The 115,343-nt window shown below is 53.5% G+C and carries 83 protein-coding genes, 1 tRNA gene, 5 pseudogenes and 1 other annotated feature (2 of these 90 cut by a window edge); of the genes and pseudogenes, 48 read left to right on the plus strand and 41 right to left on the minus strand.

The annotated features are described in order from the left end of the window. From C3D30_RS04805 to hemH, 8 genes are all read left to right on the plus strand, one after another. Positions 1–247: the 3' portion of a DUF454 family protein gene (locus C3D30_RS04805; protein ID WP_001188909.1), read on the plus strand. Its footprint begins 131 nt before the window's first position; only the last 247 of its 378 coding nucleotides appear in the window; its start codon lies beyond the left edge, outside the window; it ends in the stop codon at positions 245–247. Between the two features lie 152 nt (positions 248–399). Next, the gene (gene apt, locus C3D30_RS04815) at positions 400–951 is read left to right on the plus strand and encodes an adenine phosphoribosyltransferase (protein WP_001515901.1); all 552 of its coding nucleotides are present in this window, start codon (positions 400–402) and stop codon (positions 949–951) included. 118 nt (positions 952–1,069) lie between these two features. Then, entirely contained in the window at positions 1,070–3,001 is a 1,932-nt protein-coding gene (gene dnaX, locus C3D30_RS04820; protein WP_021550354.1) for a DNA polymerase III subunit gamma/tau, read from the plus strand. Then, positions 2,334–2,398 (plus strand) — a sequence feature (DnaX frameshifting element). Its footprint overlaps the gene before it by 65 nt. A gap of 52 nt (positions 3,002–3,053) precedes the next feature. Further along, entirely contained in the window at positions 3,054–3,383 is a 330-nt protein-coding gene (locus C3D30_RS04825) for a YbaB/EbfC family nucleoid-associated protein (protein WP_001515903.1), read from the plus strand. Beyond that, the gene (gene recR / locus C3D30_RS04830; protein ID WP_001195027.1) at positions 3,383–3,988 is read left to right on the plus strand and encodes a recombination mediator RecR; all 606 of its coding nucleotides are present in this window, start codon (positions 3,383–3,385) and stop codon (positions 3,986–3,988) included. The genes C3D30_RS04825 and recR overlap by 1 nt, the downstream gene beginning before the upstream one ends. 109 nt (positions 3,989–4,097) lie before the next feature. Continuing rightward, on the plus strand, positions 4,098–5,972 hold the full coding sequence (htpG, locus tag C3D30_RS04835; protein WP_105286542.1) for a molecular chaperone HtpG: 1,875 nt from the start codon (positions 4,098–4,100) through the stop codon (positions 5,970–5,972). 218 nt (positions 5,973–6,190) lie between these two features. After that, positions 6,191–6,835 carry an adenylate kinase gene (gene adk / locus C3D30_RS04845; RefSeq protein ID WP_001313630.1) on the plus strand — a complete coding sequence of 215 codons (645 nt, stop codon included), beginning with the start codon at positions 6,191–6,193 and terminating at the stop codon, positions 6,833–6,835. Positions 6,836–6,966: 131 nt separating this feature from the next. After that, positions 6,967–7,929, plus strand: a complete 963-nt coding sequence (hemH, locus tag C3D30_RS04850) for a ferrochelatase (RefSeq protein ID WP_001250102.1) — start codon at positions 6,967–6,969, stop codon at positions 7,927–7,929. Here hemH and aes read toward each other — a convergent pair. After that, positions 7,926–8,885: pseudogene (gene aes / locus C3D30_RS04855) on the minus strand (acetyl esterase). The gene hemH and the pseudogene aes overlap by 4 nt on opposite strands. A 151-nt stretch (positions 8,886–9,036) precedes the next feature. On the opposite strand from aes, the gene gsk reads away from it, so the two are divergent. Continuing rightward, positions 9,037–10,341: an inosine/guanosine kinase gene (gsk, locus tag C3D30_RS04860; protein ID WP_000671589.1), complete on the plus strand. Its 1,305-nt coding sequence runs from the start codon at positions 9,037–9,039 to the stop codon at positions 10,339–10,341. 120 nt (positions 10,342–10,461) lie between these two features. Here the strand turns inward: gsk and ybaL are convergent, their stop codons facing one another. Further along, the gene (ybaL, locus tag C3D30_RS04865; RefSeq protein WP_000546194.1) at positions 10,462–12,138 is read right to left on the minus strand and encodes a YbaL family putative K(+) efflux transporter; all 1,677 of its coding nucleotides are present in this window, start codon (positions 12,136–12,138) and stop codon (positions 10,462–10,464) included. A 237-nt stretch (positions 12,139–12,375) separates the two neighbouring features. Next, complete coding sequence (fsr, locus tag C3D30_RS04870) at positions 12,376–13,596, minus strand: fosmidomycin MFS transporter (protein ID WP_001251623.1); 1,221 nt, start codon at positions 13,594–13,596, stop codon at positions 12,376–12,378. A gap of 220 nt (positions 13,597–13,816) precedes the next feature. Here fsr and ushA point away from each other — a divergent pair, with 220 nt between their 5' ends. Then, the gene (gene ushA / locus C3D30_RS04880) at positions 13,817–15,469 is read left to right on the plus strand and encodes a bifunctional UDP-sugar hydrolase/5'-nucleotidase (protein WP_000670593.1); all 1,653 of its coding nucleotides are present in this window, start codon (positions 13,817–13,819) and stop codon (positions 15,467–15,469) included. Positions 15,470–15,505: 36 nt separating this feature from the next. Here ushA and ybaK read toward each other — a convergent pair whose 3' ends face one another. After that, a complete protein-coding gene (gene ybaK / locus C3D30_RS04885) occupies positions 15,506–15,985 on the minus strand; it encodes a Cys-tRNA(Pro)/Cys-tRNA(Cys) deacylase YbaK (protein WP_105286544.1) in 480 nt (159 codons plus the stop codon). A gap of 202 nt (positions 15,986–16,187) precedes the next feature. Continuing rightward, positions 16,188–16,982 carry a TraB/GumN family protein gene (locus C3D30_RS04895; protein WP_000365167.1) on the minus strand — a complete coding sequence of 265 codons (795 nt, stop codon included), beginning with the start codon at positions 16,980–16,982 and terminating at the stop codon, positions 16,188–16,190. A gap of 132 nt (positions 16,983–17,114) precedes the next feature. On the opposite strand from C3D30_RS04895, the gene C3D30_RS04900 reads away from it, so the two are divergent. Next, a complete protein-coding gene (locus tag C3D30_RS04900) occupies positions 17,115–17,417 on the plus strand; it encodes a type II toxin-antitoxin system RelE/ParE family toxin (RefSeq protein WP_000372162.1) in 303 nt (100 codons plus the stop codon). Between the two features lie 35 nt (positions 17,418–17,452). Then, positions 17,453–17,794 carry a HigA family addiction module antitoxin gene (locus C3D30_RS04905; protein ID WP_000806436.1) on the plus strand — a complete coding sequence of 114 codons (342 nt, stop codon included), beginning with the start codon at positions 17,453–17,455 and terminating at the stop codon, positions 17,792–17,794. Between the two features lie 57 nt (positions 17,795–17,851). Here the strand turns inward: C3D30_RS04905 and copA are convergent, their stop codons facing one another. Beyond that, complete coding sequence (gene copA, locus C3D30_RS04910; RefSeq protein ID WP_000083985.1) at positions 17,852–20,356, minus strand: copper-exporting P-type ATPase CopA; 2,505 nt, start codon at positions 20,354–20,356, stop codon at positions 17,852–17,854. A 261-nt stretch (positions 20,357–20,617) separates the two neighbouring features. Here copA and glsA point away from each other — a divergent pair, with 261 nt between their 5' ends. The 7 genes and pseudogenes from glsA (at position 20,618) to cueR (ending at position 49,168) form a co-directional block, all read left to right on the plus strand. After that, positions 20,618–21,550, plus strand: a complete 933-nt coding sequence (glsA, locus tag C3D30_RS04915) for a glutaminase A (protein WP_105286545.1) — start codon at positions 20,618–20,620, stop codon at positions 21,548–21,550. A 2-nt stretch (positions 21,551–21,552) separates the two neighbouring features. After that, positions 21,553–22,845 (plus strand): APC family permease, encoded by a 1,293-nt coding sequence (locus tag C3D30_RS04920; RefSeq protein ID WP_105284678.1) that lies wholly within the window; start codon positions 21,553–21,555, stop codon positions 22,843–22,845. Positions 22,846–23,185: 340 nt separating this feature from the next. Continuing rightward, complete coding sequence (locus tag C3D30_RS04925) at positions 23,186–24,541, plus strand: TolC family outer membrane protein (RefSeq protein WP_105286546.1); 1,356 nt, start codon at positions 23,186–23,188, stop codon at positions 24,539–24,541. A 108-nt stretch (positions 24,542–24,649) separates the two neighbouring features. Next, positions 24,650–45,426: pseudogene (gene siiEA / locus C3D30_RS04930) on the plus strand (BapA-related adhesin SiiEA). A 3-nt stretch (positions 45,427–45,429) separates the two neighbouring features. Next, positions 45,430–47,592, plus strand: coding sequence for a type I secretion system permease/ATPase (locus C3D30_RS04935; protein ID WP_105286547.1), 2,163 nt, complete (start codon positions 45,430–45,432; stop codon positions 47,590–47,592). Then, positions 47,589–48,764 (plus strand): HlyD family type I secretion periplasmic adaptor subunit, encoded by a 1,176-nt coding sequence (locus C3D30_RS04940; protein ID WP_001014327.1) that lies wholly within the window; start codon positions 47,589–47,591, stop codon positions 48,762–48,764. Before C3D30_RS04935 ends, C3D30_RS04940 begins: the two co-directional genes overlap by 4 nt. Next, positions 48,761–49,168 carry a Cu(I)-responsive transcriptional regulator gene (gene cueR, locus C3D30_RS04945; RefSeq protein WP_001026750.1) on the plus strand — a complete coding sequence of 136 codons (408 nt, stop codon included), beginning with the start codon at positions 48,761–48,763 and terminating at the stop codon, positions 49,166–49,168. The genes C3D30_RS04940 and cueR overlap by 4 nt, the downstream gene beginning before the upstream one ends. Before the next feature lie 4 nt (positions 49,169–49,172). On the opposite strand, the gene C3D30_RS04950 is transcribed toward cueR, so the two are convergent. The 3 genes and pseudogenes from C3D30_RS04950 to C3D30_RS20805 form a co-directional block, all read right to left on the minus strand. Continuing rightward, positions 49,173–49,376 carry a hypothetical protein gene (locus tag C3D30_RS04950; RefSeq protein WP_000650965.1) on the minus strand — a complete coding sequence of 68 codons (204 nt, stop codon included), beginning with the start codon at positions 49,374–49,376 and terminating at the stop codon, positions 49,173–49,175. Then, complete coding sequence (locus tag C3D30_RS04955; RefSeq protein WP_021550362.1) at positions 49,373–49,795, minus strand: hypothetical protein; 423 nt, start codon at positions 49,793–49,795, stop codon at positions 49,373–49,375. Before C3D30_RS04955 ends, C3D30_RS04950 begins: the two co-directional genes overlap by 4 nt. A gap of 101 nt (positions 49,796–49,896) precedes the next feature. Next, positions 49,897–50,280 (minus strand): annotated as a pseudogene (locus tag C3D30_RS20805) (YadA C-terminal domain-containing protein); the annotation flags it as partial. Positions 50,281–51,704: 1,424 nt separating this feature from the next. Here C3D30_RS20805 and C3D30_RS04965 point away from each other — a divergent pair. Then, positions 51,705–52,067 (plus strand): hypothetical protein, encoded by a 363-nt coding sequence (locus C3D30_RS04965; RefSeq protein ID WP_001001641.1) that lies wholly within the window; start codon positions 51,705–51,707, stop codon positions 52,065–52,067. A gap of 184 nt (positions 52,068–52,251) precedes the next feature. On the opposite strand, the gene C3D30_RS04970 is transcribed toward C3D30_RS04965, so the two are convergent. Both C3D30_RS04970 and C3D30_RS04975 read right to left on the minus strand, forming a co-directional pair. Further along, positions 52,252–52,710: an NfeD family protein gene (locus C3D30_RS04970; protein WP_000571574.1), complete on the minus strand. Its 459-nt coding sequence runs from the start codon at positions 52,708–52,710 to the stop codon at positions 52,252–52,254. Next, on the minus strand, positions 52,707–53,624 hold the full coding sequence (locus tag C3D30_RS04975; RefSeq protein ID WP_000904498.1) for an SPFH domain-containing protein: 918 nt from the start codon (positions 53,622–53,624) through the stop codon (positions 52,707–52,709). Before C3D30_RS04975 ends, C3D30_RS04970 begins: the two co-directional genes overlap by 4 nt. A gap of 145 nt (positions 53,625–53,769) precedes the next feature. On the opposite strand from C3D30_RS04975, the gene fetA reads away from it, so the two are divergent. Together fetA and fetB are read left to right on the plus strand one after the other, a co-directional pair. Next, positions 53,770–54,447 (plus strand): iron efflux ABC transporter ATP-binding subunit FetA, encoded by a 678-nt coding sequence (fetA, locus tag C3D30_RS04980; RefSeq protein WP_105286549.1) that lies wholly within the window; start codon positions 53,770–53,772, stop codon positions 54,445–54,447. Next, positions 54,434–55,213: an iron efflux ABC transporter permease subunit FetB gene (fetB, locus tag C3D30_RS04985; RefSeq protein ID WP_001295323.1), complete on the plus strand. Its 780-nt coding sequence runs from the start codon at positions 54,434–54,436 to the stop codon at positions 55,211–55,213. The genes fetA and fetB overlap by 14 nt, the downstream gene beginning before the upstream one ends. 62 nt (positions 55,214–55,275) lie before the next feature. Here the strand turns inward: fetB and cnoX are convergent, their stop codons facing one another. From cnoX to tesA, 3 genes are read right to left on the minus strand one after another with little or no spacing between them, the layout of a single operon-like run. Continuing rightward, complete coding sequence (gene cnoX, locus C3D30_RS04990; RefSeq protein WP_016159169.1) at positions 55,276–56,130, minus strand: chaperedoxin; 855 nt, start codon at positions 56,128–56,130, stop codon at positions 55,276–55,278. 60 nt (positions 56,131–56,190) lie between these two features. Further along, a complete protein-coding gene (gene ybbO / locus C3D30_RS04995; RefSeq protein ID WP_000148956.1) occupies positions 56,191–57,000 on the minus strand; it encodes an NADP(+)-dependent aldehyde reductase in 810 nt (269 codons plus the stop codon). Further along, the gene (gene tesA, locus C3D30_RS05000; RefSeq protein WP_001295836.1) at positions 56,990–57,613 is read right to left on the minus strand and encodes a multifunctional acyl-CoA thioesterase I/protease I/lysophospholipase L1; all 624 of its coding nucleotides are present in this window, start codon (positions 57,611–57,613) and stop codon (positions 56,990–56,992) included. Before tesA ends, ybbO begins: the two co-directional genes overlap by 11 nt. Between tesA and ybbA the strand changes: the two genes are divergently transcribed. Together ybbA and ybbP are read left to right on the plus strand one after the other, a co-directional pair. Continuing rightward, complete coding sequence (gene ybbA / locus C3D30_RS05005; RefSeq protein WP_001110581.1) at positions 57,584–58,270, plus strand: putative ABC transporter ATP-binding protein YbbA; 687 nt, start codon at positions 57,584–57,586, stop codon at positions 58,268–58,270. The two genes, tesA and ybbA, sit on opposite strands and share 30 nt — an antisense overlap. Further along, on the plus strand, positions 58,267–60,681 hold the full coding sequence (ybbP, locus tag C3D30_RS05010) for a putative ABC transporter permease subunit YbbP (protein WP_105286550.1): 2,415 nt from the start codon (positions 58,267–58,269) through the stop codon (positions 60,679–60,681). Before ybbA ends, ybbP begins: the two co-directional genes overlap by 4 nt. A gap of 143 nt (positions 60,682–60,824) precedes the next feature. Here the strand turns inward: ybbP and mnmH are convergent, their stop codons facing one another. Both mnmH and allS read right to left on the minus strand, forming a co-directional pair. Continuing rightward, complete coding sequence (gene mnmH / locus C3D30_RS05015; RefSeq protein WP_105286551.1) at positions 60,825–61,919, minus strand: tRNA 2-selenouridine(34) synthase MnmH; 1,095 nt, start codon at positions 61,917–61,919, stop codon at positions 60,825–60,827. A gap of 68 nt (positions 61,920–61,987) precedes the next feature. Further along, a complete protein-coding gene (gene allS / locus C3D30_RS05020; RefSeq protein WP_016159158.1) occupies positions 61,988–62,914 on the minus strand; it encodes an HTH-type transcriptional activator AllS in 927 nt (308 codons plus the stop codon). A gap of 229 nt (positions 62,915–63,143) precedes the next feature. Between allS and allA the strand changes: the two genes are divergently transcribed. The 9 genes from allA to glxK all read left to right on the plus strand — a co-directional run bounded on the left by allA (position 63,144) and on the right by glxK (position 73,757). Next, positions 63,144–63,626 carry an ureidoglycolate lyase gene (gene allA / locus C3D30_RS05025; RefSeq protein ID WP_000776382.1) on the plus strand — a complete coding sequence of 161 codons (483 nt, stop codon included), beginning with the start codon at positions 63,144–63,146 and terminating at the stop codon, positions 63,624–63,626. A gap of 77 nt (positions 63,627–63,703) precedes the next feature. After that, entirely contained in the window at positions 63,704–64,519 is an 816-nt protein-coding gene (gene allR / locus C3D30_RS05030; RefSeq protein WP_000141275.1) for an HTH-type transcriptional repressor AllR, read from the plus strand. A gap of 89 nt (positions 64,520–64,608) precedes the next feature. Continuing rightward, a complete protein-coding gene (gene gcl / locus C3D30_RS05035; protein ID WP_001096879.1) occupies positions 64,609–66,390 on the plus strand; it encodes a glyoxylate carboligase in 1,782 nt (593 codons plus the stop codon). A gap of 12 nt (positions 66,391–66,402) precedes the next feature. After that, positions 66,403–67,179 carry a hydroxypyruvate isomerase gene (gene hyi, locus C3D30_RS05040; RefSeq protein ID WP_105286552.1) on the plus strand — a complete coding sequence of 259 codons (777 nt, stop codon included), beginning with the start codon at positions 66,403–66,405 and terminating at the stop codon, positions 67,177–67,179. A 99-nt stretch (positions 67,180–67,278) separates the two neighbouring features. Further along, entirely contained in the window at positions 67,279–68,157 is an 879-nt protein-coding gene (glxR, locus tag C3D30_RS05045; protein ID WP_105284690.1) for a 2-hydroxy-3-oxopropionate reductase, read from the plus strand. Between the two features lie 199 nt (positions 68,158–68,356). After that, complete coding sequence (locus C3D30_RS05050) at positions 68,357–69,811, plus strand: allantoin transporter (protein WP_021550374.1); 1,455 nt, start codon at positions 68,357–68,359, stop codon at positions 69,809–69,811. A gap of 58 nt (positions 69,812–69,869) precedes the next feature. Then, complete coding sequence (gene allB, locus C3D30_RS05055) at positions 69,870–71,231, plus strand: allantoinase AllB (RefSeq protein ID WP_000006875.1); 1,362 nt, start codon at positions 69,870–69,872, stop codon at positions 71,229–71,231. 56 nt (positions 71,232–71,287) lie between these two features. Beyond that, positions 71,288–72,589, plus strand: a complete 1,302-nt coding sequence (locus C3D30_RS05060; protein WP_021550375.1) for a uracil/xanthine transporter — start codon at positions 71,288–71,290, stop codon at positions 72,587–72,589. 22 nt (positions 72,590–72,611) lie between these two features. Further along, complete coding sequence (gene glxK / locus C3D30_RS05065; protein WP_105286553.1) at positions 72,612–73,757, plus strand: glycerate 3-kinase; 1,146 nt, start codon at positions 72,612–72,614, stop codon at positions 73,755–73,757. A 128-nt stretch (positions 73,758–73,885) separates the two neighbouring features. On the opposite strand, the gene allE is transcribed toward glxK, so the two are convergent. From allE to allD, 3 genes are read right to left on the minus strand one after another with little or no spacing between them, the layout of a single operon-like run. Then, entirely contained in the window at positions 73,886–74,671 is a 786-nt protein-coding gene (allE, locus tag C3D30_RS05070; RefSeq protein ID WP_000540971.1) for a (S)-ureidoglycine aminohydrolase, read from the minus strand. A gap of 10 nt (positions 74,672–74,681) precedes the next feature. Next, positions 74,682–75,917 (minus strand): allantoate deiminase, encoded by a 1,236-nt coding sequence (allC, locus tag C3D30_RS05075; protein ID WP_105286554.1) that lies wholly within the window; start codon positions 75,915–75,917, stop codon positions 74,682–74,684. Between the two features lie 21 nt (positions 75,918–75,938). Then, positions 75,939–76,988, minus strand: a complete 1,050-nt coding sequence (allD, locus tag C3D30_RS05080; RefSeq protein WP_000703911.1) for an ureidoglycolate dehydrogenase — start codon at positions 76,986–76,988, stop codon at positions 75,939–75,941. Between the two features lie 316 nt (positions 76,989–77,304). Here allD and C3D30_RS05085 point away from each other — a divergent pair, with 316 nt between their 5' ends. The 4 genes from C3D30_RS05085 to C3D30_RS05100 are packed head-to-tail and all read left to right on the plus strand — an operon-like array spanning position 77,305 to position 81,957. Then, positions 77,305–78,972: an acyl-CoA synthetase FdrA gene (locus tag C3D30_RS05085; protein WP_105286555.1), complete on the plus strand. Its 1,668-nt coding sequence runs from the start codon at positions 77,305–77,307 to the stop codon at positions 78,970–78,972. 9 nt (positions 78,973–78,981) lie between these two features. Beyond that, positions 78,982–80,241, plus strand: coding sequence for a YlbE family protein (locus C3D30_RS05090; RefSeq protein ID WP_105286556.1), 1,260 nt, complete (start codon positions 78,982–78,984; stop codon positions 80,239–80,241). 10 nt (positions 80,242–80,251) lie between these two features. After that, positions 80,252–81,067 carry an oxamate carbamoyltransferase subunit AllH family protein gene (locus C3D30_RS05095; RefSeq protein WP_105286557.1) on the plus strand — a complete coding sequence of 272 codons (816 nt, stop codon included), beginning with the start codon at positions 80,252–80,254 and terminating at the stop codon, positions 81,065–81,067. Further along, positions 81,064–81,957: a carbamate kinase gene (locus C3D30_RS05100; protein ID WP_105286558.1), complete on the plus strand. Its 894-nt coding sequence runs from the start codon at positions 81,064–81,066 to the stop codon at positions 81,955–81,957. Before C3D30_RS05095 ends, C3D30_RS05100 begins: the two co-directional genes overlap by 4 nt. Before the next feature lie 119 nt (positions 81,958–82,076). Here the strand turns inward: C3D30_RS05100 and purK are convergent, their stop codons facing one another. The 4 genes from purK to ppiB all read right to left on the minus strand — a co-directional run bounded on the left by purK (position 82,077) and on the right by ppiB (position 84,986). Further along, positions 82,077–83,144, minus strand: a complete 1,068-nt coding sequence (gene purK / locus C3D30_RS05105; protein ID WP_105286559.1) for a 5-(carboxyamino)imidazole ribonucleotide synthase — start codon at positions 83,142–83,144, stop codon at positions 82,077–82,079. Continuing rightward, positions 83,141–83,650 carry a 5-(carboxyamino)imidazole ribonucleotide mutase gene (purE, locus tag C3D30_RS05110; protein ID WP_010349513.1) on the minus strand — a complete coding sequence of 170 codons (510 nt, stop codon included), beginning with the start codon at positions 83,648–83,650 and terminating at the stop codon, positions 83,141–83,143. The genes purK and purE overlap by 4 nt, the downstream gene beginning before the upstream one ends. 116 nt (positions 83,651–83,766) lie before the next feature. Beyond that, positions 83,767–84,489: a UDP-2,3-diacylglucosamine diphosphatase gene (gene lpxH, locus C3D30_RS05120; RefSeq protein WP_105286560.1), complete on the minus strand. Its 723-nt coding sequence runs from the start codon at positions 84,487–84,489 to the stop codon at positions 83,767–83,769. A 2-nt stretch (positions 84,490–84,491) separates the two neighbouring features. Further along, positions 84,492–84,986 (minus strand): peptidylprolyl isomerase B, encoded by a 495-nt coding sequence (gene ppiB / locus C3D30_RS05125; RefSeq protein WP_000256002.1) that lies wholly within the window; start codon positions 84,984–84,986, stop codon positions 84,492–84,494. A gap of 173 nt (positions 84,987–85,159) precedes the next feature. Between ppiB and cysS the strand changes: the two genes are divergently transcribed. Next, positions 85,160–86,545, plus strand: a complete 1,386-nt coding sequence (gene cysS, locus C3D30_RS05130) for a cysteine--tRNA ligase (RefSeq protein ID WP_000912345.1) — start codon at positions 85,160–85,162, stop codon at positions 86,543–86,545. Positions 86,546–86,628: 83 nt separating this feature from the next. On the opposite strand, the gene C3D30_RS05135 is transcribed toward cysS, so the two are convergent. The 3 genes from C3D30_RS05135 to folD form a co-directional block, all read right to left on the minus strand. Beyond that, positions 86,629–87,102, minus strand: coding sequence for a metal-dependent hydrolase (locus C3D30_RS05135; protein WP_105286561.1), 474 nt, complete (start codon positions 87,100–87,102; stop codon positions 86,629–86,631). Positions 87,103–87,210: 108 nt separating this feature from the next. Beyond that, positions 87,211–87,423, minus strand: coding sequence for a ribosome-associated protein YbcJ (gene ybcJ / locus C3D30_RS05140; protein WP_000190295.1), 213 nt, complete (start codon positions 87,421–87,423; stop codon positions 87,211–87,213). Position 87,424: 1 nt separating this feature from the next. Then, entirely contained in the window at positions 87,425–88,291 is an 867-nt protein-coding gene (gene folD, locus C3D30_RS05145) for a bifunctional methylenetetrahydrofolate dehydrogenase/methenyltetrahydrofolate cyclohydrolase FolD (protein ID WP_000729175.1), read from the minus strand. A gap of 260 nt (positions 88,292–88,551) precedes the next feature. Between folD and C3D30_RS05150 the strand changes: the two genes are divergently transcribed. After that, positions 88,552–88,628, plus strand: a tRNA-Arg gene (locus tag C3D30_RS05150). Positions 88,629–88,643: 15 nt separating this feature from the next. Here the strand turns inward: C3D30_RS05150 and C3D30_RS05155 are convergent. Then, a pseudogene (locus C3D30_RS05155) lies at positions 88,644–88,802 on the minus strand (integrase); the annotation flags it as partial. Positions 88,803–88,896: 94 nt separating this feature from the next. Between C3D30_RS05155 and emrE the strand changes: the two are divergent. Then, on the plus strand, positions 88,897–89,229 hold the full coding sequence (gene emrE, locus C3D30_RS05160) for a multidrug efflux SMR transporter EmrE (protein WP_001070440.1): 333 nt from the start codon (positions 88,897–88,899) through the stop codon (positions 89,227–89,229). Between the two features lie 395 nt (positions 89,230–89,624). Here the strand turns inward: emrE and C3D30_RS05165 are convergent, their stop codons facing one another. The 6 genes from C3D30_RS05165 to cusR form a co-directional block, all read right to left on the minus strand. Further along, positions 89,625–90,302 carry a hypothetical protein gene (locus tag C3D30_RS05165; protein ID WP_105286562.1) on the minus strand — a complete coding sequence of 226 codons (678 nt, stop codon included), beginning with the start codon at positions 90,300–90,302 and terminating at the stop codon, positions 89,625–89,627. A 321-nt stretch (positions 90,303–90,623) separates the two neighbouring features. Continuing rightward, positions 90,624–91,514, minus strand: a complete 891-nt coding sequence (locus C3D30_RS05170; protein ID WP_105284704.1) for a DUF4434 family protein — start codon at positions 91,512–91,514, stop codon at positions 90,624–90,626. Further along, complete coding sequence (nfrA, locus tag C3D30_RS05175) at positions 91,515–94,487, minus strand: bacteriophage adsorption protein NfrA (RefSeq protein WP_105286563.1); 2,973 nt, start codon at positions 94,485–94,487, stop codon at positions 91,515–91,517. Continuing rightward, positions 94,474–96,711 (minus strand): cyclic di-3',5'-guanylate-activated glycosyltransferase NfrB, encoded by a 2,238-nt coding sequence (gene nfrB, locus C3D30_RS05180; protein ID WP_021550390.1) that lies wholly within the window; start codon positions 96,709–96,711, stop codon positions 94,474–94,476. The genes nfrA and nfrB overlap by 14 nt, the downstream gene beginning before the upstream one ends. Before the next feature lie 149 nt (positions 96,712–96,860). After that, complete coding sequence (gene cusS, locus C3D30_RS05185; RefSeq protein ID WP_105286564.1) at positions 96,861–98,303, minus strand: Cu(+)/Ag(+) sensor histidine kinase CusS; 1,443 nt, start codon at positions 98,301–98,303, stop codon at positions 96,861–96,863. Then, the gene (gene cusR, locus C3D30_RS05190) at positions 98,293–98,976 is read right to left on the minus strand and encodes a copper response regulator transcription factor CusR (protein ID WP_000770938.1); all 684 of its coding nucleotides are present in this window, start codon (positions 98,974–98,976) and stop codon (positions 98,293–98,295) included. The genes cusS and cusR overlap by 11 nt, the downstream gene beginning before the upstream one ends. Positions 98,977–99,132: 156 nt before the next feature. Between cusR and cusC the strand changes: the two genes are divergently transcribed. The 5 genes from cusC (at position 99,133) to pheP (ending at position 106,743) form a co-directional block, all read left to right on the plus strand. After that, entirely contained in the window at positions 99,133–100,515 is a 1,383-nt protein-coding gene (gene cusC, locus C3D30_RS05195; RefSeq protein ID WP_105286565.1) for a Cu(+)/Ag(+) efflux RND transporter outer membrane channel CusC, read from the plus strand. A 23-nt stretch (positions 100,516–100,538) separates the two neighbouring features. After that, positions 100,539–100,871: a Cu(+)/Ag(+) efflux RND transporter periplasmic metallochaperone CusF gene (gene cusF / locus C3D30_RS05200; RefSeq protein ID WP_000709873.1), complete on the plus strand. Its 333-nt coding sequence runs from the start codon at positions 100,539–100,541 to the stop codon at positions 100,869–100,871. 15 nt (positions 100,872–100,886) lie between these two features. After that, positions 100,887–102,110, plus strand: a complete 1,224-nt coding sequence (cusB, locus tag C3D30_RS05205; protein ID WP_000717129.1) for a Cu(+)/Ag(+) efflux RND transporter periplasmic adaptor subunit CusB — start codon at positions 100,887–100,889, stop codon at positions 102,108–102,110. 11 nt (positions 102,111–102,121) lie between these two features. Next, a complete protein-coding gene (cusA, locus tag C3D30_RS05210) occupies positions 102,122–105,265 on the plus strand; it encodes a Cu(+)/Ag(+) efflux RND transporter permease subunit CusA (protein ID WP_105286566.1) in 3,144 nt (1,047 codons plus the stop codon). A 101-nt stretch (positions 105,266–105,366) separates the two neighbouring features. After that, positions 105,367–106,743 (plus strand): phenylalanine transporter, encoded by a 1,377-nt coding sequence (gene pheP / locus C3D30_RS05215; RefSeq protein ID WP_000786317.1) that lies wholly within the window; start codon positions 105,367–105,369, stop codon positions 106,741–106,743. Between the two features lie 67 nt (positions 106,744–106,810). On the opposite strand, the gene ybdG is transcribed toward pheP, so the two are convergent. The 6 genes and pseudogenes from ybdG to C3D30_RS20760 all read right to left on the minus strand — a co-directional run bounded on the left by ybdG (position 106,811) and on the right by C3D30_RS20760 (position 111,261). Further along, positions 106,811–108,058, minus strand: coding sequence for a mechanosensitive ion channel YbdG (ybdG, locus tag C3D30_RS05220; RefSeq protein WP_001153148.1), 1,248 nt, complete (start codon positions 108,056–108,058; stop codon positions 106,811–106,813). 107 nt (positions 108,059–108,165) lie between these two features. Next, a complete protein-coding gene (gene nfsB / locus C3D30_RS05225; RefSeq protein WP_021531112.1) occupies positions 108,166–108,819 on the minus strand; it encodes an oxygen-insensitive NAD(P)H nitroreductase in 654 nt (217 codons plus the stop codon). Positions 108,820–108,912: 93 nt separating this feature from the next. Beyond that, entirely contained in the window at positions 108,913–109,281 is a 369-nt protein-coding gene (locus C3D30_RS05230) for an MmcQ/YjbR family DNA-binding protein (protein ID WP_001601833.1), read from the minus strand. Positions 109,282–109,345: 64 nt separating this feature from the next. Further along, positions 109,346–109,594 (minus strand): DUF1158 domain-containing protein, encoded by a 249-nt coding sequence (locus C3D30_RS05235; protein WP_105286567.1) that lies wholly within the window; start codon positions 109,592–109,594, stop codon positions 109,346–109,348. 65 nt (positions 109,595–109,659) lie between these two features. Continuing rightward, complete coding sequence (locus tag C3D30_RS05240) at positions 109,660–110,778, minus strand: YbdK family carboxylate-amine ligase (RefSeq protein WP_105286568.1); 1,119 nt, start codon at positions 110,776–110,778, stop codon at positions 109,660–109,662. 253 nt (positions 110,779–111,031) lie between these two features. Then, positions 111,032–111,261, minus strand: a pseudogene (locus C3D30_RS20760) (hypothetical protein). On the opposite strand from C3D30_RS20760, the gene hokE (C3D30_RS05250) reads away from it, so the two are divergent. Both hokE (C3D30_RS05250) and hokE (C3D30_RS20560) read left to right on the plus strand, forming a co-directional pair. Beyond that, complete coding sequence (hokE, locus tag C3D30_RS05250; protein ID WP_000956467.1) at positions 111,230–111,382, plus strand: type I toxin-antitoxin system toxin HokE; 153 nt, start codon at positions 111,230–111,232, stop codon at positions 111,380–111,382. The pseudogene C3D30_RS20760 and the gene hokE (C3D30_RS05250) overlap by 32 nt on opposite strands. A 351-nt stretch (positions 111,383–111,733) precedes the next feature. Continuing rightward, a complete protein-coding gene (gene hokE / locus C3D30_RS20560) occupies positions 111,734–111,886 on the plus strand; it encodes a type I toxin-antitoxin system toxin HokE (RefSeq protein WP_000956467.1) in 153 nt (50 codons plus the stop codon). Between the two features lie 121 nt (positions 111,887–112,007). Here hokE (C3D30_RS20560) and entD read toward each other — a convergent pair whose 3' ends face one another. Next, the gene (gene entD, locus C3D30_RS05260; RefSeq protein WP_105286651.1) at positions 112,008–112,628 is read right to left on the minus strand and encodes an enterobactin synthase subunit EntD; all 621 of its coding nucleotides are present in this window, start codon (positions 112,626–112,628) and stop codon (positions 112,008–112,010) included. Positions 112,629–112,801: 173 nt separating this feature from the next. Beyond that, positions 112,802–115,042 (minus strand): siderophore enterobactin receptor FepA, encoded by a 2,241-nt coding sequence (gene fepA / locus C3D30_RS05265; RefSeq protein ID WP_001034901.1) that lies wholly within the window; start codon positions 115,040–115,042, stop codon positions 112,802–112,804. A 242-nt stretch (positions 115,043–115,284) separates the two neighbouring features. On the opposite strand from fepA, the gene fes reads away from it, so the two are divergent. Beyond that, a protein-coding gene (gene fes, locus C3D30_RS05270) for an enterochelin esterase (protein WP_105286569.1) crosses the window boundary here: on the plus strand, positions 115,285–115,343 show its beginning. The gene runs 1,144 nt beyond the window's last position; 59 of the gene's 1,203 nt are visible here — the first part of the coding sequence; the start codon lies at positions 115,285–115,287; the stop codon falls past the right edge of the window.

Raw genomic sequence — 115,343 nt, forward strand, 5'->3', positions numbered from 1 at the left:
GCGTTTTCACGCCTGGCTGCTGTATCGCTCATGGTTTGGTAGCTATTTACGCTTCTGGCAGAAATACCATGCAATGCCGCGTGGCGCAAAACCACGGGCGATTTTATTGATACTCGTGACTTTTGCTATTTCACTGTGGTTTGTGCATATGACGTGGGTACGCATTTTGTTGCTGGTGATCCTCACTTGTTTGCTGATTTTTATGTGGCGAATCCCAGTGATTGATGAAAAGCAAGAAAAGCACTGAAGCACAACAATCGCTGTTGCAATTATCGCCCACAGCCAGTACATTCTGGCGTTTTCGAGCACAGGCGCAGGCGGTCAAAGGTTAAACAAAAGTTACTTTTGATACGTTTAAAACGCGCCGTGAGTACCACCGTAACAAGCAGGCATACACTTATGACCGCGACTGCACAGCAGCTTGAGTATCTCAAAAATAGCATCAAAAGCATTCAGGACTACCCAAAACCCGGCATTCTGTTCCGTGATGTCACCAGCTTACTGGAAGACCCGAAAGCTTACGCTCTCAGCATCGACCTGCTGGTTGAGCGTTACAAAAATGCGGGTATTACCAAAGTTGTCGGCACCGAAGCACGTGGCTTCTTGTTTGGTGCTCCGGTAGCATTGGGTCTGGGCGTAGGTTTTGTTCCGGTACGTAAACCGGGCAAACTGCCGCGCGAAACCATCAGCGAAACTTACGAACTGGAATACGGCACCGATAAGCTGGAAATCCACGTTGATGCCATTAAACCTGGTGACAAAGTATTGGTAGTCGACGATTTGCTGGCAACTGGGGGCACCATTGAGGCGACAGTGAAATTGATCCGTCGTCTGGGCGGTGAAGTCACTGACGCTGCATTCATCATTAATCTGTTCGACCTCGGCGGTGAACAGCGTCTCGAAAATCAAGGCATTACCTGTTATAGCCTTGTCCCGTTCCCGGGCCACTAATTTTCGACAGCCCGCGCCATGGGCAGCACAAGATGTACATTCAGCCTCGCCGTTCTGACGGGGCTGTGTTAGCATTACCCCTTCGTGAATCCACCTTCCAGCGTTTCAGAGCCTGCCAATGAGTTATCAGGTCTTAGCCCGAAAATGGCGCCCACAAACCTTTGCTGACGTCGTCGGCCAGGAACATGTGCTGACCGCACTGGCGAACGGCTTGTCGTTAGGGCGTATTCATCATGCTTATCTTTTTTCCGGCACTCGTGGCGTCGGAAAAACCTCTATCGCCCGACTGCTGGCGAAGGGGCTAAACTGCGAAACAGGTATTACCGCGACGCCGTGCGGCGTATGCGATAACTGCCGCGAAATCGAACAGGGGCGCTTTGTTGATCTGATTGAGATCGATGCCGCCTCGCGCACCAAAGTCGAAGATACCCGCGACCTGCTGGATAACGTTCAGTACGCGCCAGCGCGCGGTCGCTTTAAAGTCTATCTGATCGACGAAGTGCATATGCTGTCGCGCCACAGCTTCAACGCACTGTTAAAAACCCTTGAAGAGCCACCAGAGCATGTGAAGTTTCTGCTGGCAACCACCGATCCGCAGAAACTGCCGGTGACGATTTTGTCGCGCTGCCTGCAATTTCATCTCAAGGCGCTGGATGTCGAGCAAATTCGTCATCAGCTTGAGCACATTCTCAACGAAGAACATATCGCCCACGAGCCTCGGGCGCTGCAACTGCTGGCGCGCGCCGCTGAAGGCAGCCTGCGAGACGCGTTAAGTCTGACTGACCAGGCGATTGCCAGCGGTGATGGTCAGGTTTCGACCCAGGCGGTCAGTTCGATGCTCGGTACGCTCGACGACGATCAGGCGCTGTCGCTGGTCGAAGCGATGGTGGAAGCCAACGGCGAGCGTGTAATGGCGCTGATTAACGAAGCCGCTGCCCGTGGTATCGAGTGGGAAGCGTTGCTGGTGGAAATGCTCGGCCTGCTGCACCGCATTGCGATGGTACAGCTTTCGCCTGCTGCGCTTGGCAATGATATGGCCGCCATTGAGCTGCGGATGCGTGAACTGGCACGCACCATACCGCCAACAGATATTCAGCTTTACTACCAGACGCTATTGATTGGTCGTAAAGAATTACCGTATGCGCCAGACAGACGCATGGGCGTTGAAATGACGCTATTGCGCGCGCTGGCGTTCCATCCGCGTATGCCGCTACCCGAACCGGAAGTGCCGCGCCAGTCCTTTGCGCCAGTCGCGCCGACGGCGGTAATGACACCAATGCAGGTGCCGCCACAGCCGCAATCAGCGCCGCAGCAGGCACCGACCGTTCCGCTCTCAGAAACCACCAGCCAGGTGCTGGCGGCGCGCCAGCAACTACAGCGTGCACAGGGAGCAACCAAAGCAAAAAAGAGTGAACCGGCAGCCGCTACCCGCGCGCGGCCGGTGAATAACGCTGCGCTGGAAAGACTGGCTTCGGTCACCGATCGCGTTCAGTCGCGTCCGGCACCATCGGCGCTGGAAAAAGCGCCAGCCAAAAAAGAAGCGTATCGCTGGAAGGCTACCACCCCAGTGATGCAACAAAAAGAAGTGGTCGCCACGCCAAAGGCGCTGAAAAAGGCGCTGGAACATGAAAAAACGCCAGAGCTGGCGGCGAAGCTGGCGGCAGAAGCCATTGAGCGCGATCCGTGGGCAGCACAGGTGAGCCAACTTTCGCTACCAAAACTGGTCGAACAGGTGGCGTTAAATGCCTGGAAAGAGGAGAACGGCAACACGGTGTGTTTGCATTTGCGCTCCTCTCAGCGTCATTTGAATAACAGCGGTGCACAACAAAAACTGGCTGAAGCGTTGAGTACGTTAAATGGCTCAACGGTTGAACTGACTATCGTTGAAGATGATAATCCAGCGGTGCGTACGCCGCTGGAGTGGCGTCAGGCGATATACGAAGAAAAACTTGCGCAGGCGCGCGAGTCCATTATTGCGGATAATAATATTCAGACCCTGCGTCGATTCTTCGATGCGGAGCTGGATGAAGAAAGTATCCGCCCCATTTGATCGTAAGCACAGCTTACGATCGTCATCCTTAACGTGATTGAGAGAGAAACCTATGTTTGGTAAAGGCGGTCTGGGCAACCTGATGAAGCAGGCCCAGCAGATGCAAGAAAAAATGCAGCAGATGCAGGAAGAAATCGCGAAGCTGGAAGTGACCGGCGAATCCGGCGCAGGTCTGGTTAAAGTGACCATCAACGGCGCACACAACTGCCGTCGCGTTGAGATCGACCCAAGCCTGCTGGAAGACGACAAAGAGATGCTGGAAGACCTGGTGGCTGCGGCATTCAACGATGCAGCACGTCGTATCGAAGAAACTCAGAAAGAAAAAATGGCCTCTGTTTCCTCCGGAATGCAGCTGCCGCCTGGCTTTAAGATGCCGTTCTGATGCAAACCAGCCCGCTGTTAACACAGCTTATGGAAGCACTGCGCTGTCTGCCGGGCGTTGGTCCGAAGTCGGCGCAGCGTATGGCGTTCACGCTGCTTCAGCGCGATCGTAGCGGCGGGATGCGTCTGGCGCAGGCGCTCACCCGGGCGATGTCGGAAATCGGTCACTGCGCCGATTGCCGCACCTTCACTGAGCAGGAAGTCTGTAACATCTGTTCAAACCCGCGTCGTCAGGAAAACGGTCAAATCTGCGTGGTGGAGAGTCCGGCGGACATCTACGCCATTGAGCAGACGGGGCAGTTTTCAGGCCGTTATTTTGTGTTGATGGGGCACCTGTCACCGCTGGACGGCATCGGACCGGATGATATCGGACTTGATCGTCTGGAACAGCGTCTGTCGGAGGAAAAAATCACCGAAGTGATCCTCGCCACCAACCCAACGGTCGAAGGTGAAGCCACCGCTAACTACATTGCCGAGCTTTGCGCGCAGTATGACGTGGAAGCCAGCCGTATTGCCCACGGCGTACCGGTTGGCGGCGAACTGGAAATGGTCGACGGCACCACGCTGTCGCACTCACTTGCCGGGCGTCATAAGATTCGTTTTTAAGCAAACGAGAGCAGGATCACCTGCTCTCGCTTGAAATTATTCCTCCTTGTCCCCATCTCTCCCTCATCCTGTTTTTAACCTTAAAATGGCATTATTGAGGTAGACCTACATGAAAGGACAAGAAACTCGTGGTTTTCAGTCAGAAGTGAAGCAGCTTCTGCATCTGATGATCCATTCTCTCTATTCCAATAAAGAAATCTTCCTGCGTGAGCTTATCTCTAACGCCTCCGATGCGGCGGACAAGCTGCGTTTCCGCTCGCTCTCTAACCCGGATCTGTACGAAGGTGACGGCGAACTGCGCGTTCGTGTCTCTTTCGACAAAGACAAGCGCACGCTGACTATTTCCGACAACGGCGTGGGGATGACCCGCGACGAAGTGATCGACCATCTGGGGACTATCGCTAAATCCGGCACCAAATCGTTCCTCGAATCCCTGGGTTCTGACCAGGCGAAAGACAGCCAGCTGATCGGTCAGTTTGGTGTTGGTTTCTACTCTGCGTTTATCGTGGCCGATAAAGTGACCGTGCGCACCCGTGCGGCAGGTGAAAAACCAGAAAACGGCGTATTCTGGGAATCGGCGGGCGAAGGTGAATACACCGTTGCCGATATCACCAAAGAAGATCGCGGTACTGAAATTACCCTGCATCTGCGCGAAGGCGAGGATGAATTCCTCGATGACTGGCGCGTGCGTTCCATCATCAGCAAATACTCCGACCATATCGCGCTGCCGGTAGAGATCGAAAAACGCGAAGAGAAAGACGGCGAAACCGTTATTTCCTGGGAGAAAATCAACAAAGCGCAGGCGCTGTGGACTCGCAACAAGTCGGAAATCACCGATGAAGAATACAAAGAGTTCTACAAACACATCGCCCACGACTTTAACGATCCGCTGACCTGGAGCCATAACCGAGTTGAAGGTAAGCAAGAGTACACCAGCCTGCTGTACATCCCGTCCCAGGCTCCGTGGGATATGTGGAACCGCGATCATAAACACGGCCTGAAACTGTACGTCCAGCGTGTGTTCATCATGGACGACGCAGAACAGTTCATGCCGAACTATCTGCGCTTCGTGCGTGGTCTGATTGACTCCAGCGATCTGCCGCTGAACGTTTCCCGTGAAATCCTCCAGGACAGCACGGTAACGCGTAACCTGCGCAATGCGCTGACCAAGCGTGTGCTGCAAATGCTGGAAAAACTGGCGAAAGACGACGCGGAAAAATACCAGACCTTCTGGCAACAGTTTGGTCTGGTACTGAAAGAAGGTCCGGCGGAAGATTTCGCTAACCAGGAAGCGATCGCCAAACTGCTGCGTTTTGCTTCTACCCATACCGATTCTTCTGCGCAGACCGTGTCTCTGGAAGACTATGTTTCCCGCATGAAAGAAGGGCAGGAGAAAATCTACTACATCACCGCAGACAGCTATGCGGCAGCGAAGAGCAGCCCGCACCTGGAACTGCTGCGTAAGAAAGGCATCGAAGTTCTGCTGCTTTCCGACCGCATCGATGAGTGGATGATGAACTATCTGACTGAGTTCGACGGTAAACCGTTCCAGTCCGTGTCAAAAGTTGACGAGTCGCTGGAAAAACTGGCTGACGAAGTTGATGAGAGCGCGAAAGAAGCGGAGAAAGCACTGACTCCGTTTATTGACCGCGTGAAAGCCCTGCTCGGCGAGCGTGTGAAAGATGTCCGTCTGACCCACCGTCTGACCGATACGCCAGCGATTGTGTCTACTGATGCGGACGAAATGAGCACCCAGATGGCGAAACTGTTCGCTGCGGCGGGCCAGAAAGTGCCAGAAGTGAAATACATCTTCGAACTGAACCCGGATCACGTACTGGTGAAACGTGCGGCAGATACTGAAGATGAAGCGAAGTTCAGCGAGTGGGTAGAACTGCTGCTGGATCAGGCGCTGCTGGCAGAACGCGGCACGCTGGAAGATCCGAACCTGTTTATTCGTCGTATGAACCAGCTGCTGGTTTCCTGATGTAATGCCGGATGAATTTTATCCGGCATACAGCTGAATGTGGTGCCGGATGACCTTCGTGTCATCCGGCATTTTTCTTTTCATTATCTGCACTTTCCGCAAATTATCTCCCCCTTAACCGTTTCAGCCCCAGGTGCCTTTCTTGAGGCAATCGCCTGATGGTGGTATCGTTTATCGCTTTTTCAAAAAATTCGACACATTTTAAGGGGATTTTCGCAATGCGTATCATTCTGCTTGGCGCTCCGGGCGCGGGGAAAGGGACTCAGGCTCAGTTCATCATGGAGAAATATGGTATTCCGCAAATCTCCACTGGCGATATGCTGCGTGCTGCGGTCAAGTCTGGCTCCGAGCTGGGTAAACAAGCAAAAGACATTATGGATGCTGGCAAACTGGTCACCGACGAACTGGTGATCGCGCTGGTTAAAGAGCGCATTGCTCAGGAAGACTGCCGTAACGGTTTCCTGCTTGACGGCTTCCCGCGTACCATTCCGCAGGCAGACGCGATGAAAGAAGCGGGCATCAACGTTGACTACGTTCTGGAGTTTGACGTACCGGACGAACTGATTGTTGACCGTATCGTAGGCCGCCGCGTTCACGCGCCGTCTGGTCGTGTTTATCACGTTAAATTCAATCCGCCGAAAGTCGAAGGCAAAGACGACGTTACCGGTGAAGAACTGACTACCCGTAAAGACGATCAGGAAGAAACCGTGCGTAAACGTCTGGTTGAATACCATCAGATGACTGCACCGCTGATCGGCTACTACTCTAAAGAAGCGGAAGCGGGCAACACCAAATACGCAAAAGTCGATGGCACCAAACCGGTTGCTGAAGTTCGCGCGGCTCTGGAAAAAATCCTCGGCTAATCAAGTTGCAGCAGATCTGCTTTCGGGCAGGTCTGCTCATCCTCCTCAGGCAATACCTCTCACAGCAATTAGTTCTTCTTCCTCACTTTTCCGCTACAATTATCAACAAGTTGAATCGATAAGAGGCGGTAATGCGTCAAACTAAAACCGGTATCCTGCTGGCAAACCTGGGTACGCCCGATGCCCCCACTCCTGAAGCGGTAAAACGCTACCTGAAACAATTTTTAAGCGACAGACGCGTAGTCGATACTTCACGGCTGTTGTGGTGGCCATTGCTGCGCGGCGTGATTTTGCCTCTGCGCTCGCCGCGTGTGGCGAAGCTGTATGCCTCTGTCTGGATGGAAGGTGGTTCGCCACTGATGGTTTACAGCCGCCAGCAACAACAGGCGCTGGCACAACGTTTACCGGATACGCCCGTGGCGCTGGGAATGAGCTACGGCACGCCATCGCTGGAAAGCGCCGTAGATGAACTACTGGCTGAACATGTTGATCATATCGTGGTACTGCCGCTCTACCCGCAATACTCCTGTTCAACGGTCGGTGCGGTGTGGGATGAACTGGCTCGCATTCTGGCGCGCAAACGTAGCATTCCGGGGATATCGTTTATTCGTGATTACGCCGATAACCACGATTACATTAATGCACTGGCGAACAGTGTTCGTGCTTCTTTTGCCAAACATGGCGAACCAGATTTACTTTTACTCTCTTATCACGGTATTCCTCAGCGTTATGCGGATGAAGGCGATGATTATCCGCAACGTTGTCGCACAACGACCCGCGAGCTGGCTTCTGCGCTGGGAATGGCACCGGAAAAAGTGATGATGACCTTTCAGTCGCGCTTTGGTCGGGAACCCTGGTTGATGCCTTATACCGACGAAACGCTGAAAATGCTGGGAGAAAAAGGTGTCGGCCATATTCAGGTGATGTGTCCGGGCTTTGCTGCGGATTGTCTGGAAACACTGGAAGAGATTGCCGAGCAAAACCGTGAAGTCTTCCTCGGTGCAGGCGGTAAAAAATACGAATATATTCCGGCGCTTAATGCCACGCCGGAACATATCGAAATGATGGCTAATCTTGTTGCAGCGTATCGCTAAAGCTGAGCGGTAAAGAATTGAGCGCCGTCGCGAAGAGCATCATCGGCGGTTTTCATCATCCGTGAATAATGCAAAAAGGCGTGCAGCGTTCCTGGGTAGAGTCTGAACTCACAGGGCTACTGATGCACTGCTAACGTCTGGTAAAGCAGGTGACTGTCATCCAGCAGCGGATCGAATTCTGCACCGGCGATATAGCAGGGGGGCACATCGCGAGTGAGATCGTTATTAAACAGGCAGTAATACGGCGACTCGCGGTCTGCTTCGTTGCTTAAATACGCCTCTTCATACATCTGCAAATCCTGTTGCGTTAAGCCATCCCAGTCACCGCCCAACAGACGGCGAGTCACGGAATCGCGTAATCCGTAAAGCCCATACCACAGCAAAACGCCCACAACTTTGCCGCAATCGATCTGCTTATCACGCAACCATAAAGCACTGGCGAGCGCCAGCATGGCGCCAGCGGAATCACCGGCAAAACCAATGCGTGACATATTGATCTGATAATCGCCCGCCTGCTGGTGGAAGTAACAACAGGCAGCCACGACTTCCTCTATCGCTTGCGGAAAACGCGCTTCAGGCGAAAGGGTGTAATCAATACCAATCACCGTACACTGGGTGTACTTTGCCAGTAGGCGCATAATGCGATCGTGGGTATCGAGATTGCCGAGAATAAAACCGCCGCCATGCAGATAAAACAACGTCGCCGGGCTATCCGGGTTCGGACAAAATTGCCGTGCTTCTACCTGACCATATTTTGTCGGAACCGCGTAAGCTCTGGTTTCCATTTCTGGAGCGCCAGCATTCCAGAATCGGCGCTCAAGCGTGTAATGCTGGCGTTGTTCGGCAATCGTTCCCGTTGCGGGCCAGGGCGGTAAATCGGGCTGAAGAGTATTAACAACCGCCTTCATTTCGGCAGAGATTAGCTCCAGCACGGGTAGTTTGTTTTCCGGCTTCATGCAAAAACTCCTTTCAAATTGCGTCATTGTAAGGAACATCTCCCATGAAAATGCGATCCCGCCGGCTGATATTGAAACTGCCTGCGTCTCGCGCGTTCAGGCATGATTGTGTTAACATTCGCCGCTCAGTTAACCACCCGTAAAAACAACCATGAAATTTCCCGGCAAACGTAAATCCAAACATTACTTCCCCGTAAATGCACGCGATCCGCTGTTGCAGCAAATCCAACCAGAAAACGAAACCAGCGCAGCCTGGGTGGTCGGTATCGACCAGACGCTGGTGGATATTGAAGCCAAAGTGGAAGACGATTTTATTGAACGTTATGGATTAAGCGCCGGGCATTCACTGGTCATTGAAGATGATGTTGCTGAAGCACTTTATCAGGAGCTGAAACAGAAAAACCTGATTACTCATCAGTTTGCAGGTGGCACTATTGGCAATACCATGCACAACTATTCTGTACTGGCAGACGACCGTTCGGTGCTGCTGGGCGTGATGTGCAGCAATATTGAAATTGGCAGCTACGCCTATCGTTACTTGTGCAATACATCCAGCCGTACCGATCTTAACTATCTGCAGGGCGTGGATGGCCCGATTGGTCGTTGCTTTACGCTGATTGGCGAGTCTGGCGAACGTACCTTTGCTATCAGTCCAGGTCATATGAACCAGTTACGGGCAGAAAGCATTCCGGAAGATGTTATCGCCGGAGCGTCGGCGCTGGTATTAACGTCCTATCTGGTGCGTTGCAAGCCGGGTGAACCGATGCCGGAAGCGACCATGAAAGCCATTGAGTATGCCAAAAAATATAACGTACCGGTGGTGCTAACGCTGGGTACTAAATTTGTCATCGCCGAGAATCCGCAATGGTGGCAGCAATTCCTCAAAGAGCACGTCTCCATCCTCGCGATGAACGAAGAAGAAGCCGAAGCGTTGACCGGAGAGAGCGATCCGCTGCTGGCATCTGACAAGGCGCTGGACTGGGTAGATCTGGTGCTGTGCACCGCCGGGCCTATCGGCTTGTATATGGCGGGCTTTACGGAAGACGAAGCGAAACGCAAAACCCAGCATCCGCTCTTGCCGGGCGCTATCGCGGAATTTAACCAGTATGAGTTTAGCCGCGCCATGCGCCACAAAGATTGCCAGAATCCGCTGCGCGTCTATTCGCACATTGCGCCGTACATGGGCGGACCAGAAAAAATCATGAACACCAACGGTGCCGGAGACGGTGCGCTGGCCGCGTTGTTGCATGACATTACCGCCAATAGCTATCACCGCACTAACGTGCCAAATTCCAGCAAGCATAAATTCACCTGGCTGACTTATTCGTCGTTAGCACAGGTGTGTAAATATGCTAACCGTGTGAGCTATCAGGTACTGAACCAGCATTCACCACGCTTAACGCGCGGTCTGCCGGAGCGAGAAGACAGCCTGGAAGAGTCTTACTGGGATCGTTAAGCCATCGAACCAATGACAGTCGGATGCGGCATAAACGCCTTATCCGACCTACGGAAGACGGCACGCGTAGGCCGGATAAGATGCGTCAGCATCGCATCCGGCAATGGCGACATTAATGTATTACCCCGTCACCACCTCGCCAGCCGGTGGTGTTTCCAGCAGTTCCAGCATAGTACGGGCGATTTCACGTTCACCCATCACCACCTGATTCGCGCCACGTTCGGTGATATACGCCACCTCATCGTCATAATGGGCGCGGGCAATAATCTCAATATCTGGGTTTTTGGCGCGAGCAGAGGCCACAATCTCGCCAGCTTCGTAACCGTTAGGAATGGTCAGAATCAGCCATTTCGCGCACTCCAGATGCGCAAGGTGCATAATCTCTTCGTTCGCCGCGTTGCCCAGTACCGCGCGAACGCCACGCTCACGCAGTTCATCAACGCGGGTTCGTGATGTTTCAATCACCACTAACGGAATATCAGAGGCGAGTAATTTCTCCCCCAGCAGACTGCCTACACGACCGTAGCCAACCAGTAGCGCATGGTTGCAAATATCCACCGGGATCTGCTTCTCTTCTTCGATAGCTTCTTCCAGCGTCTGTTCTTCCAGTGTTTCGGTCTTTGCCAGATATTTTTCCAGCAGCGCGAACAGTACCGGGTTGAGCATAATAGACAGGATCGCGCCTGCCAGTACCAGGTTTTGCCCGGCCTGTGGCAGCAGATTCAGCGCCATCCCCAGCCCCGCCAGGATAAACGCGAACTCACCAATTTGCGCGAGGCTGGCGGCGATGGTTAACGCCGTGCGCTGGGAGTGACCAAACAACCGAACGAGGAACAGTGCCGCGACCGATTTACCAAACAGAATAATCGCCAGTGTTGCCAGCACTGCCAGCGGTTGCTGAATCAGAATTAACGGATCAAATAGCATCCCAACGGAGACGAAAAATAGCACCGCAAACGCATCGCGCAATGGCAGCGTATCATGCGCCGCGCGGTGGCTAAGTTCGGATTCATTTAGCACCATCCCGGCGAAGAATGCGCCGAGTGCAAAGGAGACGTCAAACAGTTCTACCGCACCAAAAGCAATGCCTAATGCCAGCGCCAGCACCGACAGGGTAAACAGTTCTCGCGAACCGGTTGCTGCGCTTCGCGCCATAATCCACGGCACCAGACGGCGACCCACTAACATCATAATGGCGATAAATGCCACCACCTTGCCGATGGTGATTCCCATATCAACCGCCAGCGTCGCAAAGCCCACGTCGCCCTGTTCCAGCATTCCAGCCACTGCGGGCAGCAACACCAGCGTCAGAACCATTACCAGGTCTTCCACAATCAACCAGCCGATGGCGATTTGCCCGCGCTGACTGTCTATCAACTGCCGTTCTTCAAGCGCACGCAGCAGTACCACGGTACTGGCGGTAGAAAGACACAAACCGAACACGATGCCAGTCATTAACGACCAGCCGATCACGGCAGAAAGAGCCATACCCAGCAACGTCGCTACCGCTATCTGGGCGATCGCGCCGGGAATGGCGATGGACTTTACCGCCATCAAATCCTTGAGCGAAAAATGCAAACCGACGCCGAACATCAGCAGAATAACGCCCAGCTCCGCCAGCTCTGGTGCCAGTTTGGTGTCGGCAACAAACCCTGGAGTAAAAGGTCCTGCCAGCACGCCTGCTAACAGATATCCCACCAGAGGAGAAATACGCAGTTTATTAGCAATCATGCCGAGGATAAAAGCGAGCACAAGGCCGCCAACAATGGTGGTGATAAGCGGGGTGGCGTGATGCATTCCGTCTCCTGTTCCTGGTGGTTGTTGTCCATTTTTGGCTGGGAAAACCAAAATTACAGGTAATAGTTTATGACAATTTCATTGTTGATGTTTATGAATAATTGTTGAATTTTGCAGAAAAATGGAATTAACCGCAAAAAAGGCACGGATCGGAAAAGTGATAAGGTGCAGGAAGAGGAAAGGCTTATGGCTACTGTAAAATGAGGCAGCCAAAGTTTACCTTTGGCTGCCTGGAAATCAGGATTTATGCCGGTTATCAGGCAAGAATATGGTCAACATACCAAGAAGTGGAAGGAAAGCACAGATTTTATAAACTAACTCGATACTGGTATGGTCGGCGATAAGCCCCAGAACCGCAGCACCCAGCCCCCCCATACCGAAAGCGAAACCGAAAAACAGTCCAGAAACCATGCCTATACGCCCCGGAAGTAGCTCCTGAGCGTAGACCAGAATGGCAGAAAACGCCGAGGCGAGGATAAATCCAATAATTACCGTTAAAACCCCCGTCCAGTACAGGCTGGCGTAGGGTAAAATCAAGGTAAACGGCGCAACGCCGAGGATAGAGCCCCAAATTACATATTTTCGACCGATTTTATCCCCGACAGGCCCGCCAATCACCGTACCCGCCGCGACGGCAAACAGGAAGGCAAACAGATGAAGCTGGGCATTCTGGATGGATAATCCGAATTTTTGCATCAGATAAAAGGTGTAATAGCTGCTGATGCTCGCCATATAGAAATATTTCGAGAAAATCAGCACTAACAGCACGCAAACAGCCAGCACGACCTTATTACGCGGCAGTGGATTGATTATTATTGCTTTCGGTTTGCCTTTACTCATCCGATGCTGTGCAGAGTACCAACGGCTGATTTGCGCCAGAACCACGATAGCCAGCAACGCCGCCAGCACAAACCATGCAACGTTGCCTTTGCCGTAAGGGGCAATGATGACCGCCGCCAGCAATGGCCCCAACGAACTGCCAAAGTTACCGCCCACCTGGAAGATAGATTGCGCCAGGCCATGACGTCCACCAGACGCCATACGCGCCACGCGGGAAGATTCCGGGTGAAAGACCGACGAACCCGTACCGACCAGCGCCGCCGCCAGCAGAACCGTACCAAAACTACCCGCCAGCGCCAGCAGTATCAGGCCGCTCATGGTAAAGCACATGCCAATCGGTAATGACCACGGCATTGGGTATTTATCTGTCCAGTAGCCGACTACCGGTTGCAGCAGCGAAGAAGCGAGCTGAAAGGTGAGGGTAATCATCCCAATCTGCATAAACGTCAGGGAAAACTCTGACTGAAGCAGCGGATAAATCGCCAGAATTAGCGATTGGATCATGTCGTTCAGCAGATGCGAGAGGCTGATTGCGCCTAAAATACCAAATGATGTACGAGCCTTAGTGGTCGATGCAGCCGCGCCCGCCGCAGGCTGGGTTTGTTCACTCATTGCCATAGGAAAGTCACTTTTTCAGAGTTGCGATGTAAAGAATTATCTTATTTGTGATTATTACCCGACTAACATACCTGTATGCGCTGTCTGAAGGAAGTCTCAATGCTTAATACAGAATTTCCATTTTTGTATGTAGATTTACCATCACCGAACACAGACTTGTCTATTATGTCGCGTCATACTAATTTTCAACACGTTGATATCTGGTCAGGGAGAGAGAAATATGAAGTTTTTGCAGCGGGGTGTGGCATTAGCATTATTAGCCGCATTTACACTGGCGAGTGAAACCGCCCAGGCTTATGAGCAGGATAAAACCTACAAAATTACGGTACTTCATACCAACGACCACCACGGTCATTTCTGGCGTAATGAATATGGCGAATATGGTCTGGCGGCGCAAAAAACGCTGGTGGATGGTATCCGTAAAGAAGTCGCGGCTGAAGGCGGTAGCGTGCTGTTACTTTCAGGTGGTGACATTAACACTGGTGTACCGGAATCAGATTTACAGGACGCCGAACCGGATTTTCGCGGCATGAATCTGGTGGGGTATGACGCGATGGCGATCGGTAATCATGAATTTGATAACCCGCTCACCGTATTACGCCAGCAGGAAAAATGGGCAAAGTTCCCGTTACTCTCCGCCAATATCTATCAAAAAAGTACCGGCGAGCGCCTGTTTAAACCCTGGGCGTTGTTTAAGCGTCAGGATCTGAAAATCGCGGTAATTGGTCTGACGACCGATGACACGGCGAAAATTGGTAACCCGGAATATTTCACCGACATTGAGTTTCGTAAGCCCGCCGATGAAGCGAAGCTGGTGATTCAGGAGCTGCAACAGACAGAAAAGCCAGACATTATTATTGCAGCCACGCATATGGGGCATTACGACAATGGCGAACACGGTTCAAACGCACCGGGCGATGTAGAGATGGCGCGCAGCCTGCCTGCCGGATCGTTGGCGATGATCGTCGGCGGTCACTCGCAAGATCCGGTCTGCATGGCAGCAGAAAATAAAAAACAGGTGGATTACGTGCCGGGTACGCCTTGCAAGCCGGATCAACAAAACGGCATCTGGATTGTCCAGGCGCATGAGTGGGGCAAGTATGTGGGACGAGCCGATTTTGAGTTTCGCAATGGCGAAATGAAAATGGTCAATTACCAGTTGATTCCGGTGAACCTGAAGAAAAAAGTGACCTGGGAAGACGGAAAAAGCGAACGCGTGCTGTACACCCCGGAAATCGCTGAAAACCAGCAAATGATCTCGCTGTTATCCCCGTTCCAGAACAAAGGCAAAGCGCAACTGGAAGTGAAAATTGGTGAGGTTAGTGACCGCCTTGAAGGCGACCGCAGCAAAGTTCGTTTCGTACAGACCAATATGGGAAGGTTGATTCTGGCAGCACAAATGGATCGCACCGGAGCCGACTTTGCGGTGATGAGCGGAGGCGGGATTCGTGACTCCATCGACGCGGGTAACATCAGTTATAAAAACGTGCTGAAAGTGCAGCCGTTCGGCAATGTGGTGGTGTATGCCGACATGACCGGTAAAGAGGTGATTGATTACCTCACCGCCGTCGCGCAAATGAAACCAGATTCCGGTGCCTATCCGCAATTTGCCAACGTCAGCTTTGTGGCGAAAGACGGCAAACTGAACGACCTGAAAATCAAAGGCGAACCGGTCGATCCGGCAAAAACTTACCGTATGGCGACATTAAACTTCAATGCCACCGGCGGCGATGGTTATCCGCGCCTTGATAACAAACCGGGCTATGTGAATACCGGCTTTATTGATGCTGAAGTGCTGAAAGACTATATCCAGAAAAACTCGCCGCTGGATGCGAGTGCGTATGAGCCGAAAGGTGAGGTAAGCTGGCAGTAATCTGAAAGTGCCGGATGTTCGCATCCGGCACAATGCTTAATCGCGGCGGGCGATATCGGCAAATTTGGCATTGAGGATCTTCGCCAGATCGCCTGCCGCAAGTTCAATATCCAGCCCGCGCTTGCCGCCGGAAACATAAATAGTGGCAAATTCTTGCGCGGGGGCATCAATAATCGTCGGCAGACGTTTTTTCTGCCCCAGTGGGCTAATTCCCCCAACCAGATATCCCGTCGAACGCTGCGCGACCATCGGATCGGCCATTTCCACTTTTTTGGCACCCAGCGCCTTTGCCACCTTTTTAAGATCCAGTTGGCCGGCGACAGGCGTAACGGCCACCGCCAGATGTTTCATATCGCCGTTCACTGCGACCAACAGCGTTTTGTACACCTGATCTGCATTCAACCCTAATTTTTTGACCACTTCATCGCCAAAGTTGGTTTCAGCCGGATCGTGATCGTAGGTATGAATCTGGAATGAAATCTTGTTTTTTTCGAGTAATTTAACTGCGGGTGTCATCGTAATTTTCCTGCCTCAAACAAAAAACGGAGAAAGCATACGCCTGATGGCGGCTCAAAAAAAAGAGTCATCTTGCCTAATAGTATTGGCAGGATGGTGAGATTGAGCGACAATCGAGTTACACCGTCGCTTAAAGTGACGGCATAATAATAAAAATATGAAATTCCTCTTTGACGGGCCAATAGCGATATTGGCCATTTTTTTAGCGCAACATTTGTGGCAAATTCCCTTCTCCATAAAGATGTAACGCACCGACCGCGACCACATAGCGCCCCGGTGGCATAGCGCGTAATTTATCCCGCCAGGCAAGATTTCGCCGATGCATCAGCACGTCGTACAGCGACTGGCTGAACGTATTGGGCAGTGTTATTTCATTATTTTGCGGCGGCGCATTCAGCCACCAGCTCATCATTTGTTGTAGTAGCCGTGCGTTGGTATGCCAGTGGGTCAGCGTATCGTCCAGCAGCGCCAGTCCTTTGTCGGGGAGCTGGAGCAACATGGCAATCTGGTTTTCTGCCCCTTCCAGTTCAATCACGGTTTTATGTTGTTGTTTCGCCGCCTGCAATAGCTGGTAATCGATACCATATTCAGCCCTCAGCCCCAGTTTTTGCGCCTGCGTCGCCTGAAGAACCATCGCGATTTGCCACAGCGGTTGGCTAGAAAAGAGCGACGGAGAAATGCCCATCTCTTGGCTGATGTGCTGCAGATTTTGCCATTGTTCTTCGCTGATGCGCTCTTCCAGCGCCTCGCAGGCAGGCAAATTAGCAAAAGGCGTATCGCTGGTGGAAACATCCGCCTCGACAATCAGCGCATCGGCTTGTTTGAGCTTTTTAAGCAAACGGGCGGGTAGAGGAGCCATATCGTGGCTACCCATATGAATACTGCCAATCAGATGAAAATGGCGATTGCCGGTGAGAGAGATATCGATGGCAGGCCAGGTGTAATGATTACCGCGCAGCGCGGCCCAAAGTGTTTTTACCCGGTACAACAGATCCATACGACCTCCCTTTGTGAAATATCATGCTAGCGCGCGGGGAGGGATGGCGCAAATGGAGTTGATTGTTGCACTTGTGCACAGTGCTTGTGTGCATTATAATGATTAAATAATGGACAAGGAGATGAGAATGGAATGGATCAAAAAATCAACATAAGGAGTTTTCGTGATGCCTGGCTGGCTGATTTTTTTGTCCACTCAACGCCACATCGAAAGATCCCAGCTGAAATCCATAACGCGTTATCAAGAAAATTGGACATCATTAATGCTGCAACTTCTCATCGGGATTTACGTTCCCCACCAGGGAACCGGTACGAAGAGTTATCGGGGAAATTGCAGGAATACTCCTCCATTAGAGTGAATAAACAGTACCGACTGATTTTTAAATGGGTTAATGGCAAGGCCGAAGAATTGTATTTAGATCCACACGACTACTAAAACATAGCTGTCGCGATGACGAGAAAGGTAAAACCATGAAACAGGCAACAAGAAAACCGACGACACCCGGAGATATTCTTCTCTATGAATATCTGGAACCGTTCGATTTGAAAATCAATGAGTTAGCAGAGTTGCTACATGTTCATCGTAATAGCGTCAGTGCACTGATTAATAACAATCGTAAACTCACAACGGATATGGCATTTCGCCTGGCTAAAGTTTTTGATACCTCAGTCGATTTTTGGCTAAACCTCCAGGCGGCAGTTGATCTTTGGGAAGTTGAAAACAACATGCGCACCCAGGAAGAATTGGGACGGATTGAAACAGCGGCTGAATATTTGGCACGCCGTGAAAAGCGAGCAAAGAAGGTCGCGTAGAATAATTTCCCCATAACGGATGCGCCACCCTAAAGCAGCGCATCCGCAATGACATACTTATTCCTTCGGTTTAAACCGCAGCAACCGGTTGGCGTTACTCACTACGGTAATCGATGAGAGTGCCATTGCCGCCCCGGCAACTACCGGGTTAAGCAGCGTTCCGGTGAACGGCCACAAAATACCTGCGGCGACCGGAATACCGATACTGTTGTAGATAAACGCGCCAAGCAGGTTTTGCTTCATATTGCGTAGCGTCGCGCGGGAGATGGAGAGTGCGTCTGCAACCCCCATCAGGCTATGGCGCATCAGGGTAATCGCCGCTGTTTCAATGGCAACATCACTGCCGCCACCCATCGCAATACCTACATCCGCCTGGGCCAACGCTGGCGCGTCGTTAATGCCGTCGCCCACCATCGCTACCTGGCGTCCCTCGCTTTGCAGACGTTTAATCGCTTCGGCTTTACCATCCGGCAATACACCCGCAATCACTTCATCAATCCCTGCTTCTTTGGCGATCGCATTGGCTGTGGTTGGGTTATCGCCGGTTAACATTACCAGACGATATCCTGCTTTATGCAGGCGTTGCAGCGCCGCCACGCTATCGCTACGCAATGGATCGCGTACCGCCAACAGAGCCACCGCTTTGCCATCAACGGCCAGCAACACCGGCGTTGCGCCTTGTGATGCCTGGGCTGAAATATCAGCTTCAATCGCTTTCGTATCGACTTGCTGGTCATTTAACAGCGCCTGATTCCCCAGCAGCAGTGAATGGCCTTCCACTTCGCCACTTACCCCTAGTCCGCGCAATGTGCGGAAGCCATTGACCTGTGGCAGCGTGATATTGCCTGCTTTATCGAGGATCGCCCGTGCCAGCGGATGGCTGGAACCTTGTTCCAGCGCCGCCGCCAGACGCAACGCCTGCGCTTCATCAACATCAGAAAACGTTTTTACTGCGACAACCTGCGGTTTACCTTCGGTCAGCGTCCCGGTTTTATCGAACACCACGGTGTCGAGCGTACTGGCGCGTTGCAGCGCGTCGGCGTCACGCACCAGCACACCAAATTCTGCCGCGCGCCCGACGCCGGAAATAATCGACATCGGTGTTGCCAGCCCCAGCGCACATGGACAGGCGATAATCAGCACCGTGGTGGCAATCACCAGGGTATAAACAATTTGCGGTGCTGGCCCAAAGAAATACCAGATTGCTGCACTGATCAACGCAATCACCACTACCACCGGTACAAATACGGCAGAGATTTTATCCGCCAACTGACCGATTTCTGGCTTACTGCTCTGGGCCTGGCGCACCATGCGAATGATCCGCGACAGCGTGGTATGGCTGCCGACTGCGCTGGCGCGAAACAGCACACTACCGTCCTGCACCACCGTCCCGGCATGAACGCTGTCGCCTTCGCCTTTTTGCTGTGGAATAGGTTCGCCCGTCAGCATCGCCTCATCCAGCCACGCTTCGCCCTGAGTGATTTCGCCATCCACCGGCACACGGTCACCGGTTGTCAGGCGCAGCAACATACCTGGCTGAACGTCTGCCAGCGGCACACTCTTTTCACCTTCGTCAGTGACCAGTCTCGCCGTCGGTGGGGTTAAATCGAGTAATTTCTCCAGCGCCTTCGATGAACGCTGGCGTGCACGCGCTTCCAGCATATGACCGAGGTTGATCAGACCGATAATCATCGCGCTGGCTTCGTAATAAAGATGCCGCGCTTCCATCGGGAACCACTGCGGCCACAGGTTAACGCTCATTGAATAGAGCCACGCCACGCCAGTACCCAGCGCCACCAGCGTATCCATCGTCGCCGCGCCGTTGAGCAGGCTTTTCCATGCACTGCGGTAAAAATGCCCGCCCGCGAAAACCATTACCGCCAGCGTTATCAGACCGATTACCAGCCACAGGCTGCGGTTGTCGGCGGTGACCATCATGTTATCGCCGATCATCCCCCAGACCATTACCGGGATACCCACCGCCAGGGCGACAATCGCCTGCCAGCGGAAGCGTTTCATGGTTGCGACGGCAGTTTCTTGCTGGCGCTCACGGCGTTTAGCGTCATCTTCAATCGCTTCCGCGCCGTAGCCTGCTTTTTCCACCGCCTGCACTAAATCTTGTGCGGAGGCACTGCCCATCACCAGCGCAGTGCGCTCCGCCAGGTTTACCCGTGCCTGGGTGACGCCCGGTACGCTTTGCAGCGCATTTTGTACGCGGGTGACACAGCTGGCGCAGCTCATGCCGCTCAACAGCAACTGCTGGCTATCGTCGTCATCGGCGGTTGCTGCCGGAAGCTCCTCAGAAACCGCTGTCAGTGCTTCCGACGGGATTGATGACTCCGCCAGCGGTTTAGCCTTTGGGTGGCTTACAGATGCGTCATAACCCGCTTGCTTGATGGTTTCGATAAGCTGTTCCGCGCTGGCAGTACCGGTGACGTGCGCTTCCGTAATTGACACATCTGCCTGCTCAACGTCCGGGCGCTGTTCGAGACTTTCTTTCACGCGTTTAACACAGTGACCGCAGGACAGGCCGTCCAGGGTCAGGTCGATAGTTTGTGACATAACGTACTCCTTTAAGACAGTTTTGACTGACTGTGATAAAGGGTAAACCTTCCAGCAAGGGGAAGGTCAAGAAATTATTTCGTCGCGCAATGAAAACGCGATAGAGATTAAAAAATTGGCTCAATTTGCATCAGGATTAGACATTTATCTCTTTGTTTTCCTTTGGTTAAGTTGCGGGTGCTAAGTTAAATCAGGATGCCTGAAAATTGGCATCGGGATGAGGAATAGCCTCCCGCATCTATAAAAAGGAGTTAACAACAGATGTCAGATGCAAAAAATTTACAGCAGGCAGTGGATCAGGCATTTACCCAATTTCACTCACTTAACGGCGGGCAAAATGCCGATTACATTCCCTTTCTGGCAAATGTCCCCAGCCAACTGGCGGGGGTAGCTATTGTGACTTGTGATGGCAATATCTATCGCGCGGGTGATAGCGATTACCGCTTTGCGCTGGAGTCCATCTCGAAAGTCTGTACTTTAGCCCTCGCGCTGGAAGATGTCGGCCCGCAGGCGGTACAGGACAAAATTGGCGCTGACCCGACCGGATTGCCTTTTAACTCAGTCATTGCCTTAGAACTTCATGGTGGCAAGCCGTTGTCGCCGCTGGTGAATGCAGGCGCTATCGCCACTACCAGTCTGATCAAAGCCGATAATGCTGAACAACGCTGGCAGAGAATTTTACACATCCAACAACAACTTGCTGGTGAGCAGGTGGTGCTCTCTGAGGAAGTAAACCAGTCGGAACAGACCACCAACTTCCACAACCGGGCGATTGCCTGGCTGCTGTATTCCTCTGGATATCTCTATTGTGATGCGATGGAAGCCTGCGACGTGTACACCCGCCAGTGCTCCACGCTTATCAATACCGTTGAACTGGCTACGCTTGGCGCGACGCTGGCGGCGGGCGGTGTTAATCCGCTAAGCCAAAAACGCGTTCTTCAGGCCGACAATGTGCCGTACATCCTGGCCGAAATGATGATGGAAGGGCTGTATGGTCGCTCCGGTGACTGGGCGTATCGCGTTGGCTTACCTGGCAAAAGCGGCGTCGGTGGTGGCATTCTGGCGGTAGTGCCTGGCGTGATGGGTATTGCCGCGTTCTCGCCACCATTGGATGAAGAAGGCAACAGTGTTCGTGGACAAAAAATGGTGGCATCGGTCGCTAAACAACTCGGCTATAACGTGTTTAAGGGCTGATCATGATGAACACGGAAGGTAATAACGGTGACAAACCTCTGGGACTATGGAATGTGGTTTCCATAGGTATCGGGGCGATGGTAGGGGCGGGGATCTTTGCCCTGCTGGGGCAGGCGGCGTTGCTAATGGAAGCCTCGACCTGGGTCGCTTTTGCTTTTGGCGGCATTGTGGCGATGTTTTCCGGATATGCCTATGCGCGCCTTGGCGCAAGTTATCCCAGCAATGGCGGGATTATTGACTTCTTTCGCCGGGGATTAGGCAACGGTGTTTTTTCGCTGGCGCTCTCGTTGCTGTACCTGATGACGCTGGCGGTGAGCATCGCGATGGTTGCCCGTGCCTTTGGTGCTTATGCTGTGCAGTTTTTGCATGAGGGCAGCCAGGATGAGCATCTTATTTTGCTCTACGCGCTGGCGATTATTGCCCTGATGACGCTGTTCAACTCCTTAAGCAACCATGCAGTAGGGCGGCTGGAAGTGATCCTTGTCGGCATCAAAATGATGATCCTGCTGTTGCTGATTATTGCGGGCGTCTGGTCGCTGCAACCGGCGCATATTTCCGTCTCTGCGCCCCCCAGCTCCGGCGCGTTCTTCTCCTGCATCGGGATTACTTTCCTCGCCTATGCGGGCTTTGGCATGATGGCGAACGCGGCGGATAAAGTGAAAGATCCGGCGGTCATTATGCCGCGAGCATTTTTGCTGGCGATAGGCGTTACCATGCTGCTCTATATTTCCCTGGCACTGGTACTGCTTAGTGATGTTTCGGCATTAGAGTTAGAAAAATATGCTGATACCGCCGTAGCGCAGGCTGCTTCTCCACTGCTCGGGCATGTGGGTTATGTGATAGTGGTGATAGGTGCCTTGCTGGCGACGGCATCAGCCATCAACGCAAACCTGTTTGCGGTGTTTAATATCATGGACAACATGGGCAGCGAGCGCGAGTTGCCAAAGATAATGAATAGATCCCTGTGGCGGCAGAGTACGTGGGGTAACATCATCATCGTGGTGTTGATCATGCTGATGACGGCGGCGCTTAATTTAGGTTCCCTGGCCAGCGTTGCCAGCGCCACCTTTTTGATCTGCTACCTTGCGGTGTTTGTGGTGGCGATCCGTCTGCGTCATGATATTCACGCCTCGTTGCCAATTCTCATTGTCGGTATGCTGGTCATGCTGTTGGTAATCATCGGTTTTATTTACAGTTTATGGTCCCAGGGCAGCAGCGCACTAATGTGGATTATTGGCGCACTATTACTAAGCCTTATTGTGGCAATGGTAATGAAACGGAATAAAACCATATAAAATCTACCTGCGCGCAGTGCTTTCTGCGCTGCGCCTTTATTTTTTCTTAATCAAATCCTCCGTCTTATACCTTTAATAAATAAGTCACAAAAAAATGGTATATACAGGATAAAACTGTGATTCTTATCACTTCTTTCTATAGATTATTCTCAATGCGGATGATGGTAATCTAAAACTCGTAGTGTATTCTTAATAAATAACGTATAAGATTTTTAGCTGCATTTCTTTTAATAGGGGGAATAAAACGAAAGAGATGCACAAGTTATTACCCTTCTTAAATAAAATGAGGCTGGTTATAAAAACCAGTTAAAATAATGACCTGGAAGGAAGTGACTTATCTATGGCGCGATTACAATTAAAAAACCGTAAAAATAAATGCCTGATATTTTTAATAAGTTTTATTGTGATGGGAGAAAACGCGCTTGCAGCGCCATTACCACAATGGGCTACCGCCCCTGCGGTTACGTCGGTTGCCAGTTTATCCTTACAGGAAAGTATATTACGCGCATTTGCGCGAAACCCCGACGTCACCCAACAGGCGGCGCAGATAGGTATTGGCGAAGCGCAAATCGATGAAGCCAAAAGTGCCTGGTATCCGCACGTTGGCTTAACCGGTAACGCGGGGCCGTCCCGACAAACGGACTCCAGCGGCAGGCTTGATAACAACGTTTCGTATGGCATAACCCTGACGCAGCTAGTATATGACTTTGGTAAAACGAACAACGATATCAAACTGCAAACTGCCGCTCGTGACAGCTACCGCTTTAAATTGATGGCAACCCTAACCGATGTCGCAGAGAAAACGGCGACCACCTATATGGAAGTTAGCCGTTATCAGGCTTTGTGCGATGCGGCTCAACGCAATATTCACTCGCTGGAAAATGTCTACAACATGGCGGCACTGCGCGCCAACGCCGGCCTGAATTCATCTTCTGATGAATTGCAGGCGCAGACACGCATTGCCGGAATGCGCTCGACGCTGGAGCAATATCAGGCGCAAATGGCGAGCGCCAAAGCGCAACTGGCGGTGCTGACTGGCGTACAGCCGGAGGCGATAGCCGCGCCACCTGCGGAATTAGCCGAGCAGCCGGTATCGCTAAAAAATATTGATTACCAGTCCATTCCGCTGGTGCTGGCGGCAGAAAATTTACGCCAGTCGGCACAGTACGGCGTGGAAAAAACCAAAGCGCAATACTGGCCGACGCTCAGTATTCAGGGGGGCAAAACGCGCTACCAGACCAGCGATCGCTCGTACTGGGACGACCAGTTACAGCTGAACGTTAACGCGCCGTTGTATCAGGGCGGCGCGGTTTCAGCCCAGGTACAACAGGCCGAAGGGCAACAAAAAATCTCCGCCTCGCAGGTCGAACAGGCAAAACTGGATGTATTACAACGGGCATCGGTGGCGTATGCCAACTGGACTGGCGCACGGGGGCGCGAAGAAGCCGGTTTAGCGCAATCCGAAAGCGCACACAAAACGCGAGATGTGTACCAAAATGAATATAAATTAGGTAAACGCAGTCTGAATGATCTATTAACCGTCGAGCAAGATGTCTTTCAGGCGCAATCGGCTGAAATAAATGCCAATTATGATGGCTGGGTTGCCGCAGTAAATTATGCCGCTGCGGTTAATAACCTTATTCCATTAGCGGGAATTAAACAGGGCTTATACAACGACTTACCCGACTTAAAATAATCCTGCCATTATTAATATCAGGTAGGCATCGTTGTTGAGTTATTACCTTTGTCTTATTTAGATAAATGGACTCGCTAAGGATGTGCGCCATTTATCAGGAATGCCATTATGAGCCTGATTATTGATGTTATTTCGCGTAAAACATCCGTCAAACAAACGCTGATTAATCCTGGCGACGTTACGGTTGTTATTTATGAGCCCTCTGTGGTGCAGGTTCATGCTCAGGCATCTGCCGTTGCGCGTTACGTTCGCGAAGGAAATGACCTGCTGATCTATATGCAGGATGGCACGGTTATCCGTTGCAACGGCTATTTCCTGCAAGCGACAAATACCAGTGAACAATCTGAACTGGTCTTTACCGATGGACAACAGCTAACCCACGTAACCTTTGCCGATGCCGCAGCGGGGGGGTTAGCCCCCGTAGAACTGACCGCCCAGACCACCGCTATTGAAAGTATTGCACCATTTCTTGATACCGTTGCTCAGACCAGCACCTTCCCGTGGGGATGGTTAGCGGGGGCAGCGGTAGGTGGCGGTGCGCTTGGCGCTTTACTGGCAAGCGGTGGTGATGACGATTCAAAAACTGAAGTGGTTAACAACCCTCCGCCACCCGCCGAGCCAGGCAATGCGACCCCATCATTTTTAGTCACCGATAATCAGGGCGATCAGCGCGGTATTCTCGCCACCAATGACATCACCGATGACACCACGCCAACCTTTAGCGGTAGCGGGCAGGCGGGGGCGACCATCCAGATCAAAGACAGTAACGGCAATACTATTGCCAGTACTCAGGTAGACAGCAACGGGCACTGGAGCGTCTCTTTACCCACGCAAAGCGCAGGTGAACATACCTGGTCAGTGGTGCAAATTGTCGGCAGCACCATCACTGACGCTGGTTCGATAACGTTAACCATCGACGACAGCCAGGCCAGCGTGCAGGTCGCCACCACCGCAGGCGATAACATTATTAACGCCAGCGAACAGGCCGCCGGATTTACGCTTTCAGGCACGACGAGCAACTTGCCGCAGGGAACAGAACTCAGCGTCACGCTAAACGGCAAAACCTACACGACCAGCGTAGGTGCTAACGGCGCGTGGAGCGTGCAGGTGCCGACCGCTGACGCCCAGGCGTTAGGCGAAGGGAATCAGGCAGTGCTGGTCAGCGGGAAAGATGCTACGGGCAATACGGTCACCAGCGCGCAACTGTTAACCGTCGATACCCAGCCGCCGACGCTTGCTATCAACACCATCGCCCAGGACAACATTGTCAGCGCCGCAGAACATAACGCCGCGCTGGTACTGAGCGGTACTTCGAATGCTGAAGCCGGGCAAATCGTTACACTGACAGTAAATGGTAAAAGCCATACAGCAACCGTCGGTAGCGATGGCACATGGCAGGTGGCGCTGCCTGCCGCAGAAGTGCAGGCGCTGGCAGATGGTAACTACGCCGTAAATGCCAGCGTCAGCGACCGAGCAGGAAATACCACCAGCAACAGCGCGAATTTCGCGGTAGATACCAGCGCGCCGACGATCAACGTCAACACCGTGGCGGGCGACGATATTCTTAATAATGCAGAACAGGCCGTTGCGCAGATCATTTCCGGAAACGTCAGCGGTGCTTCTCCTGGCGATACGGTGACTGTGAAATTGGGCGCTCATGTCCTGACGGGCGTCGTGCTGGCAGACGGTAGCTGGAATGTGGCGCTGGACCCGGCGGTAACCCGCACGCTGGATCGCGGAGCCAATACGATTTTCGTCACCGTGACAGATGCCGCCGGAAATACTGGCACGGCATCACGTGCAATCACGCTGGTGGGCGTTTCTCCGTTGATCACCATTAACACGGTTTCCGGCGATGACATTATCAGTGGTGCAGAAAAAAATGCGCCACTGACCCTCACCGGCAGCACTCAACAAGCTGAGCCAGGACAAACGGTTACAGTAACCCTCGCCGGACAGAGTTTTACCACTACTGTGCAGGCCGATGGCTCCTGGAGTCTGACAGTACCCGCTGCCGATATGGGTAATCTACCTGACGGTGCGGTGGCAATTACTGCATCCGTAACGGATCTCAGCGGTAATACCGGAAACACCTCCCGCACCATTACCGTCGACAGCCAGGCGCCGGCCTTAAGCATCGACTCGCTGACCGCCGACAACATCATCAACGCCGCCGAAAGCGGGCAGGATTTGCCCATCACTGGCACTACCGACGCCCAGCCGGGGCAGACGGTGACCGTCACGCTGAATGGACAGACCTATCAGGGCATCGTGCAGCCAGACGGCACCTGGAGCGTGACCGTTCCCGCCGCCAACGTTGACGCGCTGGCTGACGGCAACACTACGGTCACCGCCAGCGTGAACGATGTCGCCGGTAACCCGACCAGCGTCTCACGCGTGGCGCTGGTTGATGCCACGCCACCGGTGGTGACCATTAATCCGGTGGCAAGCGATAACATCATCAATACGCCGGAACACACCCAGGCGCAAATCATCAGCGGCACGATTACCGGCGCGCAGGCTGGCGATATCGTCACCGTGACCCTCAATAATGTGGATTACACCACGGTGGTGGATGCTTCTGGCAACTGGAGTCTGGGCGTTCCGGCTTCCGTCGTCAGCGGACTGGTGGACGGCAGTTATCCGATCAACGTTTCAGTCACCGACCGCGCCGGAAACACCGGCAGCCAGTCACTCACTGTCACGGTCAACACTGCCGCGCCGGTGATTGGTGTTAACACTATCGCGGGCGACGATGTGATTAACGCCAGCGAAAAAGGAGCCGATGTCCAGATTACCGGCACCAGCGATCAACCTGCTAATACCGCCATCACCGTGACGCTGAACGGGCAAAATTATGCGGCGACGACCGACGCCTCCGGCAACTGGAGCGTGACGGTTCCGGCATCGGCGGTAACCGCACTGGGCCAGGCCAACTATACGGTGACAGCAGCGGTGACCAGTAGTATCGGCAACAGCGCCACCGCCAGCCATAACCTCCTGGTCGACAGCTCGCTGCCCGGCGTGACCATTAACCCGGTAGCAACCGACGATATTATTAACGCCGCCGAAGCGGGCGTAGCGCAAACCATCAGCGGGCAGGTGACTGGCGCAGCCGTTGGCGACACGGTAACTATTACGCTGGGCGGCAATACCTACACGACTACTGTCCAGGCCGGTTTAAGCTGGAGCGTGAGCGTTCCGGCAGCAGATATTCAGGCGCTGGGTAATGGTGATTTAACGGTTAATGCCTCGGTCACCAATGAAAACGGCAACACCGGTAGCGGCTCGCGTGATATCACCATCGACGCCAATCTGCCTGGCCTGCGGGTCGATACGGTAGCGGGTGATGATGTGGTCAATATCATCGAGCACGGGCAGGCGCTGGTGGTCACCGGCAGCAGTTCGGGGCTGGCTGAAGGCACGCCGCTAACCGTCACAATTAATAACGTCGACTACACTACAGCGGTGCAGGCAGATGGTAGCTGGAGCGTAGGCGTGACGGCGGCGCAGGTTAGCGCCTGGCCTGCGGGGACGGTGACGGTTGCCGTGTCCGGGGAAAGTAGCGCCGGAAATCCGGTGAGCATCACCCATCCCGTTACGGTCGATCTCACTCCGGCGGCGATCGCCATCAACACTATCGCCACGGACGATGTGATTAACGCCGCAGAAAAAGGCGTCAATTTAACTCTTTCCGGCACCACCACTAACGTAGAAGCCGGACAAACGGTCACCGTCACTTTTGGCGGTAAAAATTACACAGCCACGGTTGCAGTCGATGGTAGCTGGACAACCACCGTTCCTGCCGCCGATTTAGCAGCATTACCCGAGGGCAGCGCCACCGCGCAGGCCAGCGTCAGCAACGTCAACGGCAATAGCGCCTCGGCGGTGCATAACTACAGCGTCGACAGCAGCGCGCCAACCATCATTATCAATACCGTTGCCAGCGACAATATCGTCAACGCCAGTGAAGCCGATGCGGGCGTGACGGTGAGCGGCAGCACCACCGCCGAAGCGGGGCAGATTGTTACGATAACGCTTAACAGCCCGACCGTGCAGACGTATCAGGCAACGGTACAGGCCGATGGCAGCTGGAGCATTAACATTCCGGCGGCAGATCTTGAGGCATTGACGGATGGCAGCCACACCCTGACCGCGACGGTCAATGACAAAGCGGGCAACCCGGCGAGCACCACGCATAATCTGGCGGTCGATCTCACTGTTCCGGTGCTGACCATCAACACCATTGCGGGCGATGACATTATTAACGCCACCGAGCACGGGCAGGCGCTGGTGATCTCCGGTTCCAGCACCGGCGGGGACGCGGGGGATGTTGTTACCGTCACGCTAAACAGTAAAACCTATACCACGACGCTGGATGCCTCCGGCAACTGGAGCGTCGGCGTTCCGGCAGCGGATGTCACCGCGCTGGGCAGCGGTTCACAAACCGTAACGGCGAGCGTTACCGATGCGGCGGGCAATAACGATATTGAGACGCACACGGTCACCGTTAACCTTACCGTGCCGACCATTGGCATTAACGCCATCGCCACCGATGACGTGATAAACGCCACGGAAAAAGGCGCGGATCTGCAAATTACCGGCACCAGTAATCAGCCAGCAGGCACCACAATTACGGTGACGCTGAACGGGCAAAATTACACCGCGACGACGGACGCCGCAGGCAACTGGAGCACCACGGTGCCCGCTTCCGCAGTAGGTGCGCTGGGCGAAGCCAGCTACACAGTGACGGCGAACGTCACCGACAGCGCAGGTAACAGCAATTCCGCCAGCCATAACGTGCAGGTCAATACCGCGCTGCCTGGTGTCACCATTAATCCGGTGGCGTCCGACGATATTATTAACGCCGCCGAATCGGGCGTAGCGCAGACCATCAGCGGGCAAGTGACGGGCGCGGCGGCGGGCGATACCGTCACCGTGACGCTTGGCGGCAAAACGTATACCGCCACCGTACAGGGCAATTTAAGCTGGAGCGTGGACGTTCCGGCGACGGATATTCAGGCCATCGGTAATGGCTCTCTCACGGTTAACGCCTCGGTGACCAACGGCGTTGGCAACACCGGCAGCGGCACGCGCGAGATCGCGATAGACGCTAATCTTCCGGGGCTGCGCGTCGATACCGTGGCGGGCGATGATGTGGTCAACAGCATCGAGCACGCTCAGGCGCTGGTGATAACCGGTAGCAGCAGCGGGCTGGCGACGGGCGCGGCGCTGACGGTGGTGATTAACACGGTCACTTACGCTGCGACAGTATTAGCCGATGGCACATGGAGCGTTGGTGTTCCGGCAGCAGATGTCAGTAACTGGCCTGCGGGTACGGTGAATATCACGGTTTCAGGCGCCAGTAGCGCCGGAAACCCGGTCACTATCACTCATCCGGTCACCGTCGATCTGGCTGCGGTGGCGATTTCCATTAACACCGTTTCCGGCGACGATGTGATTAACGCTGCTGAAAAAGGGGCCGATTTAATCCTTTCCGGCAGCACCTCTGGCGTGGAAGCTGGGCAAACTGTCACCGTCACCTTTGGCGGAAAAAGCTATACCGCCACCGTAGCGGGCGATGGTAGCTGGACAACCACCGTACCTGCCGCCGATCTTGCTACATTACGCGACGGCGACGCCACCGCGCAGGCCAGCGTCAGCAATATTAACGGCAACACGGCTTCGGCAACCCACGCCTACAGCGTCGATGCTACGGCACCGACGCTTGCCATTAACACCATCCCGCTGACGATATTCTGAACGCCGCCGAGGCGGGCAATCCGTTAACCATCAACGGCAGCAGTAGCGCCGAAGCGGGGCAGACGGTAACCGTCACGCTTAATGGCGTGACTTACAGTGGCACCGTTCAGGCGGACGGTAGCTGGAGCGTCAGCGTGCCGACGGCAGATCTCAGCAATCTGACCGCCAGCCAGTACACCGTCAGCGCCTCAGTCAACGATAAAGCGGGTAACCCGGCGTCCACTACTCACGGGCTGGCGGTGGATCTCACCGTGCCGGTGCTGACCATTAACACCGTCTCGGGCGATGACATTATTAACGCCGCCGAACACGGACAGGCGCTGGTGATCTCCGGCTCCAGCACTGGCGGGGAAGCAGGCGATGTCATCACCGTCACGCTAAACAGTAAAACCTACACCACCTCGCTGGATGCTTCCGGCAACTGGAGCGTCGGCGTTCCGGCGGCAGATGTCACCGCGCTTGGCAGCGGTCCGCAAACCATCACTGCTACCATTACCGACGCGGCAGGTAATAGCGATGATGCCAGCCGCACGGTTACCGTGAATCTCACCTTACCAACCATTGGTATCAACACTATCGCCAGCGATGACGTGATTAACGCCACGGAAAAAGGCGCGGATCTGCAAATTTCCGGCACCAGTAATCAGCCTGCTGGCACTACGGTTACGGTGACGCTGAACGGGAAAAATTACACCGCCACCACAGATGCTTCCGGTAACTGGAGCGCCACGGTGCCAGCCTCGGCGGTTAGCGCGCTGGGTGAAGCCAACTACACGGTAACCGCAAATGTCACCGACACGGCAGGCAACAGCAATTCCGCCAGCCATAATGTGCTGGTCAACAGCGCCTTACCTGCTGTCACCATTAACGCGGTGGCGACCGACGATATTATTAACGCTGCTGAATCCGGCAACGCGCAAACCATCAGCGGGCAGGTCACGGGTGCGGCGCAGGGAGATACGGTCACCGTCACGTTGGGCGGCAACACCTACACCGCCACGGTGCAGGCTAATTTAAGCTGGAGCGTGGACGTTCCAGCGGCGGATATTCAGGCGCTGGGCAACGGTTCTCTCACCGTACACGCCTCGGTCACCAATGGCGTTGGCAACACGGGCAGCGGCTCGCGGGATATCACAATCGACGCTAATCTGCCTGGCTTACGCGTCGATACGGTGGCGGGCGATGACGTCATAAACAGCATTGAGCACAATCAGGCGCTGGTGATCACCGGGAACAGCACCGGATTAACGGTGGGAACCGCGTTAACGGTCGTTATCAATAACGTCACTTACGGCGCGACGGTGTTAGCCGACGGCACATGGAACCTCGGCGTTCCGGCGGCAGACGTCAGCAACTGGCCTGCGGGAACGGTGAATATTACGGTAAGCGGCACCAACAGTGCCGGAACAACCTCCACCATTACCCATCCGGTTACCGTCGATCTGGCGGCGGTCGCCATCACCATTAACACCCTTTCCGGCGATGATGTGATCAACGCCGTCGAAAAAGGCGAAACGCTGGTCGTAAGCGGCAGCACCAGCGGTGTCGAAGCCGGGCAGACGGTGACCGTCACCTTTGGTGGCAAAAATTACACCACTACCGTTGAAGCCAACGGCAGTTGGACGGTGAATGTGCCGCCTGCCGATCTCGCTGCGCTGCCGGACGGTGCGGGCAACGTGCAGGCGAGCGTCAGCAACATTAACGGCAACAGCGCCCAGGCCGATCGCGCGTACAGCGTCGATACCACCGCACCGCTTGTGACCATCAACACTATCGCCAGCGACGATATCCTTAACGTGAGCGAAGCGGGCGCGGGAATAACCATCAGCGGCACCACCACGGCGCAGGCCGGGCAGACGCTGACCGTCACGCTTAATAACAATACTTACCAGACCACCGTCCAGGCCGATGGCACCTGGAGCGTGAACGTTCCGGCAACGGATTTAAGCGGGCTGACTGCCAGCAGCTATACCGTGACTGCGACGGTGAGCGATAAAGCGGGTAACCCGGCAAGCGCCGACCATGCGCTGGCGGTGGACGTTACCGCGCCGGATCTCACCATTAACACCGTCGCGGGCGATGACATTATCAACGCTATCGAACACGGGCAGGCGCTGGTGGTGAGCGGAACCAGTACGGGCGCGGTGGCGGGCGATGTGGTTACGGTTAACCTGAACGGTAAAAACTACACCACCACGCTGGACGCCTCCGGTAACTGGAGCGTGGGTATTCCGGCGGCGGATGTCACGGCGCTGGCGACCGGCAGCCAGACCATCACCGCCAGCCTGATCGATCGCGCGGGCAACAGCGACAGCACGACTCACGATGTGACCGTTGATCTCAGCGGCCCGACGCTGATCATCAATATCGTCTCCGGCGATGACATCATTAACAATACCGAGAAAACCCAGGATCTGATCATCAGCGGTGGCTCCAGCGGTCTGGCGACAGGCACCACGGTCACCGTGATGTTGAACGGCCTGGCGTACAGCACCACCACCGACGGTTCTGGCAACTGGAGCGTTACCGTGCCGGCTTCGGCAGTCGGCGCATTGGGCGAGGCGGTGTACCAGATTAGCGCCAGCGCCACCGACAGCGCGGGCAACAGCGGTGCTACCACCCATACGGTGAATGTCGAATCCCTCCTGCCTGGGGTAATCATTAATACCGTTTCGGGCGATGACATTATCAACGCCGCTGAAATCGCCGTTAACCAGACCATCAGTGGTCAGGTCACGGGAACGGCGCAGGCGGGGAATACGGTGACGGTCACGCTTGGTGGCAACCAGTACATCGCAACCGTGCAGCCAGATTTAAGCTGGAGCGTCAGCGTGCCTGCGGCAGATTTGCAGGCGTTAGGTAACGGTGAGCTGACCATCAGCGCCTCGGTCACCAACACTACAGGCAATACCGGCACCGCAACCCACGACATCGTGATAGACGCCAATCTGCCAGGTCTGCGCGTCGATACCGTAGCAGGCGATGATGTGGTCAATATTATCGAACACGGTCAGGCGCTGGTGGTAACCGGCAGCAGTACCGGACTGGCGGTGGGCGCGGCGTTGACGGTAGTCATCAACAGCGTCACCTACGGCGCAACGGTACTCGCCGATGGCACCTGGAGCGTCGGCGTTCCGGCGACGGATGTGGGTAACTGGCCTGCGGGGACGGTCGATATTACGGTTACAGGCACCAACACCGCCGGAACCACAACCAGCATTACTCATCCGGTCACGGTCGATCTCGCTGCCGTGGCGATTACCATCAATACCCTTTCCACTGACGATGTAATTAACGCCGCCGAGAAAGGCACTGATTTGCAGCTTTCCGGCACCACCTTCGGCGTGGAAGCGGGGCAGATCATTACCGTCATATTTGGCGGCAAAAGCTACACCACCACGGTTGCGACGGGCGGCACTTGGGGGCTTACAGTTCCAGCCGCCGATCTCGCAGCCTTGCCAGACGGCGCAGCAAACGTACAAGCCAGCGTCAGCAACGTAGCAGGCAACATCGCCCAGACAACACATGCTTACAGCGTCGATGCCACCGCACCCTCCGTCACCATCAACACCATCGCCACGGACGATATTCTTAACGCCGCCGAAGCGGGTACTGCGCTGATCATCAGCGGCACCAGCACGGCAGAAGCCGGGCAGATGGTGACCGTGACGCTAAACGGCGTCAATTACAGCGGCAATGTGCAGGCAGACGGAAGCTGGAGCGTCAGCGTCCCGACTGGCGATTTAGCCAACCTCACCGTCAGCTCCTATACGGTGAGTGCGGCGGTCAGCGACAAAGCCGGAAATCCGGCCTCGGCAACGCATAATCTGGCGGTGGATATGCTTGCCCCGGTCGTGACTATCAACACGGTAGCGGGCGATGACATCATCAATGCCACTGAACACAGCCAGGCGCAGATTATCAGCGGCTCGGCAACGGGTGCGACGACGGGTAATACGGTTTCCGTTACCATTGGCACGACCACCTACACCACCGTGCTGGACGCCAACGGCAACTGGAGCATCGGCGTGCCTGCCAGCGTGATTTCCGCACTGGCGCAGGGCGATGTGACCATTACCGCCACGGTTACCGACTCCGCAGGCAACAGCGGCACGACTTCGCACATTGTCAACGTGGCGCTCGGCGCGCCGGTGCTCGGTATCAACACCATCGCCGTCGATGACATTATCAACGCCACGGAGAAAGGCGCGGATCTGGCGATTTCCGGCAGCAGCAACCAGCCTGCGGGCACGCAGATAACCGTTACGCTAAACGGGCAAAATTACACCACCACTGCCGATGCTTCCGGTAACTGGAGCGTGACCGTTCCGGCGTCTGCGGTTGGTACGCTTGGTGAAGCGACTTATACCGTGACCGCCGCCGCAACCGATGCTGATGGCAACAGTGGTTCCGCCAGCCATAACGTGCAGGTTAATACCGCGCTGCCGGGCGTCACCATTAACGTTGTGGCGACGGACGATATTATTAACGCTGCCGAAGCCGGGGCAGATCAAACTATCAGCGGTCAGGTTACAGGCGCAGCGGCGGGCGACACGGTGACCGTCACGCTGGGTGGCGAGACTTACACGGCGACAGTGCAGGCCAATTTAAGCTGGAGTATTAATGTTCCGGCAGCCGCTTTACAGGCGTTGGGTAACGGCGAACTAACAATTTCTGCGTCAGTCACTAATAGCGTGGGCAATACTGGCAGCGGTACGCGCGACATTACCATTGACGCTAATCTGCCAGGTCTGCGGGTCGATACCGTCGCTGGCGATGATGTGGTGAATATCATCGAGCACGGGCAGGCACTGGTGGTAACCGGCAGCAGTTCTGGTCTGGCAGCGGGGGCGGTACTCACGGTTTCGATTAATAGCCAGAACTATAGCGCAACGGTTTTAGCTGATGGTTCATGGAGCGTCGGCGTTCCGGCTGTGGATGTCAGCGCCTGGCCTGCGGGGACGGTCACGATTACGGCGAGTGGTAGCACCACCGCCGGAAATCCGGTCAGCGTCACGCACCCGGTCACCGTCGATCTCACGGCGATCGCTATCAGCATTAACACCATTACCGCCGATGATGTGATCAACGCCGCCGAAAAAGGCGCGGCGTTAACGCTCTCCGGCAGCACGTCCGGCGTGGAATCAGGGCAAACGGTCACCGTCACCTTTGGCGGCAAAAACTACACTGCAATCGTCGCGGCAGATGGTTCCTGGAGCACCACGGTTCCGGCGGCGGATATGGCAACCCTGCGTGATGGCGATGCCAGCGCACAGGCCAGCGTCAGCAACGTTAACGGCAACAGCGCCACCACCACCCACGTTTACAGCGTCGATGCCAGCGCGCCAACGGTGACCATCAACACTATTGCGGGCGACGACATTCTTAACGCCACCGAAGCCGGTACGGCGCTGACCATCACCGGCAGCAGCACGGCGGAAGCGGGGCAGACGGTCACCGTCACGCTCAATGGCGCAAACTATACCGGCACGGTACAAACGGACGGTAGCTGGAGTATCAGCGTGCCGCCAGCTGACTTAAGCGCCCTGACCGCCAGCAACTACACCGTCAGCGCGGCGGTGAGCGACAAAGCCGGAAACCCGGCCTCGGTTAACCACAACCTGACGGTGGATACTTCCGTTCCGGTGGTCACCATCAACACGGTGGCAGGCGATGATGTGATCAACGCAGCGGAACACGCTCAGGCGCAGATTATCAGCGGCTCCGCCACTGGTGCGGCAACCGGTAGCACCGTCACGGTAACTATCGGCACAAATACCTTCACCACCGTGTTGGATGCCAGCGGTAACTGGAGCGTCGGCGTACCGGCAAGCGTTGTCTCGGCGCTGGCGAACGGCACGGTGACCATCAACGCCAGCGTCACCGATGCCGGGGGTAACAGCGGCAGCGCCACGCATCAGGTGACGGTCAATACCGGGCTGCCGACCATTACCTTTAACGCCATCAGCGGCGATAACGTGCTGAATGCCGATGAAAAAGGTCAGCCGTTGACCATCAGCGGCGGCAGTACGGGGCTGGCGACCGGCGCACAGGTTACCGTTACGCTCAACGGTCACAACTACAGCGCCACCACCGACGCGGCGGGCAACTGGACCTTAACCGTGCCGGTGAGCGATCTGGCGGCCTTAGGTCAGGCTAACTATACCGTCAGCGCCAGCGCCACCAGTACGGTGGGTAACACCGCCAGCAGCCAGGCGAATTTACTGGTCGACAGCGGTCTTCCGGGCGTCACCATCAACACGGTTGCGGGCGACGATATTATCAACGCGGCTGAAGCGGGCGCCGATCAAACCATCAGCGGGGTGGTGACCCGCGCCGCCGCAGGCGATATGGTGACCGTCACGCTGGGCGGCAATACTTACACAGCGCAAGTTCAGCCCGATTTAAGCTGGAGCGTCAGCGTTCCGGCAGCCGATCTCCAGGCGCTGGGCAATGGCGATTTAACCATTAACGCCTCTGTCACTAACGCCAGTGGCAACACGGGTAGCGGCACGCGCGACATCACTATTGACGCCAACCTGCCAGGTCTGCGGGTGGATACCGTCGCGGGCGATGATATCGTCAACAGCATCGAACACGGGCAGGCGCTGGTGATCACCGGCGGCAGCAGCGGTTTGAATACAGGCGCCATGCTGACAGTCACCATTAACAGCGTGGCTTATTCCGCCACGGTACAGGCAGACGGTAGCTGGAGCGTCGGTATTCCGGCGGCAAACGTCAGCGCCTGGCCTGCGGGGCAGTTAAACATTGAGGTAACAGGGCAAAGCAGCGCCGGAAACCCGGTAAGCGTCAGCCATCCATTTACCGTTGATTTAACGGCGGTGGCTATCAGCATCAACACCGTTGCCAGCGACGACGTAATTAATGCCGCCGAAAAAGGCACCGACCTGACCCTTTCCGGCAGCACCAGCGGGATTGAAAGCGGGCAAACCGTTACCGTTACTTTTGGCGGTAAAACCTACACCGCAAGCGTCGCCGCCAACGGAAGCTGGAGCGTAACTGTTCCGGCGGCGGATCTGGCAACCCTGCCAGACGGCGCGGCGAACGTGCAGGCCAGCGTCAGTAGCACGAGCGGCAATAACGCGTCGGCGACCCATGCGTATAGCGTTGATGCCAGCGCGCCAACGCTCACCATTAACACCATCGCCAGCGACGATATTCTTAACGCCACAGAGGCGGGAAATCCGCTGACCATCAGCGGCACCAGCACCGCCGAAACCGGGCAGTCGGTGACCGTCACCCTTAACGGTGCAACCTACAGCGGCACTGTGCAGGCGGACGGTAGCTGGAGCGTCAGCGTTCCCCCTTCAGCCTTAGGCGCGCTGACCGCAAGCAATTACACCGTCAGCGCCACGGTCAACGACAAAGCGGGCAACCCCGGCAGCGCCAGCCATAATCTGGCAGTAGACACCACCGCGCCGGTTCTCACCATTAACACTGTGGCGGGCGATGACATCATCAACGACGCCGAACATGCGCAGGCACTGGTGATCTCCGGCACCAGCAGCGGCGGGGAAGCGGGTGATGTGGTGAGCGTTGTGCTCAACGGCAAAACATACACCACCACGCTGGATGCTTCCGGCAACTGGAGCGTCGGCGTACCGGCGACGGATGTGACGGCGCTGGGTAGCGGTGCGCAGACCATCACAGCCAGCGTCAGCGATCGGGCAGGCAACAGCGACGACGCCAGCCGCACCGTGACGGTAAGCCTCACCGCACCAGCGATCGGCATCAACACCATCGCGGGCGATGATGTGATCAACGCGACGGAAAAAGGATCGAATCTGGCGCTTTCCGGCACCAGCGATCAGCCTGCGGGCACGGCGATCACCGTCACCCTGAACGGACAAAACTACAGCACCACCACCGATGCCTCCGGCAACTGGAGCGTCACCGTTCCTGCCTCGGCGGTCAGTGCGCTGGGCGAAGCCACCTACAGCGTGACGGCGAGCGTTACCAACGCTCAGGGCAACAGCAGCACCACCAGCCATAACGTACAGGTCAACACCGCGCTGCCGGGTGTGACCATAAATCCGGTGGCGACGGACGACATTATCAATGCCGCCGAAGCAGGCAGCGCGCAAACCATCAGCGGTCAGGTGACCGGCGCGGCGGCGGGCAGCTCCGTCACCGTTGAACTGGGCGGTAAAACTTACAGCGCCACCGTCCAGCCAGATTTAAGCTGGAACGTGAGCGTACCAGCCGCCGACTGGCAGGCGCTGGGTAACGGTGAGTTAACCGTTAACGCCTCGGTGACCAACGGCGTTGGCAACACCGGCAGCGGCACGCGCGATATCACCATCGATGCCAGTCTGCCAGGTCTGCGGGTCGATACCGTTGCAGGCGATGATGTGGTCAATATCATCGAACACGCTCAGGCGCAGGTGATCACCGGCAGCAGCTCCGGCTTTGCGGCAGGCACGGCGCTGACGGTGGTGATTAATAACCAAACTTACGCCGCCACAGTGCTGGCGAATGGCAACTGGAGCGTCGGCGTTCCGGCGGCAGATGTCAGTAACTGGCCTGCGGGAACGCTGAATATTACCGTTAGCGGCGCGAACAGTGCCGGAACGCAAACCAGCATTACCCATCCGCTGACTGTTGATCTCACCGCCGTCGCCATCAGCATTAACGCCATTACCAGCGATGATGTGATTAACGCCGCTGAAAAAGGCGCGGCGTTAACGCTCTCCGGCAGCACCTCCGGCGTCGAAGCGGGGCAAACCGTCACTGTGACCTTTGGCGGTAAAACCTACACCACCACGGTGGCGGTAAACGGTAGCTGGAGCACCACCGTTCCGGCAGCGGATATGGCGATGTTGCGTGACGGCGATGCCAGCGCCCAGGTGCGGGTGACTAACGTCAACGGCAACAGCGCCACGGCAACGCATGAATACAGCGTCGATAGCGCCGCGCCAACGGTGACCATCAACACCATTGCCAGCGATAACATCATCAATGCCAGCGAAGCGGCGGCGGGCGTAACGGTATCCGGCACCAGCACGGCGGAAACGGGGCAGACGCTGACCGTCACGCTTAACGGCACTAACTACCAGACCACGGTGCAGGCGGACGGCAGCTGGAGCTTAACGCTGCCCGCCAGCGACTTAACCGCGCTTGCCAATAATGGCTACACCCTGACCGCCACGGTCAGCGATCTGGCGGGTAACTCCGGCAGCGCCAGCAAAGGCATCACCGTCGATACCACCGCGCCCGTCATCAGCTTTAACACCGTGGCGGGCGATGATGTGATTAACAACGTCGAACATAACCAGGCGCAGATTATCAGCGGCACCGCCACGGGCGCGGTAGCGGGCGACCGCCTGGTGGTGACCATCGCCGGGCAGCAGTACGTTACCAGCACCGATGCCAGCGGCAACTGGAGCGTCGGCGTGCCAGCCAGCGTGATTTCCGGCCTTGCGGACGGCACGGTGACCATCAGCGCCACCATTACCGATAGCGCAGGCAACAGCAGCACGCAAACGCATAATGTGCAGGTGAACACGGCGGCAGTGTCGCTCTCGGTCAGCACCATCAGCGGCGATAACCTCATTAACGCCGCCGAAGCAGGCAGTGCGCTGACCCTGAGCGGCACCGGCACCAATTTTGCGACAGGCACAGCGGTGACCGTGTTGCTTAACGGCAAAGGCTACAGCGCCACCATTCAAAGCAACGGGAGCTGGAGCGTGAATGTGCCAGCGGCAGACGTTGCGGCACTTGCTGATGGCACCAGCTATACGGTTAGCGCCTCCGCTCAGGACAGCGCCGGAAACAGCGCCACGGCCTCGCGCAGCGTGGCGGTAGATCTCACCGCGCCGATTATCAGCATTAACACCGTTTCGACGGACGACCGACTCAACGCAGCCGAACAGCAGCAGCCGTTAACCCTTAACGGCTCGACCAGCGCGGAAGTCGGGCAGACGGTCACCGTGACCTTTGGCGGCAAAACCTATACCTCCACGGTTGCCGCCAATGGCACCTGGGCGCTGAACGTACCTGCGGCGGATCTGGCAACGCTCGGGCAGGGCGCGCAGACCATCACCGCCAGCGTGAACGATCGCGCGGGCAACCCCGGTCAAACCACGCACACCCTGACCGTTGACACCGCTGCGCCGACGGTGACCATCGCCACGGTAGCGGGCGACGATATTATTAACAACGCCGAGCAGCTTGCCGGGCAGACCATCAGCGGCACCACCACCGCCGAAGTCGGTCAGACGGTAACCGTCATCTTTAACAGTCAGAGCTGGACCGCAACGGTCGCCAGCGGTGGAAGCTGGTCGGTATTTATTCCGGCGCAGCAGTTTGCCGGATTAAGCGACGGTAGCTACACCATTAGCGCGACGGTCAGCGATCAGGCCGGAAACCCCGGCAGCGCCAGCCGTGGCGTTACTCTGAACGGTGACGTCCCCACCGTCACCATCAACACCTTCGCGGGCGATGATGTGGTGAATGCGGCGGAACACGGCTCGTCGCTGGTGATCAGCGGCACCACCACCGCGCCGGTCGGGCAGACGCTGACCCTGACCTTAAACGGCAAAACCTACACCACCACCGTGCAGACCGATGGTAGCTGGAGCTACACCCTCGGCAGCGCCGATGTCACCGCGCTGGCGGACGGCAACGCCTACGTGATTAACGCCTCGGTAAGCAACGCTATCGGCAACACCGGCAGCAACAATCACACCATTACCGTCGATCTCAGCGCCCCGGCGATGGGCATTAATATCGATTCCCTGCAAGCCGACACCGGTCTTAGCGCCAGCGACTTTATCACCAGCGTTAGTCCGGTGGTGGTCAACGGCTCGCTCACCGCCGCGCTTGCCAGTAACGAGACGGCGCAAATCAGTATCGACGGCGGCGTAACCTGGACCACGCTCACCGTTACCGGCACGACCTGGCGCTATAACGACAGCCGCACGCTGACCGATGGCAACTATCTCTATCAGGTGCGGGTGATTGACGCAGCGGGCAACGTCGGCGCGACTGACAGCCAGAATGTGGTGATCGACACTACCGCGCCAGATCCAGCAGTGAAAACCATCGCCATCAGCGCGATCACTACCGATACGGGCCTGATCACTAACGATTTTGTTACCAGCGACACGACGCTTGCGGTGAGCGGCACGCTGGGGGCGACGCTGGCTGCCGGTGAGTTCGCGCAAATCAGCATCGACGGCGGTACAACCTGGCAGAATCTTTCCGTAAGCGGTTTGACCTGGACGTACCTTGACGGGCGCACGCTGACTGACGGCAACTACAACTATCAGGTGCGGGTTATCGACACAGCCGGAAATATCGGCGCGACCGCCAGCCAGATTGTCACCGTTGACACCAGCGCGCCGCTGGCGAGTAAAACCATTGCTATTACGGGCATCAGCGATGACACCGGTTTAAGCAGCAGCGATTTTGTTACCCGCGACACGACGCTGACCGTGCGCGGGACGCTCGGGGCGGCGCTTGCCGCTGATGAACGGGCGCAAATCAGCCTCGATGGCGGCGTTACCTGGACCACGTTAACCGTTATCGGCACCAACTGGAGCTATGCCGATGGTCGCACGCTGACCGACGGCACCTGGAACTACACGGTGCGGGTGGTGGATCTGGCGGGGAACGTCGGGCAGACCGCGACGCAAAACGTGGTGGTCGATACCACCAGTCCCGAAGCGGCGAAAAGCATCACCATTACCGGTATCAGCGATGACACCGGCGCCAGCAGCAGCGACTTTATTACCAGCGATACCACGCTTACCGTTCGCGGCGTGCTGGGCGCGGCGCTCGGTGCTAACGAGTTCGCGCAAATCAGTACCGACAACGGCGCAACCTGGGTGAATGTGACGCTGGCGGCTGACGGCCTGAACTGGACATACGCGGATGGGCGCACGTTGACTAACGGCACGACCACCTGGCAGGTGCGAGTGGTCGATCTGGCAGGCAACGTCGGCGCAATCGGCAGCCAGACGGCGCAGATCGACACCGTTAACCCGGCGCAGGTGTTGACCATCGCCAGCATCAGCACCGATACGGGTAGCTCGGCAACCGATTTTATCACCAGCGATACCACGCTCACGTTGACCGGTTCGCTGGGCGCGGGGCTTGCCAGCGGCGAAGTGGCGCAGATCAGCCTCGACGGCGGCGCGACCTGGACCACGCTCACCACCAACGGCACGCAGTGGACTTACACCGACAGCCGCACGCTGACCGACGGCAGCTATGTTTATCAGGTGCGGGTGCTGGATCTGGCGGGAAATACCGGCCCGGTGGTGTCGAAAACGGTGGTGGTCGATACGATTAACCCCACCGCCACACCAGGTATTGTGTCGTATACCGATGATGTCGGGCAGCGGCAGGGGACGTTAAGCAGTTCGCAGGCTACCGACGACACCACGCCGCTGTTAAACGGCGTGCTCTCCGCTCCGCTTGCCAGCGGAGAAGTGGTTTACCTCTATCGCAACGGCTTATTGTTAGGCGCGGTGACGATGGTCGGCGCACTGAACTGGACCTACAGCGACAGTGGGCTGGTCAGCGGTGCCTATACCTACAGCGCGCGAGTGGTGGATCTGGCGGGGAATATCACCTCCTCTAGTGATTTTGTTCTGACGGTTGATACCTCTATTCCGACGACGCTGGCGCAAATCACCAGCCAGACCACGCGTGACACTACGCCAATCATCAGCGGGGTGATCACTGCCGCGCTTGCCAGCGGGCAGTATGTTGAAGTGGTGATCAACGGTAAAACCTACACCTCGCAGCCGGGCGGCGCGGTGGTGGTCGATCCGGCGCACAACACCTGGTATGTGCAACTGCCGGATACCGATGTGCTGGCGGCGTCCGCTACCGCCTATAACGTCACCGCGCAGGTGAAAAGCTCGGCGGGCAACGGCAACACCGCCAACGTCAGCAACGGCACGGTGACGGTCAACGCGGCGATTGATTACACGCCAGCCTGGACGACCGCCAATAAAACAACGGCCTGGGGGCTGACCTACGGCCTCGACAACCACGGGATGTGGACGGTGCTGGCGAACCAGCAAATTATGCAATCTACCGACCCGCTCACCTGGTCGAAGACCGCCCTGACGCTGTATCAGAGCGGCAACAACTACGCCACCAGTTCTATCGCCGATTACGACCGTAACGGTACGGGCGATCTGTTTATTACCCGTGATGACTACGGCACGGGTTATATCAATGGCTTTACCAATAACGGCGACGGCACGTTTTCCAGTGCGATTCTGGTCGCCGTTGGCACTCTGACGTGGTATGGCTCGGTAGTAGCGTTTGATAAAGAGGGCGACGGCTATCTCGATTTCTGGATTGGCGACGCCGGGGGGCCAGACTCCAATACCTTCCTGTGGAATAACGCGGGCGTGCTGACGGGGAACTCTACCGTTGCCAACAACGGCGGGAGCGCCACGGTGGGCGGGGCGGTGACGGGATATCTTTCGCTTAACGAAGGTTCTGGCGTCGATCTGAACAATGACGGCAGGATTGACCTGGTTCAGCACACCTTCAACCTGAACAACTATTACACGCTGTCTTCGCTTATCAGCCAGGGCAACGGCACGTTTGTCTGGGGACAAAACACCATCAATACCTTCCTCAGCACGGCGGGCAGCGGCGGTAACTCGACGTCTGTCTCCATGACCTGGGCGGATTTCGACGGTGACGGCGATATGGATCTCTTCCTGCCCGCCAGCCAGGGAAGAACTAACTACGGTTCCCTGTTATTCAACACCAACGGCGTGCTGGGAAGTCCGGTGGCAGTGGGGGCAACGGCAACTACCTATGCCAGCCAGTTTAGCCTGGCGGTGGACTGGAACCATGACGGCCTGATGGATATCGCCCGTATTGCCCAGACCGGACAATCCTACCTTTACACCAACGTTGGTGGTGCCAGTAACTGGACGCAGTCGGTACTCGGCGGCAGCCAGAGCGGCACCACCAGCGGCGTGGCGGCAATGGACTACGACTGGGACGGCGCGGTGGATGTGCTGGTGACCAAACAGTCGGGCAGCGTGTTCCTGATCCGCAACACCAACACGGTGAGCTACGGCACGTCGCTGCACCTGCGCATCACCGATCCCAACGGGATTAACGTCTATTACGGCAATACCGTAAAACTGTACAACTCGGCGGGTGTGTTGGTCGCCACGCAAATCATCAATCCGCAGTCGGGGATGGGGGTTAACGACACCTCGGCGCTGGTCAATTTCTACGGGCTGAATGCCGGAGAAACCTATAACGCGGTGCTGATCAAATCCACCGGTGCCACCGCCAGCAATATCGACCAGACGGTCAATACCACCTGGGGCGGTTTACAGGCCACCGATGCTACCCACGCTTATGATCTCAGCGCCGAAGCAGGCACCGCGAGCAACAACGGTAAGTTCGTTGGCACCGGTTATAACGACACCTTCTTTGCCACCGCAGGCACCGACACTTACGACGGCTCCGGCGGCTGGGTGTACAGCTCCGGCACCGGAACCTGGCTGGCGAATGGCGGCATGGACGTGGTTGATTTCCGACTCTCAACGGTAGGCGTGACCGCTAACTTAAGCAGCACCGCCGCCCAGGCCACTGGCTTTAACACCTCGACATTTACCAATATCGAGGGGATTTCCGGCTCTAACTTTAACGATACCCTGACCGGCAGCACGGGCGATAACCAACTGGAAGGGCGCGGCGGTAACGACACGCTCAACATCGGCAACGGCGGGCACGACACCTTGCTCTATAAACTGCTCAACGCCAGCGACGCCACCGGTGGCAACGGCTCGGACGTGGTGAATGGCTTTACGGTAGGGACATGGGAAGGCACCGCCGACACCGATCGTATTGATATTCGCGAACTGTTACAGGGCAGCGGCTACACCGGCAACGGCAAAGCCAGCTACGTCAACGGCGTGGCGACGCTGGATGCGCAGGCCGGAAACATCGGTGATTTTGTCAAAGTTACCCAGAGCGGCAGCGACACCATCGTGCAGATCGATCGCGACGGCACAGGTGGCGGCTTTGCGACAGCTAACGTGGTCACGCTGACGGGCGTGCATACCGACCTCGCCACCTTACTGGCGAATCATCAGTTGATGGTGGTGTAGATAATGAAAAAAAATGCCCAGTCCGTGGAAGCCTGGCTGGAGGCGATGATCGCCGTGGCACGCTATTATCGCCTCGATTTTTCTCAGGAGAACGTGCGCGCAACTGTCAACTGGGAGCGCGACAGCAAGCGGGAAGAGTTACTTACCGACATGGCGCGGCAGTTGGGGATGGGGCTGCGGCTGGTTGAGTTCTCCGCCGACTCGCTTAACCCGTGGCGGCTGCCGTTGATCGCGGTGTTTGATAATCAGCAGATTGGCGTGATCACCCGCCGCGACAATCACGACAATATCAGCATTCAGTTCAGCGGTGACGAAGGGCTGGAAACCACGCTTAACGTCGCGGATGTTGAGGATAAAATCGTCGAACTGGCGCTGCTGCGCCCGCTCAGCGCCATTCCCGATGCGCGGGTGGATGACTACATTCGCCCGTATCAGGCGAACTGGTTCTGGAATCTCTCGCTAAAAGACTGGCGGCGCTACGGCGATATTATGCTGGCCTCGCTGGTGGCGAACGTGCTGGCTCTGGCGGCGATGATTTTCTCGATGCAGGTTTATGACCGGGTGGTTCCGGCGCAGTCGTACCCGACGCTATGGGTGCTGTTCGCCGGGGTGATGATGGCGATCCTGTTTGAGTTTTGTATGCGCATGGTGCGCACACATCTTTCCGATGTGATTGGTAAACGGGCGGATTTACGGATTTCGGATCGCGTTTTTGGTCATGCATTACGGCTGAAAAATAACGTGCGATCGAAATCCACCGGCTCGTTTATCTCGCAGATCCGCGAACTGGAATCGGTGCGTGAGCTTATTACTTCCACCACCATCGGCGCGGTGGCGGATCTGCCGTTCTTCCTGCTGTTTGTCTTTATTTTGTGGATGATCGGCGGCTGGCTAGTGCTGGTTGTTTTGCTGGCGCTGCCGTTATTAGTGATCCCCGGCCTGCTGGTGCAACGCCCGCTGGCGCGGCTGGCGAACGAAGGGATGCGCGAGTCGGCGGTACGCAACGCGACGCTTGTGGAAGCCGTGCAGTCGATTGAAGACATCAAACTGCTGCGCGCCGAACAGCGTTTCCAGAATCAGTGGAATCACACCAACGATGTGGCGTCCTCCATCAGCATGAAGCAACGTTTTCTCACCGGGCTGCTGCTCACCTGGACGCAGGAAGTGCAATCCATCGTCTACGTGGTGGTGCTGCTGGTGGGCTGTTTTATGGTGATGAACGGCGACATGACCACCGGCGCGCTGGTGGGAACGACGATCCTGGCTTCGCGCACCATTGCGCCGCTGTCGCAGATTTCCGGGGTGCTCTCGCGCTGGCAGCAGGCGAAAGTGGCGCGTAACGGCCTTGATGAACTGATGAAGCGACCGGTGGATCAGCCGGAACACGGCAAACTGGTGCATAAAGCGGTGCTGCACGGCAATTATCAGTTCAGCAACGCGGTGTTTTATTACGACGAAGAAGAGAAGATTGCCGATGTGGCAATCGGCAAACTCAACATTCAGGCTGGTGAGAAAATCGCCATACTTGGGCGCAACGGCGCGGGTAAATCAACACTACTGCAAATGCTCGCCGGAATGCGTATCGCCCAGCAGGGGCAGGTGCTGCTGGATAACATCAGCATCGGGCAGCTTGATCCGGCGGATCTGCGCCGCGACATGGGGCTGCTTAGCCAGACCGGACGGCTGTTCTTCGGCTCGCTGCGGGAAAACCTGACGATGGGGATGCCGGAAGCCAGCGATGAAGATATCGAACGCGCGTTAATCCTCAGCGGGGCGCTGCCCTTTGTGCAGAAGCAGAAAAACGGCCTCAACTACATGATTCAGGAAGGGGGATTTGGTCTTTCTGGCGGTCAGCGGCAAACGCTGCTGCTGGCGCGGCTACTTATCTCTCAACCCAATATCGTCCTGCTTGACGAACCCAGCGCCTCGCTGGACGAAATGGCGGAAGCGCATTTAATCGAACAACTGAAGCAGTGGATTGGTCATCGCACGCTGGTAATCGCCACTCACCGCACGGCGATGCTGCAACTGGTGGACAGGATAATCGTGATGGATCAGGGTCGCATTGTGATGGACGGCGCGAAAGAGACTATTTTGCGTGAACAGGGCGAACCCACGGCGCGACGCGTGGTGTTGCAGGAGAAGAATAAGAGGGCTGGCGCATGAACGGACAACTGCAATACAACCGTGGCCTGACTGAACCTCGCCTGCCGCGTTCGGCACTGGCAGTGCGCGTGACTGCCGTAATGTTACTCTGTTTTCTCGGCTGGGCGTGGTACTTCCAGCTTGATGAAGTGACCACCGGCAGCGGCACGGTAGAACCTTCCGGGCGTGAACAGGTGGTGCAGTCGCTGGAAGGCGGAATTCTGTATCATCTCGACGTGAAGGTTGGCGATATTGTTGAACAGGGTCAGCCGCTGGCGCAGCTTAACCGCACCAAAACGGAATCCGACGTTCAGGAAGCGATGTCGCGCCTGTACGCGGCGCTGGCAACCTCGGCGCGGCTGCGGGCAGAAGTGAGCAATAAACCGCTGGTCTTCCCTGACGAACTGAATAAATTCCCCGAACTTATCGAGTCGGAAACGGCGTTGTACAACACTCGCCGCGACGGGTTGAACAAAGCCACCACCGGGCTGACGCAGGGGATTAGCCTGGTCAACCGTGAACTGGCGATGACCCAGCCGCTGGTGAAACAAGGGGCTGCGAGCAGCGTCGAAGTGCTGCGCCTGCAACGCCAGGCCAATGAACTGGAAAACAAACTTAGCGACGTGCGCACGCAATACTACGTACAGGCGCGGGAAGAGTTAGCGAAAGCTAATGCGGAAGTGGAAACCCAGCGTTCGGTGATCCGTGGGCGTGAAGACTCCCTCACCAGGCTCAACTTTACTGCGCCAGTTCGTGGCATTGTTCAGGATATTGATGTCACCACGGTTGGCGGCGTCATTGCCCCCGGTGGTAAACTGATGACCATCGTGCCGCTGGATGAGCAACTGCTGATTGAGGCAAAAATCTCCCCGCGCGATGTGGCGTTTATCCATCCGGGGCAAAAATCGCTGGTGAAAATTACCGCTTACGATTACTCCATCTACGGTGGTTTGCCGGGGGAAGTGGCGGTGATATCACCGGACACCGTGCAGGATGAAGTGCGGCGAGATGTTTATTACTATCGGGTGTACATTCGCACTTTCAGTAATCATCTGGAAAATAAAAGCAAACAGCAGTTTCCGATATTTCCCGGCATGGTGGCGACGGTCGATATCCGCACCGGCAAAAAGAGCGTGCTGGATTATCTGTTGAAACCCTTTAACAAAGCACAGGAGGCGTTGCGCGAACGATGAACATTAGCGATGTAGCAAAAATTACCGGCCTGACCAGCAAAGCCATTCGCTTCTATGAAGAGAAGGGGCTGGTGACACCGCCGATGCGCAGCGAAAACGGTTATCGCACCTACACGCAGCAGCATCTCAACGAACTGACCTTACTGCGCCAGGCGCGCCAGGTGGGCTTTAACCTGGAAGAGAGCGGCGAACTGGTGAATCTGTTTAACGACCCGCAGCGCCACAGTGCTGATGTAAAACGGCGCACGCTGGAGAAGGTGGCGGAGATCGAGCGACATATCGAAGAACTGCAATCCATGCGCGACCAGTTACTGGAGCTGGCGAATGCCTGCCCCGGCGATGACAGCGCCGACTGCCCGATTATCGAAAATCTCTCCGGCTGCTGTCATCATCGGGCGGGGTGAAAAATCAGTTAATTCCCGTTTGCACAGAAAGAATGTGCTGCAAACTTTCTACCATAATGCGCCCAGACTGAAATAAGCCTTCCTGGATTTCATTGTTAACATTTACCGCATGAACCAGGGAGGCTAATAATACCACTTGCAAGAAAGCAAAAATAAAGGCGCCGATAATCAAAATATGTGTCAGGGATATTTTCTTTTCATCCTTCATTTTAAATAGCCTACAAACTGGCCTTCCTTCATTAATGCGACTTTTCCTGTGTGATGATAAACAATCACGTTATACAGACCCGACTGATAAACTGTGGCATCGGCATTATCTTCATCAATCGCACATAATGAATCATTGAGATAAGCAAAGTTTTTGCTACTCATTCTGAAGGTTACGCCAAAACCTTTATAAATGGATTTTTTAGCAGCCTGGGCATGTTGTACGGCTTCTGCGTTCTTATAAGCCTGTGCCTCGGAAACACTTAAAATAGCGGTCTGCCGCTGCTGTTCGGCAAGATAACAGGTGTCATGAGATACGCCTTGCGCCTGGCAATCTGCAATGCGAGACGCGGGAGAGCTACAACCAGCCAGCATGATTAACGCCAGCAGGGAAATCGATTTAATGGTGCTATTCATCATTGTTAACCTTAAAATGTAGTAAAGAGTAAAAACAGGCAAACGTCCTTGCTCTAATTTATTTAATGGTTTTTATTGATATTTATAAAGTATCCAGAGAAATATTAGAACGAATATCCCACACCGACACCCGCACCGAAATCAGATTGCGTATCCGCAGAAACTCCAGCTTTAATTACTGTGTGGATCCCGGCATTAAAAGACGTGCCGACAGATACCGCTGATTCACCATTAAACGTTCCTGCGCCCGCAGACACCATCATTAAATCACCGGTTTTCACCTGCGGCTGTGAGGCAATGGCAATAGCTGACGCGATCCCTGCATTGGCATCTTTACGGTTGTCTTCAACTTCGTTTTTCAGTGAGCTGAAATGGTTATTGAGCGTATTAATTTGTTGGCTGTTATCCGCTACTCGTTTTTGAGTGGTTGATAACTGCTGATGTGTGTCGGTGGAATCCTGCACCAGGTTTTGAATTTGTTCACCGTAATGAACGCTATCTATCTGTTGTTGTGCCGCCAGCTTACTTACCGCAGTGTTGGTTTTTGTTATATCGCCATGAATTTCTTCCAGTTCTTTTGTGTGGTTCTCGGTAGCAACACTTTGAGATACCGTCGTCATGGTAGAAGAAAGAGCGTCAATTTTTTTCCCTTGCTCCGCAGAAGCGCGCGTGCTGGCTTCACTTTCCGCAGCCAGTTTAGCGTTGACCATTCCCTGATAACGGGCGGCGGTCTGAACATCACCGGTAGCTGCGACCGTTTTTTGTGTGGCTTCGATTTGCTTTTGCTGTTCGGTAATCTGCGTTTGTTGAGCTTCGGCTTGTTGCTGCTGTGCGTTATCCGCAGCGTCCTGACGGGCGTTTACCATGCTTTGATAACGGGCGGTGGTCTGAACGTCACCAGTAGCAGCAACCGTTTTTTGTGTAGCTTCGATTTGCTTTTGCTGTTCGGTAATCTGCGTTTGTTGAGCTTCGGCTTGTTGCTGCTGTGCGTTATCCGCAGCGTCCTGACGGGCGTTTACCATGCTTTGATAACGGGCGGCGGTCTGAACATCACCGGTAGCTGCAACTGTTTTTTGCGTATCGTTAATTTGGTCTTGTTGAGCTCTAAGAATGTTCTTCTGTTCGATAATGTCGTCAGTATTTTTATGAATAGCCGCTTTGCTGGCGTCAATCTCGGTTTGCGCTGACGTAATAGCCTGGTGCGCTTCATTGGCGGTCGACACTGCTGTGTTAGCGGTGGTTTGCGCATTCTGGATGGCTGTATCCTGTGCCGCATCGCGGTCTGCCTGGGTCTGTTCTGGGGAGATATTTTCGCCCGTCTCTGAAGATATATACCCATGCGAAAACAGATAGTCTTGCGCGGCTTCTGTATTTCCAGTACGAATCATGAAGCGTCCAATTTTCTGGTCAACTTCTTCATGTGACATCCCAGGTTGGATTGCCTCCAGTTCTGTCGCTGCCGCCTCAATCGTATCACCCGCAAAGGCAGATGGACTGACAGTAGTAGCAATAACGACAGCCAGTAAAGATATCTTTACAGTTTTCATTCATTTTTTCTCAATCAAAGTAAGTCGCATTTATGTTTCTTATAGCAACATTAATTGTTGTTATAAGAAATATTATGCGTTTCGTATTGATCGAAATCTACGCTGGCATTTGTGTGATGTAAAGCGCGTTTTTATGCGGTGTAAGCGTAAACACTGCCTAATAGAAACTAAAAAAGTTTCCATTAGAAATAAAATGGAAAATCATTTTGTGCCGTTTCTCTGTAAGAAATCGTAAAGACTTGTTTTGATAAGCGAAATAAACTCCGTTTCTGGACTAAACGTGATGCTGTTGCTGATGTATGTTAGAATGCGTTTCTTTGATAAATCTCAATTTTTAAGAGGTTTACGCCAGGCAGGAAAATTAAATGAATGAATTTGAGAAGATTTTTAATGAAATGAATCTGGACAGGGCATTACTCCCTATCCTTTTTCGTTCGAATCGCTCCACGGTGTGGAAGTATTTAAGCGGCGATAGTACGGCTCCTGCCTCTGCTATGTCGCTGATCATGCTGTTGCAGTTGATCCAGAAGAGAAACCCCGATCTGTTAGCCGAATGGTTAACGCTTTCTGATTTCACTATTCCGCCAGAAGTTTACCTGGATCAGCCCGATTACTGGAAAGGGTGGGTGTATACCCAACATAAGGTCAATAAAAACGTCCTGGAATATTTAAAAAAACATTATCCGGATGAAGACCAGAAAGGTATGAATAAAGGCCAGGAAGAGTAAATTACCAATGCCAGATTACATGGTGGATGCGGCCTACGATTCGGGCACAGACTTGTTGGCATGATAAAACGCGTCAGTATCGTATCAGGCATTCGTGCATAATTGCCGGATGCGGCGAGAACGCCTTATCCGGCCTACAATCAGGCACAGACTTCCAGGCATGATAAGACGCGTCAGCGTCGCATCAGGCGATGACCGCACGGATGACCAGCGTTATCCCTTCAATCGCAATCACCTCAACATGCGTACCTGCGCCGAGATCTTCGCTGGCGCTGACCGGCCATGAACTGTCGCCGACGCGCATATGACCGCGTCCGTTGACTAACGGTGATTCCAGCACAAATCGTCTGCCAATCAACTGCTGGCCACGCTGGTTAAGATGGCTGTCGCTGTGCTTTTGTTCACGTACCCGCCGCGACAACCATTTCCACCATAGCCAGGCAGCGAGCAGCGTCAGGACAGCAAACATCACCCCTTGCCATTCCCACCCCAGCGGCAGCAGCCAGACCACCAGGCCAGTAATCACTGCCGCGACACCGCTCCACAACAGATAACCGTTTCCGCCCAGCATCTCGGCAGCCAGCAATAAACCGCCGAGACTCAGCCAGAAAATATGCGGGTGTACTACCAGCAGCTCGATCATGATTTATTTCGCTCGTTGGCGCTGTCTTTCACCAGTTCGGCAATCCCGGCAATCGACCCCATCAGGCTGCTGGCGTCTAATGGCATCATCACCACTTTGCTGTTACTGGACGAACCGATCTGTTGCAACGCTTCGGTGTATTTCTGCGCCACGAAATAGTTCACCGCCTGAATATCACCGGAGGCGATGGCTTCAGACACCATTTGGGTCGCGCGAGCTTCCGCTTCAGCGGAACGTTCACGCGCTTCAGCCTGTAAAAACGCCGACTGACGTTCGCCTTCCGCTTTCAGGATTTGCGACTGTTTTTCACCTTCGGCTTTGAGGATTTCCGCCTGACGGATCCCTTCCGCCTCAAGGATGTAAGCGCGTTTGGTACGTTCCGCTTTCATCTGCGCGTTCATCGAAGAGATAAGCTCTGCCGGCGGGCGCACGTCGCGAATTTCAATACGGGTGACTTTAATCCCCCACGGGTTGGTGGCTTCATCGACAATATGCAGCAGGCGCGAGTTAATGCTGTCGCGCTGGGAGAGCATTTCGTCCAGTTCCATTGAGCCAAGCACGGTACGGATGTTGGTCATGGTCAGGTTGATGATTGCCAGCTCCAGATTGCTGACTTCATAAGCGGCGCGCGGGGCATCAATCACCTGAATAAAACAGACTGCGTCGATGGTCACGTTGGCGTTATCTTTCGAGATAACTTCCTGGGAAGGGATATCGAGCACTTGCTCCATCATATTGATCTTGCGACCAATGCGATCCATAAACGGCACCACCAGACTTAGCCCCGGTTGTAGCGTTTTGGTATAGCGACCAAAACGTTCTACCGTCCACTGATAGCCCTGCGGCACGATTTTGACGCCTGCGCCGACAATCACCAGCGCGACAAAAATGAGAATCGGGATAAAGATAAGCATCGGAAAAACCTCCTGTTGTACCGTCCATAATGAGCAAAGTTGCTGCTTGATTAAACAAATTATACCTGATTACTGAAAGGGAGTTCCCCCTTATTCTTGTGGAGGATAAACTGTTTTTATTAAAAATGAGATAAAGGGAACAGCGATGCAGGAAAATAGTCCTTTGCTTCAGCTACAAAACGTAGGATATCTGGCGGGTGATGCGAAGATTCTTAATAACATCAGTTTTTCGCTGCGTGCTGGCGAATTTAAGTTAATTACCGGTTCTTCCGGTTGTGGCAAAAGTACGCTGCTGAAAATTGTTGCTTCATTAATCAGCCCAACCAGCGGAGCATTACTGTTTGAAGGTGAGGATGTCAGCACACTAAAGCCAGAAACCTACCGCCAGCAAGTTTCTTACTGCGCCCAGACGCCAACGCTGTTTGGCGACACGGTATACGATAACCTGATTTTTCCCTGGCAGATCCGTAACCAACAGCCTGATCCGGCTATTTTTCTCGATTTCCTCGAACGCTTCGCCTTGCCGGACACCATTTTGACGAAAAATATCGCCGAACTGTCTGGTGGTGAAAAACAACGCATCTCATTGATTCGTAATCTGCAATTTATGCCAAAGGTATTATTGCTGGATGAAATTACCAGTGCACTGGATGAAAGTAATAAACATAACGTCAACGAGATGATCCACCGTTATGTGCGCGAGCAAAATATTGCCGTGCTGTGGGTGACACACGATAAAGACGAAATTAATCATGCGGATAAAGTGATTACACTGCAACCGCATGCCGGAGAAATGCAGGAAGCACGCTATGAACTCGCATAATATTACTAACGAATCATTAGCACTGGCATTAATGCTGGTGGTGGTGGCAATCTTAATTAGCCATAAAGAAAAACTGGCGCTGGAGAAAGATATTCTCTGGAGCGTCGGGCGAGCGATAATTCAGCTGATTATTGTCGGCTATGTGCTGAAGTATATTTTCAGCGTGGATGATGCCAGCCTGACATTATTGATGGTGTTATTTATCTGCTTTAATGCGGCGTGGAACGCGCAAAAACGCAGTAAATATATTGCTAAAGCTTTTATCTCATCGTTTATTGCCATTACGGTCGGGGCGGGAATTACCCTGGCGGTGCTGATTCTCTCAGGGTCGATTGAATTTATCCCGATGCAGGTGATCCCTATCGCCGGGATGATTGCCGGTAACGCCATGGTAGCGGTGGGGTTGTGTTACAACAATTTAGGGCAACGGGTCATTAGCGAACAGCAACAGATTCAGGAGAAACTGAGTCTTGGCGCGACGCCGAAGCAGGCTTCAGCGATATTGATTCGCGACAGTATTCGCGCGGCTTTAATTCCGACGGTCGATTCAGCAAAAACGGTTGGCTTAGTGAGTTTACCAGGAATGATGTCCGGGCTGATATTTGCCGGGATTGATCCGGTGAAGGCGATTAAATATCAGATTATGGTGACCTTTATGCTGCTCTCAACCGCCAGCTTGTCGACCATTATTGCCTGCTATTTAACCTATCGTAAGTTTTACAATTCGCGCCACCAGTTGGTGGTGACGCAATTGAAGAAGAAATGATGCGATGCCGGATGCGCAGCATCGCATCCGGCGTTGTGGTTCATGTGCCGATCAACGGAATATCAATACAACAATGCATACAGCTGGCGGCGATACTTCGACGCCAGCGCATCACCCGTACCCAGCGCAGCGAGGATCTCCTGGAACGTTTTACGTGTCTGACCGTCTGCGGCGGTGAGATCTTTACGCAGATGCCCGAACAGTAACTCCAGCGCCTCTTCATTGCGCCCAACCTGGTGCAGTTGCAGAGCCAGTTGCGTCGCCAGTGCGGCATCTTCTGGATTCTCCGCCACCTGCTGTTGCAACTGTTGAATTTCCGGCGTATCAGCCGCCTGCTTCAGCAGTTCGATTTGCGCCACCAGCCCCTGGTAGCGGGTGTCCTGATCCTGCAACGGAATGGTTTTCAGCACCGCTTCTGCATCTTCAGAACGGTTCAGCGCAATCAGCGTTTCTGCCAGCAGCAGGCCGATCTCCCCGTTCTGATTCGACAACTGCCAGGCGTCTTTCAGCAATGGCAGGGCGTCGGTGTAATTGCCTTCCTGCATCAGCTGCATCGCCTGCTGCGCTTTCAGCTCTTCTTCGCGCGGCAGTACTTTATCCAGCAGGGCGCGGATCGCCTCTTCCGGTTGCGGTCCCTGGAAGCCGTCTACCGGTTGCCCGTTCTGGAACAGATAAACGGTCGGAATCGCGCGCAGACCAAACTGAGAAGCAATCATCTGCTCAGCGTCACAGTCCAGCTTCGCCAGAATAAATTGCCCGTTGTACTGCGCCGCGAGGCTTTCCAGGATCGGGGTTAACTGCAAACAGTGCTGGCTACGTTCAGACCAAAAATAGAACAGCACCGGAGTGGTCATCGACTGTTCAAGAACCTGTTGCAGGTTAGATTCGTTAATGTTGACAATATTTTCTACGGACATGGAGTCGCTCTCTGTTGTCGATATTTTCTTTGACATGGGGGCTTAAGCGCGCGCTTCAACTCACCCCTGCAATATTTTGTCCATCACGCGCCCCGGCAGCAGGCGCTTAAGCACCATTACTGCCCAGGTCACCAGCGTTACCGGATAGCGCATCTTCGGCTTCTCGCTAATAAAAGCATGGCGCACTTTGGCGACCACCGCTTCAGGCTCCAACGTAAAGCGGGCAGCAATGCCGGGGTTTTCGACCGGTTTATCACTTTGCGTCTGGTTGACGTTGTCGGTAAAGCGAGTACGAATAGGCCCCGGCTCAATGAGGCTGACTTTAATTCCGCTGTGGCGCAGCTCCATGCGCAGTGCGTCTGACCACGCCTCCAGCGCATATTTACTGGCCGCGTAAGCGCCACGACCCGGCGTGGAGATTAATCCCATCACCGATGAGGTCATCACAATACGTCCTTCACCGTGCGGTAACATCGCGGGTAACAGGCGCATGGTGAGCTGGTGTGCGCCGAAAAAGTTGGCGGAAAACTGCTGTTCCATCTGCGCACGGCTGATGGTGGAAAGGGGGCCATACATGCCGAATCCGGCATTGTTAAAGATCCCATACAGACAATTATCGGTCAGGGCGATCACTTCGTCGGCTGCGCGATCAACACTTTCTGGCGAATCCAGATCGATCAACACGCCGGTGAATCCCATGCTGTTCATACGCTCAACATCATCCGGTTTCCGGCAACCAGCCAGCACATGAAAACCCTGGCGTTTTAATTCGAGCGCGCTTTCCAGACCAATTCCACTGGAACATCCGGTAATTAAGACCGATTTTTGCATAACTTTACCTGTCAGGATCTCCGTTGCTTTATGAGTCATGATTTACTAAAGGCTGCAACTGCTTCGCCATCCAGTCGGCAATAAACGGCTGGGCGTCGCGGTTGGGATGAATACCGTCATCCTGCATCCATTGTGGCTTGAGGTAGACCTCTTCCATAAAAAAAGGCAGCAGCGGAACATCAAACTCTTTCGCGAGTTTGGGGTAAATGGCGCTAAAGGCTTCATTATAACGGCGACCATAGTTTGCAGGCAGACGTATTTGCATTAACAATGGTTCAGCGTTGGCGGCTTTGACATCCTGCAAAATCTGGCGCAGCGTTTGCTCGGTTTGCTGTGGCTGAAAACCACGCAATCCATCATTGCCGCCCAGTTCAACCAGCACCCAGCGCGGCTGATGCTGCTTCAGCAGAGCCGGAAGGCGCGCCAGCCCTTGTTGCGAGGTGTCGCCGCTGATGCTGGCATTGACTACCGACGTTTTACTCTGCCACTTATCATTCAACAAGGCAGGCCAGGCCGCGCTGGCAGACATTCGATACCCGGCGCTCAGGCTATCACCCAGAATCAATAACGTGTCCGCTGCGGCGGCACGGAAGGTTAACAGAACCAGGAACAGGAAGGGCAAATGCCAGCGGAAAACATTGTTGAAGTTCATCATCTTAAGAAGTCCGTCGGTCAGGGGGAGCATGAACTCTCCATCCTCACCGGAGTTGAGCTGGTTGTCAAACGTGGCGAGACCATCGCACTGGTGGGCGAGTCGGGATCGGGTAAGTCAACCTTGCTGGCGATCCTCGCCGGGCTGGATGACGGCAGCAGTGGCGAAGTGAGTCTGGTGGGACAACCGCTACATAATATGGACGAAGAAGCGCGGGCAAAGTTGCGCGCGAAGCACGTAGGCTTTGTTTTTCAGTCATTTATGTTAATCCCTACTCTTAATGCGCTGGAAAACGTCGAGCTTCCGGCGCTGCTGCGCGGTGAGAGTAGCGTGGAAAGTCGTAACGGAGCGAAAGCGTTGCTCGAACAGTTAGGGCTGGGTAAACGTCTTGATCATCTTCCGGCACAGCTTTCCGGCGGTGAACAGCAACGAGTGGCGCTGGCACGAGCCTTTAACGGTCGACCTGATGTGCTGTTTGCCGACGAACCCACCGGCAACCTTGACCGCCAGACGGGCGATAAAATTGCCGACCTGCTGTTTTCCCTCAACCGTGAACATGGCACCACGTTGATTATGGTGACCCACGACCTGCAACTGGCGGCACGCTGCGACCGCTGCTTACGGCTGGTGAACGGGCAGTTGCAGGAGGAAGCATGATTGCACGTTGGTTCTGGCGCGAATGGCGCTCGCCGTCGCTATTAATTGTCTGGCTGGCGCTAAGCCTGGCGGTGGCCTGCGTGCTGGCGCTGGGCAATATTAGCGATCGCATGGAGAAAGGTTTAAGCCAGCAAAGCCGTGAGTTTATGGCGGGCGATCGGGCGTTGCGCAGTTCGCGCGAAGTGCCGCAAGCGTGGCTGGAGGAAGCGCAAAAGCGCGGCCTGAAAGTCGGCAAGCAGCTGACTTTCGCCACCATGACATTTGCAGGCGATACACCGCAGCTGGCGAACGTCAAAGCGGTGGATGATATCTACCCGATGTATGGCGATCTGCAAACTAATCCCCCTGGCCTGAAACCGCAGGCGGGCAGCGTATTGCTGGCCCCACGCCTGATGGCACTGCTTAACCTGAAAACGGGCGACACCATTGACGTGGGCGATGCCACCTTGCGGATTGCCGGAGAAGTGATTCAGGAACCGGATTCCGGTTTTAACCCCTTCCAGATGGCTCCGCGTCTGATGATGAATCTGGCGGATGTCGATAAAACCGGAGCCGTGCAGCCGGGAAGTCGGGTCACCTGGCGCTATAAATTCGGCGGCAACGAGAACCAGCTCGATGGCTATGAGAAATGGCTGTTACCCCAGCTTAAACCTGAACAACGCTGGTACGGGCTGGAACAGGACGAAGGCGCTCTGGGGCGTTCGATGGAACGCTCGCAACAGTTCCTGCTGCTTTCGGCGCTGCTGACCTTGCTGCTGGCGGTGGCGGCGGTCGCGGTGGCGATGAATCATTACTGTCGCAGTCGCTACGACCTGGTGGCGATCCTCAAAACGCTGGGGGCAGGGCGAGCGCAACTGCGTAAGCTGATTGTCGGCCAGTGGTTAATGGTGCTGGTGCTTTCAGCCGTTACCGGTGGTGCGATAGGCCTGTTGTTCGAAAACGTGTTGATGGTACTGCTCAAGCCCGTTCTGCCTGCCGCACTACCACCTGCCAGCTTCTGGCCGTGGCTGTGGGCGCTCGGCACCATGACGGTCATCTCGCTACTGGTGGGGCTGCGACCGTACCACCTGTTGCTGGCAACGCAGCCTTTACGCGTATTACGTAATGATGTGGTAGCGAACGTCTGGCCGCTGAAGTTTTATCTGCCGATTGTCAGTGTGGTGGTTGTGCTGCTGCTCGCCGGATTAATGGGTGGCAGTATGCTGCTCTGGGCGGTGCTGGCGGGCGCGGTAGTGCTGGCTTTGCTGTGCGGTGTGCTGGGCTGGATGCTGCTGAATGTACTTCGCCGCATGACGCTGAAATCGCTACCTCTGCGCCTGGCGGTTAGCCGCCTGTTACGTCAGCCGTGGTCAACGTTAAGCCAGCTCTCGGCATTTTCGCTCTCCTTTATGCTGCTGGCACTACTGCTGGTGCTGCGTGGCGATCTGCTCGACCGCTGGCAACAGCAGTTACCGCCAGAAAGCCCGAACTACTTTTTAATCAACATCGCCACAGAACAGGTTATGCCGCTAAAAGCGTTCCTCGCGGAACATCAAATAGTCCCGGAATCGTTTTATCCGGTGGTGCGGGCGCGGCTGACGGCGATTAACGGCAAGCCGACAGAAGGCAATGAAGATGAGGCGCTCAACCGCGAACTCAACCTCACCTGGCAAAATACGCGGCCCGATCATAACCCGATTGTCGCCGGTAACTGGCCGCCAAAAGCCGATGAAGTGTCGATGGAAGAGGGGCTGGCGAAACGCTTAAACGTTGCCCTCGGCGATACCGTGACTTTTATGGGCGATACCCAGGAGTTCCGCGCCAAAGTAACCAGCCTGCGCAAAGTGGGCTGGGAAAGCCTGCGGCCTAATTTCTATTTTATTTTCTCGGAAGGGGCGCTGGACGGGCAGCCGCAAAGCTGGCTCACCAGTTTCCGCTGGGAGAACGGCAACGGCATGTTGACGCAACTCAACCGCCAGTTCCCGACCATTAGCCTGTTAGACATTGGCGCGATTTTAAAACAGGTCGGCCAGGTGCTGGAGCAGGTAAGTCGGGCGCTGGAAGTGATGGTAGTGCTGGTCACCGCCTGCGGTATGTTGCTGTTGCTGGCACAGGTGCAGGTGGGAATGCGTCAGCGCCATCAGGAGCTGGTGGTGTGGCGCACACTCGGTGCGGGCAAAAAACTGCTGCGCACGACATTGTGGTGTGAGTTCGCCATGCTCGGGTTTGTTTCTGGACTAGTGGCTGCAATCGGCGCGGAAACGGCGCTGGCAGTACTGCAATCGAAAGTGTTTGATTTCCCGTGGGAGCCAGACTGGCGATTGTGGATTGTGCTGCCGTGCAGCGGTGCGTTGCTGCTGTCGCTTTTCGGCGGCTGGCTGGGGGCGCGACTGGTTAAGGGTAAGGCGCTGTTCAGGCAGTTTGCGGGGTGATGACAGGCGTTAGATTGCCTGATGCGCTACGCCTTATCTGGTCTGCGAAGATCGTGCAATATATTGATTTTGCAAGATTGTGTAGGTCAGATTAGGCGTTCACGCCGCATCCGGCGTGAACAGCGCGTACAGAATACCCCTCATCACTGCGCCTTAACCCACTCCATCACTTCCGCCCACTCACCGCGAAAGACAACTTTTTCTGCTTTTTTCTCAAGCTGATAGCGATACATCGGGTCGTAATACTCTTCAAGTAACGGCACCAGCCAGGCCAGATGACCGTCGGTGCTGCCGGTTGCGAGTTGCGTTGCCAGCGCCGCATCCAGTCGGGCAGCCAGTTCGTTATATCGTTGTAGCCCCAGCCGACGCTTAATCCCCGAAAGTCCGTGATGCAGGTACTCGCAATACTCTTGCCAGCCCTGTTCGTCGCCGTACACGTGGGTAAAATCATGATGCATACGCAAGAAATATTCTTCGTTCAGACGTTCAAGACGGATCTCAAACGGGTCTTCCACCACGGCAATCGCCGCCTGGGTCATTCGCTCGCGCAGACATTCCGGCAGGTGATTAGAACCAATCATCCGGCTTTCATCTTCCAGTACCCACAGGCGTAGATCCTGACGGGCGTCGGTTTTTAGCATTTCGGCAGCTAGCAGGTTTTCAAAACTCGCCTGGCTAAGTTGCGGTTGCAACGTACGACCAAAAGCAGAGCCGCGATGACGCGCCAGCCCTTCCAGATCGATACCGTTCGGCTGTTGCTGCACTAACAGCGTTTTACCACTGCCGGTACAACCGCCAATCAGTACTATCGGTTTTTGTGACAGTTCAATGGTCGCCTGAATCGCGGCCTGGCGCAGTGCCTTATAACCGCCTTCCACCAGCGGATAATCAATTCCCGCTTCATGCAGCCAGCGTTGCACAATATGTGAACGTTGACCGCCACGGGCGCAGCAGAGAATACCTTGCGGATTTTGCAGGCACGCTGCCCGCCAGGCGTCCATGCGCTGCTGACGAATTTCACCCGCCACCAGTTTATGCCCCAGCGCCAGCGCCGCGTCTGACCCTTGCTGTTTATAGCAGGTGCCAACGGCGGCGCGTTCATCGTTATTCATTAACGGCAGGTTGATAGCGGCGGGCATTGCGCCTTGCTCAAACTCGATGGGGGCGCGAACATCAATAATGGGCGTATCAGCAATCAGCAGGGCACGATAGTCCTGTTCCGTGTATCTCTCTTGCATAGTTAAAAGTGAACCTCAAATCAGCTTGCGCGCTATTTTACGCGCCAACGCGCGAGGAAACTTGATTTTTAACTGTGTGAGTTGCCGAAAATTTCTAAAAATCCGCTGATTTCTGGTCTGCGCTGGGTAAACAAGGTCACAATATCTTCTACCGCTTTGCCGCTACCAAATTTGCGCCATGCCAGACTCAATGGCGAAGGAGGGCGCATCGTTGGAATGACCCGGCTGACCAGTTGTTGATTATCGATCATTGACTGGCAAAGTGATTTTGGCAAAAAACCGATACCAACGCCCGCCAGATGGGCAGCGATTTTCGTCTCCATGTCCGGAACGAGAATCTCTTTTTGCCCCGGCAATCGCCAGGCGACTCGCTTGGTTAAGGTGCGGGCGCTGTCTTCAATATTGACCGCCGGAAAGCGCCGCAACTGCGCTTCTGTTAGCGGCTCTTCAACGTTCGCTAGCGGATGATCCGCCGCCATGACAAAGCGCCATTGCACCGATCCTAAGGGATCAAGACTAAAGGTATTTGCCAGCGCCTCAGTTCCCGTGACGCCGATAGCCAGCGAAAAACCTTCGTACAATAGCGAGTCCCAGACGCCCATATAGATTTGTCGGGAGATGTGAAACTGGGTAAACGGGTAACGTTCATTCAGCCACGCCAGCAACTGGGCGACGGCCTGGGAGTTGTAGAGCAGGTTGTTGATGACAATATTCACCTGGCGTTCCACGCCATCATTCACCTGTTGCAGCTCGCTGGGCATACTTTCCAGCCAGCTCAGCCAGTCTCTGGCCTGACAAAGCAGATGCTCGCCAGCCGCTGTCAATGTCACGCTGCGAGTGGTGCGGAAAAACAGTGCCACCCCGGTATTTTCTTCCAGAAGTTTAATGCGATAACTGATGGTCGCCGTGGTTTTACATAATCGTTCTGCCGCTTTTGAAAAACTTCCTGTTTCAGCAACCGCAATGAAAGTACGCAAGGTTTCTGGATCGAACATCTTCAGGTATCCCCTTTTTAAATCAGCGAGTTGCGTGATTTTCTGTCCTTTGATTTACCTGTATTTTTACATGATAACCCTGCGTGATTTGTGGGCTAAATCTAGTTTTGGAAAAATATTCCAACTTTTGTGTTGATGTTGTTCTCTTAAGGTTTTAGATTGCCTGTTATTGAAACCAAGCTGACCGGTCGGCGCTGGTTGAACGGAATTATGTTACAAGGACAAAAAGATGAAACTTCAGGTATTACCGTTAAGTCAGGAAGCCTTCAGTGCTTATGGCGACGTAATCGAAACGCAGCAACGGGATTTTTTCCATATTAACAATGGACTGGTGGAGCGTTATCACGATTTGGCGCTGGTTGAGATTCTTGAGCAAGACCGTACGCTTATCAGCATTAACCGCGCGCAACCGGCGAATCTGCCGCTGACCATTCATGAACTTGAGCGTCATCCGCTGGGCACTCAGGCGTTTATCCCGATGAAAGGCGAAGCGTTTGTGGTGGTCGTGGCGTTAGGCGATGAAACTCCAGATCTGTCAACGCTGCGGGCGTTTATCACCAACGGTGAGCAGGGCGTGAATTACCATCGTAATGTCTGGCATCACCCGCTTTTCGCCTGGCAGCGAGTCACTGATTTTCTGACCATCGATCGCGGCGGCAGCGACAACTGTGATGTTGAAAGTATTCCTGAACAGGAACTCTGTTTTGCGTGACGCCTGAAACCGACTTGCATAAGATAAACGAATTGTTCATTGTTTATGCTCACTTGTAGGTCGGAGTTAACGTAGGTATGACGGAAGTTAGACGGCGCGGCAGGCCAGGACAGGCGGAGCCTGTGGCACAGAAGGGCGCACAGGCGTTAGAGCGGGGAATTGCGATTCTGCAATATCTGGAAAAAAGTGGGGGAAGTTCGTCGGTTAGCGATATTTCTCTCAATCTGGATTTGCCGCTCTCCACGACCTTTCGCCTGCTGAAGGTTTTACAGGCTGCAGATTTTGTCTACCAGGACAGTCAGTTAGGCTGGTGGCATATAGGATTAGGTGTCTTTAACGTCGGAGCGGCGTACATCCATAACCGCGATGTCCTCTCCGTCGCCGGGCCGTTTATGCGCCGCCTGATGTTGCTTTCCGGCGAGACGGTCAATGTCGCGATTCGTAACGGCAATGAAGCGGTATTAATTGGTCAGTTAGAGTGTAAATCGATGGTCAGGATGTGTGCGCCGCTGGGCAGTCGTCTGCCGTTACATGCTTCCGGCGCAGGCAAGGCGCTGCTTTATCCGCTGGCGGAAGAGGAGCTGATGAGCATCATCCTGCAAACCGGTTTGCAGCAGTTTACGCCAACTACGCTTGTGGATATGCCCACCTTGCTGAAGGATCTGGAACAAGCGCGTGAACTGGGCTATACCGTAGATAAAGAAGAGCATGTTGTTGGCCTGAATTGCATAGCTTCAGCAATTTATGATGATGTGGGTAGTGTTGTTGCTGCTATCTCCATCTCCGGGCCTTCATCAAGACTGACAGAAGATCGTTTTGTCAGTCAGGGTGAGCTGGTAAGAGACACCGCCCGCGATATCAGCACGGCGTTGGGACTGAAAGCACATCCATAGTGTCTGTCGCATCCCGCTCTGCGGAGCGGGTTTTTTTGACAAAATTTGAAAGTTGGAAAATTTTTCCAATTAATAGAGGTAGGAATAAAATGGCAAAAATGAGAGCCGTTGACGCGGCAATGTATGTGCTGGAGAAAGAAGGTATCACCACCGCCTTCGGCGTTCCGGGAGCAGCAATCAATCCTTTCTACTCAGCGATGCGTAAGCACGGCGGTATTCGTCACATTCTGGCGCGTCACGTGGAAGGTGCGTCGCACATGGCGGAAGGCTACACCCGCGCAACGGCAGGGAATATCGGCGTATGTCTGGGAACCTCGGGACCAGCAGGCACTGACATGATCACTGCGCTCTATTCCGCTTCTGCTGATTCCATTCCTATTTTGTGCATTACCGGTCAGGCTCCGCGCGCCCGTCTGCATAAAGAAGATTTCCAGGCCGTTGATATTGAAGCAATCGCCAAGCCGGTCAGTAAAATGGCGGTTACAGTACGTGAAGCGGCGCTGGTGCCTCGTGTGCTGCAACAGGCATTTCACCTGATGCGTTCTGGTCGTCCGGGGCCGGTACTGGTGGATTTACCGTTCGACGTACAGGTTGCGGAAATCGAGTTTGATCCTGACATGTACGAACCGCTGCCGGTCTACAAACCTGCTGCCAGCCGTATGCAGATCGAAAAAGCTGTAGAAATGTTAATCCAGGCCGAGCGTCCAGTGATCGTTGCCGGGGGCGGGGTTATCAACGCCGATGCTGCCGCGCTGTTACAACAGTTTGCCGAACTGACCAGCGTTCCGGTGATCCCAACGCTGATGGGCTGGGGCTGTATCCCGGACGATCATGAACTGATGGCCGGGATGGTGGGTCTGCAAACCGCACATCGTTACGGTAACGCAACGCTACTGGCGTCCGACATGGTGTTTGGTATCGGTAACCGTTTTGCGAACCGTCATACCGGTTCGGTAGAGAAATACACCGAAGGGCGCAAAATCGTTCATATCGATATTGAGCCGACGCAAATTGGCCGCGTACTGTGCCCGGATCTGGGTATTGTCTCCGACGCCAAAGCGGCACTGACGCTGCTGGTTGAAGTGGCGCAGGAGATGCAAAAAGCCGGTCGTCTGCCGTGCCGTAAAGAGTGGGTCGCCGACTGCCAGCAACGCAAACGTACTTTGCTGCGTAAAACTCACTTCGACAACGTGCCGGTGAAACCGCAGCGCGTGTATGAAGAGATGAACAAAGCCTTTGGTCGCGATGTTTGCTATGTCACCACAATCGGCCTGTCACAAATTGCTGCGGCGCAAATGCTGCATGTCTTTAAAGACCGTCACTGGATCAACTGTGGTCAGGCAGGCCCGCTGGGCTGGACCATTCCGGCGGCGCTGGGTGTGTGTGCTGCTGATCCAGAGCGTAATGTGGTGGCGATTTCCGGTGACTTCGACTTCCAGTTCCTGATTGAAGAATTAGCCGTTGGCGCCCAGTTCAACATTCCGTACATCCATGTGCTGGTCAATAACGCTTATCTCGGCCTGATTCGTCAGTCGCAGCGCGCATTTGATATGGATTACTGCGTACAGCTCGCGTTTGAAAATATTAACTCCAGTGATGTGAACGGTTACGGCGTTGACCACGTGAAAGTGGCGGAAGGTTTAGGCTGTAAAGCGATTCGCGTTTTCAAACCGGAAGATATTGCTCCGGCCTTTGAACAAGCGAAAGTCTTAATGAATCAGTACCGTGTCCCGGTGGTGGTAGAAATTATGCTGGAGCGAGTAACCAATATTTCTATGGGTAGCGAACTGGATAACGTCATGGAATTTGAAGATATCGCCGATAACGCAGCGGACGCGCCGACTGAAACCTGCTTCATGCACTATGAATAAGGGAGATAAATAATGTTACGTTTCTCTGCTAATTTATCGATGTTATTTGGCGAATATGATTTTCTCGCCCGTTTTGAGAAAGCCGCGCAGTGTGGTTTTCGCGGCGTTGAATTTATGTTTCCTTATGACTACGACATTGAAGAATTAAAACAGGTGCTGGCGAGTAATAAACTCGAGCATACGCTGCATAATTTACCTGCGGGTGACTGGGCGGCGGGCGAGCGGGGTATTGCCTGTATTCCTGGCCGTGAAGAAGAGTTTCGTGATGGCGTAGCAGCGGCGATTCGTTATGCTCGTGCGCTGGGTAATAAAAAAATTAACTGTCTCGTCGGTAAAACTCCGGCGGGTTTCAGCAGTGAACAGATTCACGCAACGCTTGTGGAAAACCTGCGTTATGCCGCGAATATGTTGATGAAAGAAGATATTTTATTACTGATTGAGCCTATCAACCATTTTGATATTCCTGGTTTCCATCTCACCGGAACTCAACAGGCGCTGAAACTGATTGATGATGTAGGCTGCTGCAATTTGAAAATTCAGTATGACATTTATCACATGCAGCGGATGGAAGGTGAATTAACCAACACCATGACCCAATGGGCCGATAAAATTGGACATATGCAAATTGCCGATAATCCACATCGTGGCGAACCGGGAACCGGAGAAATTAATTACGATTATCTCTTTAAGGTAATTGAAAATTCTGACTACAACGGTTGGGTTGGCTGTGAATATAAACCCCAAACCACCACGGAAGCCGGTTTAGGCTGGATGAAACCGTACCGTTAAAACGTAACGCTGTTCAGACAATGCTTTTTTAGGCCGCTACGTCGGCAGGGGATCGTGTTGTCTGCATTCAGGAATACCGATATTTAAAAGAGGTTAATTATGAAACTGGGATTTATTGGCTTAGGCATTATGGGTACTCCGATGGCCATTAATCTGGCGCGCGCCGGTCATCAACTGCATGTCACAACCATCGGTCCGGTGGCTGACGAATTACTGTCTCTCGGTGCCGTCGGTGTTGAAACTTCGCGCAAGGTAACAGAAGCGTCAGACATCATTTTTATTATGGTGCCGGATACGCCGCACGTTGAAGAAGTGCTGTTTGGTGAAAATGGTTGTACTAAAGCCTCGCTGAAGGGCAAAACCATTGTTGATATGAGTTCCATTTCACCGATTGAAACTAAACGTTTCGCCCGTCAGGTGAATGAACTGGGCGGCGATTATCTCGACGCGCCAGTCTCCGGCGGCGAAATCGGCGCCCGTGAAGGGACATTGTCAATTATGGTTGGCGGTGACGAAGCGGTATTTGAACGTGTTAAACCGCTGTTTGAACTGCTCGGTAAAAATATCACCCTCGTGGGCGGTAACGGCGACGGTCAGACCTGTAAAGTAGCAAACCAGATTATCGTGGCGCTCAATATTGAAGCGGTTTCTGAAGCCCTGCTGTTTGCTTCAAAAGCCGGTGCCGATCCGGTGCGTGTGCGGCAGGCGCTGATGGGCGGCTTTGCTTCCTCGCGCATTCTGGAAGTTCACGGTGAGCGCATGATTAAACGTACCTTTAATCCGGGCTTCAAAATCGCTCTGCACCAGAAAGATCTCAACCTGGCGCTGCAAAGTGCGAAAGCACTGGCGCTGAATCTGCCAAACACCGCAACCTGCCAGGAGTTATTTAATACCTGTGCGGCAAACGGCGGCAGCCAGTTGGATCACTCTGCGTTAGTGCAGGCGCTGGAGTTAATGGCGAATCATAAACTCGCCTGATAAAAAGGCATCGTTGCCGATGAAGCCTCGATGCCTGCAATAAAAATGGCCGATATCAAATAATTGATTCGGCCAGCAGTAAAAAAAGAAAGCAGCCAACGACGTTGCTTCAGTATTAAAAAAACTATTTTTTATTTTATTAGTTCCTCATAGCTAGATTAAAACAGCGTTATTCGATACGTGAAATTAAGAGGGATTTATGGAACATCAGAGAAAACTATTCCAGCAACGCGGATATAGCGAAGATTTATTACCGAAAACGCAAAATCAACGTACCTGGAAAACATTTAACTACTTTACCTTATGGATGGGTTCGGTTCATAACGTTCCCAATTATGTAATGGTCGGCGGCTTTTTTATTCTCGGCTTGTCTACCTTTAGTATTATGCTGGCAATTATCCTTAGCGCCTTTTTTATAGCTGCTGTAATGGTATTAAACGGTGCTGCGGGCAGTAAATACGGCGTACCTTTTGCTATGATCCTGCGAGCTTCTTATGGCGTGCGTGGCGCACTGTTTCCCGGACTATTAAGAGGCGGGATTGCCGCCATTATGTGGTTTGGTTTGCAGTGTTATGCCGGATCGCTGGCGTTTTTGATTCTGATTGGCAAAATCTGGCCGGGATTTTTAACTCTCGGTGGTGATTTCACTCTGTTAGGGCTTTCGCTGCCCGGCTTGATTACCTTCTTGCTCTTCTGGCTGGTGAACGTCGGTATCGGCTTCGGTGGCGGCAAAGTATTAAATAAATTCACCGCTATTCTTAACCCGTGCATCTATATCGTTTTCGGCGGCATGGCGATTTGGGCGATTTCGCTGGTAGGGATTGGTCCAATCCTCGACTACATCCCGAGCGGTATTCAGAAAGCAGAAAATAGTGGCTTCCTGTTCCTGGTGGTGATTAACGCGGTGGTTGCGGTATGGGCGGCACCAGCAGTTAGCGCATCCGACTTTACGCAAAACGCCCACTCGTTTCGTGAGCAGGCGCTGGGGCAAACGCTGGGTTTAGTGGTTGCTTATATCCTGTTTGCGGTCGCTGGGGTGAGTATTATTGCCGGAGCCAGTATTCATTACGGCGCGGATACCTGGAACGTGCTGGATATTGTTCAGCGTTGGGACAGCCTGTTTGCCTCGTTCTTTGCGGTACTGGTTATTCTGATGACGACCATTTCCACGAACGCCACCGGTAATATTATTCCGGCCGGTTATCAGATTGCCGCTATTGCACCGACGAAACTGACCTATAAAAACGGCGTACTGATTGCCAGTATTATCAGCCTGCTGATCTGTCCGTGGAAATTAATGGAGAATCAGGACAGTATTTATCTGTTCCTCGATATTATCGGTGGGATGCTGGGTCCAGTAATTGGCGTGATGATGGCGCATTATTTCGTGGTCATGCGCGGGCAAATTAATCTCGATGAGCTGTACACCGCAGCAGGTGATTTTAAATATTACGATAACGGTTTTAACCTCACGGCATTCTCAGTAACTCTGGTTGCGGTTATTTTATCTCTCGGCGGTAAATTTATTCCGGTCATGGAACCGTTATCGCGTGTTTCATGGTTTGTTGGCGTTATCGTCGCCTTTGCGGCCTACGCCTTATTAAAGAAACGCACAGCAGTAGAAAAAACAGGAGAGCAAAAAGTCACAGGTTAATTAATCCCGATATTGAACATTGAGTTAAAAAAAATCTGTATTTTACAAGGAGTTTGTTATGTCTTTTGATTTAATTATTAAAAACGGCACCGTCATTTTAGAAAACGAAGCTCGTGTTGTAGATATTGCCGTTAAAGGCGGAAAAATTGCCGCTATCGGTCAGGATCTGGGCGATGCAAAAGAAGTTATGGATGCGTCTGGTCTGGTCGTTTCTCCGGGTATGGTCGATGCGCACAGCCATATTTCTGAACCGGGTCGTAGCCACTGGGAAGGTTATGAAACCGGCACTCGCGCAGCGGCAAAAGGCGGTATCACCACCATGATCGAAATGCCGCTCAACCAGTTGCCAGCAACCGTTGACCGCGCATCGATTGAACTGAAGTTCGACGCCGCTAAAGGTAAGTTGACTGTCGATGCGGCACAACTGGGTGGCCTGGTGTCTTACAACATCGACCGTCTGCACGAGCTGGATGAAGTGGGCGTTGTCGGCTTCAAATGCTTCGTTGCGACCTGTGGCGATCGTGGTATCGACAACGACTTTCGTGACGTAAACGACTGGCAGTTCTTCAAAGGCGCGCAGAAGCTGGGCGAAATGGGGCAGCCGGTGCTGGTGCACTGCGAAAACGCCCTGATCTGTGATGAGCTGGGCGAAGAAGCGAAACGTGAAGGTCGCGTAACCGCACATGACTATGTGGCATCTCGTCCGGTATTTACCGAAGTGGAAGCGATTCGCCGCGTATTGTACCTGGCGAAAGTTGCCGGTTGTCGTCTGCACGTTTGCCACATCAGCAGCCCGGAAGGTGTTGAAGAAGTGACTCGTGCTCGTCAGGAAGGTCAGGATGTTACCTGTGAATCCTGTCCGCACTACTTTGTTCTGGATACCGATCAGTTCGAAGAAATTGGCACCCTGGCGAAGTGTTCACCGCCGATCCGCGATCTGGAAAACCAGAAAGGCATGTGGGAAAAACTGTTTAACGGTGAAATCGACTGCCTGGTTTCCGACCACTCTCCATGCCCGCCGGAAATGAAAGCTGGCAACATCATGAAAGCATGGGGCGGTATCGCCGGTCTGCAAAGCTGCATGGACGTTATGTTCGATGAAGCGGTACAGAAACGCGGTATGTCTCTGGCAATGTTTGGCAAATTAATGGCGACTAATGCAGCAGATATTTTCGGTCTGCAGCAAAAAGGTCGTATTGCCCCAGGAAAAGATGCCGACTTTGTCTTCATTCAGCCGAATAGCAGCTATGTTCTTACCAATGACGATTTGGAATATCGCCACAAAGTCAGTCCGTATGTTGGCCGTACCATTGGCGCGCGTATCACGAAAACCATCTTACGTGGTGATGTGATTTACGACATCGAACAGGGCTTCCCTGTTGCGCCGAAAGGTCAATTTATCCTTAAACATCAGCAGTAATCTGGCCCCAGCAATGCCCGCCTTCGCGGCGGGCATTCTCCGGTTAAGGTGTGTTTATGTTCAATTTTGCAGTCAGCCGCGAAAGCCTGTTATCAGGATTTCAGTGGTTTTTCTTTATTTTTTGCAACACGGTTGTGGTTCCTCCTACGCTGCTTTCGGCTTTTCAGTTGCCGCAAAGTAGTCTGCTTACGCTCACCCAATATGCTTTTCTTGCTACTGCGCTGGCCTGCTTCGCCCAGGCGTTCTGCGGTCATCGTCGCGCTATTATGGAAGGGCCGGGCGGCCTGTGGTGGGGAACCATCCTCACTATCACTCTTGGCGAAGCATCGCGCGGAACGCCTGTCAACGATATCGCCACCAGTCTGGCGGTGGGCATTGCGATTTCCGGCGTACTGACGATATTGATTGGACTTAGTGGATTAGGTCATCGCCTGGCGCGGTTATTTACTCCGACGGTGATGGTGCTGTTTATGCTGATGCTGGGCGCACAGCTGACCAGTATCTTTTTTAAGGGGATGCTTGGGCTGCCATTTGGCATTGCCGACCCGAATTTTAAAATTCAGCTTGCGCCATTCGCGCTCGCGGTGGCGGTGATGTGCCTGGTGCTGGCGATGATTATCTTCCTGCCGCAACGTTTTGCCCGTTATGGCCTGCTGGTCGGTACAATAACCGGCTGGTTGTTGTGGTACTTTTGCTTTCCATCCTCGCACTCGCTTTCCGGGGAATTGCACTGGCAGTGGTTTCCGCTCGGCAGTGGCGGTGCTTTGTCGCCGGGGATTATTCTGACGGCGGTGATTACCGGGCTTGTGAATATCAGCAATACCTACGGTGCGATTCGCGGTACGGATGTTTTTTATCCGCAACAGGGCGCTGGAAATACGCGTTATCGGCGCAGCTTTGTGGCGACCGGATTTATGACGCTGATAACCGTGCCGCTGGCGGTAATTCCATTTTCACCGTTTGTTTCATCCATTGGTTTATTAACCCAGACCGGCGATTACACGCGGCGTTCGTTTATTTATGGCAGCGTTATTTGCCTGCTGGTGGCGCTGGTTCCGGCACTCACGCGACTGTTTTGTAGTATCCCTTTACCGGTGAGTAGCGCGGTCATGCTGGTTTCTTATCTACCTTTACTCTTTTCCGCGCTGGTGTTTAGTCAGCAAATAACCTTTACCGCTCGCAATATTTATCGACTCGCATTGCCGTTATTTGTTGGCATATTTTTAATGGCATTACCGCCTGTGTATCTGCAGGACCTTCCATTAACGCTTCGTCCTCTGCTCAGTAACGGCTTACTGGTCGGAATTTTACTGGCTGTTCTTATGGATAATCTTATTCCGTGGGAACGCATCAAATAATTTGTTGAAAAAAGGATTGATAATGAAAATTGTCATTGCGCCAGACTCGTTTAAAGAGAGCTTAAGTGCAGAAAAATGTTGTCAGGCAATTAAAGCCGGGTTTTCGACCCTCTTTCCCGATGCGCAATATATCTGTTTGCCGATAGCGGATGGCGGCGAAGGTACGGTGGATGCGATGGTCGCCGCGACGGGCGGCAACATCGTGACGCTTGAAGTCTGTGGGCCGATGGGCGAAAAAGTGAATGCTTTTTATGGTCTTACCGGCGACGGGAAAACGGCGGTGATTGAGATGGCGGCGGCAAGTGGCCTGATGCTGGTCGCGCCCGAACAGCGTAATCCGTTGCTGGCGTCAAGTTATGGCACCGGCGAGCTGATTCGCCATGCGCTCGATAGCGGCATTCGCCATATTATTCTCGGCATTGGTGGCAGCGCGACGGTGGACGGCGGTATGGGCATGGCGCAGGCGCTCGGTGTGCGTTTCATTGATGCCGACGGTCAGGCGCTGGCGGCAAACGGTGGCAATTTAGCGCGAGTGGCAAGCATTGAGATGGAGGAATGCGATCCGCGTCTGGCGAGCTGCCATATTGAAGTGGCGTGCGATGTCGATAACCCGCTGGTAGGGGCACGCGGCGCGGCGGCGGTGTTTGGTCCGCAAAAAGGGGCAACGCCGGAAATGGTCGAAGAGCTGGAGCAGGGGCTGCAAAATTTCGCCCGTGTTTTGCAGCAGCAAACGGAAATCAATGTCTGTCAGATGGCGGGCGGCGGCGCAGCGGGCGGTATGGGTATTGCGGCGGCGGTGTTCCTCAATGCGGATATTAAACCGGGTATTGAGATTGTACTGCGGGCGGTCAACCTGGAGCAGGCGGTGCAGGGAGCGGCACTGGTGATCACCGGGGAAGGGCGCATTGATTCACAAACGGCAGGCGGTAAAGCGCCGCTGGGCGTGGCGTCGGTGGCGAAGCAGTTTAATGTACCGGTGATTGGGATTGCTGGCGTATTGGGTGATGGCGTGGAAGTGGTGCACCAGTACGGTATCGACGCGGTATTCAGCATTCTGCCGCGTCTGGCACCTTTAGCCGAAGTGCTCGCCAGTGGTGAAGCCAATCTCTTCAACTGCGCGCGTAATATTGCCTGCGCCATTAAAATAGGTCAGGGAATTAAACTCTGATTCTTACCTTTAAAGCGGATGCGATTTATTTCGCATCTTTTTTTACCTGAATTTATCGCAAAAAAAGCCACGGTATAAACCGTGGCAAAATCCAACATAGCTAAAAATAATCAGGCGAGCGGTATGACTTAAATCTCTACGTCGCGGTTGCAATCTTTCGAGTAAATATAGCTGAACGCTTCACCACGCCCTACGCCATAACCAGCCTGTAAAGAATAAGCGCCCATAAAGATGTAATCGCCTTTTTTCACCGGGATCCAGTTATTGTCGAGGTTATAAACCCCCTGACCGGAAAGAATATAGGCACCGTGTTCCTGAACATGTGTTTCGATATAACCATGGCTGGCACCTGGCGCAAAAGAGAGGATATGCATGTTCATATCAAAACCTAACTCTTTGGGCAGAAAATCCAGCAGAATAACATCGTCCATGCCTTCATAATGAATGCGTTCCAGTTCGCTGGCATTGCCAGAAACCAGCCACGGCGCATGACCTTCTACCGGAACATAGCGGCGCTTATATAAAAAGATTTGGCTGTCTTCGGCCTGGGCATTAACAAACGTCATTAAGGAGCCTGGTGGGCAATAAAGATAACCCCCTTCGCTTAAGGCAAATGTTTTTCCTTCGGCTTCGGCAGTGATATTTCCAGAAATGACATACAGGAACGTTTCAATTCCTTCACCGCCGAATCCCTGCTGATTACCGCCATTTTGATGCAGCGTCACCAGATAATCGACAAACGTAGCGCCCAGCTTTGGCGTGGACAGGATTGTCGCGTCACAATTCTCAAATCCCGGAATAATATTTTTTACCAGGCCGTCTGGCGTTAACAGCGCGAAATTACCGTGTTTCACAATCGCGCGGTTAGCCAGTAAATCATCGCGGTAACCGGTGACGTTATTTAAATATCCCATTTATAACTCCTTATTTCTGCCAGGCAAGTTGATAAAGCATGAGTGCCAACGTTTTGACCCCTTCGGCAAGGTCGTTAATATTGGTGCGTTCCGCCGGGTTATGGCTGATTCCGTTAATGCTGGGGATAAAAATCATGCAGGTTGGTACGCGAAGCGCGAAAATTTGCGCGTCGTGCCCGGCACCACTGTGCATCACCCGATAGTTCAGTTTTTCTGTTTCACACAGTTCCGTCAGGGTGGCGACCAGCTCTTTGTTCATCGGCACCGGTTCTTCGTCCATCCATAAATCGATATCAATACCAATGTCCATTTCATCGCAAATCGCCCGCATGTCGTTTTCTAACTGTTGGGTGAAATCGCGCAGCACGGCAGCGTCAGTATGGCGACAATCAATGGTGAACGTGGTTTTACCCGGCACTACGTTAACCGTATTTGGGCGCGGCTCCACTTTGCCAAAGGTCAGCACCAGTGGGTCGCCCATCTTTTTCGCTTTTTCAACCGATTGATGGCAAATGCGACTGAAAGCGTAAACCGTATCACGACGATAGCCCATCGGCGTGGTGCCTGCATGGTTTGATTCGCCGTTCAGCGTCACCGTATAGCGGCGCTGCCCGACAATAGCATTAACCACGCCAATTGACTGACCATTACTTTCCAGTACACAGCCCTGTTCGATATGCAGTTCGACAAAGGCATTAATATCCTGACGCGGAGTTAGTGGGGCGTTTGGCAGAGTAAATCCGCAAGCTTTCATCGCATCGACAAAACCATTTCCTTTGGCATCACAGATATTCCGCACGTCGTCGGGATTCGCCAGACCAAAAATATTTTTACTGCCCCAGAAGACATACGGGAAGCGGCTGCCTTCTTCTTCCGCCATCGCCACCACCTCGACAGTACGTAGCGGCGCGCCGTATTGCGTTATCAGCCAGTCAATTGCCAGCCACGCCGCCAGCGCGCCAAATTGCCCGTCGAGGTTACCGCCGTTAACTACGGTATCGATATGCGAACCGCTCAGAACCACTTCCTGTGGATATTCGCTGCCGCTCAGGCGACCGTATAAATTCCCCACTTCATCGAAACGTGTTTCCAGCCCACTTGCTGCCATTCTTTTTTTAAATTGCTGCTGGGTTTCCAGCCATTCCGGCGAATAAAGTAAACGGGTCATACCGCCGGTTGGGTCAGCGCCAAAAGAGGAAAGCCAGGGCAGCGTTTCTTCTATAGCTTGACGAAAATGTGTAATCATAGGAAAGTCCTGTCTCAATAATTATTGCGCAAAGGGATTTTTCGTTTCGTATGACGTGTTATAAAGCGCGTCGGAAATTAAATACTGGTAAATATCATCAACAATTTCGATGCCTTCGACGGCGGCTTTGCGTTGTTTAATATCCTGATCCTGTCCGGGATAATAAACCTGGTTAAAACCGGGCGCGGGGGTAATGGCATTTAATTCGCGCATGGTCTGGCTAAGATGTTGACGGAATAATTCGCTGGAGGAGAAAAAGTTCGGATTAATAACTATATGTAATTGCCCCAAATTACGCCCGGCGTGTAAATCGTCATACATCGAACTAACCTGTCGCCCGAACGGTAAGCCGAGTAACACGCCTGAGAGGACGTCAATCATCATCATCAGGCCATACCCTTTCGGCCCGGCTGCGGGGAGCAGAGCATGTACCGCGAACGGATCGGTTGTTGGTGCACCGTTTTTATCGACCGCCCAGGTATCCGGGATAGACATATTGCGCGAGCGGGCGTCGAGTACTTTCCCCCACGCCTGTACGGTAGTCGCCATATCAAAGGTAAGGATCTCGTCACCTTCTCCCGGCGCAGCAAAGGCCAGCGGGTTAGTGCCGTAGTAAATTTCCGCGCCGCCAAACGGCACCACCATTGGATCGGACTGGCACATTGAAATGCCAATCAATCCGGCACGGGCTGCCTGCTGCACAAAGTAAGAGATAGCGCCGCTGTGGCCCATCCGGCTGATGCCGACCACCGCAACACCATTTTGTTGTGCTGTTTTAATGGCATGTTCCATACCCATTTTCGCGGCGACCTGCCCGGCGGCATTGTCGGCATGTAAAATTGCCGAACACGGCCCCGTTTCTTCCAGACGGAACTCCGGTTCGCGGTTGGTGCCGCCTTTTGAAATGCGTTCTGCGTAGTATTCCACGCGTACCGCGCCATGAGAGTGGATCCCTCTGGCATCGGCATAAACCAATACTTCAGCCACGGTTGCAGCGTGCTCACGTTTTAATCCAGCCTGGCAGAGTTTATTCTCGATTAGCTGGTGGAGTGTTTCCCGACTGATTTTCATCTGTCTTCCTTTTTAACGACGGTGTGAAGCATGACTGCAATTAACATACAGGGAAAATATCTGGATTATGTGATCCAGACAGGCAAAAAAATATAGTTAGAATTTATTTGATAATCTTCCTTCTTTTAACCTGATTTTTAAAACAACCACGCTTATTAAAAAATAATGAGTAATAGTCTGGTAGTTATTTGAATTCTTTTTCTAATAATCTCCGTGTGATATTCATCACCTTATTTGTCACCGTCCATCGATACCGTAATCGCCACATTAACACTGCTCGTGCAATTGCCATGGGTGCAATTTTTAAGGAGTTGTTATGATCCACGCCTTTATTAAAAAAGGGTGTTTTCAGGATTCGGTCAGTTTAATGATTATTTCACGAAAACTCAGCGAATCAGAAAATGTTGATGATGTTTCCGTAATGATGGGTACGCCCGCCAATAAAGCGTTATTAGATACCACAGGTTTCTGGCATGACGATTTTAATAACGCCACGCCGAACGATATTTGCGTGGCAATTCGTAGCGAAGCGGCGGATGCGGGGATCGCGCAGGCGATTATGCAGCAGCTTGAAGAGGCGCTAAAACAGCTGGCACAGGGAACAGGCAGCAGCCAGGCGTTGACGCAGGTGCGTCGCTGGGACAGTGCCTGTCAGAAATTACCCGATGCCAATCTGGCGCTGATTTCAGTGGCTGGCGAGTACGCGGCAGAGCTGGCGAATCAGGCGCTGGATCGCAACCTCAACGTGATGATGTTCTCCGATAACGTCACGCTGGAAGATGAAATCCAACTCAAAACCCGCGCACGCGATAAAGGCTTGCTGGTGATGGGGCCGGACTGCGGTACGTCGATGATTGCCGCCACGCCGCTGGCTTTTGCTAACGTGATGCCGGAAGGCAACATTGGCGTCATTGGCGCTTCCGGTACCGGGATTCAGGAGCTGTGCTCACAGATTGCGCTGGCAGGTGAGGGAATTACTCACGCGATTGGTCTTGGCGGGCGCGACCTCAGCCGTGAAGTGGGCGGCATCAGTGCGCTAACGGCGCTGGAAATGTTAAGCGCCGATGCGAAAAGCGAGGTGCTGGCATTTGTTTCAAAACCACCTGCCGAAGCTGTGCGTCTGAAAATTGTTAATGCCATGAAAGCAACTGGCAAACCGACGGTGGCGCTGTTTTTAGGTTATACCCCGGCGGTGGCTCGCGACGAGCATGTCTGGTTTGCCTCCTCGCTGGATGAAGCCGCACGCCTGGCTTGCCTGCTTTCACGCGTCACGGCGCGACGTAACGCAATAGCGCCTGTCAGCAGCGGATTTATTTGCGGTTTGTATACCGGCGGTACGCTGGCCGCCGAAGCGGCGGGATTACTTGCCGGGCACCTTGGCGTGGCAGCCGACGATACCCATCATCACGGCATAATGCTGGACGCTGATGGTCACCAGATCATTGACCTGGGCGATGATTTCTACACCGTCGGGCGTCCCCATCCGATGATCGACCCGACCTTACGCAACCAATTAATTGCTGAGCTTGGCGCTAAACCACACGTGCGCGTGTTGCTGCTTGATGTAGTGATTGGCTTCGGCGCCACCGCCGATCCTGCTGCCTCGCTGGTAAGCGCCTGGCAGAAAGCCTGTGCTGCGCGTTCAGACAACCAACCGCTGTACGCCATTGCCACGGTAACAGGCACTGAACGTGACCCGCAATGCCGCTCGCAACAAATTGCCACGCTGGAAGATGCGGGGATTGCGGTAGTGAGTTCGCTGCCGGAAGCCACCTTGCTGGCGGCGGCAATGATTCATCCGCTTTCGCCTGCCACACAGCAACACACACCGTCATTACTGGAAAACGTCGCCGTGATTAATGCCGGATTACGCAGTTTTGCGCTGGAACTACAAGGCGCCAGCAAACCGGTCGTGCATTACCAATGGGCGCCAGTCGCTGGCGGCAATAAAAAACTGGCTCGTTTATTAGAACGTTTGCAATAAGGGGTTCCTATGTTTACATCAGTGGCGCAAGCCAATGCTGCGGTTATCGAACAAATTCGTCGCGCTCGTCCACACTGGCTGGATGTGCAACCGGCATCTTCACTCATTAGCGAATTGAATCAGGGCAAAACACTGCTTCACGCCGGGTCGCCGATGCGCTGGCAGGAGATGACTGGCCCCATGAAAGGGGCGTGTGTAGGGGCATGTCTGTTTGAAGGCTGGGCGAAAGATGAAGCGCAGGCGCTGGCAATGCTTGAACAAGGGGAAGTGAACTTCATTCCTTGTCACCATGTGAATGCCGTCGGGCCAATGGGCGGCATTACTTCTGCCAGTATGCCGATGCTGGTGGTCGAGAACGTGACCGACGGCAACCGGGCGTACTGCAACCTCAACGAAGGTATCGGCAAAGTGATGCGTTTTGGCGCTTACGGCGAAGATGTCCTGACTCGCCATCGCTGGATGCGCGATGTGTTAATGCCAGTATTAAGTGCGGCGCTGGGGCGCATGGAGCGCGGTATCGATCTCACCGCGATGATGGCGCAGGGCATTACGATGGGCGATGAGTTCCATCAACGCAATATTGCTTCCTCAGCATTGTTAATGCGTGCGCTGGCCCCACAAATAGCCCGACTCGATCATGATAAACAGCACATCGCCGAAGTGATGGATTTCCTCAGCGTGACCGATCAGTTCTTCCTCAACCTCGCGATGGCTTACTGCAAGGCGGCGATGGATGCTGGCGCGATGATCCGCGCAGGCAGCATCGTTACGGCTATGACCCGCAACGGCAATATGTTCGGGATTCGGGTGAGTGGGCTGGGTGACCGCTGGTTTACTGCGCCGGTAAATACCCCGCAGGGACTGTTTTTCACCGGCTTCTCGCAGGAGCAGGCGAACCCGGATATGGGCGATAGCGCGATTACCGAAACCTTTGGTATTGGCGGAGCCGCAATGATCGCCGCACCTGGCGTAACGCGCTTTGTCGGTGCGGGTGGTATGGAGGCTGCCAGGACAGTTTCTGAAGAGATGGCGGAAATCTTCCTTGAGCGCAATATGCAGTTGCAGATCCCCGGCTGGGATTTTCAGGGCGCGTGCCTGGGACTGGACATTCGGCGCGTGGTAGAAACGGGTATTACGCCGCTTATCAATACCGGTATCGCCCATAAAGAAGCGGGGATCGGGCAGATTGGTGCAGGTACCGTGCGGGCGCCGCTGGCGTGCTTTGAACAGGCGCTGGAAGCACTGGCTGAAAGCATGGGGATTGGTTGAGGAACGTGCAATGACGATCATCCATCCTCTGCTTGCCAGCCGTAGCGCACCGAATTATCGCCAGTGCTGGCGGTTAGCGGGAGTGTGGCGACGGGCGATTAACCTGATGACGGAAAGCGGCGAACTGTTAACGCTGCATCGTCAGGGAAGTGGTTTTGGCCCCGGAGGATGGGTGCTTCGCAGCGAGCAATTCGATGCGTTACGCGGCGAGTTAGGCGGCAATGAACAACCGCAGGTTGTGGCTCAAGGGATTCGCCTCGGGCGTTTCACGGTTAAACAGCCACAGCGTTATTGTTTGCTGCGTATTACGCCGCCTGCGCATCCTCAACCGCTTGCAGTTGCATGGATGCAACGTGCGGAGGAAACCGGGCTTTTTGGACCACTGGCGATGGCGGTAAGCGATCCGCTGCCCGCTGAATTACGCCAGTTTCGCCACTGTTTTCAGACCACGCTCAATGGCGTTAAGACTGACTGGCGGCACTGGCTGGGTAAAGGCCCCGGATTAACGCCGAGTCATGATGACACGCTGACGGGAATGCTACTGGCGGCCTGGTATTATGGCGCTTTAGATTTGCGCTCCGGTCGCCCGTTTTTTTCCTGTTCCGACAATCTTCAACTCGTTACCACAGCGGTGAGCGTCAGTTATTTGCGCTACGCCGCACAAGGATATTTTTCCTCGCCACTCCTGCACTTTGTTCATGCTCTGGAACGCCCTCAACGTACCGCTGCAGCGATTGATTCGCTGTTGGCGCTGGGGCATACGTCAGGGGCAGATACATTGCTGGGATTCTGGCTTGGTCAACAATTATTACAAGGAAAACCATGAAAACTCTGGTTGTAGCTCTTGGGGGCAACGCCTTACTCCAGCGCGGTGAGGCGCTGACGGCAGAAAATCAATATCGCAATATCGCCAGTGCTGTACCCGCGCTGGCGCGTCTGGCACGTAATTATCGGCTGGCGATTGTTCACGGCAACGGGCCGCAGGTGGGGCTGCTGGCGTTACAGAATCTGACATGGAAAGAGGTGGCGCCGTATCCGCTGGATGTGCTGGTGGCGGAAAGTCAGGGGATGATTGGCTATATGCTGGCGCAAAGTTTGCGCGCGCAGCCGCAAATGCCGCCTGTGACGACGGTGTTGACGCGCATTGAGGTTTCGCCGGATGATCCGGCGTTTTTGCAGCCAGAGAAGTTTATCGGTCCGGTTTATCAGCCAGAAGAACAAAAGGCACTGGAAGCGGCTTACGGCTGGCAGATGAAACGTGATGGTAAATATTTACGCCGGGTGGTGGCGTCTCCGCAACCGCGTAAAATTCTCGACAGCGAAGCCATCGAGTTGTTGCTCAAAGAGGGGCATGTGGTGATTTGCAGTGGCGGCGGTGGTGTGCCTGTGACGGAAGACGGGGCAGGGAGTGAAGCGGTAATTGATAAAGATCTCGCCGCTGCGTTGCTCGCCGAGCAGATTAATGCCGATGGACTGGTGATCCTGACCGATGCCGATGCGGTATATGAAAACTGGGGAACGCCGCAGCAACGCTCCATTCGCCGTGCCACACCGGATGAGTTAGCGTCATTTGCCAAAGCCGATGGTTCGATGGGGCCGAAGGTGACAGCGGTGAGTGGTTATGTCAGAAGCCGTGGCAAACCCGCGTGGATTGGGGCGTTATCGCGAATTGAAGAGACGCTGGCGGGCGAGGCGGGGACCTGTATTTCGCTGTAGTCGTAGGCAGTAGACATTTGTGCCTGATGCGACGCTGATTATCCGACCTGGAAATATCACCGCTTCCGCAGGTCGGATAAGGCGTTCACGCCGCATCCGGCAAGAAAATGAGTACCTGATTAACTGAACTTGCTCTGCGCCCAAATCACGCCGCTGGCATACTCCGGCGGCAGCAGCGGAATTAATGCTTCCAGCGTCGCGGTCAGACGCGATGTGTCGCTGTCAGTTAAATTCAGATGGCCCACTTTACGCCCCGGACGGACTTCTTTGTCGTACCAGTGCAGATGCACCAGCGGCAGTTTCAGCCAGTCATAATTCACATCGCTACCAATCAGGTTGATCATCACCGACGGACTATTCACTACCGGTTGCGGTAACGGCAGATCGGTAATCGCCCGCAGATGCAGCTCAAACTGGCTGATGCTGGCGCCGTTTTGCGTCCAGTGACCGCTGTTATGCACACGCGGTGCCAGTTCGTTGATCAACAGACCTTGCGGGGTGACAAAACACTCCATCGCCATCACGCCCACATAGCCCAGCTCCTGCATAATCGCCGACAGCATCTCTTCGGCTTGCGCTTGCTGCTGCGCATTGGCCTGCGGAAAAGCGACGCTGGTGCGCAAAATACCGTCCTGATGCAGGTTATGCGTCAGCGGATAAAACACTGTGCTGCCGTCAAAGCCACGCGCGCCAACCAGCGACACTTCACCAGAGAAGTTAATGCCTTGCTCGACAATACATTCGCCGTAGCATTCAGCCGGTAACTGTTCGGTTTCATCGGCGCGTAAACGCCATTGACCGCGTCCGTCATAGCCACCAGTGCGGCGCTTAACAATCGCCAGCTCACCTAAACGATCAAACACCGCAGGCCACTCGCTGCGATTAGCAAGTAATTGCCACGGTGCGGTCGGCAGGTGGAGCTTGTCGAAAAGCTGCTTCTGAGTCAGACGGTCGGCAATAATCGGGAACACATCGCGGTTCACAAAGGCCGGATGGCGCGCCAGCTCGCGGGTTAATGCAGTTTCCGGCCAGCGTTCGATCTCAGCGGTAATCACGCTTTGTTGAAAAGGCACCGCCGCAGGTTCAGCGTCCAGCCCGACCGGCCAGACAGCAATGCCTAACGGTTCGCCTGCCTGACGCAGCATACGGCCTAACTGCCCGTTACCGAGGACGCAAACCTGTTTCATGCCGCACCTCGCGGGTCCGGGTTTTCCAGCACTTCGTCGGTCTGAGCTTTGCGCCAGTCATTCAGACGCTGGTGTAGTTCTTTATCGTGAGTCGCAAGAATTTGTGCTGCCAGTAACGCCGCGTTTGCCGCGCCCGCTTTACCAATCGCCAGCGTACCCACCGGAATGCCACGCGGCATTTGTACGATGGAGTAGAGGCTATCGACACCGCTCAGTGCGGCGCTCTGTACTGGCACGCCCAGCACTGGCACCAGCGTTTTGGCGGCAATCATGCCTGGCAGATGCGCTGCGCCGCCTGCGCCCGCAATAATCACCTGATAACCGCTTTCTTCGGCGCTTTCGGCGAAGCTGAACAGTTTATCGGGGGTGCGGTGAGCAGAAACCACTTCAACGTGGTGCGGGACATTCAGGATTTCGAAGATTTCGGCGGCGAACTGCATGGTAGCCCAGTCGCTTTTGGACCCCATCACGATGGCGACACGCGCCGGATTATTGCGGGAAGACATGCGTCTAAAAACTCCTGTGGTGCACAACTCTCGGCTTTAGAGGGCACAGAGAATAGCACGGAAAGAGAGCAAGGAAAACGGTTGCGTGGCTGTGGAATCAGCAAACTTGTGCGTTATTAAAACGGGAAATGGATTAGCTCAACGTCATCCGCCGTGACTTTCACCATCGAACCTTCGGTATGCCAGGCACCCAGCACGACGCGGAAAGCAGGTTGCTGATTGGCGATGAATTCATGCACCGCCGGGCGATGCGTATGCCCGTGGATCAGCCATTGCACCTGACGCTTTTCCATCGCACTGACCACCGCGTTTTGGTTAACGTCCATGATCGCCAGCGATTTGCTGCTGTTGGCTTCTTTGCTGTTCGCTCGCATTCGCGCGGCAATGCGTTTGCGTACAAACAACGGCAGGGTGAGGAACAGTGTTTGCAGCCACGGTTTGTGGACTTTGGCGCGAAAAGCCTGATAACCCGCATCATCGGTGCACAGCGTGTCGCCATGCATAATCAGCACCCGACGACCATAAAGTTCGAGCACCTTTTCTTGCGGCAATAACGTCATGCCGCTTTCACGGGCAAAGCGTTTGCCGAGCAGAAAATCACGGTTGCCATGAATGAAATAACAGGGAACGCCGGAATCGGATACCGCTTTGATTGCTGCCGCCATCTGGCGATGGAGTGGGTTGGGATCGTCGTCGCCAATCCACGCTTCAAACAGATCGCCAAGAATATACAGCGCGTCGGCCTTGCGGGCTTCCCCCGCTAAAAAACGCAGAAAACCGGCGGTGATCGCCGGTTCTTCCACGCAGAGATGAAGATCTGCAATAAAGAGTGTCGCCACGATTACTCGCTAACGGTCACGCTTTCAATGATGACGTCTTCTTTTGGCACGTCCTGGTGCATACCGCTACGACCGGTTGCAACACCTTTGATTTTGTCTACCACGTCCATGCCTTCAACCACTTCAGCAAACACGCAGTAGCCCCAACCTTGCAGGCTTTCGCCAGAAAAGTTCAGGAAGTCGTTATCAACCACGTTGATGAAGAACTGTGCAGTTGCAGAGTGCGGAGCCTGAGTACGGGCCATTGCCAGCGTACCACGGGTATTTTTCAGGCCGTTGTTGGCTTCGTTTTTGATCGGTTCTTTGGTGGCTTTTTGTTTCATGCCCGGTTCAAAACCGCCGCCCTGAATCATAAAACCGTTGATAACACGGTGGAAAATGGTGTTGTTGTAAAAACCTTCGCGGCAGTAGTCCAGGAAGTTTTTAACTGTTTCAGGTGCTTTATCGTCAAAAGTTTTGATGACAATATCGCCGTGATTGGTGTGGAAAGTAACCATTTTTGCATCCTGTTCCGTTTGATTGGTGCTTCAACCCGGTTCGGGTCATATATAGGGTGGTGTTATAGCATAACCGCACGATCGGATCATCTCGCAATGTATGCTGAATCGCGCGGGAAATATGGGTATTATACGCAACTCAATTACCCACACATGTCTAAACGGAATCTTCGATGCTAAAAATCTTCAATACTCTGACACGCCAAAAAGAGGAATTTAAGCCTATTCACGCCGGGGAAGTCGGCATGTACGTGTGTGGAATCACCGTTTACGACCTCTGTCATATCGGTCACGGACGTACCTTTGTTGCCTTTGACGTGGTTGCACGCTACCTGCGTTTCCTCGGCTACAAGCTGAAGTATGTGCGCAACATTACCGATATCGACGATAAAATCATCAAACGCGCCAATGAAAATGGCGAAAGCTTTGTGGCGCTGGTGGATCGCATGATCGCCGAAATGCACAAAGATTTTGATGCTTTGAACATTCTGCGCCCGGATATGGAGCCGCGCGCGACGCACCATATCGCAGAAATTATTGAACTCACTGAACAACTGATCGCCAAAGGTCACGCTTATGTGGCGGACAACGGCGACGTGATGTTCGACGTACCGACCGATCCGACTTATGGCGTGCTGTCGCGTCAGGATCTCGACCAGTTGCAGGCAGGGGCGCGCGTTGACGTGGTCGACGACAAACGCAACCCGATGGACTTCGTTCTGTGGAAGATGTCGAAAGAGGGCGAACCGAGCTGGCCGTCTCCGTGGGGCGCGGGTCGTCCAGGCTGGCACATTGAATGTTCGGCAATGAACTGCAAGCAGCTGGGTAACCACTTTGATATCCATGGCGGCGGTTCTGACCTGATGTTCCCGCACCACGAGAACGAAATTGCCCAGTCCACCTGTGCGCATGATGGTCAGTATGTAAACTACTGGATGCACTCCGGCATGGTGATGGTTGACCGCGAGAAGATGTCGAAATCGCTGGGTAACTTCTTCACTGTGCGCGATGTGCTGAAATACTACGACGCGGAAACCGTGCGTTACTTCTTAATGTCCGGTCACTATCGCAGCCAGTTGAACTACAGCGAAGAGAACCTGAAGCAGGCGCGTGCGGCGCTGGAGCGTCTCTACACTGCGCTGCGCGGCACAGACAAAACTGTTGCACCTGCCGGTGGCGAAGCGTTTGAAGCGCGCTTTATTGAGGCGATGGACGACGATTTCAACACCCCGGAAGCCTATTCCGTGCTGTTTGATATGGCGCGTGAAGTGAACCGCCTGAAAGCAGAAGATATGGCAGCGGCGAACGCAATGGCGTCTCATCTGCGTAAACTTTCTGCCGTGCTGGGTCTGCTGGAGCAAGAACCGGAAGCGTTCCTGCAAAGCGGCGCGCAGGCAGACGACAGCGAAGTGGCTGAGATTGAAGCGTTAATTCAACAGCGTCTGGATGCCCGTAAAGCGAAAGACTGGGCGGCAGCAGATGCGGCGCGTGACCGTCTTAACGAGATGGGGATCGTGCTGGAAGATGGTCCGCAAGGAACCACCTGGCGTCGTAAGTAATTACTCTATTGCCGGATGCGAGTTCTCGCATCCGGTTATCGCCTGCGCCACCACAGCATTCCCATCAGCACCATTCCCGGCAACTACACCCACATCAATTCAGAAATAATCACCTGATGCCCGTACGGCGTGGTGTAACGAGACAATGCAAACGGCGCGACTTTAATCACCTGCCAGGGAGCGAAAAAGCGTTCATCTGACCACGGCCACAGCCAACCAACCCCTTTACCGCCAGTGGTTACCGAATCCAGCAAGCTGTGCGATAGCAACGAGACGGTTAAAAATAGCCAGCAGCGCATCATCCCAGCCCTGAACCATCGACGCCCAATAAGTACGCATAGCAACGGGACAACAAACGCAAATACCAGCGAATGGGTAAATCCGCGATGACCAAAAACATTGCCGTAAGCAACGCCAAATTTAAACGACAATACGTCGGCATCAGGCAGCATCGCCAGGACGATTCCGGCAAATAATAGGCGCGGAGGGATGACTTTCGAACCCAACCCTAAACCAATGCAAAGGGGAACGGCGGCGTGCGTAATAACGGTTGGCATGATGGTCGCTTCGGCAAAATATCGACGCTATCAGCATGGATGAAAGCGTCGAAGAGGGCAAAGGTCTGAAAAGAGAATCGGCCTGCATACGGGCAGGCCGAAGTGGGATCAGGCAACAACCTGTACGCTGTGACCTGCAAAACTCACTGTCTGACCGGCGACGATTTTGCAACGTTTGCGCGTTTCAACCGCGCCGTCGACTTTCACCTGACCTTCGGCGATCACGATTTTCGCCTGCGCGCCGCTTTCGCTCCAGCCTTCCAGTTTCAGCAAGTCGCACAGCTCAACGTGCGGATGTTTACCTAAAGAAAATGTCGCCATGTTACTCACCCTGTGGATCATGATATTCAACGCACGCCTGTAGCGTGTTTTCAATCAGCGTGGCAACCGTCATCGGGCCAACGCCGCCGGGAACGGGCGTAATGTAAGAAGCGCGCTTAGCCGCTTCTTCAAACACTACGTCGCCCACAACTTTGCCATTTTCCAGACGGTTGATGCCGACATCAATCACAATTGCGCCTTCTTTGATCCAGTCACCTGGAATAAAGCCCGGCTTGCCGACGGCAACGATCAACAGATCGGCATTTTCTACGTGATGACGCAGATTTTTGGTGAAGCGGTGAGTCACGGTGGTGGTGCAACCTGCCAGCAGCAGTTCCATGCTCATCGGGCGACCGACGATATTTGATGCGCCAATCACCACAGCATTAAGACCAAAGGTATCAATGTTGTAACGCTCAAGCAGCGTGACGATACCGCGCGGAGTGCAAGGACGCAGACGCGGCGCGCGCTGGCACAGACGACCGACGTTATAAGGATGGAAACCGTCTACGTCTTTGTCCGGGTGAATACGTTCCAGCACTTTGATGTAGTCAATTCCCGCCGGAAGCGGCAACTGCACCAGAATGCCGTCAATGGTGTTGTCGGCGTTCAGTGCATCGATAAGCTCAAGCAGTTCTGCTTCAGTGGTGGTTTCCGGGAGGTCATAGGAGCGGGAGACGAACCCGACTTCTTCACAAGCCTTGCGTTTGCTTGCGACATAAATTTGCGATGCAGGGTTGCTACCCACCAGCACAACGGCCAGTCCTGGCGCTCGCAGTCCGGCCGCAACGCGCGCCTGAACTTTTTGAGCAACTTCAGAGCGCACCTGCTGCGCAATCGTTTTACCGTCAATAATCTTTGCTGCCATCAGAGAGAGGATTCCATCTGTTACGTAGGTCGAAGGGGATGCGTCTATTTTGTCAGAAGCGGGGCGCGCTGTCAGTTTTCGTTTTCTGAAAAGTAAAACCTTCTGTACCTGGCGATAATGATAACCGTCGTTGGTTTGCCGCTGTAGCGAGGTAAATCAGATGCGGTCGTACACTTGTTCAGCAACCGGTTCAAAAGCCATTGACTCAGCAAGGGTTGACCGTATAATTCACGCGACTACACACACATTGTGGTATCAATGCGCCCTTAGCTCAGTTGGATAGAGCAACGACCTTCTAAGTCGTGGGCCGCAGGTTCGAATCCTGCAGGGCGCGCCATTAAAATTCAATTAGTTACGCCTTCTTTATTTCCTCCATAATTTCACAGTGGGGCATCATCCCAAAGATGTCGTCTGTTTTCCTTGCGTGCTTCGTCAAATGATTAGGTGCAAGGTGAGTATATCTATGCACCATTTCTATGGATTCCCATCCGCCCATTTCCTGAAGCACTGATGAAGAACATCAATGAATGCACCAGAATGAATCCGGTGAGTTAAGTTCAAACTGTAGTACAATTCGCTCCGGTATTAACAGGAAAGAATATGCTATGAACCCTTATATTTATCTTGGTGGCGCAATACTTGCAGAGGTCATTGGTACAACCTTAATGAAGTTTTCAGAGGGTTTTACACGGTTATGGCCCTCTGTTGGTACAATTATTTGTTACTGTGCATCATTCTGGTTATTAGCTCAGACGCTGGCTTATATTCCTACAGGGATTGCTTATGCTATCTGGTCAGGAGTCGGTATTGTCCTGATTAGTTTACTTTCCTGGGGATTTTTCGGCCAACGGTTGGATCTGCCAGCCATTATAGGCATGATGTTGATTTGTGCCGGAGTGTTGGTAATTAACTTATTGTCACGAAGTGCACCACATTAAAAATAATTTCTTTTGAATCGAGTGAAATATGGCAGCCCGTATGTTTATACGGGCTGCTTTTTTATACTGCGGGTAAATTTTTTTTGGCAAGTGGAGCAGGTGGTTACCACATTTGCGTTTTGAACAGTAGCAATAAAGTTTTCGGTGAGAAATGCCGCCAGCATTTTGTGATGAAACGGGTATTGGCGGTATAGGTGGGTATTTGATATCGAGAGTTGATAGTTTATAGAAAAATAAAAATGAAATATTAAGTTTGTTTATTTTTAACCTTCGTACACATCGCTGATAAAATGAGAACCACCCGCTGAACGGGTGGTTATGCGTAAGTTTAATTTTATAATTTCAGTGAATGTTTACGCTGTAATAATACAAATGATAGTGGACAAAAAGCACAATCAGTTGATCGATTCACCGTAGGATGCGACTGCCTGAGCATGGTAACCGGCCCCAAATTTCTGTCTGAACCCATCATTGCACAGATAATAATAAGAATTATTATCTTCATTAAAGGCGTAAATGCCACACAAACCGGAGTCCTCATTAATTGTGTTCCATCCACTATTAGCTACATTACCCCATTCCTGGTAAAGTCCTGCGTTAACTTCTCGCTTGATAATATGTGTTGCATAATCATCATCATAATCGTAACTATCGATATCATGCGCTTCAGGAAATTCTCCGTTCATGCTTTCAACCCACGGTAAAACCTTTTGAACTGAATCATAAGTTTCAATACTGTATTTAAAAAAACGCTTAACAGTAAAAATATAAATACCGGCAGATTTGTTCGTTGATTTATCAGTGGCGAAAATAGCAAAAATCTTCCCAATACACTTTTCGTCAACGTCAGGAAAAGTCACTGTGCCATCCTGACTCACCGCCAGAACATTATTGTCTGCATCAGTGCTACAGCTCCATTTTACTTTGCCATTATTAACTGGGTCATTATCAATAACCATCTTAAAGGTGGCGCCTGGAAACAAGCAGTTAGGAAAATGGTAACCATTCTTCATATCATTGTTAATATCATAGATATGGTTGTCAACTAAAACGCCTGTAATTTTACTCATCATTAACTCTCTTTGTTTGTTAAATAAAAGGGTTTATTCCTGTGTAAAGGAATATACTGATGTTAATACAATCAATGAATAATTGTTCTTATTTACAGGTTATATAGTGGCATGAATATGATTATATAATGCCTCTGAGTAGTGGCTGCACCGGTTATTTGTGTCACTGCTATCTTCTTATTGGCTATGCAGGTCATAGTGGGGCAAAACCGAGACGCATAAAATGCGTTGAAAAAAGAGAATCTGCTAAACAATTAATACAAACAGGATTCTGATTAGGAAAGTGAAAAGGAAGGGAGCAAGCAAAGTTGCTCCCTTAAACAATTAATATTCGAGGATGCCACGCGCGACGGGCAAATAGCGCAGGGAGAAATAGAGCAAGTCCTTGCCGCAGGAGGAGCGTTTTGCTAATAGTGAGGCGATCTCCGCATCTGGTTTTGGTTTAGCTTCAAACGTTTTACCTTTGCCCGCGACAAACAATTCATAAACAATGCCGCTGGCGGGCGAGGCAATCTGGCAATCTGCACTGGCTTGCAGATAACGTTCGCGCTGCCCGGCGGTGAGTTTATCCACGCCGCTGCCATCCTGTACCCAGACATTAACGCTGGTTGCTTTAACTTGTTCCAGCAGTTGGCGATAGCCATCGGGCGACATGTTTCCGGCGAAAAAACTACTGACATAAATCGGTTTTGCCAAAACATCACTAAGCAGTCGCTGAGTATTATTTAACCATTTCAGCAATGGCTGGCGGGCGGCTTCGCTGCGCCAGTTCAAATCGTCAATTTCCGCACTGATGTACCAGCCATCCGGCGTTACGCCCGGTGCGGCGCTCCATAATCTGGCTTGCTGGAGATCGGCCGCCAGCAGGCGATTAAGATAGCTTTCCAGCGCCACAGATGACTGCTTCTGATGCATAAAAAATTCCGGATCGGCATTCAGGCCAACAATCAGCTTCAGGCCAGCGTGCTGCGCTGCCGCTGCACGTCTGAACAATAATGCACGCTCTTCTGGCTGGGTGAATGCATCGCCGTAACGGGTCCATTGCAAAACCAGAGTATCGAAGCCCTGCAAACGTAACTGGCTCATCAGCCCCTGCCACTGGGCGTCGGTGACCTGACTGTCACGATTTTGCGGTTGCCAGATGATACCTTTCATCGCAAAGGAAAAAGGGCTGACCAGCAGCAGTGTCAGCATTACGAAAATTAACTTACGCATTTACCAGTGCACTCCAATGGTGAGAAACGCGTTGTTGCGCTCCCCGCTACGTTGATTAATCGCCTTAAAGGTATGCTGATATTCGACGCCGAGACTGACTTTGTGCGGCCAGGCATCATAGTGCGTCTCGCCGGTCCAGATATTCCAGCGCACGCCGACACCGCCAAGCTGTGCGCCCTGAGTGCCTTTATCACGATAGCCGTTGTCCTGAACGTGAGCGTAAGGCTCAATGGTTTGTCCGTTCGCCACCTTCTGATGCCAGCTCACGCGATAATCTGCCGTCCACGCCTGAATATCCTGGCGGACATATTGCGCCGCATCGAGATACAGGTTTTGGGCAAACCAGCCTGAACCGTTCGGGTGCCACTCGTCGCTGTATTTGCCGCCGTTAAAGAATGAGGCACTGGCGCGCAGCATGGTATCGGAGGCGCCATTTTGCCCGTTCAGCGGCAACTGCTGTTCAACGGCGAGGAAAAAGATTTGGTCGCGCAGGGGCTTCCAGCGCAGGCCGGTGCCGGACATCGGATTTTTCACCGGCATTGCTACACCGTTTTCTCCGGTATCGGCAAACACACGGCTGTAAACCGAAAGCAGGTCGCCTTCCAGCAGCATATTGCGCCCGATGCGGTATTCTGCTTCCAGTTGCCCGTAGCTACGATAGCTTTTCCCTGGTGCAGCGCCGCCAACATTGTTGTTAGCGGTACTCATCGCCCCGGAACGCAAGCCGATGGAGGAATCGAAGCTGAACGTCCAGCGGCGACCGACATCTTCATGCAGACGGCGGAAATTGAAACGTTGCTGATTTTGCTCTGGCGTAAGTGGGGTTATCAGCGCCTGGTTATCAATATCATCAATTACCCGCCGGGCGTACTGTTGTGTTGCGGGCATATCATCCAGACGCTGGTTCACGTAGGCCAGTTGTCGGAGCAGTGCCGGATCGTCCGGCAATCCTTTATGTGCCTGTTCCAGCATTTCCCGCGATTGCGCGATATCACCGCTATCCCACAAGGCGTAACCGAGCGCCGCCTGGATGTTGCTGTTATTGGGTTCCAGTTCCAGAGCGGCGCGCAAATCGCTCACCGCCGCAGAGACATCATGACGTTGGCGATAAATCGTCGCCCGCGCAACGTAAGCGTTAGCAGAAGGTGCAATGTTAATTGAGCGTGTGAGATCGTTCAGTGCGAGTTCCGGTTGACCGGGAATATAACGTTGCGCATGTAGCCACCAGTACAGCGCATTGTTTCCCAGCCCGCGTTGTTCTGCCTGCTGAAGCCAGCGATCGCGAGCCGCGCCATTTCCTGCCGCCTGAGCGGTATTGGCGGCAGCAAGTAGATCTTCATTGCTCATGTCGTGAAGGCTGATTTTCTGCCAGGCCGCCAGTGCGGTGTTGTAGTCTTCCACCTGGTATGCCTGATAAGCCACCGCGCGATGTTGCCACGCGTTCGGTTGTCGTTGTTCTGCCTGAAGCCAGGCATACAACGCCACGCCGGGTAGCGTGTCCCGATAACACTTCGCCAGACGGTTCCAGGCCGCAGCATCGTAGGAAGGCGACATATCGCCCAGCAAGCGGACTATCACCGGGCAATTATCTGCAATCCCCGGTAACTGGCTTTGCCACTGACGCTGCTCCGCCAGCGGCAAGGGTTTCGATAAAATCGCCACTTTTGCCGGGGTCGCCAGGTAAGGATGCTTTTCCAACAGCGAAGCCAGTCGCGCCATTAAAGTATGACTGACGGTTGTATCTCCCTGGAAGGGGTAGCGTTGCAGCAACAAATCGGCAGCTTCGCGTGACTGTCCGTTCTGTATCAGTTGCCAGGTCAGTTGATCCAGACGGGTAAGATTTGCCGGTTCTTGCTGATACAGCAACCGCGCCAGACGCAGAGCTTCAGCCTTGTTACGAGTCGCCACGCTGACGGCATAACGCTCCTCAAGCATTTCATTGGCGGGAAGGGTAGCGAGCAGTTTTTGCGCTGCGTCGTACTGACCTTCTTTTAACAGCACCGGTAGCGTCGCGCCAACAACATACTGGCGGTTATCGGCAAACTGTACCGTGTGATTCGCCAACGCTTGCACCGGGTTGTCACTGTATTTTGATAACAGATAGAGCCAGCTTTTCTCTTGTGTGTCCGAGGTAAACAGCGGCTTATTTTCAGCGAGATAACGCTGGAGACGTGCTTTTTCGCCACGATAAGCCAGAGAGGTCGCGTAAGTAATATACGACTGTGGATCGGTGAAGATCCCCACTGATTGCAGCGCCAGGATCCGATCATCCAATTGCCCGGTAAGAAGCACATCAAACCACTGGCGGCGCTCTGCCGCGCTTAATGTATTCTGCTGGCGTGCTTCATTGTATAGCGTATCTGCCTGGGACCATTGTTTCAGGTAGATTGCCCGTTGCAGCAGATCGGTACGCAACGTTTTTCCTTCCGGCGATGCGGCAAACGTTGCATCGTTCAGTTGCGCTCTGGCGACAGGTAACTGTGCCAGGCGCAGGGCATTCTGCCCGACTTCACTGCGACAACGCAGGGTCGGCACAGCATCGCACGCCTTTTGCTGAGCCAGCAGTTCTTCAACGGTATTAACGGTTTTGACTTCTACTGGAATTGCCGCGAGATTGCGTTCAAGGCGGGCATCGCCAGGATGACGTTTTAGTTGATCCTCAAGCAACAGCCGCGCGCGATCATCATGACCAAAATGGCGATAGGCTTCTGCCAGATATAACGTCAACGGAATATTATCCGGCACCTGCTGATGAATATATTCAAATTCGCGGATGGCGGTTTTTTCGTCGTTATTTTTCTGTGCCTTCAGCGCCTTATCGAGACGGGGATAAATAACAAAATGGCGATAGTCGCTCAGCCCCAGCTCTTCTGCGCTGGTGCCGATATTGTCTGCGAGTGCGCTGGTACTCAATAAAGACGTCAGCAGTAAACCAGACCATCCGATGACGCGATTAAGGTTATTTTCCTTCATTTTCGGACTCCAGCTCCGCAACCTGTTCTGTGGTTAAACCTGCTTTGAGTAATAATGATTGCATCGAAACTTGTAATTCGCGTTGAATTGTCAGGACGCGATCCAGCGTTTCCTGGCTAATAACGCCTTCGGTGACCAAAAATTTACCGAGCGGCAGTGAGCTGCGTTCATGGCGCAATAACAACACGTTAATTGCAGAACGATTAATATGGCCGAGCGTGGTCAGTATTTCGGCGAACAGGAACTGATGCGGTACATATTGCTGCCAGATGTCGCTGGCCTGCTGTTCAGTGAGCCATTGCTGCTGAACCGCATTGTGCAACATTGCTCGTGGGTCATAACCGCGACGACGCGCATACCAGTGACGTAAACCGGTGACGATTTGCCCGCGCAGAACAATGACGTAACGCACCTTGCGTCCGACCTTACGTGTCAGAGCCGCCAGTGAAACAGGATCGATACCATCTTCGCTGCCGACAATTAACTCATCATTTTCCAGACGCAGCGGCAGCACCGCATAATGTAGCGCCACGGAGGCTGGCATTTCGGCAATCAGCGAGGACGGGATCTGCCAGGCATCGATGGATTCCCACGCCACGCCGTTTTGCTCTGCCAGCGCCTGTGCCAGTTGCTCGGCGCTAATCAGCCCCTGCATCAGCATTGAACCGCCCAGGCGTAGACCTTCGACGCGATTACGCAGTGCTGTATCGAGTTGTTCTTCAGTGATGACCTGATTTTCCAGCAGAATTTGACCTAACGGGCGCAACGAACGGGTATCGCCAGTCACGCTGGGGAAATCATGCGTCGTTTTATCCCACGCGACGCGACGTGGATCACCGTGTTGAAGTACCTGTTTCAACGCGCGCCAGTTGGCCATAAAGTTAATCAGGTTGCCCCAGAATAGCCGCAGGACGGAGAGTAAGCCTTGCGTCAGGCCGTAGTAGCCGGTGACAAAAATCACTCGTTGCACAATGCGGTTGATCATCAAGCCAAAGTTTAGCCACAGCAGGGTCATCAACCATGCGCTGCCGCTGAAAATAGAAAGAAAATGCCAGGCGTCGGAGCACAAACTTTCATACGCCATCAACAGCAGAAGCTGGAGCATCACCAGCATCGCGAGGAAGCTGACAAAGTTACTGATTGCCCCTTTGCGGTCGCGCCAGAGAAAGTAGTTCAGCGTCAGACTGGAGGTCCATTTGTGGGTTTTAAAGCCCTGGAAAACAATGCCGATGATCCAGCGAGACTTTTGTCGAACCGCAGTTGAAAATGTGTCGGGGAAATATTCGCGCACGCAGATCATGTTTGACGTCCGCGCGTGCTGTAAAAATTTACGCTGTTCGCGCTCTTTGGCTTCGTCCACCACCGGAAAACGGACAAAAATTTCCGTCATACCTTTCTCTTTCAGGCGGAAACCAATGTCGTAATCTTCAGTAAGACTCTGCACGTCGAAAGCAATGCCGTCACCGTCAGCTAACAGTGCGGTCACGGCGCGGCGGCTGAAACAGGTGCCGACGCCTGCGCTGGGCACTTGTCCGGCGAGGGCTTCACGCACCGGAACATCTTTGCCATGCAGTTCTGAAAACTCATCAATATAGGTCATGCTGGTGAAGTGCGTCCATTCGCGTTCGAATGGGTATACCGGGATCTGAATCAGATCTTTTCGCTCGACCAGATAGTTGAACAGACGCAATTCCATCGGTGAAATCACGTCTTCGGCATCATGCAGAATAAAACCAGCAAAAGCGAAATTGGCGCTACGCTCAAACTGGGTGATGGCGTCCAGCACGTTGTTCAGACAGTCAGCTTTACTGGTAGGGCCAGGACGCGCACAGACCACCTTGTGCACATTCGGAAAGCGAGCGCACACTTCGTCAACATCACGCTGAGTATCGGGGTCGTTGGGGTAAGTGCCGACAAAGATATGATAGTTTTCGTAGTCGAGCGTGGTTGCCGCCAGCTCGGCCATATTGCCGATGACGCCAGTTTCATTCCACGCCGGAACCATAATCGCTAAGGGTTTTTCATCCGGCTTATACAGTTCGCGGTAACTCATTCGCGGGTAGCGGCGATAAACACTCAACTTGCGCTTAATGCGGCGTACCCAGTAGACGACATCAATAAAAAAATCGTCCAGCCCGCTGATGAACATTATGACCGCTAACGTTATCGCGATTACTTTTAAGCCGTAGAGCCAGGTAGCAAAAACATCAAGAAGCCAGTCCACACAAAAACCTTACATTAACGCTGGTTATGTTTAGGGTGGCGTATATTAAGGTTTTTTATGGATTGTGACAGCTTTTTACCATTAATAGGTAGGATTATTGCGGCACGTTATTTTTACACTGGTTATAAAAGTTGCCGATTGCTGAATGATTAAGCGGGTAATGTGATAATAAACCTTGTCCCCCGCGCATCTGACGTTACCGCAACCGTGCCTTTATGCGCGACAACAATCGATTTCACTATCGCCAGGCCAATGCCGCTACCTTCACCTTTTCGCTGGCGGGAAGGATCAACGCGGTAGAAACGGTCAAACAATCGCGGTAAGTGTTCGGGCGCAATGGGCGTACCGGGGTTTTCGACGGTAACTTGCACCTGGTGATCGACCGTCTGGCAGCGCACAACAATTGCCTCTCCGGACGGCGTATAACGCAGGGCGTTCGAAAGCAGGTTGCTTAACGCCCGACGCAGCATCAGCGGATCGCCCGCAACCTGACACTCGTCACCAACAAACCGCAACTCCACGCCGCGATCTTCCGCTAATGCCTCGAAAAAATCGAACACTTTGCCGACTTCATCCGCCAGGTTGAGCATTTTCTTTTCGGGGATTAACTGGTTGTTATCGGCCTGGGCGAGAAACAGCATATCGCTGACCATTTTCGCCATTCGCGTTAGCTCTTCGAGATTAGAGTAGAGCACATCTTCCAGCTCCTTCTGGCTGCGCGACTGGCTGAGGGCGATCTCCGTTTGCGTTACCAGATTCGTAATTGGTGTGCGAATTTCGTGGGCGATATCCGCTGAGAAATTGGACTGGCGGGTAAAGACATCCTCGATACGCTCGATCATATGGTTGAACGACAATACCAGCTGCTCCAGCTCAATCGGCACGGTCTGCGGGTCAAGGCGAACGTCGAGATCTTTCGAGGTGATATTCTGGATTTGACGGCTGACGCTGCGGATCGGCGCGTGACCTTTATGCACCGCCAACAGCACGATAAAAACGATCAGAATGCTGATGATCGATGCGGTCATAATAAGTTTATTCATCAAGTCATTAATGTAATGAAGATGAAAATCGATCGATAGCGCGATATAGAGCGTATAACTCGGTTTGCCGTCCTCCAGTGGGCCAACCGGCAAGCTAATCATCCGCCAGTTGCTGTGTTCCATATGCCCGTGACCGTGGCCCGGCATCATAATCGTCGGGCCGGAAAGGAGATACACCTCGCCATTCCGGGCGTCTTTATCGGGTATGGCGTCACGTGCAAACTCGCGGATATCGGGCGCGTCGGGGGAGTGATACACCGTTTTACCGTGGCTATCTGCCAGAGAAATCAACACGTTGGAATAACCACTGACAATGTCTTCCAGCGTCATTAAGCGTCGGGCTTGTGTCTCTTCAGGATGATTAAGAACGCGCTTGAGCGTGGTGCTAATCTCTTTTAAATCATTAATATCCTGCTCGGCAAAATGCACCTTGACCGAGTGGATCATGATCCACGCGAAGGCGAAAAATGCCGCGATGGTGGCAAGGCTGATAAAAAAGGTCAGGCGGGTTGCCAGCGAAAACGGGCGCTGAAATGGCTTACTGACCATCCGGCACCTCAAGCATGTAACCCACGCCGCGCACGGTTTGAATCAGCTTCGGCTCAAAGTCGTTGTCGATTTTGCCGCGTAGCCGCTTCACCGCCACATCAATGGCGTTAGTGTCGCTGTCGAAATTCATGTCCCATACCTGCGAGGCGATAAGCGAGCGGGGCAGCACTTCGCCCTGATGGCGAAGGAAAAACTCCAGCAGAGTAAATTCTTTACTGGTCAGAGTGATGCGCGTGCCGCTGCGGGTGACTTTGCGGCTGACGAGATCGACCATCAGATCGGCAACCTGAAACTGACTTTCGATAATCACCGCCGCCCCGCGCCGCAGTAAAGTGCGCACCCGCGCCAGCAGTTCAGCAAAAGCGAACGGCTTCACCAGGTAGTCATCCGCTCCCAGCTCCAGCCCCTTGACACGATGTTCAATCGTACCCAGCGCGCTGAGCAGCAGAATCGGCATCCCTTTGTTGGCAGAACGCAACATGCGCACGATATCCCAGCCGTTCACGTCCGGCAGCATAATATCGAGGATTATCAGGTCATAATCACCGGTCATCGCCAGATGGTAGCCATTCAGCCCGTTGTCGGCTAAATCGACCACAAAACCGGCTTCGGTTAACCCTTTGGTTAAGTATTCGCCAGTTTTCTTTTCATCTTCGACAATCAACAGTTTCATATTTCCTCCGCATGTTGCCCGGGCAATTCTAGAGGAGCGGGATCAGATGGCAATCGCTTATTGGCAAAATGACAATTTTGTCATTTTCCTGTCACCGGAAAATCAGAGCCTGGCGAGTAAAGTTGGCGGCATAAAATCACCAGAAATTATGCGCCTATGTCTTCTTGTAAACTCCTGACACTTTGTGTAGCCCTTGCACTAACCGGTTGTTCACTGGCGCCGGATTATCAGCGTCCGGCAATGCCCGTGCCGCAACAGTTCTCACTCAGCCAGAACGGCCTGGTTAACGCGGCAGATAACTACCAGAACGCGGGCTGGCGCACCTTTTTTGTTGATAATCAACTGAAGACGTTGATTAGCGAGGCGCTGGTGAATAACCGGGATTTGCGAATGGCGACCCTGAAAGTGCAGGAAGCGCGGGCGCAATATCGTCTGACCGATGCCGACCGTTACCCGCAACTCAATGGCGAGGGCAGCGGCAGTTGGAGCGGCAATCTTAAAGGCGATTCAGCCACGACTCGGGAGTTTTCGACTGGCCTTAACGCCAGCTTTGACCTTGATTTTTTCGGTCGCTTAAAGAACATGAGCGAAGCCGAGCGACAAAATTATTTAGCCACTGAGGAAGCTCAGCGCGCGGTGCATATTCTGCTGGTTTCTAATGTCGCGCAAAGCTATTTCAATCAGCAACTGGCTTATGCGCAATTGCAAATAGCCGAAGAAACGCTGCGTAATTACCAGCAGTCATATGCGTTTGTCGAAAAACAACTGTTAACCGGCAGCAGCAATGTTCTGGCGCTGGAACAGGCTCGCGGGGTGATTGAAAGTACCCGCAGCGATATCGCTAAACGTCAGGGGGAACTGGCGCAGGCGAATAATGCATTGCAACTGTTATTAGGAAGCTACGGCAAGCTGCCGCAAGCGCAGACAGCGGGTAGCGACAGCCTGCAAAGCGTTAAATTACCGGCGGGCTTGTCGTCGCAAATCTTGTTGCAGCGCCCGGATATTATGGAAGCTGAACACGCGTTAATGGCGGCTAATGCCAATATTGGCGCCGCACGCGCGGCATTTTTCCCGTCTATTAGTCTGACCAGCGGAATCTCAACCGCCAGCAGCGATCTCTCATCATTATTTAACGCCAGCAGCGGAATGTGGAATTTTATTCCCAAAATTGAGATCCCCATTTTTAATGCCGGGCGTAACCAGGGCAATCTGGATATCGCTGAAATTCGCCAGCAGCAGTCGGTGGTGAATTATGAACAAAAAATCCAGAATGCCTTTAAAGAAGTGGTAGATGCGCTGGCGTTACGTCAAAGCCTGAATGATCAAATTAGCGCCCAACAGCGTTATCTGGCGTCGCTGCAAATTACCCTGCAACGGGCACGGGCATTATATCAGCACGGCGCAGTCAGTTATCTGGAAGTGCTGGATGCCGAACGTTCTTTATTTGCTACCCGACAAACCTTACTCGACCTGAATTATGCCCGTCAGGTTAATGAAATTTCTTTATATACCGCACTGGGTGGCGGTTGGCAGCAATAATTTTTAACTCCAGGAGAGAATAAATGAAAAAAGCACTGCAAGTCGCAATGTTCAGTCTGTTTACTGTTATTGGTTTTAATGCCCAGGCTAACGAACATCATCATGAAACCATGAGCGAAGCACAACCGCAGGTGATTAGCGCCACCGGTGTGGTAAAAGGTGTTGATCTGGAAAGCAAAAAAATCACCATCCACCACGATCCGATTGCCGCAGTGAACTGGCCGGAGATGACTATGCGCTTTACCATCACTCCGCAGACGAAAATGAGTGAAATTAAAACCGGCGACAAAGTGGCGTTTAATTTTGTCCAGCAGGGCAACCTTTCTTTATTACAGGATATTAAAGTCAGCCAGTAACCCAGGTTTAATTCAATGAAAAAAATCGCGCTTATTATCGGCAGCATGATCGCGGGCGGTATTATTTCTGCGGCAGGTTTTACCTGGTTTGCAAAGGCGGAACCGCCAGTGGAAAAAACGCCAACCGCAGAACGTAAAATCTTATTCTGGTACGACCCGATGTATCCCAATACGCGGTTCGATAAACCAGGTAAATCGCCGTTTATGGATATGGATCTGGTGCCGAAATATGCCGATGAAGAGAGTTCTGCGTCTGGTGTACGCATTGACCCGACCCAGACGCAGAATCTGGGGGTGAAAACGGCTACCGTCACGCGCGGGCCGCTGACTTTTGCCCAGAGTTTCCCGGCGAATGTCAGTTACAACGAGTATCAGTTTGCCATTGTGCAGGCTCGAGCCGCCGGATTTATTGACAAAGTTTATCCGCTCACGGTGGGCGATAAAGTGAAAAAGGGCGCGCCGCTTCTCGACCTGACCATTCCCGACTGGGTGGAAGCGCAGAGTGAGTATTTACTGCTGCGCGAAACCGGCGGTACGGCGACCCAGACCGAAGGTATTCTTGAACGCCTGCGGCTGGCGGGAATGCCGGAGGCCGATATTCGCCGCCTGATCGCCACGCAAAAAATCCAGACTCGCTTTACGCTCAAAGCGCCCATTGATGGCGTGATCACCGCGTTTGATCTGCGCGCGGGAATGAATATCGCCAAAGATAACGTGGTCGCGAAAATTCAGGGTATGGACCCGGTGTGGGTCACTGCCGCGATCCCGGAGTCCATCGCCTGGCTGGTGAAAGATGCCTCGCAGTTTACGCTCACCGTTCCGGCGCGACCCGATAAAACGCTCACCATCCGCAAATGGACGATGCTACCCGGCGTAGATGCCGCGACCCGCACTTTGCAACTGCGTCTGGAAGTCGACAACGCCGACGAGGCGCTAAAGCCGGGAATGAACGCCTGGTTGCAACTCAACACCGCCAGCGAACCGATGCTGCTCATTCCGTCACAGGCGCTGATTGATACCGGCAGCGAACAGCGGGTGATTACCGTTGACGCCGACGGGCGCTTTGTACCGAAACGCGTTTCCGTTTTCCAGGCCTCGCAAGGCGTCACCGCGTTACGCTCAGGTCTGGCGGAAGGGGAAAAGGTGGTTTCCAGCGGCCTGTTCCTGATTGATTCTGAAGCCAATATTTCTGGCGCGCTGGAGCGGATGCGCTCTGAAAGTGCTACCCACGCGCATTGAGGGAATAACCAATGATTGAATGGATTATTCGTCGCTCGGTGGCGAACCGTTTTCTGGTGCTGATGGGCGCGTTGTTTTTGAGCATCTGGGGCACCTGGACCATCATTAACACGCCAGTGGATGCACTGCCGGATCTCTCTGATGTGCAGGTGATTATTAAAACCAGCTATCCCGGTCAGGCACCGCAAATCGTTGAAAATCAGGTGACTTATCCGCTAACTACCACCATGTTGTCGGTGCCTGGCGCGAAGACTGTGCGTGGTTTCTCGCAGTTTGGCGACTCTTATGTGTATGTCATTTTCGAAGATGGCACCGATCCATACTGGGCGCGCTCGCGGGTGCTGGAGTACCTCAACCAGGTGCAGGGTAAGCTGCCAGCGGGTGTCAGCGCGGAGCTGGGGCCAGACGCCACGGGCGTTGGCTGGATTTATGAATACGCGCTGGTGGATCGCAGCGGTAAGCACGATCTGGCTGATTTACGCTCATTGCAGGACTGGTTTCTCAAATATGAGCTAAAAACCATCCCTGACGTTGCGGAAGTGGCGTCGGTGGGCGGTGTGGTGAAAGAGTATCAGGTGGTTATCGATCCCCAGCGCCTGGCGCAGTATGGCATCAGTCTCGCCGAAGTAAAAAGCGCGCTGGATGCCTCAAATCAGGAAGCGGGCGGTTCGTCGATCGAACTGGCGGAAGCGGAATATATGGTGCGCGCCAGCGGCTATCTGCAAACGCTCGACGACTTTAATCACATCGTTTTAAAAGCCAGTGAAAATGGCGTGCCCGTTTATCTGCGTGATGTTGCGAAGGTCCAGGTTGGCCCGGAGATGCGCCGGGGCATTGCCGAACTGAACGGCGAAGGCGAAGTGGCGGGCGGGGTGGTGATCCTGCGTTCCGGCAAAAACGCCCGTGAAGTGATCGCCGCCGTGAAGGACAAACTGGAAACGCTGAAAAGCAGTCTGCCGGAAGGCGTGGAGATAGTTACAACATACGATCGCAGCCAGCTCATTGACCGCGCCATCGACAACCTCAGCGGCAAGCTGCTGGAAGAGTTTATTGTGGTGGCGGTAGTCTGCGCGCTGTTTCTCTGGCATGTGCGCTCGGCGCTGGTGGCGATTATTTCGTTGCCGCTGGGGTTGTGTATTGCTTTTATTGTCATGCACTTCCAGGGGCTGAACGCCAATATTATGTCGCTGGGCGGTATTGCGATTGCCGTCGGGGCGATGGTCGATGCCGCCATCGTCATGATCGAGAATGCGCATAAACGGCTGGAAGAGTGGCAGCACCAGCATCCTGACGTCATGCTGGATAATAAAACGCGCTGGCAGGTGATTACCGATGCTTCTGTTGAAGTGGGGCCGGCGCTGTTTATCAGTCTGCTGATTATCACGCTGTCGTTTATCCCAATCTTCACTCTGGAAGGGCAGGAAGGGCGTCTGTTTGGTCCGCTGGCGTTCACCAAAACCTATGCCATGGCAGGCGCGGCGCTGCTGGCGATCGTGGTGATCCCCATTCTGATGGGCTACTGGATCCGTGGCAAAATTCCGCCAGAAAGCAGTAACCCGCTCAATCGTTTTTTGATTCGTATTTACCATCCGCTGTTGCTGAAAGTACTGCACTGGCCGAAAACCACGCTGCTGGTGGCGGCGCTTTCGGTGCTGACAGTTATCTGGCCGCTCAATAAAGTTGGCGGGGAATTTTTACCGCAGATCAATGAAGGCGACTTGTTGTATATGCCTTCGACGCTGCCGGGGATTTCCGCGTCGGAAGCAGCGAGTATGCTGCAAAAAACCGACAAGCTGATTATGAGCGTACCGGAAGTGGCGCGGGTGTTTGGCAAAACCGGGAAAGCGGAAACTGCCACCGACTCCGCTCCGCTGGAGATGGTAGAAACGACCATTCAGCTTAAGCCGCAGGATCAGTGGCGGCCTGGCATGACGATGGACAAAATCATCGAAGAGCTGGATAGCACCGTGCGACTACCGGGGCTGGCGAATCTGTGGGTGCCACCAATCCGTAACCGTATTGATATGCTTTCCACCGGCATTAAAAGCCCCATCGGCATTAAAGTGTCCGGCAATGTGCTGGCGGATATCGACGCGATGGCGGAGCAAATTGAAGACGTGGCGCGAACGGTGCCAGGCGTGGCTTCTGCTCTTGCCGAACGTCTGGAAGGTGGGCGTTATATCAATATTGAGATTAACCGTGAAAAAGCCGCGCGTTACGGTATGACGGTGGCGGATGTGCAGTTGTTTGTCACCTCTGCGGTGGGCGGGGCGATGGTTGGCGAAACGGTGGAAGGGATTGCCCGTTATCCAATTAATCTGCGTTATCCGCAAAGCTGGCGCGATAGCCCGCAGGCTCTGCGCCAGTTGCCGATTTTGACGCCGATGAAGCAGCAAATCACCCTGGCAGACGTGGCCGACGTTAACGTCTCCACCGGACCGTCGATGCTGAAAACCGAGAATGCGCGCCCGACGAGCTGGATTTATATCGATGCCCGCGATCGTGACATGGTGTCGGTGGTTCACGATTTGCAAAAAGCGATAGCTGAAAAAGTGCAGTTAAAACCGGGCACCAGCGTGGCATTCTCCGGGCAGTTCGAGCTACTGGAGCGCGCCAACCATAAGCTGAAACTCATGGTGCCGATGACGTTGATGATCATCTTCGTGCTGTTGTATTTGGCGTTCCGTCGGGTGGGCGAAGCGTTGCTGATTATCAGCAGCGTACCGTTTGCGCTGGTGGGCGGCATCTGGTTGCTGTGGTGGATGGGCTTTCATCTTTCCGTGGCGACGGGCACTGGCTTTATCGCCCTCGCAGGAGTCGCCGCCGAATTTGGCGTGGTGATGCTGATGTATTTACGTCACGCCATAGAGGCCGAGCCGTCGTTGAATAATCCGCAAACATTCAGTGAGCAGAAGCTGGATGAGGCGTTGTATCACGGCGCGGTACTGCGCGTGCGCCCGAAAGCGATGACGGTGGCAGTGATTATCGCCGGTCTGCTGCCGATTCTGTGGGGTACGGGAGCAGGTTCAGAGGTGATGAGCCGGATTGCCGCGCCGATGATTGGCGGCATGATCACCGCGCCTTTGCTGTCGCTGTTTATTATCCCGGCGGCGTATAAGCTGATGTGGCTGCACCGACATCGGGTACGGAAATAAAAGCAGGATACCCTGTTTAACCGTGTGGATTGTGTCTTGCGACGATGGGCACTAAATGTTAAAAGGTGCCCCTCAACAAAAAAGACACACAGGGGAAAGGCGTGAAAAACGCGTCAACCGTATCGGAAGATACTGCGTCGAATCAAGAGCCGACGCTTCATCGCGGATTACATAACCGTCATATTCAACTGATTGCGCTGGGTGGCGCAATTGGTACTGGTCTGTTTCTTGGCATTGGCCCGGCGATTCAGATGGCGGGTCCGGCTGTATTGCTGGGCTACGGCGTCGCCGGGATCATCGCTTTCCTGATTATGCGCCAGCTTGGCGAAATGGTGGTTGAGGAGCCGGTATCCGGTTCATTTGCCCACTTTGCCTATAAATACTGGGGACCGTTTGCGGGCTTCCTCTCTGGCTGGAACTACTGGGTAATGTTCGTGCTGGTGGGAATGGCAGAGCTGACCGCTGCGGGCATCTATATGCAGTACTGGTTCCCGGATGTTCCAACGTGGATTTGGGCTGCCGCCTTCTTTATTATCATCAACGCCGTTAACCTGGTGAACGTGCGCTTATATGGCGAAACCGAGTTCTGGTTTGCGCTGATTAAAGTGCTGGCGATCATCGGTATGATCGGCTTTGGCCTGTGGCTGCTGTTTTCTGGTCACGGCGGCGAGAAAGCCAGTATCGACAACCTCTGGCGCTACGGTGGTTTCTTCGCCACCGGCTGGAATGGGCTGATTTTGTCGCTGGCGGTAATTATGTTCTCCTTCGGCGGTCTGGAGCTGATTGGGATTACTGCCGCTGAAGCGCGCGATCCGGAAAAAAGCATCCCGAAAGCAGTGAATCAGGTGGTGTATCGCATCCTGCTGTTTTATATCGGTTCACTGGTGGTTTTACTGGCACTCTATCCGTGGGTGGAAGTGAAATCCAACAGTAGCCCGTTTGTGATGATTTTCCATAATCTCGACAGCAACGTGGTAGCTTCTGCGCTGAACTTCGTCATTCTGGTAGCATCGCTGTCAGTGTATAACAGCGGGGTTTACTCTAACAGCCGCATGCTGTTTGGCCTTTCTGTGCAGGGTAATGCGCCGAAGTTTTTGACTCGCGTCAGCCGTCGCGGCGTGCCGATCAACTCGTTGATGCTTTCCGGAGCGATCACCTCACTGGTGGTGTTGATTAACTATCTGCTGCCGCAAAAAGCGTTTGGTTTGCTGATGGCGCTGGTGGTAGCAACGCTGCTGCTGAACTGGATTATGATCTGCCTGGCGCATCTGCGTTTTCGTGCGGCGATGCGACGTCAGGGGCGAGAAACACAGTTTAAGGCACTGCTCTATCCGTTCGGCAACTATCTTTGCATCGCCTTCCTCGCCATGATTTTGCTGCTGATGTGCACGATGGATGATATGCGCTTGTCAGCGATCCTGCTGCCGGTGTGGATTGTATTCCTGTTTGTGGCGTTTAAAACGTTGCGTCGGAAATAAGGCATTCACGCTACATCCGACAAAACGATGTCCGCTCTCATCCATTCGATGAGAGCGGTTTTTTTAATTACTGCTTAAATGCACCCGCCAGAGAGCGAATATCATTGCCGGTTGGCGACTGATGAAGTCGCAGACCAAACTCTTCGACGATGGCAAATATATGGTCGAAAATATCAGCCTGAATGCTTTCATATTCCAGCCACACTACGGTATTGGTAAACGCATATATCTCAAGCGGTAAACCATTATCGCCCGGTGCAAGCTGACGTACCATTAAGGTCATATCTTTACGAATACGTGGATGGTTACGTAGATATTCGTTCAGATAGGCACGAAAGGTTCCAATATTGGTCATTCGGCGCAGATTTAATACTGACTCCGTAGACCCTTGCTGGCGGTTCCACTCATTAATTTCCTGATGGCGGCTGGTTAAATAAGGCTTTAACAAATGCGCTTTATTCAGACGTTGCATTTCGTCTTCATCAAGAAAACGAATACTGGTGACATCAATACTGATACTGCGCTTAATACGTCGCCCGCCAGATGCTGACATCCCGCTCCAGTTTTTAAAGGAGTCAGAAACCAGAGACCAGGTGGGAATAGTGGTAATGGTATTGTCCCAGTTACGCACTTTGACGGTGGTTAACCCAATATCGATCACCGCGCCATCCGCGCCGTATTTCGGCATCTCCAGCCAGTCGCCCAGTTTCAGCATATCGTTCGCGGAAAGCTGAATACCTGCCACCAGTCCAAGAATCGGATCTTTAAATACCAACATCAGAACGGCAGCCATTGCACCAAGACCGCTGATCAGAATCGCTGGCGACTGACCAATCAGCAGCGAGATCATCAAAATGCCGACCAGAATCGCGCCGATCAGTTTAATCCCCTGAAATATTCCTTTCAGCGGTAACTGAGATGCCGCCGGGAATTTCTGCGCCAGATTCAAAATAACATCCAGCAACGAGAAGACTGAAAGCAGCGCATACATCATGATCCACAACTGCGCGCAGGTAGTCAGAATATCTGCCGCTTCGGTGCCTTTTTGCAGCCAGAATACCGCCTGAATATTGACGATAATCCCCTGCAGGGTAAAAGCTAAACGGTGGAAGAGTTTATTCTGGGTAATGATTTGCAACCAAAGCCGTGAACTGGCGATGGCACGTTTTTCGAAGGTCCGCAGTACCACCCAATGCAAAATAATATGCACCACGACGGCGGTCAGAAAAATAATACCGAAAATCATCACCATCGAGGTGGTGTGATCGATCTCAATACCCGCTAAATCTTCAACCTGGGATATTAAATCCTGCATAACGTCTCCTTTATACAACAGTAGCCTATGATGACGGCTGAAACAGGGTTATGCAAATCAGGAGAATCTGAGGGGAAATAGCCGGGCAGATGCCCGGCAAGAGAGAATTACACTTCGGTTAAGGTGATGTTTTGCGGCAGACGAGATTTCGGCAGCGTAGCGTTAAAATCTTCAACGCTGTGATGACCCACCGGAACAACCACCAGACTGGTGTAGCCTTTCTCTTTCAGACCAAACTCTGCATCGAGGATGGCGGCGTCAAAACCTTCGATGGGTACCGCGTCCAGACCCAGCGCCGCCACGCCCAGCAGGAAGTTACCGACGTTGAGATAAACCTGTTTTGCCATCCACTCTGCATCATCATGCAGATCTTTACGGTGCATATCGGCGAAGAACTTGCGACCTTTATCGTTCGCGGCTTTCGCTTCCGGCGTGGCAAAGCGACCATCGGCATCTTCCTGGTCAACAACCAGCTTCAGCCAGGCATCGTCCATTGCGGTTTTCGCGCAGAACACCACGACGTGCGAGGCATCAAGCATTTTACGTTCGTTGAACACGTAATTGTCGGCGGCGGATTTAGCGACACGCGCTTTACCTTCTTCCGTGCTGGCCACAATAAAATGCCATGGCTGGGAGTTGGTGCTGGATGGGCTGTACTGCAACAGGGTTTTGATCTGCTCGGCTTGTTCCGGGGTAAGTTTTTTGCTGGCATCAAATGCCTTAGTGGAATGACGCTTTAAGGCGACAGAAATGATATCCATAAAGACTCCATGTGTAAGTAATTTTGCGTGCCAGCAGATTACAAGGTTCAACGAGAAATGGTAAGCGAGAAAAATGCGCTATAGATTTCCGCTTTAGCCTGGACGCACTCTTTTTTGATCGCGTTTAGGCAGACCATCAACCACCAGATTCCACGAATCGTTGATCAGATCGCGAAGTAACGCTTCGGAGATTTCCTCGCCGGGATACACCGAAATCCAGTGCTTTTTATTCATGTGATACCCTGGCTTAATGCTCGGGTATATCTGCTGATTTAACAGGGATTTTTGTGGATCGGACTTCAGATTGATAAAGGGGACGCCGCGCAGCTCCGACGACAGCATAAAAATTTTGCCGCCAATTTTAAAGACATCGAACTCTGGGCCAAACGGCCAGCAAAGCTCGACGAAGGGTAACTCAAGGGCAAGGCGTTTCGCCGTTTCGTGCAGTGATTGCTTATCCATAAACGTTCCTTAAGGCGAAGGAGAATAAGCAAAGTATGCCGCGAAGTACGGCGATAATCGACGTTTAATCCGCCAGCGAGAACCAGCGTCGCCAGATAAAGCGCAGAACAAAATACTCAATAGCGGCCAGCACTAAAAACCACAGGCAAAACAATAAAGTGTAAAGCTGGCTAAGATCCATCAGATGAAACATGGTCACCAGTTTTTGTGCCAGCGTCAGCCCCAGTGCGGGGGCGGGCAGCAGCAGGCAAGAGAGGAAAGCCATCAGCAAAATGCCTGCTGCGGTGGTCAAGGTTTCTAAAGGGTGTTTCATAACATTGTTAAATGTAAGTTAAAACACCATTGTCAGGGATATTCTTCTGTAAGGCAATTCCCGACTTAGTCACCGGCCCAGATCTCACAATGCTTTTTCACCAGCCCAATCAGCGAGCCGCCATCGGCGACGAAATCTCTCATCAGCTGCGCTTCATTCAGACCGCTGATAACCTGGCGGTGCAGTGCTTCAATTGCACTCGATGCACCAATTTTATGTGCAGAAGGGGCGATTTTTTCCAGCAATCGCAAGGTGTCTTCCGTTAGTGGTCGACGATCGCCGGTGTGCGGATCGGTAACGACGCCTTCCAGACCATAACGGCAGGCCTGGAAACGGTTGAATTTATACAGCAGATAATCTTTCTCCTGATGTTTGAACGGGCGTTCCGTCAGCAACCAGTGGGCGGTGGCCTGAATCAATCCCGCCATATTTACCGCATGGCTAAGGGTTAACGGGGTATCCATCACCCGAACCTCCACCGTGCCAAAATGAGGACTGGGGCGAATATCCCAGTGCAGATCTTTAATGCTGTCGATCATCGTGGTGTAACTCAGACAGCGAAACAGGGCTTCAAATTGTTGCCAGTTACTGACCCACGGCATCGGGCCATTATCAGGAAAGGCGGAAAAAATATTCGGTCGTGAGGAGGCAAAACGCGTATCCGTTCCCTGCATATATGGCGACGCGGCGGAAAGGGCGATAAAGTGCGGCACAAACCGTGACAAGCCGTGCAGCAAATAAATAGCGTCATCACCACTGGCGCAGCCAACGTGAACATGCTGACCAAAAACAGTCGCTTGTTGAATGAGATAGCCGAAGTTTTCCAGCGTCCGTTGATAACGTTCGTTATCGCACACCTCCTGACGCTGCCATTTCTGAAACGGGTGCGTGCCACCGCCGCAAATTTCCAGATGATGGTCTGCGGCTGCCTGCAATACGACTTTCTGCATCGCTGAAAATTGCCCGGCAGCCTGGTTGATATCACGGCAAACATCCGTCGCCAGCTCCAGCATACTTTCGGTGATATCGTGCTTCACTTCCCCGGCAGTGATCTGATTTTTAACGGCGTCAATCAGCGTTGAAGAGTCCTGGCTAAGGTCATATCCCGGAGGATTAACCACCTGCATTTCCAGTTCAATACCGAGGGTAAAAGGTTCAGAAATATGAAACTCAGGTAATGGCATAGGTTTCTCTTATGTTGGCATTTTCATTCCAGTATAGAAGTGGCAGCGGCAGGGCGAGATGCGGAAGTTCTGGAATGTTTCTTTTTTTGGTGGTGGTGAACTGATTGCTACTGAAGCAATTTGGCTACTTTTGCAAGGTGACCAGTAGTGGCAGAGCTGGCTGGCGGCGAAGAATTTTGACGATTGGGGCGAGCAGAAAAAAACTGGCTCAGCTTCGGTTGATCAAATGAGTAGTGAGAAGTCCGAAACAGGATTAACTGTATAAATAAACAGCCATTTTGCTAAGGAAGGGTAAGATAGCTGCGGGTGCCTGAAGCTTTCCAGTTTCAGGTTAACTCTGAGGTCTGGAAAGATGAAGCCCCAGGAGATATTTCTATCAACCCTGGGGCTGCCACTCCAAACCCGAACAATTTGGATGGTAGTCCCTTCTTCGCATGGAGGCAATATAAACATGCTGACGAAATATGCCCTTGTGGCAGTCATAGTGCTGTGTTTAACGGTGCTGGGATTTACGCTTCTGGTCGGAGACTCGCTGTGTGAGTTTACGGTGAAGGAACGTAATATTGAGTTCAGGGCTGTTCTCGCTTACGAACCGAAGAAGTAGCCGCTGTGCGGGGAGCAATCCCCGCATATCCGGTTGTCAGGTCAGGAATGGTAAGGCACCTGCTTTACACTTTCGCCCGCAGTCAGTGATGGCTGCGGGCGATCTCGTTTTAAGGCAATGATGAGTTTTGCCGGCCGAAGTCCGGAACAGGATTGTACTGTATAAATAAACAGCTATTTTGCTAAGAAAGGGTAAGATAACGGCGGGTGCCTGAAGCTTTCCGGTTTCAGGTTAACTCTGAGATCTGGAAAGATGAAGCCCCAGGACGATATTTCTATCAACCCTGGGGCTGCCACTCCAAACCAGACAATTTGGATGGTAGTCCCTTCTTCGCATGGAGGCAATATAAACATGCTGACGAAATATGCCCTTGTGGCAGTCATAGTGCTGTGTTTAACGGTGCTGGGATTTACGCTTCTGGTCGGAGACTCGCTGTGTGAGTTTACGGTGAAGGAACGTAATATTGAGTTCAGGGCTGTTCTCGCTTACGAACCGAAGAAGTAGCCGTTGTGCGGGGAGCAATCCCCGCATATCCGGTTGTCAGGTCTGGATGGTAAGGCACCTGCTTTACACTTTCGCCCGCAGTCAGCAATGGCTGCGGGCGAATCGCACCGGGTATTGTCAATTAATTGTGTTGGCACAGCGTTATGACTCTCTTTTCTTTTATCTGCCAGTGCACAGCAAACTTCTCATCCTCTCGACGAATGATGATCTGCTGTTTATTCCAGTTAATTATTTGATAATCCAGAAAACCTTGAACTGTCTGTAACTTGCTTGCCTTAAACGCACTCTCTTTCGCTGAAAATGCCAGTGTAAGCGCCACAGAAAAGGGTAAATCGCTGACCCCAAGCAGCTTGTATTCTGCTGGTGTCATAATGCTGTCTTTCAGCTCTTCCGCTGCTTGTGCAGAGAAGGTCTCTTCGATATCAATACCTGTTGGTTGATGGGATACCACAGCTAATGCCGTAGCCCCGCAGTGGCTAATACTGCCGTATAACCCCGCAGGCCACACAGGTTGGCGTAGCTCGCCGATTGCGGGCACACATTTATAGCCATACTCTCGCAACGCATGAACAGCAGCAATCCGTCCGGCTAAATGTTCGGCTTTGCGTTTACGTCCGGCATGTTGCAGTTGCGCGTAATGCGGCAGCCAGAGCAAATCCTGCTCACAAAAACTTGCCGGCTCAAACTCAACAAAATGCAGCGTATGTCCGGCAAAGGGGAGGGAGGTATGCGTAGTTTTCATGTCGACCATATTAGAGACTGATGACAAACGCAAAACTGTCTGATGCGCTACGCTTATCAGGCCTACACTATCCTGCAATATATTGAATTGACAAGATTTTGTAGGCCGGATAAGGCGTTCACGCCGCATCCGGCATGAACGACGCGCACTTTGTCAACAATCTGACGTTAGCATCAGAAGTGAGTATTAATGCTCATATACCACGTACGTCCCGGCTCGTTATAGGTATACGCACCAGCACCGGCAATATAGTTGGCTCCTGCCAGATCGCCTGTGGTCTGGGCATTACCCGCACGCCATAAACGCTTGTCGAACAGGTTGTCTACGCCGCCGGTCAGACTGACATTCTTCGTCACATCCCAGGTCGCGCTCAGGCCAACAATGCTGTAAGGGCTAATTTCTTTGGTTTCCGGTCCAACCGCTGGCTGACCTTTATAGTTGTACTTCTTCGGCTGCTGCTTGCCGTACCAGGTGAAGGTCGTTTGCATCGACAAATCTTCCCGTGCCTGCCAGCTCAGCGTTGAGTTCAACGTATACTCCGGGATGATCGACAAACGGTCGCCCGTGGTTTTGTTTTCACTCTTCAGCATGTAAGTGATGTTGTTGGTCCACATCACCGTTTCGCTAACCGGTACGTTTAACGATCCTTCCAGACCTTCCACCACCGCTTTCGGCACGTTATCCCACTGATAGAGATCGGTGCCGACTGCGTTTTGCCCTACAGCCACATAGCCCGCTTCAATCTTATTGCGATAATCGTTACGGAACCAGGTGACGCCCGCCAGCCAGCCGTCGCGTTTGAACTCCAGACCAATCTCTTTGTTGATGCTGGTTTCCGCTTTCAGGTCATCATTACCTTGCAGATAGCAGCCGCCCGCGCTGGCATAGCAGCCCTGACCTTTACTGTAGAGAATGTAGTTCGGGTTAGTCTGGTACAGGCTCGGCGCTTTATAAGCACGGGCAATGCCCATTTTCAGCGTGAAGTCATCGCCTAAACCTTGCGATATGTTCAGCGCCGGGCTCCAGTTATTGCCAACAATACTGTGATGATCGAAACGCAGCCCCGGCGTTACGATGGTGCTGTCAGTCAGCTCCATGTTGTTTTCGGCAAACAGCGAGAAAATTTCTGCTTTTGAATACGGGCTACGGTCGGTGGCACTCACACCATCAATAGCACCGCCGGTATTCGTCCCGGTCAGCGCCTGGGTGTTGGAACTCAAGTCCTTCATCCGCTGCTGATTCCACTCCGTACCCAGCGTCAGCGTCTGGTTAACGAGGAAATCAATCGGCAGGTTAACTTCGCTGTGCAGCATCACGTCATCAAGATCGATATCGACGAAGTCTTGTGTCGCTTTTTCGTTAAATTTCCCTTCGGTGCCGCCCGCCAGACCTTCCGGAATACGCGAGTTACGGGTGTGTTCGTACTGCACCCAGTTACTGGTGGTCACACCGTTATCCCAGCCACCGTTCCAGGTCAGTGAGTAGTTCTGGCGATACAGGCGGTTGGTTTCATCGCCGTATTTAGAGCGAGTGTAGGCGTCGGAGTTGGTGTTCTGAGTATCGCCCGCATACAGGTTGCCCTGGCGGCTGTAACCCGCTTCCAGTTCGAGTGATTGCAGAGGCGCGAAGTCCCAACGAACTACGCCGTTAATATCTTTGTTGATCACCCCTTCGCGCCCGGCCGGTAGGGTAGTTGCATAGGTTCCGGCACGCGCGGACTGATGACCCTGGTTAATATCCCACGCGTCGGCCTGGGTTTTGTCGAGGTTGCCATACAAGCGGAAACTGAATTCATCGCCCAGCGGACCGGTCAGGCTGAAGTTGGTGCGTTTGGTGGCGCCTTCCTCTTTATGTTCTGGGGCGTTGAAATAAGCATCCCAGGAACCGTGCCACTCGCCGCTGCCTTTTTTGGTGATGATGTTAACTACGCCACCCGCCGCGCCGTTGCCATAACGTGCAGCCGCCGGGCCACGCAGAACTTCAATACGTTCAATCATCTCCGGCGGCACCCAGGAGGTATCACCACGGGTATCGCGCTCGCCGCGCCAGCCCTGACGCACCGAATTGCGGCTGCTGACCGGTTTACCGTCAATCAAAATCAGCGTGTTTTCTGGACCCATGCCGCGAATATCAATCTGGCGGTTATTACCACGCTGACCGCTGGTGGAGTTACCGGTCAGGTTAACGCCGGGCATAGTACGGATAATCTCCGACACATCGCGGGCAACCGGGTTTTTGCGGATTTCATCTGCGGTGATGGTCGAAACGCCAGGCGCCTGCAAGTTCTGCTCGGCGGCGGTAACGACAATAGTATCGTCATGTGAAACAGGAGTATCGGTTGGCTCTTGTGCCTGCGCTACCCCATAAATCCCCAGGTTGACCAACAAGGCCAGGGAATGAATCTTCTTGTTCATTGTTTTATTCCTGCATTTTTGCCACGAATTGCAACTGTCGGGCATGGTCGTCATCAGCATGACGCCTCCCGCTACCGCGAAAACCTTTGATCCTGAAAGACACGCAGTGCAGTTGGTTAATTAATGTGCGCGCTTGACATGGCGCGCCAATACGCTATTGCAAATGCAAATAGTTATCAATAATATTATCAATATATTTCTGCAATCAATAAAAAATTGCACAGTAAACATGGGGTTATGGTGTGACGGCGTTAAACGTGGGAAGTGAGAGCTGGTGGCTGTCGAAACATGGCCCGGAATG

The organism is Escherichia sp. MOD1-EC5433 (assembly GCF_002966005.1).
In the GTDB taxonomy this organism is placed as follows: Bacteria; Pseudomonadota; Gammaproteobacteria; order Enterobacterales; family Enterobacteriaceae; genus Escherichia; species Escherichia ruysiae.

What these genes read in the sequence shown, in the direction of transcription:
- allR (WP_000141275.1), top strand. Translation starts at nt 63,704, where the DNA reads ATGACGGAAGTTAGACGGCGCGGCAGGCCAGGACAGGCGGAGCCTGTG.
- C3D30_RS05090 (WP_105286556.1), top strand. Translation starts at nt 78,982, where the DNA reads ATGTTTACATCAGTGGCGCAAGCCAATGCTGCGGTTATCGAACAAATT.
- glxR (WP_105284690.1), top strand. Translation starts at nt 67,279, where the DNA reads ATGAAACTGGGATTTATTGGCTTAGGCATTATGGGTACTCCGATGGCC.
- cusS (WP_105286564.1), bottom strand. Translation starts at nt 98,303, where the DNA reads ATGGTCAGTAAGCCATTTCAGCGCCCGTTTTCGCTGGCAACCCGCCTG.
- allD (WP_000703911.1), bottom strand. Translation starts at nt 76,988, where the DNA reads ATGAAAATCAGTCGGGAAACACTCCACCAGCTAATCGAGAATAAACTC.
- gsk (WP_000671589.1), top strand. Translation starts at nt 9,037, where the DNA reads ATGAAATTTCCCGGCAAACGTAAATCCAAACATTACTTCCCCGTAAAT.
- hyi (WP_105286552.1), top strand. Translation starts at nt 66,403, where the DNA reads ATGTTACGTTTCTCTGCTAATTTATCGATGTTATTTGGCGAATATGAT.
- C3D30_RS05170 (WP_105284704.1), bottom strand. Translation starts at nt 91,514, where the DNA reads ATGCGTAAGTTAATTTTCGTAATGCTGACACTGCTGCTGGTCAGCCCT.
- htpG (WP_105286542.1), top strand. Translation starts at nt 4,098, where the DNA reads ATGAAAGGACAAGAAACTCGTGGTTTTCAGTCAGAAGTGAAGCAGCTT.
- fetA (WP_105286549.1), top strand. Translation starts at nt 53,770, where the DNA reads ATGCAGGAAAATAGTCCTTTGCTTCAGCTACAAAACGTAGGATATCTG.
- mnmH (WP_105286551.1), bottom strand. Translation starts at nt 61,919, where the DNA reads ATGCAAGAGAGATACACGGAACAGGACTATCGTGCCCTGCTGATTGCT.
- allC (WP_105286554.1), bottom strand. Translation starts at nt 75,917, where the DNA reads ATGATTACACATTTTCGTCAAGCTATAGAAGAAACGCTGCCCTGGCTT.
- adk (WP_001313630.1), top strand. Translation starts at nt 6,191, where the DNA reads ATGCGTATCATTCTGCTTGGCGCTCCGGGCGCGGGGAAAGGGACTCAG.
- C3D30_RS04935 (WP_105286547.1), top strand. Translation starts at nt 45,430, where the DNA reads ATGAAAAAAAATGCCCAGTCCGTGGAAGCCTGGCTGGAGGCGATGATC.
- cusA (WP_105286566.1), top strand. Translation starts at nt 102,122, where the DNA reads ATGATTGAATGGATTATTCGTCGCTCGGTGGCGAACCGTTTTCTGGTG.
- hokE (WP_000956467.1), top strand. Translation starts at nt 111,230, where the DNA reads ATGCTGACGAAATATGCCCTTGTGGCAGTCATAGTGCTGTGTTTAACG.
- cusB (WP_000717129.1), top strand. Translation starts at nt 100,887, where the DNA reads ATGAAAAAAATCGCGCTTATTATCGGCAGCATGATCGCGGGCGGTATT.
- ybbP (WP_105286550.1), top strand. Translation starts at nt 58,267, where the DNA reads ATGATTGCACGTTGGTTCTGGCGCGAATGGCGCTCGCCGTCGCTATTA.
- C3D30_RS04895 (WP_000365167.1), bottom strand. Translation starts at nt 16,982, where the DNA reads ATGGATCTGTTGTACCGGGTAAAAACACTTTGGGCCGCGCTGCGCGGT.
- cusC (WP_105286565.1), top strand. Translation starts at nt 99,133, where the DNA reads ATGTCTTCTTGTAAACTCCTGACACTTTGTGTAGCCCTTGCACTAACC.
- cnoX (WP_016159169.1), bottom strand. Translation starts at nt 56,130, where the DNA reads ATGTCCGTAGAAAATATTGTCAACATTAACGAATCTAACCTGCAACAG.
- C3D30_RS04940 (WP_001014327.1), top strand. Translation starts at nt 47,589, where the DNA reads ATGAACGGACAACTGCAATACAACCGTGGCCTGACTGAACCTCGCCTG.
- C3D30_RS04955 (WP_021550362.1), bottom strand. Translation starts at nt 49,795, where the DNA reads ATGATGAATAGCACCATTAAATCGATTTCCCTGCTGGCGTTAATCATG.
- ybbA (WP_001110581.1), top strand. Translation starts at nt 57,584, where the DNA reads ATGCCAGCGGAAAACATTGTTGAAGTTCATCATCTTAAGAAGTCCGTC.
- cysS (WP_000912345.1), top strand. Translation starts at nt 85,160, where the DNA reads ATGCTAAAAATCTTCAATACTCTGACACGCCAAAAAGAGGAATTTAAG.
- ybaL (WP_000546194.1), bottom strand. Translation starts at nt 12,138, where the DNA reads ATGCATCACGCCACCCCGCTTATCACCACCATTGTTGGCGGCCTTGTG.
- entD (WP_105286651.1), bottom strand. Translation starts at nt 112,628, where the DNA reads ATGAAAACTACGCATACCTCCCTCCCCTTTGCCGGACATACGCTGCAT.
- allS (WP_016159158.1), bottom strand. Translation starts at nt 62,914, where the DNA reads ATGTTCGATCCAGAAACCTTGCGTACTTTCATTGCGGTTGCTGAAACA.
- allE (WP_000540971.1), bottom strand. Translation starts at nt 74,671, where the DNA reads ATGGGATATTTAAATAACGTCACCGGTTACCGCGATGATTTACTGGCT.
- C3D30_RS05050 (WP_021550374.1), top strand. Translation starts at nt 68,357, where the DNA reads ATGGAACATCAGAGAAAACTATTCCAGCAACGCGGATATAGCGAAGAT.
- hokE (WP_000956467.1), top strand. Translation starts at nt 111,734, where the DNA reads ATGCTGACGAAATATGCCCTTGTGGCAGTCATAGTGCTGTGTTTAACG.
- allB (WP_000006875.1), top strand. Translation starts at nt 69,870, where the DNA reads ATGTCTTTTGATTTAATTATTAAAAACGGCACCGTCATTTTAGAAAAC.
- C3D30_RS04965 (WP_001001641.1), top strand. Translation starts at nt 51,705, where the DNA reads ATGAATGAATTTGAGAAGATTTTTAATGAAATGAATCTGGACAGGGCA.
- C3D30_RS05165 (WP_105286562.1), bottom strand. Translation starts at nt 90,302, where the DNA reads ATGATGAGTAAAATTACAGGCGTTTTAGTTGACAACCATATCTATGAT.
- allA (WP_000776382.1), top strand. Translation starts at nt 63,144, where the DNA reads ATGAAACTTCAGGTATTACCGTTAAGTCAGGAAGCCTTCAGTGCTTAT.
- C3D30_RS05230 (WP_001601833.1), bottom strand. Translation starts at nt 109,281, where the DNA reads ATGGATAAGCAATCACTGCACGAAACGGCGAAACGCCTTGCCCTTGAG.
- C3D30_RS05095 (WP_105286557.1), top strand. Translation starts at nt 80,252, where the DNA reads ATGACGATCATCCATCCTCTGCTTGCCAGCCGTAGCGCACCGAATTAT.
- C3D30_RS05100 (WP_105286558.1), top strand. Translation starts at nt 81,064, where the DNA reads ATGAAAACTCTGGTTGTAGCTCTTGGGGGCAACGCCTTACTCCAGCGC.
- folD (WP_000729175.1), bottom strand. Translation starts at nt 88,291, where the DNA reads ATGGCAGCAAAGATTATTGACGGTAAAACGATTGCGCAGCAGGTGCGC.
- C3D30_RS05060 (WP_021550375.1), top strand. Translation starts at nt 71,288, where the DNA reads ATGTTCAATTTTGCAGTCAGCCGCGAAAGCCTGTTATCAGGATTTCAG.
- C3D30_RS04920 (WP_105284678.1), top strand. Translation starts at nt 21,553, where the DNA reads ATGATGAACACGGAAGGTAATAACGGTGACAAACCTCTGGGACTATGG.
- C3D30_RS04950 (WP_000650965.1), bottom strand. Translation starts at nt 49,376, where the DNA reads ATGAAGGATGAAAAGAAAATATCCCTGACACATATTTTGATTATCGGC.
- C3D30_RS05235 (WP_105286567.1), bottom strand. Translation starts at nt 109,594, where the DNA reads ATGAAACACCCTTTAGAAACCTTGACCACCGCAGCAGGCATTTTGCTG.
- copA (WP_000083985.1), bottom strand. Translation starts at nt 20,356, where the DNA reads ATGTCACAAACTATCGACCTGACCCTGGACGGCCTGTCCTGCGGTCAC.
- C3D30_RS04825 (WP_001515903.1), top strand. Translation starts at nt 3,054, where the DNA reads ATGTTTGGTAAAGGCGGTCTGGGCAACCTGATGAAGCAGGCCCAGCAG.
- hemH (WP_001250102.1), top strand. Translation starts at nt 6,967, where the DNA reads ATGCGTCAAACTAAAACCGGTATCCTGCTGGCAAACCTGGGTACGCCC.
- C3D30_RS04975 (WP_000904498.1), bottom strand. Translation starts at nt 53,624, where the DNA reads ATGCTTATCTTTATCCCGATTCTCATTTTTGTCGCGCTGGTGATTGTC.
- recR (WP_001195027.1), top strand. Translation starts at nt 3,383, where the DNA reads ATGCAAACCAGCCCGCTGTTAACACAGCTTATGGAAGCACTGCGCTGT.
- ushA (WP_000670593.1), top strand. Translation starts at nt 13,817, where the DNA reads ATGAAGTTTTTGCAGCGGGGTGTGGCATTAGCATTATTAGCCGCATTT.
- C3D30_RS04900 (WP_000372162.1), top strand. Translation starts at nt 17,115, where the DNA reads ATGGATCAAAAAATCAACATAAGGAGTTTTCGTGATGCCTGGCTGGCT.
- apt (WP_001515901.1), top strand. Translation starts at nt 400, where the DNA reads ATGACCGCGACTGCACAGCAGCTTGAGTATCTCAAAAATAGCATCAAA.
- C3D30_RS05240 (WP_105286568.1), bottom strand. Translation starts at nt 110,778, where the DNA reads ATGCCATTACCTGAGTTTCATATTTCTGAACCTTTTACCCTCGGTATT.
- ybbO (WP_000148956.1), bottom strand. Translation starts at nt 57,000, where the DNA reads ATGACTCATAAAGCAACGGAGATCCTGACAGGTAAAGTTATGCAAAAA.
- nfrA (WP_105286563.1), bottom strand. Translation starts at nt 94,487, where the DNA reads ATGAAGGAAAATAACCTTAATCGCGTCATCGGATGGTCTGGTTTACTG.
- purK (WP_105286559.1), bottom strand. Translation starts at nt 83,144, where the DNA reads ATGAAACAGGTTTGCGTCCTCGGTAACGGGCAGTTAGGCCGTATGCTG.
- glsA (WP_105286545.1), top strand. Translation starts at nt 20,618, where the DNA reads ATGTCAGATGCAAAAAATTTACAGCAGGCAGTGGATCAGGCATTTACC.
- ybdG (WP_001153148.1), bottom strand. Translation starts at nt 108,058, where the DNA reads ATGCAGGATTTAATATCCCAGGTTGAAGATTTAGCGGGTATTGAGATC.
- C3D30_RS05135 (WP_105286561.1), bottom strand. Translation starts at nt 87,102, where the DNA reads ATGCCAACCGTTATTACGCACGCCGCCGTTCCCCTTTGCATTGGTTTA.
- ybcJ (WP_000190295.1), bottom strand. Translation starts at nt 87,423, where the DNA reads ATGGCGACATTTTCTTTAGGTAAACATCCGCACGTTGAGCTGTGCGAC.
- ppiB (WP_000256002.1), bottom strand. Translation starts at nt 84,986, where the DNA reads ATGGTTACTTTCCACACCAATCACGGCGATATTGTCATCAAAACTTTT.
- tesA (WP_001295836.1), bottom strand. Translation starts at nt 57,613, where the DNA reads ATGAACTTCAACAATGTTTTCCGCTGGCATTTGCCCTTCCTGTTCCTG.
- C3D30_RS04970 (WP_000571574.1), bottom strand. Translation starts at nt 52,710, where the DNA reads ATGATCGAGCTGCTGGTAGTACACCCGCATATTTTCTGGCTGAGTCTC.
- emrE (WP_001070440.1), top strand. Translation starts at nt 88,897, where the DNA reads ATGAACCCTTATATTTATCTTGGTGGCGCAATACTTGCAGAGGTCATT.
- fsr (WP_001251623.1), bottom strand. Translation starts at nt 13,596, where the DNA reads ATGGCAATGAGTGAACAAACCCAGCCTGCGGCGGGCGCGGCTGCATCG.
- C3D30_RS04905 (WP_000806436.1), top strand. Translation starts at nt 17,453, where the DNA reads ATGAAACAGGCAACAAGAAAACCGACGACACCCGGAGATATTCTTCTC.
- cueR (WP_001026750.1), top strand. Translation starts at nt 48,761, where the DNA reads ATGAACATTAGCGATGTAGCAAAAATTACCGGCCTGACCAGCAAAGCC.
- fetB (WP_001295323.1), top strand. Translation starts at nt 54,434, where the DNA reads ATGAACTCGCATAATATTACTAACGAATCATTAGCACTGGCATTAATG.
- cusF (WP_000709873.1), top strand. Translation starts at nt 100,539, where the DNA reads ATGAAAAAAGCACTGCAAGTCGCAATGTTCAGTCTGTTTACTGTTATT.
- C3D30_RS04925 (WP_105286546.1), top strand. Translation starts at nt 23,186, where the DNA reads ATGGCGCGATTACAATTAAAAAACCGTAAAAATAAATGCCTGATATTT.
- dnaX (WP_021550354.1), top strand. Translation starts at nt 1,070, where the DNA reads ATGAGTTATCAGGTCTTAGCCCGAAAATGGCGCCCACAAACCTTTGCT.
- C3D30_RS05085 (WP_105286555.1), top strand. Translation starts at nt 77,305, where the DNA reads ATGATCCACGCCTTTATTAAAAAAGGGTGTTTTCAGGATTCGGTCAGT.
- glxK (WP_105286553.1), top strand. Translation starts at nt 72,612, where the DNA reads ATGAAAATTGTCATTGCGCCAGACTCGTTTAAAGAGAGCTTAAGTGCA.
- nfsB (WP_021531112.1), bottom strand. Translation starts at nt 108,819, where the DNA reads ATGGATATCATTTCTGTCGCCTTAAAGCGTCATTCCACTAAGGCATTT.
- fepA (WP_001034901.1), bottom strand. Translation starts at nt 115,042, where the DNA reads ATGAACAAGAAGATTCATTCCCTGGCCTTGTTGGTCAACCTGGGGATT.
- gcl (WP_001096879.1), top strand. Translation starts at nt 64,609, where the DNA reads ATGGCAAAAATGAGAGCCGTTGACGCGGCAATGTATGTGCTGGAGAAA.
- ybaK (WP_105286544.1), bottom strand. Translation starts at nt 15,985, where the DNA reads ATGACACCCGCAGTTAAATTACTCGAAAAAAACAAGATTTCATTCCAG.
- purE (WP_010349513.1), bottom strand. Translation starts at nt 83,650, where the DNA reads ATGTCTTCCCGCAATAATCCGGCGCGTGTCGCCATCGTGATGGGGTCC.
- cusR (WP_000770938.1), bottom strand. Translation starts at nt 98,976, where the DNA reads ATGAAACTGTTGATTGTCGAAGATGAAAAGAAAACTGGCGAATACTTA.